The following is a 115,343-nucleotide window of genomic DNA, read 5'->3' as shown; positions in this document are numbered from 1 at the left end:
TGTGACACTCAATATTGAGCAAGTTCACACTTAAACAAAATTTTGACAAACTGTAAGAAAGCTGAATGTGCCTTTGCGCTAACGATTACAGTCTTTCATTTCCAATTTGTCTTCCATAAATTTCTTGAATTTACATTTAGAGGTAATTAATGACTATTACTAATTTTAACAAAAAAAACAATCAAAATCAAGGATGGAAACAGCAACCGCTGTATCAAGAACCAAATTTGCTCGAAACGAGTTTTCAAGATGACAACATTGAAATGCCAGATATTTCTGGTGAAGATTCGATTTGCAATGTCTCAAATCGCGGTCGAGTAGTTGTTTTGATTGATGGTTCAAACTTATTTTATGCAGCTTTACAACTAGGTATTGAAATTGATTATTCAAAATTACTTTGCCATCTAGCTAAAGGTGGCAAACTTTTGCGTGCTTTCTTCTACACCGGAGTTGATCGCACCAATGAAAAACAACAGGGTTTTCTATTGTGGATGCGTCGCAATGGTTATCGTGTAGTCACCAAAGATGTAGTGCAATTTCCTGATGGTTCTAAAAAAGCCAATTTGGAAGTTGAACTTGCTGTAGATATGATGACTTTAGCTCCCTACTGCGATACTGTGGTTCTAGTGAGCGGAGATGGAGACTTGGCTTATGCTGTTAATGCTGTCTCCTACAAAGGAGTAAGAGTAGAGGTTGTTAGTTTACGCTCAATGACTAGCGAAAGCTTAATTAATGTGGCTGATTGCTTCATTGACATCGATAGTATTAAAGAAGAAATTCAAAAGGCTTCCCATTCCCATTCTCAGGTTAGTTATATGTAGCCTCTTAAAATTAGGGGCTAGGGACTAGGAGCTAGAGGCTAGGAATATAGGTTTTCATTACCTGCTATCAGTTGGTAGAGGGTGATCGCGCACTAACTCCTTTGGAATTGTGCTTCTATTTGCTTGACTACTGTTAGTGCAGAGTAACTGACGCCTGCGGTACCTTCACCGGGATGGGTTGAGTCACCAACCAACCACAAATGGTTGATGGGTGTACGATTGGCAAAACCAAAAGGGCCAAACGTAGGTATTCTTTGACCAATACCACCGACAATTCCTTGCTCGCGTGCTGTAAAATGTGCAAACGTGCGGGGTGTTGCTGATTCTACATGAATCATAGTTTCCGGTTTTAAGTAGAAAAATTGAGCAAGGCGAGCGATCGCATCTTCTGTATACTTTTTCTTTAAACCTTGATAATCTTCTGTGTGCCACCAAGTTTGCGGATCTACAAAGGTGGATGCAATAATTGTGCTTCTTCCTGCAGGCGCACGACCATCCCCTGGACGACTAACGGATACAAATAAAGAATTGTTCTCACCAAGCGGGCCATTCCCATCATACATAAACTGAAGGTGGGGTGGACATTCAAGCGGAATAGCGCTTTCATCCACACCTAAATACACTACAAAAGCACCTGATGCGGGTGGTAATTTGTGTACACGCTTTTGATATCCACGGGGCGCTTTCTTGCCTAACAATTGCATTAAATTTTGGACAGTAACGTTAGCAACTATGCAATCTGCTGGTTCAGTCCACACTTCCCCAGTTTTGCGATCGTGAATTACCACTGCTGTTGCTTTGCCATGCTTGACGATAATTTGTTCGACACTATGACGCATTAACAACTGTCCGCCATTTCTTTCCAAAGCTTCTACTAAGCGATCGCTCAGTACCTGCATACTACCTTGCAGATGAAATAATCCTTGCGGTTGTTGCGATACACTCAATGCCGTAGCCGCGTAAAGTAAAGCTGTTTCCTCGGCATTTACCTGAGAATATAGCTTCAATTGCAAATCCAAAAATGTGCGCAAACGTCTATCATTTTCTAATCCATAGGCACGCAAAGCATCCCCAACTGTAAATAAGGTATAAGGCACGGTAATTAATGTACCTGGACGTACCGCCTGAATTAGTTGTGATAAATCCCAAAGGTTACGGGGTGGTAGTACCGGGTTGCGTCCTTGAAATTCCCAACTCGCTTTAAATAATGCTGCTATTAACTGCCAAAAAGGCTCACTACCAGGAAACTGCCTTTGCCGTTCTTCTTGCCATTTTTGGGGATCGCGCCAAACATTTACAGGTGTTTTTTCTCCAGGTAAATAAACAGCACAAGCGGGATCGCAAGGTGTGGCTTTTGGTAATTCAATTGCTAATTCAGAGAATATTCGCTGGTGGATTCCTCCTGGCTCCAATCCTGCTACTTGGGTAGCCCCCACATCAAAGGTAAAGCCTTTACGCTTAAAGGTAGAAGCACAGCCTCCTGGTACTAAGGCTTGATCCAAAATTAGAACACTGTATCCTCTACGCGCCAATAATGCTCCAGCTGTGAGTCCGCCGATTCCAGCACCAATCACGATCGCACGGGATTTATTTTTACGACTGGTCATTGAAGATTTCTTTATATTTCTTAATATTTATATTTATAATTTTATCTGATTGTCGCAATTGCCCATAACAAAAGCGCCTTCACAACACAGGCAAGACTCAGTAAATTTTCTGTACTGAAGTGATATCTTTACAATGCTCAATTAAAGCCTATGTAAGATATAGAGTATTAGCGTTCCTCTCAATCACCCATGACCTCAACCCTGCTAAAATTTCCTCGTCTGAATGCACCCACACTACACCAGTTGCCCAATGGTTTGACAATCGTAGCTGAACAGATGTCGGTGGAAGCAGTTAATCTCAGCTTGTGGGTTAACGTTGGTTCAGCCATAGAAACGGATGCAATTAATGGCATGGCTCACTTTCTAGAGCATATGATTTTTAAGGGGACTGAGCGGCTAGCAATGGGCGAATTTGAACGTCGAATTGAAGAGCGGGGTGCTGTTACCAATGCCGCCACCAGCCAGGATTATACTCATTACTATATCACTACTGCTCCTAAAGATTTTGCCGAGCTTGCCCCACTCCAAATAGATGTGGTACTAAATGCTAGTATTACTGACGACGCCTTTGAACGGGAGCGATTTGTCATTTTAGAAGAAATTAGGCGTTCTGAAGACAATCCCCGTCGTCGAACTTACAGAAAGGCAATGGAATTAGCATTTGAAGAGCTACCTTATCGACGTCCGGTATTAGGCCCTGAAAAGGTTATTTCCCAACTCCAAGCCCAGCAAATGCGGGATTTTCATAGTAGCTGGTATCAACCTCAGTCAATTACAGCTGTAGCTGTGGGCAATTTGCCAGTAGAAGAATTAATTGAAATTGTTGCCGAGGGATTTACACAAACTGATCGCCATCAAAAAACAATAATCAACAAGCAACATTTAGCGATCGCTCCCGAACCTAAATTTACAGAAATCGTCCGCCATGAGTTTATTGATGAAAGTCTCCAGCAAGCAAGACTGGTAATGCTTTGGCGAGTTCCAGGGTTGCTCCAACTCGATGAAACTTATGCCTTAGATGTTTTGACAGCTATTTTAGGACATGGGCGGACATCTATGCTTGTCAGGGATTTGCGAGAAGAACGGGGACTAGTTTCCCATATCTCTGCGAGCAACATCACTCATAAACTCCAAGGGACATTTTATATTTCTGTCCATTGTCCGGTGGAAAATTTAACTGTTGTAGAAGAGGCGATCGTCCAAAATATCAGGAGACTGCAAACAGAAATCATCCCAGAGTCAGAAATTGCCAAAGTGCGCCAGCGAGTTGCGAATCGGTTTATTTTTGGTAACGAAACACCAAGCGATCGGGGCGGGTTGTATGGCTACTATCAAACATTGATAGGAGATTTGGAACCAGCCTTTGATTACCCGAATCACATTCAGGCGCAGAATGCAACTGACTTGATGGCAGCAGCCCAAAAGTATCTTTCTCCTGACGCTTACGGTGTAGTAGTTCTCAAACCACATCAGTAAACAGTTCTCAGTATTAGATAATATTAACTGTCCTCTGTCCCCTATCTCCTAAACAATGTGGACTGAAATTGATGCCCATATTAGTCAAGTAAGTGGCGAAAAATTTTGCTCCTCACAGCGACGCAGCGTTGGTGGTGGATGCATCAATCAAGGATATGCTGTCTGTGATGGTAAGCGTACTTACTTTACCAAGCTTAATCAAGCATCCCAAGCTGCCATGTTTGAAGCAGAGGCATTGGGTTTACAGCAAATGTTCGATACAAATACCATTCGCGTTCCCAAGCCAATTTGTTGGGGAACAGCAGGTAATTCTTGCTATTTAGTGTTGGAATGGTTGGAGATTGGTTCGGGTAATACCAAGTCTTGGGAAGAGATGGGGGGCAAATTAGCAGCAATGCATAAAGCCATCAGCCAGCAAGGTTTTGGGTGGGAAATAAACAACACTATCGGTTCTACACCCCAAATTAACACTTGGACATCAGACTGGGCAGAATTTTATGCCAAACATCGTTTAGGTTATCAATTCCAGTTAGCAAGACGACGGGGCGGGCGTTTTGCCCAAGCAGAAGAACTACTGGCAGCGATTCCTGAACTATTAGAAGGACACAACCCGCAACCTGCTTTGGTACATGGTGATTTGTGGGGTGGGAATGCTGGGTTTAGCGTGCAAGGAGAACCTGTAATTTTCGATCCAGCAACTTACTTTGGAGATAGAGAAGTTGATATCGCAATGACAGAACTTTTTGGTGGTTTCCCAGCAGCATTTTATCGGGGGTATAGCGAGATATTTCCCCTAGATGAAGGATATGAGAAGCGAAAGACTTTGTATAACTTGTATCACATCGTCAATCATTTTAATCTGTTTGGGGGCGGGTATGAGTCTCAGGCTAATAGTGCGATTACAAGAATTTTACGCTAAATTTTGCCCTAAAACCTTGACTTTTAACTTTTAACTTTTTCACTCTCCCACTCTCCCCTACTATGGACTATAGTCAGTTTTTCAGGAGTTTTGGGAATGAGCGCAGCAACAGATCCCGTGAAATTGATGAAGCAAGAAGTAGGCAAAGCTGCCGCAGCTTTAGTCAAATCAGGTTCTATCGTTGGTTTAGGTACGGGATCGACTACGGCATATGCCATTCAGTTTATCGGAGAACGCCTTCAGTCTGGTGAACTCCAAGATATTGTTGGTGTTCCTACCTCTTTTCAAGCAGAAGTTTTGGCAAAGCAATATGGTATCCCGCTAACCACTTTAGACGCTATTGACCATATTGATATTGCCATTGATGGTGCTGATGAGGTAGATCCGCACAAGAATTTGATTAAAGGTGGCGGTGCGGCACATACTCGTGAAAAGGTAGTAGATTATCTAGCTAATCAATTTGTTGTCGTTGTCGATGGTGGCAAATTAGTCGATCGCCTGGGTTCAGTTTTTCCCGTGCCAGTAGAAGTTATTCCGATGGCAGTCACGCCCGTAATGCAGGCGATAGAAAAGCTTGGTGGGAAACCAGAACTCCGTATGGGAGTCAAAAAGGCTGGCCCAGTAATTACCGACCAAGGTAATATGGTAATAGATGTTAAGTTTGAGACTATAGCTGATCCTGAAAATCTAGAGAAAACACTGAATAATATTCCTGGTGTTTTGGAAAACGGTATCTTTGTCAATTGTGCCGATGTAGTTTTAATTGGCGAAGTCAAAGATAATCAGCCTGTGGTAAGGAAGATATAAGTTTGTAGAGACAAATCTTGTGTGCGATCGCAACAGTCAAAAAGATGAGAGTGCGATCGCTTTTTTGTTTGCTCATTTACCAAGCTCTTCTTGCTGCCGCTGCTTCTCATACTCTCGTAACTGCTGCAATAACTTTTGTTGAGATGAGTTTAGAGATTCTAAATTAACATTTGGTTGAAGTTGTTTGTTAGCACTTGTCAAAGCAGGAGGTGAAAGGTGAAACATCAACTGTTGTTGACTTTTTTGTGGTGTTGTTAGTCTGATATTTGGATTTTTAATGTCCGTTTGAATTGCATCTAAGGTGGATGCAACTTGCACTTGCTGTTGCATTTGTTCTGTAGAAGACACCAAACCACTCAAACCATTAATCAACTGCTTAATTTTTTCCCGCAAAGCTGGATCGCCAGTTATATCATCCAAATCAGAGGTGATTTTCTGAGTATTTTCAAATGTTACTCGTGCAGAATCCAGAGTTTGTTGCAGTACCAACAGATTGCTAGGAGTATTTAGCGCTTGGGTAGCATCACGCAAATTAGCTGAGGCTTGGGCTGCATTTGCCGAGAGGGTTTCTAAATTTTGTAGTAACTCTCCTTGCGTTAACCGATTTACGGTAGGTGATAGGCTACCAACTGTTGTTCGCAGTTGATTGCTGGTTTCGGTAATATTATTTAACGCTGTAACTAGCGAAGAACGATTTGTTGTCACCAGGGTATTGAGGTTATTGAGCAACTGATTAGCTTGATTTGCAGTTACACTAATTTCCTTGGCTGTAGTACCAAATTGAGCAACAGTTCTAGAAGTGGATACACTGATTGTATCTGCCGCATCTGATACTGCATTTGCAGCATTTGAAAAACTATTCAATTGGCTTTGCGTAGATTTAGTCAAATTAGAGATATCACGACTGAGTTGAGCTACTTCGGCTGCGGCAACAGAAGTGTTTCTTAATGCTTCATTGGCATTGCCATAGAAATTTGGCTGAGTATAAAGAACAGCCAAGCGACTGGTAGTGCGAATTAACTCATCAAGGCTAATACCAATTTGACCTTTTAACCGTGAGCCATTACAAACAATCAAGCTAGGATCGCAATTTTTGTCTAATGGTTTAGCAGTAACTTCTTGGGAGGTTAATGGTGATTTGGGTGTAATGTCAACGATACTTTCGCTAATCAAACCGGATTGATTGGCTTCTACCGTGACATCACGAGGGATAACAAGGTTAGGATCGGCAATTTCTATTTCTACTTCTACATTGTTTGGCCCCGGACGGATAGCGGAAATATTACCAACCTTAACGCCGCGGTAGCGAACCGCAGCCCCCCTTTGCATCCCACCAGCATTAGCAAATTCAACAAACACTTTATACGAGCTTCTAGCAGCAGTAAAGCGATTTAACCATAAGATAATCGCTCCAAATACGCCTAACCCCACTAATATCAATAATCCGACAGAACCTTCTCTCAATGTTCGCGATCGCATTTTTTCTCCTCCCTATTGTTAATTGCTAATGACTAATGGTTTACTGCAATGAACTTAGCTATTAGCATTTAGCACTTAGCAATCCAAAATCCCATATTGTCTTAACCTACTACTTGAATGGGTCCTGATACCTTTCCACTCATAAACTGTCTGATCAAAGCATTATCTGTGCTATCGATTTCGTTAACTGTACCCTGCCACTGCACTTTACCTTGATAAAGAAGGATAATTCTGTCTGCCGTCCGGCGAATAGTACTGTCTTGGTGAGTAACAATTGCGTAGGTACCACAGGCTCCCTGCGTAGATTGTAACTGCCTGATTAAATCTTCTATGACTGTTGAAGCGATCGGGTCAAGTCCAGCTGTAGGCTCATCATAGAGTACAACTTCTGGCCCTTCTTCAGGGTGTTCGGGATTAGACATAATCGCACGGGCAAAACTAACTCGTTTGCGCATACCTCCAGAAAGTTCCGCAGGATAGCGATCGCCTATCCCTGGCAAACCCACCATCTCCAATTTTTCTTCAACTAACTCGCGAATACGCGCTCTTGGCAATTTCGAGGATTGATACAATAAAAATCCTACATTCTCCTCCACACTCAGTGAATCAAATAACGCCGCTTGCTGAAATACCATCCCAATGCCAAGCGGATCGCCTCCATCCTCAATCAAACCCTCGCGCCGGGTTCCTTGTATGTAAATTTCTCCTGCATCGGGGGCTATTAACCCCGCTATCACGCGTAAAATTGTCGATTTACCAGTGCCACTAGGCCCTATTATCCCTAATGCTTCTCCTTGATAAATCGTCAAATCAATATTATCTAAAACCTTATTGTTACCAAAGGACTTAGAAATTCCTTTTAATTCAATCAATGGTTCGATCATTAGTCAATGGATATTGGATAGTGGTTAGTGGTAAACAACCAACTACTAACTACTAACTACTAACAAACAACAAAAATGCAAGATAGTGATGTCATCGTTATTGGTAGCGGTATTGGCGGGTTATGTGCTGCTGCGTTACTTGCTCGTTATGGCAAACGCGTAATTGTATGTGAAAGCCATACAATTCCTGGTGGTACTGCTCATAACTTTAGACGAAGGGGATTTGAATTTGATTCTGGCCCCTCATTCTATTGTGGTTTAACAGACGCCCAGAGTTTAAATCCCCTCAAACAAGTTTTGGATGTTTTAGGTGAATCGTTAGAAGCTATACGCTACGATCCGTTGGGACATTATCATTTTCCAGAAGGTACTTTTGCAGTTTACAGCAATACCGAGCTTTATCGTCAAGAGGTAGCAAAAATTACCCTGAAAGGAGCAACAGAACTAGAACAGTTTACCCATCGCCTCTTGCCTTTGTACGAAGCTATGAAAGGTATACCTAGTCTAGCACTGAGAGCAGATTGGCAGATGTTTCCTGTCTTACTCAGGCATTACTTGCCATCTTTGTGGAAAATGCTACCCCATTTATCCCTTGTCCGAGCTTCTGTAGGTGATGTGATGGATGCTACAGTGCAAGATTCTTGGGTGAGGCGGCTGATTGATTTAGAATGCTTCCTACTTTCTGGTTTAAAGGCACACGGTACTATTGCTCCAGAGGTAGCTTTTATGTTGGGAGAACGTTCCCGTGCTGGTGTTGAGTATCCGGTAGGTGGGAGTGGGGCAATTGTCAATGCCTTGGTGCGGGGATTGGAACGCTGGGGTGGGAAGTTGCTGTTAGGATATCACGTTGAGCAAGTTTTGGTGGAGGCTGGAAAAGTTGTAGGTGTGCGGTTGGGAAAGAAAGACAAGGGGACACGGGGAGGTGGAGACACGGGGAATGATATCTCCGCGTCTTCAATTCTCAAAGCACCGATAGTAATTTCTAATGCCAGTATTTGGGATACTTACACAAAACTTTTGCATCCCGAAGAATTACCTGCGTCTTATCGACAAACGGCTTTAGCTACACCAGCAGTCGATAGCTTTATGCATTTACATTTAGGTATTCGTGCCGATGGGTTGGAGAATTTGACAGGACATCATGTGGTAGTTCACGACAGCAGCGAGGATATCACCACACCAGGGAATACTTGCATGATCTCAATTCCCAGTGTTTGGGATGCAGCACTTGCTCCCAAAGGGCATCATGTAGTTCACGCCTACACCCTGGAACACTATGCTGGATGGGAACGAAATGAGGAATACGAACAAAAGAAACAACAGAAAGCAGAAACTTTATATCGCGCCCTAGAAAAAATTATTCCCGATCTCAGACAGCGCATAGTTTTAGAACTGATCGGTACACCACTTACCCATGCTTATTATTTGCGGAGATATCAGGGAAGTTACGGCCCTGCGATCGCAGCGGGTAAAGGAATGTTTCCAGGGCCGCACACACCTATCCAAGGATTATATCGCGTCGGTGACAGCACTATGCCGGGAATTGGTGTGCCAGCAGTGGCAGCATCTGGTATTTTGTGTGCGAATACGTTGGTACATCCCCAGCAAACAACAGAGCTACTTTGCTAATTGTTCTCTCATAACTGACAAATTGCTTTCAGGGATTGTAGTAACTCCATTCCACGTCGAGGTTCCATGAGATTTAGTAATGGCATGAGTTGATAAATTGGAGGATTACCTTGTTGAAGATGAACAAATTGATAATACTGTCCGTTTGTTACCAATCTCCAAACAGATAATTGATTCTGTAAGCTGCGAGATGCATATGTCAGCAATTGGGGCAATCCCTCGGATGGAGAAATACTACTATTTTTAGATTCAATCAATAATATCCAAAAATAAGCATTAGCTGTTGTTTTTTTAACTTTGTTAACAGCTAAAATGTCCATTTTTCCTTTAATTATTTTATCTTCATCTTCAATTTCTATATCAATAATATCTTCTTCCAAAGTAATTTCGATTGGATAATGATAAAACCCTGCCAATCTTAATAGAGGAGCAATTACAAGGAACTTTACCTGACCTTCGGAAACTTTACCAGATGTGAGGTAGCGGCGAAAGTCATCTCTAATTTGCAGAAGTTCTTGTTGTTCTAACTCTGTGAGAGGTTCTAAAGATAACAGAGGTGAAAATGACTCAATATACTGTTCTTGAAAGCCAAAAAGGCGCTGCACATCTTCTAGGGATAAATTGCGGGTGTTAAGAATGGTCATTTGTTTTTGCTGAATGGGATAGTCTAGCGTAGATGCTGCACAGATTATTGCTCTATATTGACAGTGTAATAATCTGTTTTTAAGATGGCAAAGCAACAAACGCAATATTAAGTTTTGCTAGGTTTACGCAAAAATTTAAGTAGCCCATTTACAAGGATTATACTGGGAACTAAATTAGCAGATAATAGTTCTAATTAGTTTAACCAAACTAATGTGCTTATTTTGCTTGTAAATATGAAATTCACTACTTTAAAAATTTCATTTACATTGATGCTAATTGGCATCAGTATTTCACAACCAGCTTATTCTCAAAATCCTATCTCAAAAACATCTAAACTGTCTCAAGAAGTTCCTAAACTACGCCAACAGGGGCAAAGCGGGTTAGAAGTATTTCTCAAATCTCACGTTAATGAATTAAATTCTCCACAAATTCGAGCGGCTTTAGATGAACTTTGTCAGCAGCGAGATTGTTATGCTTCAAAGCTGTATTGGTATACCAACTTAGAGCAAGCAAAATCTGCCGCCAAAGCTAGTGGTAAACCAATTCTATCTTTACGGTTGTTGGGTAACTTAAATACAGATCTCAGTTGTGCTAACAGCCGATTTTTTAGAGTAGCACTTTATCCAAATACTGAAATTTCTAAGAAACTAAGAGAAGATTTTATCCTACATTGGCAATCAGTGCGTCCTGTACCGAAAGTAACGATTGATTTTGGCGATGGACGTAAATTAGAACGGACAATTACAGGTAATAGCATTCACTATATTCTCGATAGTTCCGGACGTCCGATTGATGCTATTCCCGGATTATACAGCCCCAAAGCTTTTTTAAGTCAACTACAACAGGCAGAAGTAGCAGCGAAGGAAATTAGCAAACGTAACGGCTTGGAACGAGAGGCTTTTTTACGCCAGTATCACCGCGATCGCCTCAATGTTATTCAAACCCAATGGACAGCAGATTTATCTCGGCTAGGTATTCAATCTCCACCACGAATGGTAGAATCTCCTAATAGTTCCAGTGAAACTCCCAACGCTACAGTAGCAGGTTCTTTAGCAGTAGCGAAGATGAGAGTGGAAAGTCCTATGCTGAACACAATCCAGCCTGGGAATGCAGGAAATCAAAACACTCCCTCAGAAATTACCGATCAAGGGACTTGGAATAGAATTGCCCAATTGCATTCTGCTGATGCCAAGCTTGATGGAAACAGTATTGCTTTAATCCGCGCTAAAAAAAATCAGTCTACCAAAAACCCGGAAGAGAATTTCACCAGACTGATTCGCAATTTTGAAGCTGCAATGGCTCTTGATACAGTCAGAAATGAATATATGCTGCACAGACAAATTCATCAGTGGTTTGTACAGGGTAATCAAACTACTAATGTAGAGGCATTGAATGAAAGAGTTTACGCTGAATTGTTTTTAACTCCTAGTTCAGATCCTTGGTTAGGGCTTGCCCCAAATGATATTTACAGTGCAATTGATAATGAAGGCATCCGTAAGTGAAATCCCATTGCTTTCTTATTAACTTAACAATGACATTTCAGCTTTACACTCTTCTAACAATCGTTGTCGCAATGTCTCTAGGACTTTATCTACATAATCTACCAAACTACTACTTTCAATAGCCAAAGGTTCTAAATGCCATCCTTCTAATTCAAAATGAAGGAGTGGACATTTTCTTAATTGCAATTGTTCAATGAAAAAACTGACATCATCTTTTGCAATACAATCCGATTTAAAGGAAATAATTGCGGTTAAGTTAAACAAAGTTTTGCTTTCTTTAATCATACATCTAGTTTGAGAACCATTTGGAAATACAAAGAAGTTAAGAAAAGGGTTTTCCACACCAGCAGTATTACTAATTTCAGGTGCCAGTAGTAAAGAAGGTTGGTTAATAATAAAAGTATTTTGATGTTCAATTTTTAACTGCCGTAAATACAAGAGAAACTAGTACATCAGAATTTATGGTATTAGCAAGGGTTAAAAAGTAACCTTGAATAACTGTACGACTGAGGTTTTCAAATTCAGGTGGTACATTTGGCAAACCAGGTGGCAATTGAGGCTTGACGAGAAGCTCAAAGGTTGAAAGAAGCATAAATTCACCTTATTTAGTAAAGACTAAAGTTCCCAGACATTGAGAACATGAACTATTTTTTAACTGTTGCAAAAACAGACAAAAGCAATCAGTTAAAATCAGCAATAGCTATCACAATCACTATTACTAACTTGTAAGCTCTTGGTATTCATTCAAATGTCAATATGGAAATTTCTTAGTTCTTTACAAAACTTTTCAAAGTAAAATTATTCTACGCAGAAATAAAAATGTCTCTAGTGAGTGTGAGTCTCAATTACCCCTACCAATCAACACCAAATCTGCACAACCTTTCCTTGCAACTGTTGCCCCAACCAAGGCGTATTATCAGAGAGTGTATGCAGGCTTTTTCTTTCCACTTTCCAACTTTGCTTGGGATCAAATAAAGTTAATTCTGCCTTTTGCTCTGGCGCGATCGCACTCGGAGTTTGTTTTAAACACTCTGCCGGGCGACTACTCAATGCCTGCCACAACTCTACAGCTGTAAATTCCCCGGTTTCTACTAAAAACTGCCACAACAAGGGCAATGCTAACTCAAAACCAATGGCTCCAGGTGGTGCTTCGGCAAAGGCGACGGTTTTTTCTTCGTAAGTGTAGGGTGTGTGATCGATTGCGATCGCATCTATAATTCCTGTTCTTACTGCCTGCCGCAACGCTTGCAAATCTGCGGGAGTTCCTAAAGGCGGTTCCAAACGCAGGCTAGGATTGTAACTTTTCACAGCTTGCGTATCAAGTAAAAGGTGCATCCAGGTAGTGCTGGCTGTGATGGGCAAATTTTGAGCTTTGGCTGCTGCAATCAGTTCGACACTACGGGCAGTTGAAACACGCATGATATGTACTGGCGTACCCATAGCGGCTACTAACTCGATCAAAGCAGCGATCGCACTTGTTTCCGAGGCGGCAGGATTTCCAGGTAAACCAAAGCGAATCGAGTCTACTCCTTCCCGCATCACTCCATTACCCATGAGTTGGCGATCGCAACACCAAAGTGCGATTGGTTTAGCTAATAGCTGGAGATATTCCAACACTCGCCGCACCAGCACCAAATTTTCCAATGGCTGGCGATCAGTAAAACCAATAACTCCCGCCGCAGCTAATTCTGCCAATTCTGTCATTTGCTTGCCAGCAACTTCTAGGGTAATTGCACCCCAGATGTTGAGATGGGGAAGAGAGGAGGGGGAGAGGGGGAGAGGGGGAGAGGGGGAGAATCTTTTTCCCGTATCCTCTTGCCTACGTGTCTTTTGTAACAACTGTGCTACCACAGCAGGATGATCGATGGGTGGGGAGGTATCAGGTAAGATGCTGATTCTGGTAAATCCTCCAGCAGCGGCAGCTTGCAAGAGAGACGAGAGGGTTTCCCGTTCTTCAAATCCCGGTTCTCCGGAGTGGCTGTACAAATCTACCAATCCCGTTCCCAGAACCAATCCACGACAATCTTGGATGTGAGTGTTACTAGGGATATCAGAAATATTACTGGCAACCACCTGGATGTAACCGCTGCTCAAAAGCACATCGGCAATTTTGTCAGTTCCAGAAACGGGATCGATTACCCTTACTTGTTGTAGCAAAATGCTCGTCATAGCATAAATTTTATAACGCTCCGGCTGCGGTTTTATCCAACACTCCTCCACCTAAATGAGCGGTAATGTTCATTGCTTGCAACACTGGTAAACCACTCAATCCTGATGGGTAGTCAATCACACTGACTGCACCATTACCTTGGCGGAAGTTCCAAAAGTTTTCTGCTGATAAACCTAGAATTTGACAAAGCAAGCTTTTGTTAGTTGCATCGTGAGCAACTACTATTCCAGTTTGGAGTCCCTTTGTCAAGGCTGCTTGCACAAGTAACTGCCAAGCTATGGCACTGCGTTCCCAAACTTGTTGTAAGTTTTCTCCATCTGGCATTTGTACTTCTGCTGGTACAGTTCGCCAACGATGCAACTCGCCTGGAAATTCTTGGTCGATTTCTGTTTCAAATTTTCCTTCCCAAAGTCCGTGGCTGATTTCCCTCAAACCATCCTGCAATTCTAAATTTACATCAGGATGGTGCTTTAGGATTATTTGTGCTGTTTCCTTAGGGCGCTGCATCGGGCTGGTGACGGCAAAATCCAATGCTATATCTTTAAGAAATTCGGCAGCTTTTTGTGCTTGCAGTCTGCCATTGTCGTTTAAGGGAACATCAATTTGCCCTTGAAATCTACCTTGGCGGTTCCATTCAGTTTCGCCGTGACGCACCAACAACAAACGCACTCCCTGATGCTTGGGGCGTAAGGAGGGCAAAGTTTCTCCCAAGTGTTGCGTCTGGTTCATTGATTCTAGCTGCACCGAGTCTCCCAATCCTCCAGAGAAATTTAGCACGCTAATGCCACAGTTAGATTGCTGAATGGAATGATACCGAGATGGGGAAATGCCGAGTGCTGTACTAATTAAAGCTCTGTTAATACCGTTATGTCCGACAACTAATATTGTTTCACCTTGATGACGAGGTAAAATTTCTTGCCAAAATTGCCGTGCTTGTTCGTACAAAGCTAAGACAGGAAAATGTTCTCTGCTGCCTTGGGCTTCTTTGACAACCATCTGGAGTTGATGAGGTTGCTCGTGCCAGATGCGATAGTCTTCAGGAAACTTTTGTTTAACTTCAGCCGAAAGCATTCCCTCCCAAGCAGGCAAGTCTACTTCCAATAGGCGATCGCTCGTTTGAGGAACAATATTACTTTCTAGCGAGCTATGAATAATATTTGCTGTCTGTTTAGCTCGCTGTAGGGGGCTGCTGTAAATGGCATGAAATGAAATATTACTGAGGGCTTTGCCTATTAGAGCGGCATCGTTACGACCTTTTTCAGTTAATGTGGACGTATCAGTGCGCCCTTGGATGCGCTTTTCGGTGTTATAGGTGCTTTGAGCATGGCGCACAATGATTACGCGAGTCACTTTTTGCCCTCCTCTCTCTAAAGCACTAATTCTACTGCAAAGTGTTTACGGAATAGTTGGATTGATTGAAATTGCCTGTGATGGAAACTAAAGTGCGATCGCCAAATGCTATTTCATCCATTTCCCGCGAACTACCCCACAACCGTTAACTTATTTATAAACTACTTGACAGCTTGAAGCCGCAGATTTTACTGTTTTTTGTGCAGGTGTGTTTAGTTTTATCGACGCATCTCGCCGGAACCTTGAAAACCCTATAATTTCGTTGAGATGCGTCGATTTGGGTATCACAAACTCAGTCCCTGCAAAGTTTCCAGAAGTGAACTCTTTCTATAACCTTTTCCCCTAACGGGGATGGAAACAAGTCTTCCACGCTCTTTACCCGATGCCGCGTGATGTCGGATTCATTGCAGCTAACAAGAACTTTTCATACTCATCAAAATTTTCCGTTAGCACAGGGAACTCAAACAGTGAAGTACCCTGCACTTCCTAAAAGCATTTAACCAAAGAGTTACCAGAGTACACAAAATAAAACACTGGCAGACCGTAGAAAAGTGTAGCCTGACAGTGTTTTAAGTAAATCATCATAATTATTTGTAGGATGGGTAGAGCGTGAGCGTTAGCCATCAAACTTTATCAATGTTGGGTAACAGCAGCATCAACCCAACCTACATTCAAGTTTTATATTTAATAATGTCTACCTACTTATCACAAAAAAATTAACAACCTAGTTTTTGGCTTACATAGCGATTTAAGCTAACTTTTTCCTCTGCTGCTTTCATGGCTAGCTTACGATGAAGCTCTGGAGGAATACGAACTTGAAATTTACCACTATAGTTTTTTTCAGCAATGGGTTCTGGAATTATTTCACCATTCGCTTCCATGTCTGCTACTACATCTTTTACCAAGTTTTCAATACCTTCGAGTGCAGCAGCACGATTCTCATGGAGATAAGATAAACTAGGAAATTCAATACATAGACCTACAAACTCTTGATCCTCAAGTGACCAAGTAATTTTATAGGTATAGCGATCATAGTTCACCATCTTCCACATCCTCTTCGATTTCCTTAAGTTTTTTTATTGCCTCCAAAACCTGTTTAACCTGATAAAACTTGGCTTTTCCATTCTTTTCTTGAATGTTGACGCGTGGATCTCCAGCCCAAGGGGTTTTATAGATACAGTGACTCGTTCCTTGCTGTCTAGGCTCTCCAAAATAATGATTACAAACCTTTACTAAATCAGTAAACTTTACATCCTTAGGATTGTTCTCAATTTGAGCAAGGAGTTTTTCAATTTGAGCCATAAATTTTTATACCAAGCTGTTATCAAAATAAGTAGAAGATTTCTACAAAAATGACATATAAAACAACCTGGTTTTACTTAACACTTGAGCTTGATTTAAGCATAGTATCAATATTGGTACTATGTCAACTGTGACAGTGGCGATCGCCTTTTTTTTGGCTACCTTATCGGCTAGATTGCCCCAACAGCAAGAATGCCAGCTATCCCCTCAATTTTGGACAATATGGGCATCAAAACTAGTAGAATGTTGCCTGTTAGCCAAAAAAGCCACGCTCTAGAGTAGATGGATCAATATCTTTAGTAGTGGTTGAATGCCTCATCTGAAGCAATTAACTTCCCACAGTGGATAATTGATATGGTAAGGAAGTAGTTGTAACAGGAATAGTAGATAAAATAGTACGAATAAAAATAAATTTAGTTTATATTTTCCATTAACAAAAAACCTAAATTATTACGCTAATAGTATAAAAAGGTATAGTAATGACCAGAAGCTTTGAAAATAGCAGGTCTACGACCTTTCGGGATGAGTTTAAACTGCTGCTGCGTGCTCGCTACCCCCTTATTTACATTCCCACTTATGAAGAGGAACGGGTGGAGGCTGCTATTAAAGAAGAAGCAGCTAATCAGGGTAATCGCCCAGTCTATACTTGGGATTTTGTGGATGGTTACCAGGGCAATCCCAATGATGCAGGGTTTGGGCAGCGTAACCCTTTGCAAGCTTTAGAATTAGTTGAAAAAGTACCCGCATCTGCACCAGGAGTGTTTATATTGCGGGATTATCATCGATTTTTGGAAGATGTGGCAATTTCCCGTAAACTCCGCAACTTGGCACGACTGCTCAAGTCGCAACCAAAAAATATTGTCCTGTTGTCACCCCGCATTGCCATTCCTGACGATTTAACGGAAGTTTTGACGGTTGTAGAATTCCCTTTACCCAGTGCTGGCGAAATTAGAGCGGAATTAGAGCGCTTGTTGCTGGCGACAGGGCATTCTCCTTCTGGAAAATTTTTGGATGATTTGGTGCGCTCTTGTCAAGGGTTAAGTATGGAGCGTATTCGCCGCGTTTTGGCACGAGCGATCGCAACCCACGGCGAATTACTACCAGAAGATGTCGATTTAGTTTTGGAAGAAAAGCGCCAAACGATCCGTCAAACCCAAATTCTTGATTTTCACCCTGCTACCGAGCAAATTTCTGATATAGGTGGGCTAGATAACCTCAAAGATTGGTTACTGCGGCGGGGAGGTGCTTTTAGCGATCGAGCGCGACAGTATGGTTTACCCCACCCCCGTGGTTTGCTGTTGGTAGGTATTCAAGGTACAGGAAAATCACTAACAGCAAAAGCGATCGCCCATCACTGGCATTTACCTCTACTCCGTCTTGATGTGGGACGATTATTTGGGGGTTTGGTGGGTGAATCGGAATCACGAACGCGGCAAATGATCCAAGTTGCCGAAGCTCTGGCTCCGTGTGTATTGTGGATAGATGAAATAGACAAAGCGTTTTCTGGGCTTGGTAGCAAAGGTGATGCCGGAACTACTAGCCGAGTTTTTGGTACTTTTATCACCTGGCTAGCAGAAAAAACTTCACCTGTGTTTGTTGTTGCTACCGCCAACGATATCCAAGCCTTACCACCAGAAATGCTCCGCAAAGGACGATTTGATGAAATTTTCTTTGTCGGATTGCCCACCCAGGATGAACGCAAAGCTATTTTCAATGTGCATTTGTCGCGACTACGTCCACATAACTTGAAAACCTACGACATCGACAGATTAGCATATGAAACACCCGATTTTTCTGGAGCAGAAATTGAACAAACTTTAATTGAAGCTATGCACATCGGCTTTAGTCAAAACCGCGACTTTTCTACCGATGATATTTTAGAAGCCGCCAGTCAAATCATTCCTCTGGCACGTACTGCCACAGAACAAATTCAAAAATTGCAAGAATGGGCTGCGGCTGGGAGAGCGCGTTTGGCATCAAAACACAGCCCCTTGAGCGATGCCTTTGGTAAGCTACGCTAAGGCTTCAATACTAAAGAAAATAGTGAGTTATGAAGCTCAAAGTTAAGAGTTATGAAGCTCACATCATAACTTTGAACTTCTTTAGAGGCAAAACTAAAAGCGCCTCTACAATAGTCATAATTCCTATTTTCTATCTTTAATGATCCTAAAGTTGTAAATATGCTAGTTGGAATATTAAAATTTTTACTTGGTTTTTCCTTGGCGATCGCTATTTTAATTGGTGGCGGAATTGCAACGGCACTGTATTTAATGAATCGAGTTTCCGTACCGCCTGCAAAACCGATTTACGCTAATGATAAACCCGCAGTGAAAGCGCAAGCTCCAAAACCTAAGGAGCAAACATCGAAAGATACAGCCAAGACTTCCTCTAGCGCCTTTATACAAGAGTCTACTTCTACAAGCTCCAATTCCACAGAAAAAGCCCAAGAAGAACTCAAGACAGAGAAATCTCCAAAACCAGAAGAATCAACAAAACCATTGCCATCGGGTGCTTACCAAGCACGTGTGACTTGGCAGCAAGGCTTGACGCTACGAAAGGAACCCACAGCAGATGCAGAACGTGTGGGTGGAGTCGGTTTTAACCAAAGAGTGGTTATTTTAGAGGAAAGCAGTGATCAAGCTTGGCAAAAAATTAGACTAGAAGATGGGACACAAGAAGGTTGGGTAAAAGCTGGGAATATTGAGAAAGTCGATGAATAAGAGAATGCCCAGTCAACACAAAAAAGATTTGCTATCCAAAATTAGGATGATGTTCTGTATTTTGAGTGATTTTGAGGTTAATAAAAGTAAAGCTTAATTGCAATATTTATAAAAAGGGAAAATTACCAAAAATATGGTGTTACTTTTGTGAGTAAGCTAACACCTTGATTGGAAAAAACCCCTCAAATAAAACAAATTATGTACAATCGAAATTCCCAGTATGATTGGCTTTCTGCTACAGTTACTGCTGCCTTGGGTGCTGGTATCGTCACATCCTTTGCTGTTAGTCAAGGTCAAAATCCATTAGTAGCATTAGCCATTACTGGCTTGGCGGTGTCGGTGGCATTAATTTCCGAGTATTATCACAGGCAATCAAGGTCTTGATATGTTTCAATTCTAGATTTTGGATGGTGTAAACTACTGTCGAAATATTCAAAATTGAGAGTTAAGAATTAAAAGTTAAATTTATAACTCAAAATTCTTAACTCCTAACTGCAATTATTTTTCACTGTCGCTTAGAAACTGGGCGTCGCTGTTCGCGTTTTTCTTGTTCTTGAAGACGGCGATCGCGCCAACCCGCTAGCGTTAAATAACCAACTCCCCCAGTAACCACTACTAGCAGTACTAGAGCAACCAGAGCCAAAATACTCAAAAGTGGACTTTCCACGATACCTCTACAATCCGTTGCGTCCCCAAACTACCATTGCAATTGACCAGGTGAAAACGACCAACAGTGAAACCCATCCTAGTGTCAGAATCGCCATAGTGCTACTTTCAAACTTATTTACAAAACTACTCCATTATTTATGATACTGGGAATTGTGATTTGTCAGTTCAAGCAATTTCCAGCTAAAATCAACCACACCTCGAACATGGATTTGATGACAGAACGCTTACAATCCTTGAAAGCAGGAGTTTTAGGAGGTTTCTGCCTTTTTTTAGCTTATCTAATTACGTCTTTGCTCAATAGTTTGGTTTTAACTGAGCATTTCTCAGCACTGAGCGATTTAGACATCAAGTCGCTAGATTGGCGTTTTTTGTTGAGTATTAGTTTTGTAACCTTCTCAGGCTTTTTATTTGGCGCTACCTACCGCTATATTATCCGTCAAGATCAAAATCCACACCTCAAATCAGGTGGGGTGCTTGCCTTTGGTTTGGTAAGAGGATTAACCCAGATCGATGTCGGAGTCACTTTTGCCAGCAAGATTCTGCCATTAATCGTAATGGCAACAGAAAGCGTGTTGTGGTTTGCAATCGCAGCGATCGCACTTGATGCAGCGCTCCAACAAGGTTGGATTAAACCTTTTAAGAATTAGAGATACGTGAGTGTGTGAGTTAAGCAGCCAATTCAAATTCAGAAAACTCTGCGTACCTCCGCGCTTCCTTAGCGCTCCTCTGCGTTTTACAATGGACTGGCAAAGAAACTAATCAATCTGAAAAGCAACTCTTGCCAGTACCCGATCATTAGTTCCCATCCCTAACTAGCATACACTTGTGCTTTCTCCTGCTCTAAGACATAAGGCTTTTCTACACCTTGGGCAAGATATTCCACTAGCTGAGATTCAATTTGCTCGCGGACAATTTGCCGATACTCCAGAAAATGTTCATTATGAGCACAGACAGCGAGGTAATGCTCGGCAACTCCTGGATTATGTTTGATGATACTGAATAAGTGATGCCAGAATTTCCATCTGGTTTCTCGTTTAATCCCTTGTCGCCAAATTACAATTAACAGTGCCTTCACAACAACCCAATCTGGCATTTTAAAAGGTGCTTTCCACTTTGGCGTACCCATCATTAGAAAACAGCGATAAGTACGATCTAAGTAGCGTACTGGATCATATAAACTACAAAAAGCCTCTACATATTCTCTTGCAATTTCCTCTAGAGGGCGAGTGGGGATAAAGTTCATCAAAGTGGTTTGGTTAATATTGCCGTCTTTACCATCCCTGAGTCTTCCTTCTTGATTGAGACGATGCCACAGTGCTGTATTTGGTAACGCTTGCAACATCGCGAAAGTTGTTGAGGGAATCGCTGCTTGTTCGGCAAAACGGACGATGCGATCGCCTGCACCTGCTTTTTCACCATCAAAGCCAATAATAAATCCTGCCATTGGGCGCAAACCTGCTTTGATAATGGTTTGCACTGCTTCCACGAGGGAACTGCGCGTATTTTGGAACTTCTTCGTCAGTTGCAGACTGTCTTCATCTGGTGTTTCAATTCCCAAAAACACCGCTGCAAAACCAGACTCAACCATCAACTCCATCAATTCTGAATCTTGCGCTAAATCAACAGAAGCCTCGGTGTCAAATCGGAAAGGATAATTGTGTTGCTGCATCCAGACTTTTAATTCTTTGAGCAACAACTTAACATTGCGTTTGTTGCCGATAAAATTATCATCCACCATGAACACACCGCGCCGCCAACCCAACTCGTAGAGATAATCTAACTCTGCTAAAAGCTGTGCAGGAGTTTTGGTACGGGGTTTGCGACCATACAAAACAATAATGTCACAAAATTCGCACTGGAAAGGACAACCACGCGAAAATTGAATTGACATCATGTCGTAGGCATCAAAATCTAGTAAATCAAAGCGAGGAATTGGAGTTGCTGTCACATCTGGTTTTTCGGTAGCGCGGAAAGTTCCAGATGTTTCACCTCGTTGAACTGCTTCGACAAACATTGGCAGGGTAATTTCCCCTTCATCAAGAATGAGAAAATCAGCCCCTGCTGCCTTTGGTTCATCAGGCATAGAAGTTGGATAGGGGCCACCTACAGCAACCAACTTACCACGTTTTTTTGCTTCCCGAATTTGGTCGAGCAAATCTTGCTTTTGCACGATCATCGCCGAGAAAATTACCAAGTCTGCCCATGCCCATTCTTCCTCTGTCACTGAGCGAACATTGCGATCGACAAGCTTAAATTCCCATTCCTGGGGTAAAATCGCCGCTACTGTCACTAAACCCAAGGGTGGCAGCAAAACTTTGCGATTTACTAATGCTAGGATTTTTTCGTATGACCAAAAGGTTTTGGGAAATATAGGATAGACGAGTAAAATCCGCATATAGTTTCCATCCTCCTCACACTCTGAATTATTCCCAAGTTGGCTAAATCAAAAGTGTTGATGATTTTTTTGTTAATTTTGTTTCATCTTAACAAACAAAGTTCCGTAGATACGATAACCATTTTGCCACCCAGCTTATTCCAAATCTTTCATAATAGATGCATAACTTGATAGCGAGGATATGTATGGCTTCAACTCCGACTCCAAGTGTGGAAGAAATTAAGAATATGATTTTCCAGTTACCGATAGAAGAACTTATGAGATTAATAGTTGCTATTGAAGAAAAACTCGAAACAGTCGCAATTATGCAACTAGCAGAGACAGGTTTTCAAGAATGGAACGAGCCAGAGGAAGATATTTATAATGACGAAGCCTCAAGCATTAGAAATCTGGCTAGTTCGTTTTCCTTTCAGTGATTTAACTTCTACTAAACTTAGATCAGCCCTTGTGATGGCAGCCCACCGAAAAGAATTTATTATTTTGGGTATTTTCTCAAAAATTCCCGTTAATGAGTTGCATGAAACTTGGGTATTGCTTGCAGATAATCATCCAGAGTTTGCACAAACCAGGATTGAAAAAGACTTCTTTAATCAGAACCGATAAAATCCCTACTGTGAATGAGTTGGTTTTTCAAAGGCAGTTAGGTATTTTGCCATTAGATATATTTAGTATCGGTACAAGCAGCTCTTAAAAAAGCTTTGAATATTCAGTAGTAAAGATAAGTTAGATTAGACGATCACTTGCTTAATTAACCTGAATCCGATCGCACTACTTGCAAATCTATAAACAAACAGCGATCGCCTGTTTTTACCTCAACCCAAAAATAGCGATCGCCATGTTTTGCAACTACGTTTCCACATACCACTACAGAAAACATAAAAAGCGATCGCATCACTACCAAGCGAAAAACATCAAAGCTTTAGGCGACTTTTAACGGTTTTTGAGGCAAAGCAATTGCTTCTGGCAGAGGCTTTCCCTGCTCTTGATACCATTCAATCAGAGATTCAATCACTTCCTGTCCGTGTTTTGCAGCTTCTTCGTAAGTTTTACCGTGAGTATGGAATTGCTGCCAAGGAAATTCCGGTAAGTGTACTAAGTAACAGTTATCTTCATCTGACCATTGGATAACCATACTATAGCGATGGTTCATTGCTCTACCCTTAATTTAAACTTCCACGGTAAACGCAAATATTCGGAGGCTTCTTTAAGGGTGAGAACGTCTGGTAATGTAACTCGCTCCATAAGCTATTGCTAACATAGGCTGTATAAAACCAATCGTAGCAGAGATTATAATCGCCTGTTTTTACCTGAAGCCAGATAGTGCGATCGCAAAGTGTGTGCAAAGCACTCTCATTATATTTTGCAAGTAAATTGCCACATAACACTAAAGGGAAATATAAAAAGCGATCGCATTTACTCTCATATCTGCAACTCACAAGCGATCGCTTGCTTAATTGATCTGAAGATGATCGCATTTACTCTCATACCCACAAACAAACACCAAGAGTGCTTTGCACACGCTTCGCGAGCAACAACTCCTAACTTTACCAGATAGCGAGCGCACGCACTACTATAAAAAAACATTAGACTGGAAGTAAGATTAAGTAAAGTTACTTTTATTGCTAATAAACGTCATCATGCGAACCGAGAGTAAGTAATAATATTTCTTCCTCTCCCGAATCTGGGTTTTCAACAAATTCAAATAAAATACGATTATCGTAATCTATCGAGCAAGACCATACTCCTTCTAAATCACCCTTTAACTGATGAGTACGCAAGCTTGAATCGAAAGGATCTTCAACTAACAATTGTAATGCTTTTTCAATTTGGAACCGCAATTGTGGATTTTTCTTCGTTAGACGTTTGAATTTACGTACAAAACCTGTACTCCAAACTAAATTTTTCACTCGTCCAAGTCCGCCATCAAATCAGCGACAGAACCGCGTTTGACATTACTTTGTTGGTAATCTTGCCTAGCTTGTGTAACTTCTTTTAATAGCTCATTCCGTCGCTGTTGGCGCAAACGCTTACTAATAATATCAACAAGTATCGCTTGTTCTTCTGGGTCGAGTGCTTCTACAATATCAAGTGCTTGCTGAAGTGTTGATATTTTCTCTGTCATCAACTTTATATGTAATCTGAATGTTAAGTAGATTATAGCTATAGTTACACAGGTATTACCCGATTTTTTCAAAAATTCAGGTTGATTGTAGTTAAGAAGTTGTTTGAAAATGAGATGAAATAAATTTAGGATCGCCTGTTTTATCTACACTGCCTGTATTCCTTCCAACCAAAAAACTTGTTCACAGGGTAAGTGATATCATTATTTATAGTCGCAACCTTTTAAAGTGACTGTATATGTACAACGTTGAGCTTCCAGAAACACAGGCTGAATTCGCAGAATTACTCCATCGAGTTTTGTCAAGAGAAGAAGTAATTATTTCAAACGCTGGTACTCCAGTTGCGCGTATAGTACCAATTAAAGAACAGTCATTACCCCGAACTCCAAGGTTGGATAAAGGTAAAGTTGTGATTTCTCCTGATTTTGACGCACCTTTACCAGATGAGATTCTGAACGATTTTCTCAGCCCAGCAGATGTTAAAGAATGAAAGCATTACTTGATACCCATGCTTTTATTTGGTGGGTTACTGATGATTCAAGACTCCATAGATACGATAACCATTTTGCCACCCAGCTTATTCCAAATCTTTCATAATAGATGCATAACTTGATAGCGAGGATATGTATGGCTTCAACTCCAACTCCAAGTGTGGAAAAAATTAAAAATATGATTTTACAGTTACCGATAGAAGAACTTATGAGATTAATGGCTGCTATTGAAGAAAAACTTGAAACAGTCGCAATGATGAAACTAGCAGAGATAGGTTTTCAAGAATGGAACGAGCCAGAGGAAGATATTTATAATGATGATCGCTTGTTTAATTAATCTGAATACGATCGCATTTACTCTCATATCTGCAACTAACAAGCGATCGCTTGTTTAATTGATCTGAATCCGATCGCACTGTCGCGCACCTATAAATAAACAACGATCGCGCTATCTCCTCATTCTCCCCTGTCTACTGCTGATACTTTCTAATTAACTCCAATATTCTTTGATACAACTGTGTATTTACTTGTTGTCGAAATACTTCCGCAGCCTTTTGCCAATCAGCGATCGCCCCTTGCTTGTCTCCTAAATCGGCGCGGGCATTAGCCCGGTTGTAGTAGGCTTGGGCATAGTTGGGATTAATTTTGAGGGCAGAGTTGAAATCAGCGTTCGCCCCTTGCTTGTCTCCGAAAGCAGAGCGGGCATTACCCTGGTTGGCGTAGGCTTCGGCATTGCCCAATCATAGAGACACCAACAAGCGATCGCATTTTTAGTTCAATGAGAGTGCATAGACGCGCCTTCTTCTTGCACTTGGTTGTGGTTTTGACATTCAGATTTCCAGGTGCAAGATTTGAGTCTACAAGGGTTTTGGACAACGCATATTTAAATTCGGTCGATGTCTAGTATATTAGTGTCCTCATTTTTTCCATTGATTTAACCACCGTACTTGCCCAATTAAATCAACTGCTTGTGTTTAGTTTAACATGCAATCCAAAGCTGAAATTAGATCAGATAAAGACCAACTGTTTTGAGATGCCAAAACAATACCATAATGATTTGGGTAACGTTGGGCAAGTACTAAGAAATCACGAATATTAAATGTGAAAATGCACCTTCGTTGATTTGTTGACTCCAGCAATTGTGTTTCATCGCTAGCATCCAAAAGCATCCAATTATTGGGTGTACGAGTAACATCATGACCACGATTCACCAAAGCTGTTTGCAAAGCTTTAATTGAGGTGTCAGCATCTAAGTGTAAGAGAATCTTAGACATTATAAGACTCGAAAGCTTGTTCTGCTGCTATGGCTCGGTCAATTTCTTGTCTATGTGCAGTATAAAAAGCTAGTGCTTCGTTGACCTGTGCTTCACTTAAATTATATTCAGCTGCAATTTGTGATATGGATAAACCCCATTGCTGACTAGCGATCGCAACAGACTGGACTCGTAAGCCAGTTCCTAACAGTATAGGCACTCGCGTACCACTAGCACCACAACGATATGTAATACCAGGAAACTGAGGATCGTCAACAGTCTGACTCAGTGTTCCTACTTTTTCCGCGATCGCCCAAATGATAAACTGCTCAAGAGATATACCTTGATTTGTAGCCCATCTCTGTGCTTCTTGTTGTAATTGAGTTGGTAAATTCACAGGAAAAGATGTCATTAGTTTTACTACAGTCATTCGATTTTAGATTTGAGATTTTGGGATTTTGGATTGACTCCACTTATAAAATCTGCTTGCTCTGTACAATCAAAGAAATATTGGTCAAGCAATTAATAATTTAAATTTACTAACCGCTAAATCTAGCTTACTGCTTTACTCAATCAGAGTGCGATCGCCCCATCCTAGAGAATCACCAATAAGCGATCCGCACTATTACAGGAAAAATCAGGCTTGCGATCGCTGTATTTACCTAGAGTAAAAATTGCGATCGCTTGCTTGATTAAGATGAATTACTATCGCATAATCTGAAACGAGAAAGCAATTAGCCTTTTTGCTTGCGTAAAATACTGAAATGAGAAAGCAAACAGGCATTTTGAGAAGGTAAACAGGCTTTTTGCTAATTAAATTCCAATACGGTTCAGTTAGTGATTTGATTTCTCGAAGATCCCCCTTAGTCCCCCTTAAAAAGGGGGAAATTTAACCGCGTTTTGCCCCCCTTTCTAAGGGGGGTTGGGGGGATCTGGCTTAACTGAACGGTATTGAATTAAATTCGGCTTGATCCATTGATCGCACACCTATAACAAAAACCAAAAAGCGATCGCCTGTTTTTACCTAAACCAAAAATTGCGATCGGCATTTTTTGCAGTCCTACTATCTAACGATCGCTCTTTTTTAGTCTAAAGTACAGTAAAAACATTTTAATCTCAGGTGTTGCTAGCAGCTTTTTCGTATCAGCAAGCAGGCGATCGCTCCAGAGATTTTTCTTGAGAAAAGCTAAATCTGCGTATTGTTTATCAATGGTAAGTGCCTGTTTTGCCTTAGTTAGAGCTTGTTCTCGTTCACCTTTGGTATGTAGCGCAACTGCTAATGCCAATAAAGGATCTACGGCTTTGTTATCAATAGCTAATGCCGCTTGCCATTGTTTGATAGCTACTTCAACATCACCTTGATCGTATTTAATAAAGCTTATATTGCTAATAGCAATCCATAATTTTGGATTAATTTTCAGGGCAGAGTTAGAGTCAGCTATTGCCAGTTGCAAGTTTCCCAAAGCATAGTAGGCTACACCCCGGTTGAGGTAAGCTTTGGCATCGTTGGGATTAATTTTAAGAGCAGAGTTATAATCAGCGATCGCCCCCTGCTTGTCTCCCAAGGCGGAGCGGACTAAACCCCGGTTGTAGTAGGCTGCGATATAATTGGGATTGAGGCGAATAGCTTCTGTATAATCAGCTATAGCGCCTTTGTAGTCTTTCTGGCTATACTTTTCATTCCCTTTGAGATAAAAATCATCAGCTTTCGGTGCAGTCGCAACTACACCTGGCGGACGTACTCCCACATCTACACCCACTGTTAACATTTGCCGCAGCGCCGAATAAATAGTAATACCTAAAGCTCCACGAATCACAAATTGCTGAGGATCTTCTTCTGAGGCTTCAGTGATCGCCCTGCCGTGAATTCCAATTAATTCGTCTTGTTCGTTGAGGATAGCGCCCCCACTCATCCCCTTGGCGGTGCCATCAGGCGTTTGAATCCAATAGGGAGAATTGCCCGATCGCAGCACATGAGCATTGGTAACAATTGTATAAATTGAGTTATTCTTTTTAAGCAAAATTCCTGAACCCAAGAATTCATCTGACATCACTTTAACAGTGATAGCTTGAGCTTTGAGGCGTAACTGTTCTGTTGATATTTCTGTTTGGGGTAGTCCTAAGCTGTTTGATTGGGTTAAAGACTGTTGGCAAGGAGCGATCGCACATTTACCCCAATCACTCAAATACAATGCTGATGCACATAGCACTAATGACAAATAACTCACATAGGCAACCAATCTGCGTTTAGTCATCCGATATCTAAGACATATCTATTGCCAGAATATCAAAACCTACAAACTGATTTTGCTGCATTTCGCAATATATGGGCAGAAATATTCAAGATCTGCGCCCCTTACCTCCTCAGCTAGCTATGATCGCGTTCATCTTAAAATGTTGTGTGATGGAATCAGTCTCACGCAGAGGCTCAGAGAATAAGAGTTTGAGATCTCGCATTTTTGTATTTCATACTCATATTCAGCAAAGCCCACCTTAAGATATTGGGCCAGTTACAACCATCGTTATAAATTATTAATATCTGTGAATACCTGACTTATTCAGGCTTGGTTGAACAAAGCAAAGGGTTTGGAGATGTTTACTACGTCAGAAACTCCTATAGTTGCGGCTATCGTGCTGGTCGCTTTTGGTATGTTAAGTTGGGGCCTTTATCGTGCCAGACCTTATGGCAAGTTGGGAATCTTAGCCTGGTTACAGTCAGTGGTATTAATGGCTCCCTGGCTACTGTTCTTTGGCTTATTTGCCACCGGAGTGTACATCAATATAGTTGGTATACTCTTTTTGTTAGTGTTTTCGGCTGGAATATATATTTATCTGGGCAGACAGTTACGCCAGCTTGGGCAAGATGAACTGCTCAGACAAAGAGCGACTGAGAAGCTAGCCGCAGCAGAGACTATTGCCACACAAGAGGCAAAACAGCCAACAGGAACAATGCAGGTACAGCCAGAGATTGTACCGATTCCTGAAGAGGATTTAAGCGTTATTAAAAGTATTTTTGGGATTGACACTTTTTTTGCCACAGAAACCATTGCCTACCAAGAAGGAGCCATTTTTAAAGGAAATCTACGCGGTGAGGCAGAAGTTGTTTACAAGCGTCTGACAGAAATTTTGCAGGAGCGTCTAAGTGACAAATACCGCCTATTTTTAGTAGAAAATACGGATGGGAAACCTGTAGTGATTGTTTTGCCTAGCCGCAACGATCCACGTCCGATGACGTTAGCCCAAAAAGTTTTTGCAGTTATTCTTTTGGTAGCAACTATTGCTACAAGTTTAGAAGCTGCGGGAATTCTACTGAATTTTGATTTTGTTGCCAATCCAGAAAGATTCCCCGAAGTTTTACCGATTGCTGCTGGGATAATAACAATCTTGGTAGCTCACGAAATTGGACATTGGGTATTTGCTCGTCGTCACCAAGTCCGCCTCAGCTGGCCGTACTTTCTCCCCGCCGTGCAAATAGGCTCTTTTGGTGCGATTACTCGCTTTGAGTCTCAAATACCCAACCGTAAGGTATTATTTGATATTGCCTTAGCAGGGCCAGCAGCTGGAGGGATTGTTTCTTTGCTGATGCTCATAGCTGGATTGCTGCTGTCTCACTCAGGTAGTATGTTTCAATTACCAAATGAATTTTTCCAAGGTTCAATTTTGGTAGGAAGTTTAGCGCGAGTTGTCCTTGGTTCGGCATTACAATCGCAAATCGTGGATGTGCATCCGTTAGTGATAGTTGGTTGGTTAGGGTTGGTAATTACAGCTTTAAACTTGATGCCCGCAGGACAACTTGATGGTGGACGCATTGTCCAAGCAATTTATGGGCGCAAAACCGCAGGAAGAACGACATTCGCCACGTTAATTTTGTTGGGATTAGTTGCTCTTGGCAATCCTCTGGCAATGTATTGGGTGATTGTAATTTTATTCTTGCAACGTGGCTTAGAACGCCCCAGCTTAAATGAAATTACTGAACCAGATGATGCACGCGCTGCTTTAGGACTTTTAGCTTTATTCTTGATGATTGCCACTCTTCTACCCTTAACCCCAGGTTTAGCTGGACGCTTGGGAATTGGAGGCTAAAAGACGCGGGGAATGAAGAGGACACGGGGACGGGGGGACACGGAGAATATTTTTGATAATTTCTCCGCGTCACCGCGTCTGGTTGTCTTTGCGTCTCCCTTTCTCCCCCTCTAATTTTACGGCTTCCACCCCACAAGCAAATTTGGGTATGCTATTGATGTAGGAAAAAGTTTTTGAAAGCCAGATTGGCGTTTTTGCGGTGCTTCTTTAGTTAAGTTCCACAAAGTTTCGTAAAAGAAGAAGGATACCCCAGCGAAGTTGCGATCGCGTACTTTTTGTACTTGTTGTTTTATCTGATCTATTGATACATATTTGCGTTTTAAGCCCGTCAAAATACCGATGCTAACAGGGATATGACGTTGTGCAGCTTTCACTTCTGGATACTCTAATTCCTTAGTAAAGACTTTCAAATCATCTCTGTATACTTGTATAATTAAGTCTTCTACAATTCCCATCCTCTCCCATCTTTCCCAGTCGGCTAAAAAGAAGGGGTACGAAAAGCGCTGAGGATTGGGTGAAACGGATACAATACAATTCTTTTTCGTTGCTTTAATCGCTGTAAATACCCGCTTCATAAAGTCGGTAATTTTGTTTGCTCGCCACCTCACCCATTCCGGATCTTGAGAATTTTTTGGTGGAGCTTTACCACGGTGTTCTTTTTTGTAGAGTGCTACTGTGTAGGGATCATATCCCAATTCTGAGGGTAAGCCGAAATGATCATCAAATTGAATGCCATCGATGTCATAGTTTCTAACTATTTCAACAATTAAATTTTGGATAAATTGTTGTACATCAGGACGAAAAGGACTAAGCCAAACTCTGTCATGAATGCCTTCTTTGACAATGCGAGTTCCGTTGCTGCGTTGGGATAGCCATTGCGGATAACGTTTTGCCAATTGAGAGTCGGCAGGAGCCATAAAGCCAAATTCAAACCAGGGAATGACTTTTAAGCCTTGTTGATGCCCTACTTTAATAACTTCTTTGAGCATATCTCGCCCTTGCAATCCTGGTTCTGGATCGAGCGATCGCCCGATTACTCTTTGTGCAACTTTGCTAGGATAGAGCGTCCAGCCCCAATTCCACACAGTAGGATAGACAACGTTAAAGTTCATCTGCTTAAGACGTTGCACGGCACTTTTAAGGCGATCGCTCTCAAACAGCACATTGCTATCAATATTGGTTAACCATACTCCCCGTAACTCCGATGCTGGCGATCGCAAAGGAATATTTTGAGCTTGTAGAGGAAAAGATAATAACACCGTTGCTATTACTGAGAGAGCTATCACCAGAACGAAGAAAGGTATGTTATATTTTTTGCTTCGTTCACTATCTCGCATAATCATACTAGCAAAAAGTTTTAAACTATTTTTCATCCTTAAATATACAGATTAATAGTAAAAAAAAGTACCCAACCCATCTACTGAGTGAAGAATTTATCTAAAATCAAATCAGAGTTCTCATTTTGAAAATATACAACTCACACAAATGATTGCAGGGAACAGGTTACACGGAACAGATGAAGAGGACACGAGGACACGCAGAAGAATTCTCTCCCCTCTGCCTCCTGCCTCCTCTTTATGATTAAGATTCTTTTACATTCAAAATCTTGTCTGCTTTAGCTAAAAACTCAATTTGTGTCAGCTTTTGCTGAAGGAATTAAGTAATTTAAAAAATTTTATTTCAGAGTAGTTTAAATCAAAAATTGCCACTACAATAATAAGTTCTGGGCCAATTAGTTTTTCCACAACTGAATGAAGAAATGAACAAAAACTGCAACATCTCCTGTCGCAGCAAGGATGCTATTGTTCGGACATTGCATACTGCTGTTGAAGGGAGGGCTAGGTATAAAATTAATGGGTTGCAAAGTTCGGAAGGACTTAAGAAATACCTAGAGTTGAGGTTGTCGGAACACAAAGGCATAACGCGAGTTTGCGCCAATTCTATCACAGGCAATGTTCTGGTATATTTTCAGCCAGAGCAGACTTGTTTGACGCTGGCTTCGTTAATTGAACGCCTAGTTTTAGAATATACAAAATACAGCCAGAACTCTATAGTCACAAGAGCAACAAAAAAAGAAAAAAGACCGCAAAAAAAAGCAAAAAATACCAGTAAAGCGATTACTTGCCGAGAGAAAATAACTACAACTATTGATGTCCATGCGCAAGAACTTGCATCTTGGCATCTAAAAGAATCTGACGAAGTTATTACTGAGTTAAAAACCTGTAAGGTATCAGGTTTATCTAGTCAATCAGCCAAAGAGAAGCTGAAAAAATACGGGACGAATACTTTACCGGAAGCAGTTCCTCGTTCCGGGCTAAGTATGTTTGTTGATCAATTTAAGTCTTTGCCCGTAGGACTTTTGGCTGTAGCTGCTGGAGTTTCAGTTGCTACTGGTGGCTTGGTTGATGCTCTAGTGATTATGGGAGTTGTGGTTATAAATGCCGCCATTGGTTATGCCACAGAAAGTAATTCCGAGAAGATTATTCGCTCGTTGAAGAATCTGGTTAACCCAACGGCATATGTAATCAGAGATGGCAGCATTCAAGAAATCAGCGCCCCAGAAATTGCAATCGGAGATATTCTCATCCTCAAACCCGGCAGCTATGTACCAGCAGACGCCAGACTAATAGAGGCACATCGCCTCAGTGTAGATGAGTCGGCACTCACGGGTGAGAGTATGCCTGTAACTAAGAGTGCTGCAATCCTGCGTGGCGAGCATGTTCCCTTGGGCGATCGCAAAAACATGGTTTACATGGGAACATTAGTCACTGGTGGGCAAGGAATTGCCGCAGTGGTAGCAACAGGCAAATACACGGAGATGGGCAAAATTCAAATGATGGTGGGTGAAGCCACCATGCCCGAAACTCCGATGGAAAAACAGCTAGATCAAGCTGGCAGCCAGCTGGTAGTAATTTCAGGAGCAATTTGCGCCTTTGTCTTTGGCATCGGATTACTGCGCGGCAACGGTGTACTGCAAATGCTCAAGTCAACTATATCTTTGGCAGTAGCAGCAGTTCCTGAAGGCTTGCCTACAGTTGCCACTACTACTCTTGCTCTCGGTATTGCCAACATGAGGAAGCATAACGTCCTCATTCGCCGCCTGGATGCCGTCGAAACTCTTGGTTCCATCGAAACTATCTGCATGGACAAAACTGGAACCATCACTGCCAATCGCATGAAGGTTGTAGAGGTTTGTACAGACAGCAAATGTATTGAGGTATCTCATGACAAATTGCTGTTAGAAGAAGAGACTATCAATCCTTATGAACACGAACAGCTCTTAAAACTGATTCATGTCTTAGTGCTGTGCAACGAAAGTGAGGTAGATAAAGAACAAGAAAGCGATGAGTATGTTGTCAGAGGTTCTGCAACCGAGAACGCACTCATCGATTTAGCGATCACTTCTGGGGTGAATGTCACCAGTCTCAGGGCAAATTACCCGCGACTGAAAATTGCTCACCGCTCCCAAGAGCGCAACTACATGGCAACACTCCACCTCACCCCCGACGAGCAAAAAAATCTCATTGCCGTCAAAGGGAGTCCGTCAGAAGTGTTGAGTCTATGTAGCGCTCAGATGAAGAACGGGCAGAAAGTCCCACTCACAGAAGCAGACAGGCTCGCCATCGAAAACCAAAACGAAGACATGGCAGGTAAAGCGCTGCGGGTGTTGGGAGTTGCTTACCAACTAGATGATGACACGGAGACAATAAGACGCGGTGACGCGGAGAGTGAAAAGATTTCTGCGTCCTCTGCAAACATTCACTCCAGGGAAGATTTGATCTGGTTGGGAATAGTCGGCATGATCGATCCGATCAGAAATGGCGTGCAAGACTTGATGGGAGGTTTCCATCAAGCTGGCATCAATACGGTAATGATTACCGGTGATCAAAGCCCGACAGCCTATGCGATCGGTAAACAATTGAATTTGAGCAAAGGCGAGCAACTACAAATCCTTGATTCCACCCACCTCAACAACATTGAGCCAGAGGTGATGAAAGGACTGTGCGATCGCGTCCATGTCTTTGCTCGGATTAGCCCTGCCAACAAATTACAAATCGTCCAAGCCCTACAAAGTAGCGGCAAAGTTGTAGCAATGACAGGCGATGGCATTAATGATGCCCCTGCCTTAAAAGCTGCTGATGTTGGCATTGCGATGGGGCATACCGGCACAGATGTTGCCCGTGAAGTTGCAGACGTAGTGCTGGAAGATGACAACCTCGAAACCATGATTATTGCCGTCAGCCACGGACGGACAATCTATAACAACATCAGAAAATCCGTTCACTTCCTGCTGTCTACCAACACTAGCGAAATCATGGTGATGCTGGCGGCGACAACAGCTGGCATCGGGCATCCTCTCTCAGCTATACAACTGTTGTGGCTAAACTTAATTACAGATATCTTCCCAGCGCTGGCTTTAGCAATGGAAGCACCGGAACCAGATGTACTGAGTCAGCCACCCCGCGATCCGAATGAACCGATTATCAAGAGTTCTGACTTTAAGAGAATCATCATCGAGTCAGGGGCATTATCTGTCAGTGCTTTAGCAGCCTATTGGTACGGCATTAGACGTTATGGTATTGGGGCGCAGGCAAGCACCATTGGCTTCATGAGTTTGACAATGGCACAACTGCTGCATACTCTCAGCTGTCGTTCGCAGACACACAGCATATTCAGTAAGGAGAAATTGCCGCCTAACAAATACTTGAATATTGCCCTGGGTGGCTCCTTTATCCTCCAGATCCTAGCTGCAACTATGCCGGGGCTGAAAGGCTTACTGCAAATCGCACCAATCAATTTCATTGATACTGCGGTAATTGGTAGTAGCGCCATACTTCCATTCTTGGTGAATGAAAGCAGAAAAGAAGTAGCCAATAAGTATTTGCAAGGAGACAATCACAACTTCACTCGTTTACTTCCTGGCAGTAACGACGATGCTGCTGTGAGTCAAACTTTGCAGATAGAACAGCAAGAAGTAGAACAACAAACTGCTGTTGCAATCCCTGTCTAATTCTCAAATCATCCCAGAACCCCGGCTTCTTGAAGAAGCCGGGGTTTTTAGTTTTCCATAAATCAAATAAAATTGTTAGATAAAATCCTGTTTAAAAAAATTCAAAACTTCCGTGTCAAAAATCATATTTAATTTAGAAAATACGCATATTACCCTTAATTTTGTAACAGGTTTATCCCCAAACTCCGATTGTGAGAGATGATTTATCAAGTAAACCTTTATCATGTGGTGCGTTACGGCTGTCACTTTCTTAAACTCTCAAATCCTTGCATAGCTGTAACACACCCTACTAGACTTTCTCCCCCAACTCTCTTGATTAAGAGGCCAAAAATATAATTTATTCCTTCTGCCTCCAGCAAAGCTGCCCTCTGCCTTTCTTCTATCAAATAGATTTGCTATATTTTAGCTTTCACCAGGATTATCTACTTCTAATTACACCAACAATAAAGTAAACAGCTAATAAGCTTACTTTGCTGAGATTTTGATACTAACAAAATTAGCGTTGATTTCACATTCAAACCGAACAAATTAAATATGAAAAAAGATTTCATGTTTAGCTCTGAGTCTGTCACGGAAGGACATCCGGATAAACTTTGCGACCAAATCAGTGATGCAATTGTAGATAAATTCCTCCTGAAAGATCCTTATTCTAGAGTTATTGCAGAATGTGCTGTTGCTACGGCGATTGTTTTCATTGCTGCTAGATTTGAATCTGATGCAATTGTAGATTTTACAAAAACAGCCAGACAGGTAATTAAACAGGTTGGTTATGATGAACCTGACTTTAATGCCAAAACTTGTAGTATTGTTACTAGCGTTAAAGAATTGCTATCTCATGACTATCGTTATTGGGATGCCAAAAGGCTATCAGACGATGAAATGGAGTTAATTCCAGTTAAAGATCAGGTGACAGTCTTTGGTTTTGCTTGTAATCAAACTCCTGCTTTCATACCACTGCCAATTTGGTTGGCACATCAGCTAGCAAAGCGATTAACTACTGTGCGCCAGGAGAAAATTCTGCCATATATAAGGCCAGATGGCAAAACTCAAGTTGGCATTGAGTACCGCGATCGCAAACCTTATAGAATCCACAGTATTTCAATTCTGGCAAGTCACAATCAGCAGTCAGAATCAAACTTCGTTAATGTGAATAAACTCCAAGAAGAGATTAAAGAGATTATCATCGATTATGTCTTAAAAGATAATGAATGTAAGCCCGATGAAAAGACTAGAATTTTAATTGATTTTGACGAACCTTTTTCAATTGGTGGCCCTTCCGTACATTCGGGGTTAACTGGTAGAAAAAATGCTATAGATACTTACGGGGGGTATTCGCGTCATAGTGGCGCAGCTTTAAGCGGTAAAGATCCGACACGGATAGATAGAGTTGGTGCTTATGCTGCCCGATATGCAGCTAAAAATGTTGTTGCGGCTGGTTTGGCAGAAGAGTGTGAAGTACAACTGACCTATTCTATCGGAGTTGCCAGACCTGTTAGCATTCAAGTAGAAACCTTTGGCACGGGCAAAATTCCTGATGAAGAAATCACAAAACTCCTAGAAAAGCATTTTGATTTTCGTCTTGCAGGAATTATCAAGAAGTTTAATTTGAGACTACTGCCTACAATTGTCAAAGGTGGGTTTTACAGAAAATTGGCTGTCTACGGACACGTGGGAAGACTGGATTTAGGAATTGTGCCTTGGGAAGAAACGGATATGATTCCTGCTTTATTGGGGTGAAAATAGTTTAATTTTCCCGCAAACGTATTACTGCATCGGGGCGGTGTCGCATTTGCTCATTTCTCCTCTGAAACTCGACTAAATATGGTCTACTAAAGCGCTCTAATTCTTGCGTTTCTTTTACTATTCGCTTAATATCTGCATTAAGCTTTTTTCTGTTTTGCTCTAATTTCTGCCTATTTGTGACTGATAGGCGATCGCTTGGCTGTGTTTGTTGTGCTAAAGCAGTAACAGGTATAAAAACTAGAACTGTTATTAAGAATACTGTTGTTAGTTTCATCTGCATCCACCTCCTAAACGATGGCTGCTTTGAATTTAGTGTATATTTCTTAGCTCTTGAGTTGTAGAATTTAATACTTTTCTTGTTATGTGTAGTTCCTGAGTTAAGCTTGTAAGAGTTGAATTTAAACTTTCAAATTCGTCCTTTAGATATATATATTGTGTGACATCAATAAAAGTGAGGTTTGCGCCTATTAGCTTACCACTCGAATCTGATATTGGTGTGATGTGAATGTCTAGATGAGTTGTGGCATTGTCAGTTACCCACTCTATATTTTTGAGACTAAACGGGTGGTGATCGCGATTTAACCGCCTCATCACAGTCAATGAATTTATAACTTGTCCTATCTCCAAATCTCGCACTGGCGCACCAATATGATTGTTTTGTAACCTAAACAAGCCATAAGCCCTTTCATTCACTAACAGTAGGGAGCCACTTCTATCCACTACTAACTGGGCTAAAGGACTTGTCTCAAAGGCTGCTTGCCAAATACGAATGTAAGTATTTAGAGGGTTAATTGCTTTCTTGTCTTGAGTTTGGGGTAGGAGCAGTAAGTGCTCATCTAAACCGAGCTTTTGGTCTTTAGCTTTAGCAAAAATACGGCGCTTGATACTGACAGGGGTAAAAATTTGCCTCTGATTGATTAAACTTTCTGAGTTGCCTAAAAACAGAAGGCCCTGATTATTCAATGCAAAATGAAAACGAACAAAAATACTTGCTTGAGTCTCCCGCTTTAAATATATTAGCACGTTGCGGCACACGAGCAGGTCGATTTTAGACATGGGCGCATCAACAGCCAAGTTATGGCGACCAAATATAATTGAGCGACGCAGTTGGGAGCAAAAAACATAGCCCTGCTCGGTTTGCTCAAAGTACTTAGATAGTAGCTGGCTCGGAATGCTTGCTACTTCGTTCTCGTTATAAATACCTTGCCGCGCCCGCCTCAGTGCATCTCTATCTACATCCGTGGCGAACATTTGCACTCGTTGCAAATATTGCTCGATGCCTAAAATCTCAGCTAGTAACATTACAAGTGTATAAACTTCTTCTCCAGAAGCACAACCAGCACTCCAAACTCTGATTTGTTCCTGCGGCTGCTTGTTTGTAATAATTTGGGGGATGATTTTATGGGCTAAATATTCCCAAGCATCGCGATCGCGAAAAAACCCAGAGAAGTTAATCAAAATGGTGTCAAGTAGGGGAGTACACTCTTGGGGTTCAGCCTGTAGATATTGCAAATAGCTCGTATAGTTCTCTATTCCTAACTGCTGCATCCGGCGTTGGAACCGACGCATCAAAGAATCAGGTTTGTAACCTGTCAGATCACAACCACAGTTTTGCTTGAGGTAATGCAACAAAGCTTCAAACTCTGGATTGACCTCTGATGTGCTCATGGTAAAGTCTGGGGTAATTATTTAAGTCAGCCTAATGTGGATGAGAAGTCGATAACGTTAAGTTAAGGTTAGATCCTCCTTAGTCCTCTTAAAAAGGTGAAAAATAAGCCGCTTTTTGCCCCCCCTTTTTAAGGGGGTTGGGGGGATCTTCTAGTAAATCTACATCACCAACTTAACCGTATTAGATGATATATACAGATGCAAAATTACCCTCCAGAAACACCTGCGCTGTAAGCGTCTCTACAGCACACATTGTCTTTGATATATCGTTGATTTTCATAATGCACACCAGATGTTAGATGATTATTTCAGCGTTGGTTTTATTTAAAAATGTCTTGTGAAATGTTTAAATGCAAGACTCTTGTGAAGGCCTATTCTTGAGATTAAATGATATTTATTTTGATTAAATCTTTCTTAAAGATTAATACCAACGAGTGGCAGCTTGACACTAAAGGTTGCACCCCCTCCAACTCCAGGGCTTTCGGCGATAATGGTGCCATCGTGGAGTTCTACCAAATGACGAGCGATCGCAAGTCCCAGCCCTAATCCGTTTTTTGAGTGTGAGCATTCGGACTGACGAAAAATATCAAAAACATAGGGTAAAAATTCGGCACTGATACCTTTGCCATTGTCAGTTACCGTAATCTGGGCTTGATTCTCTATAGTGTCTAGATGCACCTCGATTCTTCCTCCTTGAGGAGTAAATTTAATGGCATTGGTAAGTAAATTCAAGACAATTTGCTGCAAGCGCTCTGGATCGCCTTGGACTGTGATTGACAAAGGGTCAACTATATACTCTAGACAAATATTTTTTGTTTCCAGTGATTGACGCACTGTGGCGATCGCAGTTTCTATTATAGATTTTAGATCCACAGACTGGTGATTAAGATTGATTTTGCCTGCAATGATACGCGAGATATCCAGTAAATCTTGGATAAGTTTGGCTTGCAGAGTGGCATTACGCTCGATCGTCTCTAGGGCTTTCACGAGCATGGCTGGATTGGGCGGACTACTACGGAGTAATCGCGTCCAACCGAGAATGGCGACTAAGGGGGTATTTAGTTCGTGAGAAACTTTTGCTAAAAACTCATCCTTCCTACGATTAATTATTTTTTCCTGGTGGAGTGCTTCTGAGCGTAAGTGTGCCATCTGCAAATGAGCATTTACACGGGTGACAAGTTCGGTGGCAGAAAAGGGTTTAATCAGGTAATCGTCAGCCCCAGCTTGGAGTCCTTCAATTACGGATTCTTCTCCAGCACGAGCGGAAAGTAGAATAATCGGCACTTCTTTTGTGCGCGCGTCGGCACGCAGTGCTTTTAATAACTCAAAGCCGTCTACCTGTGGCATCATCACATCAGAAAGTACCAGATCCGGTATTGTTTCTTGAACAGCAGCCAGTGCAGCTGCCCCATCAGCGACGGCTTCTACTGTAACGTGTTCGCTTAATATGCGCTTGAGGTAATCGCGCATATCGGCGTTGTCATCGACAATGAGGACACGGGCAGAGTCAGAGGACACGGGGACAAGGTGACTAGGGGACAAGGGGAATCGTGATTCATGTTCTCTCCCCTTGTCTCCTTGTCCCCCCCTCACCCCCTCCTCTTCTTCCGGCAACCAGCGCTCTGCCTCCTGAACATAAGATGCTGTACCTAATGCAGTTGATGCTAGGGTACGTGTGGCTTGGATATGCTCGTTTAGCAGGTGATCCGTGCCGGAAGGAATAGTGACGGTGAAGCAGGTTCCCTGTCCAACGGTGCTGCTTACGTCTACGGTACCACCATGCAGTCGAATCAGTTCATGCACCAGCGCTAGACCAATCCCCGATCCTTCATGAGTCCGCGCCTGCACGCCACGTACTTGGTAAAATCGCTCAAACAGATGGGGCAGTTCTTCAGGTGCAATTCCTGTGCCTGTGTCTTCTATCTGTAGTGTCACATGATGGTCATCAGTTCTAAGCAGCCTAACGGTAATTTTGCCTTCCAGAGTAAACTTAAAGGCATTGGAGAGCAAGTTAAGAACTATTTTCTCCCACATTTCCCTGTCTACGTATATAGGCAACCCTATCGGTGGGCAATCAACTACTAACCGCAGCCCAGCCCGTTCGATGGCAGAACGAAATACACTTGCTAGCTCAGTCGTAAACATTGCCAAATCGGTCGGTTCATAGACTGCTTCTATGCGTCCGGCTTCGATGCGGGAGAAGTCGAGCAGGGTATTCACCAACTTCAGCAGCCTAATTGCGTTTCGATGTGCAAGTTCCAACCGTTCGCGTTGCGTCTGAGCTAGGGGATGAGTGCGATCGCTTAATGCATCTTGCAAAGGAGCCAGCAACAGTGTTAACGGTGTGCGGAACTCGTGAGAAACGTTGCTGAAGAAGAGGGTTTTGGCGCGATCGAGTTCTGCCAGAGATTCGGCGCGTTGGCGTTCTTGTTCGCGGGCATATTGTTCTCGAACTCGCTGAAGTTCGGCTTCACGTAGGGCGGCTTCGGCGCGGGTGCGTTCAATGGTTGCCCAGGCGCGATCGGCGATTTCTTCCGCCAGATCCACCTCAAACGCTGTCCAGTTCCTCGGCGTGGTTTGGTTAATTGAGAGAATCCCGACTGGCTCTCCCTGCTTGATCACAGGCACGATGATAAAGGAAATAATCTGCAACTGAAAACAAGCCTGTCTCAAGTTCTCACACAGTATGTCGGTTGTGTGGACATCCTCAACGGCAAAAGGTTGACCCGCATCGAGCATGGCTTTGAAGATGGGAGAGTTTTCGAGTGGATACACCCCCACCACCGAAGGCAAATCTTCCCGTGCGGCATCCCGCCGAATGATGATATCACCGTCAATAATTTCGCAGTAGTAACATCGGTCTGTCCCAAAGAAGTTCATGGTGGTGCGCGTCACGGTTGCCTGAATTTCAACGGCATTGGAGAGCGATCGCAGGGCATCCGGCAACTTCACCCGAAACGCATCCATCTGGGCAGCACGGCGCAACTGTTCTTCAGCGCGGGCGCGTTCCAGCCGCGTCCAGATGCGGTTGGCGAGTTCGTGGGTCAATTCGATTTCGTCGTCGCGCCAGTCATAGGGTTCGGTACGATAGATGACGAGCAGGAAGCGCCACTCGCCATCGCGCACGAGCGGTATGCTGAGGAAGGAGCCAACGTTCAGAGCCGCATACTGCTCGCCATTGGTCAGGGGGTCATCGAACACGTCGCGGATGACGACAGCTTCTCCGGTGCGACAAAGTTGCAAAACCTCGGCTGTTACGAAGTCTTGCATACGATAAGTGCCAATAAAGCTTGGCATGTGACTGAGCTGCCAAGTGTAGTTGATGACTGCAATTTCAGCCATCTCACTCAATTCGGCAAAGACGCATGCCGACAAGTCGAAATATCCGCCGATTTTTTCGCCCAGCGCATTCATCGTCTCGTCAATGTTCGTTAGCCGCGCCAGGTCTTGGCTGACTTCGGCTAAAAAGACGAGATTTGCATCGTGCCGTTTGCGATCGCTAATATCTTTGAAAATGACTGCGAGGCGATGTTCGCCCTCAGTCCGAAAGGCGTAGATTTCCAAGATGCGATTAAGGCTGGGAACGTCGATTTCAAACCGAATCGGTTCGCCTGTCTTCAAGACGTTCTCGTAAATCTCGTATCCCGCTTCCGGTGCATCGGGAAATGCCTCACGAATCGTTTTGCCAACGACATTGCTGATGCCAGTTTGCACTGCAAACGCTGGATTCACTTGAATGTAGCGAAAATCAATTAACTCACCTGCCACTCGTTCAATGATGCAAAAACCTTCGTCAATCGAATTGAACAGTGATCGATATTTCTCCTCTGATTCACGTAACGCCGTGTGCGCCCGATAACGCTCGACAAAATCGGCAGCAGTCCACGCCAGCAGGTCAACCAACCTGAGTTCGTCGTCGCTGGGACGGTGGGGCTGCGAAAACTGCGTACTCAATACGCCAATCGACTCACCACTGCGGTTAACGATCAGCGTGGACTGTGTCGCCCGGATGCCCTCGGCAGAAGCCGCCGCCCCCGCTTCGGTGCCTTCCAGACCGGGATAGCCGATCGTCTCTTCGATCGTAAAGCGCTGGCGGGCAACCCTGGCTCGATCACAGCCTTCCTTGAACCCTTCATAGCGAAAGTAGTTGATAAACGGGCTATCGTCTGAGTAGCCGCGCCAGGTAAACATTTCTAACCGTGTGCCGTCGTCGCTGACAAGCTGCACGCAGCCACGCTCGGTATGCGTGAACTCACAGGCAACCGCCAGAATTTCGTTGAGGGCAGTCTTGAGATCGAGTCCAGTGGCAAGCGTCCCGTAGAGGGCATAAAGCCGCTGCATTCCCGCCAGGTCTGCCGCTAGCCGCGCTTCTGATTCCCGCAGTTCGGCAGCGATCACCGCTTCGGCTTGTTTGTGATCTGTGATGTCATAGGAAACAGCAAGCACTGCATATACTTCGCCGTTTGGCAACCGTAGCGGCGTTCCGCGTGAGATGAATGAGCGATCGTGTGCCTCATGTTCGTGTTCAAACGGCTCACCAGCCAGCCCCCGACGGTAAAACGACTCATAATACGTTGCTAATTCCGGCGGCAGTACCTCGAAAATCGTATGCCCAACGAAATCTTCCGGTTGGAATCCGGCGATCGCTAATGCTTCTCCTTCCGCCAGCAAATAGCGGAGATTGCGATCAACTACAAACACCGCCCCACCTGGTAGATTCTCCATCATCGCTCGGAAGTACGCTTCCGACTCCCGCGCTAACTCCTCGGCTCGTTTACGTTCCGCCGCCTCCGCTTCTAGTTGGGCATTCTTCGCTAGCAATTCCTGTGTTTGGCGCTGATTCAGTAGCAATGCAGCAGCAGCAAAGTCTGCCAAACTCGTCATTATCCGCACATCTTCATAGTCAAAATGCCGTTGCTCATCATGGGACATAATCCAGATAGTACCAAGGGCATGGTTATCCGCAATCAACGGCAACACCAATCGTTCTACAATCGGCGTGTTTGCTGCCTGTAAATAAGTAAAATACCCTTCGGGATGGGAATAAAGCTGAGGAGAACCGCGATCAAGACAGACTCCACAGGGGCTAAAATTACGGGGATTAGTGCCACCTACGTATCGTGCTAACGCTCCTGCTAATACATTCCAGCGAAAAACTTCTTCACCTGTTGGGCTTGTCTCTATCAAACTAACCCCTGCGGTTCCTGCATCGCACAAATCGAGTGCTATGTCAACTAAGTTTTGAAGCATTGTTTGGGGCTGATTTACCAACTGCCGCGCCAATGCGTGCAATGCCTGATTTTCTTTTAGTAAGTTTGCCGAACGAGGATTTCGCCGGGATAAATCCTCGGTGATGACAATATCTTTTAGTGTCACTGTATCTCTTTGAGGTCGTTGCATAGCGCTTATGGCTTCGGCTATATGGCAATAATTTTATTCGTCGGCAATTGAAACGATTTTAATTTCTGTAACACGATGCATGGGTTTGTAGTTTTTTCAGTGGTCACAAATTACTCTGCATCAACAGAGAGCGCAGCCGCGATGTGAAGCCCGTCCATTGCAGCTAGACCATAGGTGCAGGAAATGCGATTTCCGGTTTGGACAATTTGCTCTAGTTTTGTTGCCCAGAGGGTAATGCTGCTTAAAAAACACTCATAGAACTTTGCTTCTGCCTGTTGTTGGTTATAGATTGCTTTTGGTAGGGTTTCTAGCTGGATGAAGGCGCTGGAAGCAAATTCGCGATCGCGAGCGTTGAGGATGTGAAGTGCAGCTAGTGACCGGATTGTATTGGCACGAGCCGCCGCAATCAGTACACCAGAATCGATAAAAGTTCGAGTCATCTAATCTACTTCGCGCCAGCCGCCGCGACGCTCTCTTAGTTCCTGTTCAAGTTCTTCATCACTCAACAGGGGAGCGCCTGATGCAACGATACGTTGACGAATTTCCCATAGCTTTTTGCCAAGGGGAGTTTGTGGAACAAATTCCAGCTGGGGTTTTAACGATTGTGCGAATTGAATCACTTTATCTTGCGCTTCAGGGGGGAGTTCGCGCCAATATTCTAGTAACTGTTCTTCTTTACTCATAAATAAGCTTAGTCGAGTGAGCGCAAACTTAAAATCGAAATTCGGCATTAATTCTCACACCTATATCTCTAATTTAAAGCGTAGCTTGATAATCAATACTATTAAGCCAAACTTTTGCTGCTCCTCCTTTAATGTAACTTTAAAATCATTTAGCAAAATGCCTGTTTGCTTTCTCGTTTTGTCTAAATGCTTTCTCAAAATGCCATTTTGCTTTCTCATTTTGGTGTTTTCCGCAGGCCAAATGTCTTATTGCTTACTCAAAATGCTTAAATGAGTTCTCATTTCGGTAAAACGCGCACTCCTAAAGGTGTTTTCCGCAAGCGAAATGGCATATTGCTTACTCAAAATGCTTAAATGAGTTCTCATTTCGGTAAAACGCGCACTCCTAAAGGTGTTTTCCGCAATGAAAAAGCCTAAATGCTTTCTCAATCTGCTTGAATGCTTTTTGATTCGGGAAATTTAAGGACTCTCTACTGATATCATCAACGGTAATTTGACGGTAAACTTTGCGCCTCGTCCAATTCCATCACTTGCTGCCTCAATTGTACCGCCGTGTAGTTGGACAAGTTGACGAGCGATCGCCAGCCCAATGCCCACTCCTCCCGGTGAATGACGGCTAGGCACTTCAGCTTGAGTAAAGCGATCGAAGACTAAGGGGAGAAATTCAGGGCTAATGCCAATACCTGTATCCGTCACGGTCATGTGAACTTCAGACTCAAACCGTTCCAGCCGCACGTTAACCTGTCCCCCTGCGGGCGTAAACTTAATGGCATTGTCCAGCAAGTTAGTAATAATTTTTATGAGGCGATCGCGGTCTGCTAAAACATAGCTCTGTGCAACATTAGATACCGTCTCGACCAATTGAATGTTCTTTGCTTGGGCTGCTTCACGAAATGTGGCGATCGCGTTTTGTACCAGCAAAACCAAATCGACACTTTGAGAGTTCAATTGAAATTTTCCACAGAGAATGCTAGAAACATCCAGCAAATCTTTCACCAGTTTTGCCTCAATCGTGGCATTGCGTTCAATCGCGGCTAATGCCCGTGTTGTTGTTTGTGAATCTATGGATTTGGTTTGTAACAAGCGCGCCCAACCGAGAATTGTCACCAGCGGAGCTTGCAGTTCATGGGTAACAGTCATGAGAAACTCAGTTTTAAAGCGGTTTGCGGATTGCTCTTGCCGCAGCCGTGCCAATTGGAGATGAGTTTCAACCCGTGCTATCAGTTCACGAGCAGAGAAGGGTTTGATTAAGTAATCATCCGCACCCGTTGCCAAACCTTCGACCGTTGCTTCTTCTGTTGCCCGTGCTGACAGCAAAATAATCGGAATACTTTTTGTTTGGGGATCGGAACGTAGTGCTTGCAGCAATTGTAACCCATCCATCTGCGGCATCATCACATCAGTTAGCACCAAGTCGGGTGGCTGTTGCTGAATTTGGCTGAGGGCGATCGCGCCATCGGCTGCTGTCTCCACCTGCCAGCGTTGATTTAATAGCCGCTTCAGATAGGCGCGCATATCGGCGTTGTCATCCACTAGGAGAATGCGGGGAGTTGAGGAAGACGCAAAGACGCGGTGAGCAGCGCGTTGCGGCGGTTCCCCCCGTTGTAGCGACTGCATAGACGCCTGAAAGGCGGCTTCTCGTAGAGTACCCGAAGGGAGACTGGGAGAAACGGAGAATCTATCAAAAATGTTCCCCGCGTCCTCTTGATTCTCCGCGTTCCCGCGTCCCCACCTCCCCGTGTCCTCTTGCGGTAGCCACCCCAACGCTTCCTGCACATAAGCACTTAGATCTGTTGCCGTTGAGGGTAGGGGCGGGTTTTGCAAGCCATCTTCTGATTGCCTTGAAGCATCTTTAGTAAACCCGCCTGTACGAAATGAGCCAATCTGTTGAAGGGGAAGATGAGCAAACCCAGTGGGAATGGACACCACAAAGCAACTGCCTTCTCCTTCTACACTGCTGACAGTAATCGTGCCGCCATGCAGTTTTACCAACTCCTGTACCAGAGACAAGCCAATCCCCGATCCTTCAAAGCTCCGTCCCTTGGCTTGTTTCCCCTGGTAGAACCGATCAAACAAGTGAGGCAGTTCTGCGGCTTTTATGCCAATACCTGTGTCTTGTACGGTTAACTCAACCCAATTGCCAGCCAGCCTTAAGCGGACTGCGATCTCGCCCGTAATCGTAAACTTAAACGCATTTGAGAGCAAATTGAGGACGATTTTCTCCCACATAGAGCAATCGACATACACTGGCTCTAGTAGGGGTGGGCAATCGATTGCTAGTTGCAAGCCTGCTTGCTGGATGACTGACTCAAATGAACTCGCAAGTTCTGTTGTCAAGGTTGCCAGATCGGTCGGCTCATAGACTGCTTGAATGCGATCGGCTTCGATGCGGGAAACGTCAAGCAGCGTATTGACGAGCTTCAGCAGCCTCACCGCGTTTCGGTGCGCCAGTTGCAGTTGCAATCGTTGAGCAGGAGTCAAGGGATCTGCAAGATCGCTCAAGGTTTCTTGAATCGAACTCAGTAACAGGGTCAGGGAGGTACGAAACTCATGACTCACATTACTGAAAAATACCCGCAGTGCTTCTTGGGCGCGTTTGCGATCGGTGATGTCGCTCGCTGCGCCGAACCATTCGAGGATTTCGCCGCGCTCGTCCAAAAACGGAATTGCCCGCGAAAACGTCCAACCTACAGTGCCGTCGGCGCGAATGACGCGGTGTTCCAACTCGAACTTTGTTTTGGCGCGGACAGCTTCGGCGATCGCCGCTTGCACTAACGCCTTATCGCTGTCGGGAATATATTCTTCGAGCCACTTCAGGCTCGGATTTCTGGTGTCGGCGAGAAAACTCTTTCCTTCGAGCGCATGCATCTCGCTCCAATCTGCGCTCATTCTGTATATGATGTCAGAGGCGGCGGTCACAAACAGCCGGAATCGTTCTTCGGATTCGCGCAGTGCTTCTTCTGCCCGCTTGCGCACGAAGATGTCGTTGAAAATCACAGCGACACGGTTTTTTTCGGGCGCGCCGATGCGGAAGGCGTAAACGTCGTAGAATTTTCCGAGCGCGGCGGCTTTGTGTTCAAAGCGCATTGCAACGCCTGTTTTGGCGATGTACCCATAGGTCTCGAACCAAAATTCTTCGTGTTCGGGCGCGAATTCCCGCACCGTTCTGCCGATGCCGTTTTCGATTCCGGTGTGCTGCACGAACGCCTGGTTCATTTCGAGAAAACGGTAATCAACTGCTTTGCCTTGCTCGTCGAACAAAACTTCAATCGTGCAGAAGCCTTCGTCAATCGAGGTAAACAGCGTGCGGTATTTTTCTTCGGATTCGCGCAAAACAATTTCCGCCTGCTGGCGCTCAATGACCTCAGCCTCCAATCTGGAATTTGCTGCCAGCAATTGGTGGGTTTGTCGCCCCTCTAGCAGGAGTGCGGTGGCTGTAAAGTCTGCCAGACTGGACATCACCCGCACATCTTCACAGTCAAAGTGCCGCTGCTCATCGTGGGAGACAATCCAAATGGTGCCGAGGGCATGGTTATCTGCAATCAACGGTAGTATTAATGCTTCAACGATGGGAATGTTTGCTGCCTGTAAATCAGTAAAATACCGTTCAGGATAGGAATAAAGCACAGGAGTACCGCGATCAAGGCAAACTCCACAGGGACTAAACTCACGCTTTGTAGTGCCGCCTACGTACTGTTCTAATGCTCCTGCCAACACATGAGCGCAAAAGACTTCTTCACCAGTTGGTGTCATTTCTAGTAAACTGACCCCTGCACTTTGGGCATTTCATAAGTCGAGCGCCATGTCAACTATGCTCTGGAGTATCGTTTGGGGCTGATTTACCAACTGCCGCGCCAAGGTATGCAATGCTTGATTTTCTTTTAGTAAGTTTTCAGCGCGAGGATTTCGACGGGACAACTCTTCGGTGATGAGAATATCCTCTAGCGTGATTGTATCTGTTTGAGGTAGTTGCATAGCGCTTATAGCTTCGGCTATTTGGCAATAATTTGATTCCTCGGCAATTGCAACAATTTTAATTTAATGTAACTTTAAAATCATTTAGCAAAATGCCTGTTTGCTTTCTCATTTTGTTTAAATGCTTTCTCAAAATGCCATTTTGCTTTCTCATTTTAGTGTTTTCCGCAGGCAAAATGTCTTATTGCTTACTCAAAATGCTTAAATGAGTTCTCATTTCGGTAAATCGCGCACTCCTAAAGGTGTTTTCCGCAAGCAAAATGGCATATTGCTTACTTAAAATGCTTAAATGAGTTCTCATTTCGGTAAATCGCGCACTCCTAAAGATGTTTTCCGCAAATCAAAAGCCTAAATGCTTTCTCAATCTGCTTGAATGCTTTTTGATTCGGGAAATTTACGGACTCTCTACTGATATCATCAACGGTAGTTTGACGGTAAACTTTGTGCCTCGCCCAATTCCATCACTTGCTACCTCAATTGTACCGCCGTGTAGTTGGACGAGTTGACGAGCGATCGCGACTTTCTTGCTTTCGGTACAACTATCCATCTTTCCTGGGAAAATCTACTAAATTTCTTATAAAAGTCATCAGCAAACAGTTATCACTTATCAATACATCTGACAACTAATAACTGTTCTGTCTTACCTTCTGCCTTATCCTCGTCCAGCCAGTTGTGCCACCATTGCCACTAACTCTGCTGGTTCAGCAAGTTTATGCAAGTGCGATTGAAAACCTACTTTGAGTGCCTTTGCTCTGTCTTCTGCAAGATAAGCAGTCAAGGCAGCAGTAGGAATTTGCCATCCTTTCTCTGCTTCTAGTGCTTTAACTTTGCGAATCAAAGTATAGCCATCCTCATCTGGCATCCTAATATCACTGATTATGACATCAGGGTGCGATCGCTCCAGAACTTCAAGAGCCTCAGCAACAGAGTTAACTGCTGTTACTGAAATTCCGTATTGCTCCAACACTGTAGTGATAAACTCGCGAGCATCGGCTTCATCATCCACAAACAGTACCTGCAAGCCATCGAGCGAACGAGGAGTTTCTCCAGCTGCTGCCTCTGGCAGCAGCTGACTCGCTACTGACTGAAGTTGCAAATTTGCTTGCTTGTGCTTAGTGACATCGCGTATGCTAATTTGTAGCGAAACTAGTGACCCAAAAGTGTCGCGGTTTGGTGCTACCATCAGCGTTGCATCAAAAGGTTGACTGCCACGCGGACACATAGCTATTTCCCACTCTTGCACAGAATCTAATTGGGACAACTGATTTAGTTTGATACGAAAGAGCGATCGCTCTGCTTCAGCGACAAAATTGGCTAATGGTTTGCCGATGAGGAAGTTGGGCAATATATTAAATAATGCGCCAGCAGTGCGGTTAGCTTTCAGAATTATTCCTTGAGCATCTGTGAGCAAATAGGCATCAGGTGCAAAATTAAACAGTTCATAATAATGCTGAAGTTCTACTGCTAGATCCTCATTTTGCTGGAGCAGTTCGTCCTGGATATCCTCCATTGCTTCCAAGCTAGTCTGCATTTCTTCTTGACATAATTGGAGGTTCCCTAAAGAGGCGACGATCTCCTCCATTGCTTCAGCTATTGGTTGCTGTGTTGGTTCTAAAACAATATATTTATGCAGCGCCTCTATCTGTTGACGGATAGTTTTGATATACCGAGTAAATTCTTCTTCGCTCACAACTAGGTTGCTTGTTTATAAAAGTTCTTGATAGCAGTTTTCTAAAAGGAAAATCACACTGGAAATTTATTATTTATAAATAACAGCGTTCCTTTACTTCTATCTTTATTATGAATTACCTGGAACAATGCGATCGCTATATCTAAGGTTTTAATTTGAGCCTTTGTAGTGACGTGTCAAGGCTAAAAGATGTTATGACTTATGCAAAATACCTCTCTAATTCTTATTCCTCCGTGTTACGGACATTTGCTATAAAGGAGGAGCTAATGCGGGTGTCTCCCCCCAACCCCACTCCGTTGGGCGGCTACCCGGAGAGAAGCCGCTTTGCGTCTAGTGCCGACTGTAGGGTAGGATGTGGCGTTGGAAACCCTACCAAGAGCGCTGGACTCACCGCAACGCAGTGTTCTCCTCTGTGACTGGAGCGGTTTTATTCTTCCGTGACTCGTGCGTAAGTTCTAGATGTATTAGCATTATAGACGCTAGTCCCAACGTGCCAAAAATCAAGGTTGGTGCGGCACTTGGCGACGAAACATCTTACTGCTAAATTCAAGTGAAAAAATTAATAAAACTTATGTCTTATGATAAAATTATAGTAGAATCTGCATATTATTCCAAAAAAGCGCATTCGCACTAGTTTGCTTGACGAAGTTTAGATAGGGCAGAAAGGCAGTTGCCGAAAGTTAATATTCAGAACTACCTTTCGTGCTGAAAAACCAACAAACTATGAACCTACCAATCATGACATTTGGTAGGTATGTTTTTATTATCTAATTGCAGTTACCGAATTTATAAAATGCAGTTGCTGCATTAACATACTGTAATAATTTGTCCTTCTTAAGACATCACATAACTCTTGCTGTATTTGTTGGATAATTGGGTAGAAATTACCTGTCTTGGGTTCTTGCCACCATTACCCTGCCATCAATGAAAAAAGTAGTTCGCAAAACCCTAGTGCCGCGCATGATTAACCCTGAGGGCGGCTTTAACGTTGTGCGTAAAGGTGTATCAAACTCCCATTGGGGAGACTTATACCATTGGCTACTTTCTCTATCTTGGCCTCAGTTTTTAGCGCTAGTTAGTTTAGGATATCTAGTTGTTAACGCTTTATTTGCCTTGGCATACCTGGCAGGTGGAAATGGAATTGAAAACGCACGTCCAGGTAACTTCCTAGATGCCTTTTTTTTCAGCGTTCAAACTATGGCATCCATTGGCTACGGAGCCATGTTCCCCAAAACAACTTATGCCCATGTCTTAGTAACCATAGAATCGCTAATCGGGTTGATGGGGCTAGCAGTGGGAACTGGGTTGATGTTTGCCAGATTTTCGCTTCCTAAAGCAAGAGTCACATTTAGTCGTGTGGCGGTAATTGCACCCTATAACGGTATGCCAACATTAATGTTTCGAGTTGCTAACGAACGGCAAAACTGGATTCTAGAAGCACAAATTCGGGTGACTGTGGTACGAAATGAAGTCACCGCTGAAGGGGATGTAATGCGGCGATTTTATGATATGCAACTGCTTCGCAGTCAAACACCGCTTTTTGCTTTAACCTGGACAGTCATGCATCCAATTGATCAGAATAGTCCCTTATATGGAGTGACACCAGAAGATATGATTGAGGACGAGATGGAAGTAGTAGTAACTCTCACCGGACTTGATGAAACAGTGTCCCAGATTATTCATGCTCGTCACTCGTTTATCGCTGGGGAGATTTTTTGGAATATGCGCTTTGTAGATATTTTATCCAAGACGCGGGAGGGTCGGCGCACTATAGATTATTCCCGTTTTCATGATGTGATACCGATAGAATAAGGCAGAAGGCAGAGAGCAGCGCGCCCTTGCGGGTTAAGCGCGTTGTAGCGACTGCCCAGAGGCAGTAGACGCTCTGCGACTACTTGCACCAAGTCACTGTGCGTCTACCGTAGGTAGGCAGAAGGCTACAAGGTTGTGTAATTTACATGAAAAATTTTACATCTCGTATGGAGGCGGTGCAGTCACCGATCATTCCTGTTGTGGGAGAATTGATCAGAAACTCTCCTGGTACTATTTCCCTTGGGCAAGGTGTAGTTTCTTATAGCCCACCACCGGAAGCCCTCGAACTTTTACCGCAATTCCTTGCCGAGCCAACAAATCATCTATACAAAGCTGTTGAAGGTATTCCTGCGCTACTAAAAGTATTAGCAGCAAAACTGCAAAGTTTTAACGGGATTGAAATCAACGACAAAAATTGCATCGTTGTCACCGCAGGTAGCAACATGGGATTTGTGAATGCCATTCTTGCTATTACTTCGGTGGGAGATGAAATTATTCTAAACACGCCTTACTATTTCAACCACGAAATGGCGATTATGATGGCAGGATGTCGCCCGGTTTTAGTGGAGACGGATGAAAATTACCAACTGCATCTTGATGCGATCGCTCAAGCTATTACTCCAAAAACACGAGCAGTGGTGACAATTTCCCCAAATAATCCGACTGGAGTTGTGTATTCAAAGTCTGCTTTAGAGCAAGTAAATCAAATTTGTCGCGATCGCGGTATTTACCACATCAGCGATGAAGCTTATGAGTACTTTACATACAATGGCGTCAAGCACACTTCTCCAGGTGGATTTCCAGGCAGTAGCGAATACACTATTTCTCTTTACAGCCTTTCTAAAGCCTACGGTTTTGCTAGCTGGCGAATTGGCTATATGGTAATTCCAAAACATCTGTTTGTTGCTGTGAAGAAAGTTCAAGATACAAATGTGATTTGTCCACCTGTAGTTTCTCAGTATGCAGCCTTGGGTGCTTTACAGGCAAAACAGGAATATTTGAGCAAAAATATTGAAGCGATCGCTCAAGTGCGAGAATTAGTACTTGAATCTCTTAACCGTCTCGAAGGTTTATGTACCATTGCTCCTGCAGATGGTGCATTCTATTTTTTTCTCAAAGTTAATACTCAAATTGATAGCTTTGAGTTAGTTAAACGATTGATTCAAGAACATCAAGTAGCAGTAATTCCTGGTACAACCTTTGGCATGAATCACGGTTGTTATTTGCGGGTGGCATACGGTGCATTACAAAAAGAGACGGCAAAAGAGGGAATAGAAAGATTGGTAAGAGGTTTAAAAAAGATTGTTAGTACGTCTTTTCTTTGTGTTCTTTGCGCCCTTTGTGGTTCGTTTCCTTCTTGCGCGTTAGCGCATCTTTATACAAAATTGGTATAAATAGAAGGCAGCTATACTGATTTTACGAGGCAGTAGACGCGTAAGCGACTCACGAAGTTAGGAAATTAGGACAAGAGAAAAATTTTGCTCCTTGTATCCTTATCCTCTTATGTATACAGATTAGTTAAAGCTACTAAGGACTTAAGAAGAAGGTATCGAAAGCGGAAAAAGTTAGTTTATTTATGTCTTTATAACCGTGGAATTCATCTTAATGTTAGGATATAATTCCTAGTCAAATCTAGCTAATTCAAAATATAAAATCGCGCAAATGCCAATTATTAATAAATTAATTGAAATAGACACTAACCAGGGAATTAATATTCATAACATCACTCCTCAAATTGAGACAGCTATTTCTTCAACACCAATTCAAAATGGTCAAGTATTAGTTTTTTCTCGCCATACAACAACAGCTTTAGCTATCAATGAAAACGAAGAAAGATTATTAGAAGATATCAAAGTTTTTTTGCAGAAATTAGCACCAGCATCAAATCGCTACTTACATAATGACTTGCATTTAAGACCAAATATACCACCAGATGAACCAATGAATGCCCATTCTCATCTGATGGCAATGATGCTGAATAATAGCGAGGTAATTCCTATTGTTGATGGTAAATTAGCATTGGGAACCTATCAATCTATCTTGTTTTTTGAATTAGATGGGCCTCGTAAAAGAACTGTATTGTGTCAAATTTCTGGAGAATGAAAAATTATTATTACTTACACTTCCAAGATTGAATCAAAGGATTGGCAGTATTTAATAATTGATTAAGTGCAGTAGATGCCTCTGGTTGGTGGCGAACATAAGCATCAATAAATAAACCAATTATATCTGCCATCAATAACCGACTTGGTTCAGTAGGTTGAGTAGCTGGAAAATCTAGAAAAGCTCTACCCGTGGTAGAGTCGAAGGGTTCAACAAATGTAAAATGGTTTGCTCCCTCTAAGAATACCAGATAGCTATCATTTCTCCCTCCAGAAATCGCTTCTTGGAATGTACGTGTGACAGAAGTGGTTGCATCACCTGAACTGATGCCATAGCGATCGCTACTATTTGCAATTACCCCATCACAGGTTCCCCCCATTAGTAACATGGGCAGGTAATCTGGCAAAGGCAAAATTTTACCTGGTTCGTACCCCAACATTATTGTCCCCATACTATGGGCAGCATAAGCAAAAGATGCCACCACTTGTGGAAAAAATTGGGGATTTGCATTTTCTATTGCTACTCTACCACCCGCAGAGTGACCCCCTAGAACGATCTGTTCTAAATTAAGCATCCCAGCCAGGATTCCCTCTGCCTGTAGCTTTTCTAGTTTAGTTAGCAGTGTGGGCAAAGCAGAAGCTGTGGGAGCAGTACCGTAAATTTCTGGTTTCCACGCAGTAATATCCACTCCTGGGGTAAGGCTAACTATCCCTGGAAGATTCTCTCCAACCCAGTTAAATGTAACTACTACCAATCCACGTTCCGCTAATTTAACAGCCAGCCATTGGTAACTATGGGCTTCACAATTAACTCCATTAAAGAAAATCACCACAGGAAAGGGTGCCATTTGTGGATCGGCAGGCACAATTCCCATATCCTTTTCTAGGTGACTTCCCGACATCTTGGCTGGATATAGAATTTTCAGAAGAATAGTATCGTAAGGAGATTGAGCATTATCGACTTTTGCGGCGTGAAAAAAAGCACGAACAGTCATGTCAGATATTTCTTACGCACTGCAATCAAATTTTAACTGTTCATCATAATTTTCTCAAATTCTTGCATCCAAATGAAATTCTTCAAATACAGGTTGTCCAAATAACATATTTCTATCTACTGCCGACAAGACTTTATTATTAGCAGCATCAGAATTTAAGCAACGGCAAACTAACTGTGCCACATCAGCACGATTAATCATACCAGCGACTTTTATATCTTCAGTTAAAACACCATTTCCAGTTGAATTTTCTGATTGCAAACCACCAGGACGGATAATAGTGTAAGTCAGTCCGCTCGCTATTAAATGTTGTTCTGCTTTTTCTTTATCAATTAATACGGGCTGCAAAGCTTCCAAAATTTGCGGAGATAAAGCAACAACACTATTTCCAGTGCCAATAGAAGTTACTAAAATAAATTTTTTAACTCCCGCTTTGACTGCCACATCAATCAAATTTTTATTACCTATATAATCTGCCCTGTTATTATCTTTAGCCAAACCACCAATTGTACTAACAACAGCGTAGAAAGGCTCATCCTCAGAAATTGCACGTTCGACATCATCCACATTCATCGCGTCTCCCAAAACTACTTTCGTTCCCATCGCTTCTAATTCACCGCGAGTTGCTTCCGTTCTTAAAAGCGCTTTGACATGGGTTTGTTGCTCGCTCAAGCATTTGGCAATTTCTCTACCAACGCCACGGCTGGCTCCAGCTAAGAAGATATAGGATGCTGTTGTCATGGATTTTTTCAAAATATGTGGCTTCAACAAATACAAGTATTTAATATATCTTTCTTTGAGCGCCGAAGTATTCAAAGTCGAAATTTTGTCTTTGTTAGTTTATTAATATTTTTTAAAATTAAAATATATTGCACTGTATAAAGTTATTTAATTAAAAATTAAGATAAATATAATTAGTTTGCCTAATTAAGTTATTTTATCATTGTCGTTACCAGGTTCATTCTGGTAAAGAAAACAAAAAAGTACATATACTTAATCCAATAGTAGGAAGCCGCCGAATAGATAAAGATGCCAACCTAGAAAATAAGTTCCTTTTGGGTATGGGTATGGCTAAGAAAGCGCAAGAAAATACTGATCGCGATATTCGAGTGGCAGCAACCTCAAAAATCTGGGGAATGACAGTAGGAATTTTAGCAATTTGTATCCCACTCTCAGCTGCGACTAGAAGCGGCCCGATTCTCCCTTTAGCTGCTCTGACAGGCGCAACAGTAGGAACCTTATCCGTATGGCGTTCCGATGATAAAAAATCCAAAGCTAACTATTTGTCACCTCAAAAGTTACAATACCTAGAACAAAGAATTGCGAATTTAGAAACAATTGTTAGCAGTGATGACTTAGATTTACAGAGGAAAATTAAATCGTTAGAATCTAGTGAATCTGCTGATTTTTTGCAAGAAAATCATAAAGCTGAGAGATTGTAAAGTGATATTACAATTATTTCAAAAATATTTAGAAATTGTCAAAAATTCAAACCTGGTTTTAAGGTAGAACCAAGGAGACATGAGAGGCAAATTAAATGATGAATAACATTCAAAAGTATCGGTTTGTCTGTACCCTAACCTTTGGCGATATCTACGGTCAAATTATAGTTTGGTTAATAACAATTACTGTTAGTTTGGCATCAGCCTTGGCATTGATGGGTGCTAGACGACCTGTCTATGCTTTAGCTGCTGTTGGACTCGTCGTTTTGTTGTCTCTGCCATTTTTGCTTTTTGCCTTCGTCACAACTTTGTTGAATCACATTGAATTGACTCCTCTAGAATCAGGAACAAAGATGGAACCAATTCCTGGTAACGTTTCCCAACAACAACCAGCAAAAGCAACTAGTTAAGCAATTTTTAGATTTTAGGTTTTATATTTTAAATTGAATACTGGAGACTGGGCAGAACAAGGAGTAGAGAGTGGGAATTCTTTACTACCTGTTACAGGTGTGTTTAACCAGGATATTTGTAGGCAAACAAGATATCTTGCTAAACCTTTACAGCAGTCCCTAGAAAGAACACGCTGCCTCCCCTACTTCAAATTCAAATATCAACACGATCTCCCCGTCTTTTGGCGGGGAATTGTTTTGCAGGCGCGATCGCCAAATTTTTAAATTTTTACAATAGAACAGCAAAGGTGCTGTTGGTGCTGATTATGCTCGAACATGATGTCATTATTATTGGGGGCGGCTTGGCTGGATGTCGAGCGGCAGTGGAAATTGCTAGGAGTAATCCTAGCTTGGATGTAGCAGTGGTTGCCAAAACCCATCCAATTCGTTCTCACTCAGTTGCTGCCCAAGGTGGGATCGCCGCGACATTGAAAAATGTTGACTCATCTGATAGTTGGGAGGCACACGCTTTTGATACTGTCAAAGGTTCCGACTATTTGGCAGATCAAGATGCAGTCGAAATTCTTACCCGTGAAGCCCCTGATGTGGTTATTGACTTAGAACACATGGGTGTTTTATTTTCGCGCTTGAGTGATGGACGCATTGCCCAACGCGCTTTCGGTGGGCATTCTCACAACCGGACTTGCTATGCTGCCGATAAAACCGGTCACGCAATTTTACACGAATTGGTAAATAATTTGCGGCGATATGGTGTACATATTTACCAAGAGTGGTACGTAATGCGCTTGATTTTGGAAGATAATCAGGCCAAGGGAGTGGTGATGTACCACATTTTCGATGGGCGGATTGAGGTAGTACGCGCCAAAGCTGTGATGTTTGCTACTGGTGGTTATGGAAGAGTATACAATACTACCTCAAATGATTATGCTTCCACAGGTGATGGTCTAGCAATGACAGCACTTGCTGGTTTGCCTTTGGAGGATATGGAATTTGTGCAATTCCATCCCACAGGGTTGTATCCGGTAGGAGTGCTAATTTCGGAGGCGGTGCGTGGGGAAGGGGCATATCTGATTAATAGTGAGGGAGAACGCTTTATGGCGAGGTATGCTCCTAGTCGGATGGAACTCGCCCCGCGTGATATTACCTCACGGGCGATCGCTTATGAAATTCGCGCCGGGCGTGGTATTTATCTTGATGGTAGTGCTGGAGGGCCTTTTGTCTATCTTGACTTACGTCATATGGGCAAGGAAAAAATTATGAGCCGTATTCCCTTCTGTTGGGAAGAAGCTCATCGCCTTGTCGGTGTTGACGCTGTGACAGAACCAATGCCCGTTCGTCCCACCATTCACTATTGCATGGGTGGTATCCCCGTTAACACAGATGGGCAAGTCCGCAGTAGTGGCGACAATTTGGTAGAAAGCTTTTTCGCTGCTGGTGAAAGTGCTTGTGTTTCCGTACATGGTGCCAATCGCCTCGGTAGTAATTCTCTGTTGGAATGTGTAGTTTACGGACGCAGAACAGGTGCAGCGATCGCTCAATATGTAGAAAACCGCAAATTGCCCACTGTGGATGAACAACGTTACCTCCGCGAAGCACAGCAACAACTGCAATCCCTACTAGATCAGCCTGGAAAGTACCGCATTAACCAAGTTCGTCAAGCATTCCAGAATACAATGACCGAATATTGCGGTGTTTTCCGGACTGAAGAATTAATGCGTGAAGGATTGCAAAAGTTACAAGAATTGCAACAACAATATACGGAAATTTATTTAGACGATAAAGGTGATTGCTGGAATACCGAAATCGTAGAAGCGCTAGAACTACAAAGTTTGATGGTAGTAGGGCAGATAATTTTGTCCTCAGCTTTTAATCGACAAGAAAGTCGTGGCGCTCATTTTCGTGAGGATTATCGAGAGCGAGATGATGTGAATTTCTTAAAACACACAATGGCTTATTATTCACCAGCAGGAATTGATATTCAGTATCGCCCAGTGACGATTACTAGGTTTCAACCACAGGAGAGGAAATATTAGCTAGAGTTCTGTACTCTTGTCTGCCAAGAAATCAATTTCTTGGCTTAAAGCTAAAGTCTGCTTGATCAGACTCAGTAATACCAATTCTCCAAATCAAGGCTATACATAGTTTGTAGTAGCGCTTAAGCGCTACTACAAACCTTTTTCCATCTGTAGCCAAAATTTAGGGAAATCGTATAAAGTTTTCAGTCCGTTTTAATAGACTTGAGCTATCAACCTGGTAGCCGCCTAAAGGCGGCTACTTGCGTTTATCCACTACGTGTCTACCCTTAGGGTACTTAAGTTCCAAGCGTTTTAAGGAAAAGATTCCTAATCCCTTTACCACAACTTTAGATAGATGTATAATTACCTAATAATAGAAGGGGAGTAGCTGCTGGCAAAAACTATAGCCAGTACATCTGAATCAACATGCTGGCGATGAGCCTGGTTCAGATGACAAGCAAGCAAATAAGAATTAGCTAATTGGAAGCGAGACCTTCACTAAGTTCACACAAAGCAGTGTGGAGCTTGGTGAAGTATTGCATCTCTCATCGAGCTTCGCACCTCAGGTAAACAATTCTTTAGGAGCTTGAGAGAGTGCTAACAGCTTTTACCGCAGGTTTATTACTAATTACAATTTCTGAGTTAGGGGATAAAACTTTTTTTATTGCCGTGATTTTATCAATGCAGCATTCCCGACGGTTAGTATTTGCGGGAGTGACAGCTGCTTTGGCGGCAATGACAATACTTTCTGTAGTATTGGGACAAGCAGCGTCCTTGCTGCCGAAAATTTACATCTACTACGCTGAAATTGTTTTATTTACTGCCTTTGGTATAAAGCTGTTGTACGAAGCCAGTAAGATGCCTGCTTCTAGTTGCGCTACAGAAGTTGTAGAAGAGGCAAAAGATGCTGTTGCCAAGGCAGAGAAGAAATTGCCAAAGCAAAAAACTTCTTGGGCAATTATTTTAGAAGCTTTTTTATTAACATTTATGGCTGAGTGGGGCGATCGCACCCAATTTGCCACTATCGCCTTAGCAGCAAGCAATAACCCCATTGGGGTAACTATCGGTGCAATTTTAGGACACGCCATTTGTGCAGCGATCGCTGTTCTTGGCGGACGAATGTTGGCAGGACGAATTTCCGAACGCATTCTCACTTTTGTCGGCGGATGCCTGTTTATTATATTTGGTATTGTTGCTGCTTTAGAAGGAGCATGAAGAAAGAGTGGGAGACGCGGAGAACTTCAGACGCAAAGAGGGAAAAACGCGGTGAGCAGTCCGTTGCGGTGAGTCCAGTCCCCGTCCTGGCGGTTCCCGTCACGTAGACGTGTAGCGGTGAATGGGTCGCAGTCTTGGCGGTTTCCGTCACGATTGCGAACCCATGAACCCGAAGGGCTTCCCGTAAGGGTAGGGGAACTGGCGAACCCTGAGGGAGCTTCCCTCCGTTGTAGGCGGAACGCCTTCCCGTAGGGTAGGAACTGCGTAGACGCCTGAAAGGCGGCTTCTGGTAGAGTACCCGGAGGGTGACGCGGAGAAATTATCAAAAATATTCCCCGTGTCTGGTTGTCTCCCCTGCCCCGTGTCCTCTTTTAAGGTTTGGGTGCAGGCGTTGAAGAAGCAGCCGGTGCGGGAGTGGTGGCTTCAGTTGCTCTGTTGTTAATTTCGTCTTTATACTGAGCAGGCGCTAAAGTCGCAGCTTTACTAAATAAAGGTTGAGCTTCCTTCGATTTGCCCTGCTCTTTTAAAACCATCGCCTTTGCCAAAACAGGGCGAAAATCACTAGGAGCACTTTTAATTGCTTGATCGTATGCAAGCGAGGCTTGCTCATAGCGCTTTTGAGAGGCGTGAAGATTACCCAACATTACCTGCACAGCTATAGTATCAACGCTACCAGATTCAATTTTATTTGCCTGAGTAGCTTTAGAGAGGGTATCTTGTAATAAGCCAATAGCTGCTTCCGGGCGTTTTTGCTCTAGCAAGAGAGCTATCATCCCTTGCAAAGCGTTAACATCGCCTGGTTTAGTTTCCAAAATGGAGCGATAAGCTTGGGCGGCACCCTCTTTATCGCCGATTTGCTGCTTTGCCTGCGCTAGTAGTATGGCGTACTTAGTCTGTTCTGGATTCAGCTTGGCTAATTTTTCGAGAGGTTCAATAACCCCTTGAATTTCACCTGCACCTAAACTCAGTAATTGCAAACGTGTCTCCAGTAAGCCTCGCAGCGCTGTTTGGTTTTCTGGCTCTCGCTGCAAAACCTGTTCGTAACCCCGAGCTGCATCTTCCAGCTTCGATTTTTGGTCGGAGGAAGAAGTTGCTTTGGTGCTGGAGAAGTCTTGGCGGGAATATTGCGTATCACTAAACGCAGCTATGATCGGAACCATAGATACCCCAACAAAACCAATCACTGACAGCACTAACACGACTTTAACTAACCAACGATTACGTGACTGAGACACAAAACCGTCCTTAATTCTAATGAGACTATCGTTTACAGAAAAAGAGAAAGTTAAAACTTTGAAAAACTTTGCGGAATACTGTGAATGATTTGTGAACTTTATAACAAATACTCATTTACACTGCCCAAGCAAGTGATGAATTTACTAAGAACCGCCTAAATTGTAGCTATGGTATGCTTCCGAAACTAGTGTAAAGGCGTTAAATTACACATTTAGTATGTGTATGCGAAAAATCGCATCTTTCAGTATGATAGCAGGGCAAACTGAAGTGGCTGTTTAGAAAGGAAATATACTTTCGATCAGTCACACAAATGTTCTTTTCACTTTTTTAGTAAAATCCCACAATTGGGATGTGTCTCCGCTCCAAGGAGTTTCTATGAATTCCGACCTGATGCCGTCCCCTGAATCATCAAATTCGACAAATTCTGGTGAAATCCAGATCAATCAACAGGCAACTGCTGATGTAGATGTAGCAGCTGAAGTATCTCAGCCAGAGAACTCCCCTGATACACCAAGCAATACTGCCAGTGATGATGGAAACTTTGTGAATCGGCAGCATCCGATTCCGCCTCCCAGCGAACCGATGCAGTACCGAGCAATTGGTTTAGTCCGAGGTCGTTACATTGCTAGCAGCGAACAATTTACTCAAGGTGTAATGCTGACCGCAGATGACACAAAACTTGATGCTGTGCTTCTAGGTCGAATTATGAGTTTAGTCAAAAATCATCTTGACTTAGAACAAGAGCATCTATGGGTAGTCTATCCGCGCACCCGCCAAGAGAACGACAATTTACATCTCCAGATTGTCGGGGTTTGGGAGCCAGAAAACCTGGCGAAAGCTGAACAGCAGGAAGATTTAACCTTAGCAGAGGAACCGCCGCCAAATCCTAGTTTATCGGAGCAGTCGGAACCTAATATAGATGATTTCACACCCTCAACAGAGATTCCAGATGGTGGTTTTTCTGTTCGTGGCGAAATAGTTTACCAGTCTTACGATACTGGGAATTTAGTAATCAAGATTAAGCAATCCCCCCGCAAGCCAAATGACAAGCCTAAGTATTTTAAATTGAAGCTTAAGGGTAGCCTTGATGCCAAAGCTGTAGGAAAGTTTTGGGATTTACAAGTCATGCGGGAAGGCGAATGCTTGGTTATAGAACACGGTGAAGCGATCGCTAACTTACCTAAAAAAGGCGGTGGCAGAAGACCGCCATTCCGAGGAGGTAGAGGACGTCCTGGTGGTGGTAGCAGAAAACCATATCCTCCCAGAAAACCTGGAGAAACCCCACGTCCAAATAAAAAAGTAGGTGACTCTTCGCCAACAAAACCAACACCAAAAGGTGTCACTCCTAAACCTGTCAAACGACCAAAACCACCTGAGCAGTAAGGACACGGGGACGCGGTGACAACCAGACGCGGGGACTATTCTTTCTTTGCGTCTTTGCGTCTTCCTCTCTCCGCGTCCTGGCTTAAAACTCTGTCCAGCGATCTTGGGGAAGAAAAGACCGCTCCATCGGAATCGAGGCAACTGGCTCAGTCAGGGTAAAGTTGCCTGCTTCAATCCACTCTTTTAACTCTTGAGCGACTTGCCGGGAGAGAAATACACTAGCAAGAGGTGCGGTACGTACTGCTTTGCCTTCAATCAAAATTCGTCCGGATTTGAGTTGGGCGTAACTGACTAAACCAAAGGTAGGGCGTACTCGCCGGGGAATGGAAAAATCTACTATTGGTGCTACCAAGTCTTTGTCTTGAACTGCGCACCTAGTTACTATTTCCTCGTTTAATACCGGAATGGGTACACCCACACCTAACATCAAAGAAGGTCCGTAATTTTTGAAATAACAACCCCGCACCCAACGAGGATTCATTTGTTTGGCATCACCCATTAAAGCTAAAGTCGCGGCTGGGCCAATGGGTGTACGATTGGGTAAACGCTTTTGTAGTGGAAAATGCTGCGTACCCTCCCATGCTACATAGCCAATCCCACCTCCTAAGAAAATCCGCGTACCAATCCCAACAACTTGTAGATCGGGGTCGTTGATCAGGGGAGAAATGGCACCAGGGTTAGAGTAAACTGCATTGCTCAAACGTGGTTGCAAAGGCCCAAGATAGGTAAATAGCGGGCGATCGCCTCCATTGACCCCGACAATAAAATTTTGATAAAGATTTCTAGGATTAAATAAATAAAACTGATTGATAGTATCGCGAGTAATTGTGGTTTCAAAGGTTGCTCTAGGGTAACAATCTGTTACTTGCCCTTGGGCGCGTACTTGAACAGGTTTACCTGCGATCAAATCTTCTATAACATGACCGCCGCCATGTTCTCGAACTTCTTCCCCCTCGGTTGCTTCCACAGCAGAACTTGCACCCAAATATAAATCAACAGCCCCAAAACCGGGATATGCTGGTACACCATCTAGCCAACAGCGACGAATTTTAATTGGAGGATCAGTATGTCCGAGATTAATAATTGCGCCACTAGATTCCATCGGCTCAAAAGTGCCAGTAGTAATAACATCAACTTCCTTAGCAACTTTAGTTACACCTACTTCTGCAACTTTTGCTTTTAATTCTTCAACAGTCCATACTACAGCTCGTTTGCGGCTGATTTTTTCGTTTACTTCCGCAATTGTTCGCATATTTTAAGTAGTGTATTTCTACTTATAAATGGGTGTTCACCCAACTGATTAAATCAGTTTCGCCAGAGAAATCCAATAGTACTTCACCCAAATCTTCTAACCACGTATTTTTTGTTTTATTTGAGAGTCGATAGTGCCAAGCCGACGAGTAAGCAGACGCAGGATAAGTGTTAGTGCCTCCTCCTGTTTTCCTTCTTGTTTGCCTTGTTGTAAACCCTTTTGGAGAATCTCTTGGTAGATGACAGATTATCGCATAATTTCCCCTTTAAATCGCTGTCGACTCAAATCTTTTTTAAACCGTAAGCTAGCCAGAATTTGTGTACAAGCCGATATATTTTGTCGTTCTTGTGTTTCTTCAATCATATCCACAGCAGCCACGACTTTTTCTAACAAGGCTCTAGGTGATTTAGTTCTAGCTAATGTCGCCAGTGGTAGAGGTAGGTTAACAGGGAACAGTATAGAGAATGGTAATTAATTTTGTTTAGATATTTAATACTATTAAAAATAAAAAACGCCCTCTTCATCAAGGGCGTCTTCGATTTAATTTAAACTTCAGAATTAACCGTTGATAGCAGGAGCGCTGAGAGCAACAGGAGCAGATTCACTACTAGCCAAGTCGAGAGGGAAGTTGTGAGCATTACGCTCGTGCATGACTTCCATACCCAAGTTAGCGCGGTTGATGATGTCAGCCCAGGTGTTGATGACACGACCTTGGGAGTCAATCACAGACTGGTTGAAGTTGAAACCATTCAGGTTGAACGCCATCGTGCTGATGCCCAGAGCAGTGAACCAGATACATACAACCGGCCAAGCTGCCAAGAAGAAGTGCAACGAGCGGCTGTTGTTGAAAGAAGCGTATTGGAAAATCAAGCGACCGAAGTAACCGTGAGCAGCAACGATGTTGTAGGTTTCTTCTTCTTGACCGAACTTGTAACCGTAGTTTTGAGATTCGGTTTCGGTGGTTTCACGTACCAGAGAAGAGGTTACCAAACTTCCATGCATTGCACAGAACAAGCTACCGCCGAAGACACCTGCGACACCGAGTTGGTGGAAGGGGTGCATGAGGATGTTGTGCTCGGCTTGGAACACCAACATGAAGTTGAAGGTTCCACTGATTCCCAAAGGCATTCCGTCAGAGAAGGAACCTTGACCTAAGGGGTAGATCAAGAAAACTGCGGTTGCAGATGCCAATGGAGCAGAGTAAGCTACACAAATCCAGGGGCGCATACCTAAGCGGTAGGACAATTCCCACTGACGACCGAGGTAGCAGAAGCAACCGATCAAGAAGTGGAAAATTACCAATTGGTAAGGGCCACCGTTGTAGAGCCATTCATCTAAGGATGCTGCTTCCCAGATTGGGTAGAAGTGCAAACCAATGGCGTTGGAAGAAGGTACTACTGCACCAGAGATGATGTTGTTTCCGTACATCAAGGAACCTGCTACTGGTTCACGGATGCCATCGATGTCTACGGGTGGTGCGGCGATGAAGGCGATGATGAAGCAAGTTGTAGCGGCTAACAGGGTTGGGATCATCAACACCCCGAACCAACCGATGTATAAACGGTTGTCCGTGCTGGTGATCCACTCGCAAAACCGCTCCCATGCGTTGGCGCTTGTGCGTCTTTGTAGGGTTGTGGTCATTATTTTATAAGTGCTAGATTTTTTGAAAAATCTTGAATGTAAGTCAATCTACTTACGTGTGTCCTAATATTAGAGGAAAGGTTGAGTTTTGTAAAGGCTTTTGATTAGTTTTTATTTATAGCATTTAAACAAATAAATAACAAAATTAAATAGACTATTATCTATGGATCTCATATTTTGAGAAATTTAGTTTAGTTGTTTACCTTACTGCTTCTATTTGCCAATACTAATGGCGATGAAAAGGAAACCACTAAAGGCGCACAGGCTCCTTAGTGGGGATTTAGAAAACTGGGAGTTCCATACCGGATCTACTTGTATATCAACCAGGAGGCCATGCCATATGTCTTCCCCCTAAAATATGCAAGTGTAAATGGTAAACTGTTTGACCACCATCAGCACCAGTGTTAATCACAACGCGATAGCCTTCTGATAGCCCAGCTTGTTCGGCAACGCGCTTTGCAGTTAGTAGAAGATGTCCTAAAAGGGCAGCATCTTCAGCATCAGCATCAGCTAATTTGGGAATAGGTTTTTTAGGAATAACGAGGATGTGAACGGGTGCTTGGGGATTGATGTCTGTAAATGCCAGCGCTAAATCATCCTCATAGATAATATTGGCTGGAATTTCTCGACGAATGATTTTGCTAAAAATTGTCTCTGTAGTTTCACTCATGCCAATTTACCTTTGCATCTGCTAGAGATTTTGTCATGTTTAGTGTGATTACAAAAATTTCAGCTAATGCTTGCCAGAGTCTGGAGTGCATCGATTGTAGGTATCGACGCCATTAAAGTAGGTGTGGAAGTCGATATTTCGGGCGGTTTGCCGGGAATTGTTGTATTGGGTTTGCCTGACAGTGCTGTGCAAGAATCCAAGGAGAGGGTGAAGGCGACTTTAAAAAATGCAGGTTTTGCCTTTCCCATGCGAAAGATTGTGATTAATTTGACACCTGCTGATTTACGCAAGGAAGGCCCATGTTTTGATTTACCTATAAGTGTGGGAATTTTGGCAGCTTCTGAGCAAGTGAAAGCTGAGTTATTGGAAGATTATCTTTTTTTAGGCGAAGTTTCTTTGGATGGGAGTTTGCGTGCGGTAGCTGGAGTATTACCGATCGCTGCGGCTGCTCAAAAAATGGGAATTACAAGTATGGTTGTTCCTGCTGATAATGCCCAAGAAGCTGCTCTGGTGGAAGGTTTGGCTGTTTATGCTTTTAAAAATCTGTCAGATGTAGCTGATTTTTTAAATAATCCAGGGCGTTACAAGCCTGTGCAATTGGATAGTACTGAAGAGAGGTTGCATACAACATATTTACAGAGTGTGGATTTACAGGACGTGAAAGGACAAGCTCATGCTCGTCGTGCTTTAGAAATTGCTGCTGCTGGTGGGCATAATTTAGTTTTTGTCGGGCCGCCTGGAAGTGGTAAAACCATGCTGGCACGGCGTTTACCTGGAATCTTGCCAGTATTGTCTTTTTCAGAAGCCTTAGAAGTAACTCGTATTCATTCGGTAGCTGGTTTATTGAAAAACAGAGGCTCGTTGGTATGCGATCGCCCTTTTCGCAGCCCGCATCACTCAGCATCTGGCCCTTCTCTTGTTGGTGGTGGTAGCTTTCCCCGTCCTGGAGAAATTTCTTTAGCACATCTTGGTGTACTTTTCTTAGATGAGTTAACAGAATTTAAACGTGATGTTTTAGAATTTTTGCGCCAACCTTTAGAAGATGGCTTTGTGACCATTTCCCGTACTAGACAATCGGTAATGTTTCCTGCCCAGTTTACTTTGGTGGCTTCTACCAATCCTTGTCCTTGCGGTTATTATGGCGATACGATCCAACAGTGTACCTGTTCGCCACGCCAAAGAGAACAATATTGGGCGAAGTTGTCTGGCCCTTTAATGGATCGGATTGATTTGCAAGTTGCAGTGAATCGTTTAAAACCAGAGGAAATTACTCATCAGCCCACAGGGGAATCATCAACAGTAGTCAGAGAAAGAGTACAAAAAGCACGCGATCGCGCTTGTGAACGCTTTCAATCGCAACCAAATCTGCGTTGCAATGCACAAATGCAGAGTCGTCATCTGCAAAAATGGTGCGAGTTAGATGATGCTGGAAAGAATTTATTAGAAGGGGCAATTAAAAAATTAGGACTGTCGGCTAGGGCAAGCGATCGCATTCTCAAAGTCGCGCGGACAATTGCAGACTTGGCGGGAGATGAGAACTTGCAAGTCCATCATCTGGCGGAAGCGATTCAGTATCGCACGATAGATAGAATGCAATGAGGACGATCAGAATTGTCCTTCACCTATTGGCTATGTCATATTAAATCAGCCACAATAAATAAACTAAAAACACAGATCCTCGAATTCTTAGAGAAGTCAGTTGAGGATCTGACAAGTAATGTTTTCACCTTTATTTGTTTTTCTCAAACAATCAGAACTTACGCATGAGTTACGGAATAATTAACCGCACAGAAGCCAGTGCGCCCTTGCGGGTTAAGAGACTTGCAATGCAGAGAACACGGAGAAAAGAGGGTTTGAGAGGAATTTGGCGTAAGTCCTAACAATTATATTTTTGCTTTTCCTATAATTTGAACTTTTAACAATAAAATTGTTAATCCTAAGTTAAAACTTGACTAAGGAATAATCAAATTTTAATTAATAAATAGTAAATCAAACTTTTGAATAAGATATTGAATATTCCAAAAGGATGATGTTTAATCAAAACTATAAATGGATATTTATAAATTGAAATAGCACTTTTAGTATTGTTAATAGATGTATTACTCTTTTTTCTGAACACATCTAGCTTTTAACAAAATATTAACCTAATTTTAGATATAGGTTAATTGCAAAAAATTACCAAAATTTCTACCAATTAGAAATTGGTCAATTTATCGTGTTTGCTTCCGTTTATCCCTACAGTCTTGCAAGCAAAAAATATTTTCAGGCTGAATAATTCTGGCTATTCTTATTGAGAGGAGCTTTAATGTCTAAATTTACGCGGAGGCAAATACTGGCTTTTTTTGGAGCAAGTGCTGGCGCAGCTGTGCTAGCTCCTGCTTTGGCAGAAAAAGCTTTTGGCAATAATCTTGGTACTAATGGCGGTTTAAAACCCTTAAATTTTACCCCAGTACGTTTGCCCCATACTTTACCGATTTATACACAGCAAAAAAGCTACTTACCTATAGGAATTGAGCAGGGAAACGTATTAGAACCTTCTGATGATGCACGCTTAAATAGCTACACCGTAATTGATGATGTTGTTGTACCACCGGAATATGAACGGTATGTGATTGTGCGTTGGGGCGATCGCGTTTTCCCCAATCAAGAAGATTACTTTGGCTACAACAGCGATTACACAACTTTTATTCCCATAGATGGCAATAACCTCAATGATGGCTATCTCTGGAACAATCATGAATACGTCTCCTATCCAATTTCTACTGTTGCACCTGGCACTCCCAGTAATTTGGCGGAATTTCCTGAAACATATTCATTAGTAGTTGGACAAGACTTACCTCAAGACAAAACTAATATTTTGGTCTTGGGTGAATTCATGTATAACCTTGGTGGTTCTGTAGTACGTATTTCGCGCTCTAATTCCAATAGACGTTTTGCCGTTGTTCGTGATCCCAAAAATCGGCGCATTCATGGATTGTCCGGTTTAGGTATCAATCGTCAACGCACTGATGGTTATGAAAAAGTTACTGCTTGGGGTTCCAAAAGCTACCAGAAGGGAGACGACAAGTATTTAATTGGTACTGGACTTGCTGCGACTGAAGTCTTTCCTCTCAGTTCTGATGGATTAGGTAACAAAATTATCGGTACTGGGTACAATTGTTCTGGCGGTACAACTCCTTGGGGAACTATTCTGTCTGCTGAAGAGAACTTCCAAGCTAGTTCAACCTTTTTTGTGGGTGTAACAGAACCTGTAAATAACAATGGAACACAGACGCGTTACACAAAAGGTACTACTGGGGAGGCATTCGGCTTAGTTGGCGAAAAATATGGTTGGATGGTAGAAATTGATCTAGCCGATCCGAATTTCCGCCCTCGCAAACATACTGCTTTAGGTCGGTACCGCCATGAGAATATTGCCCTACGCGTGGAACCAGGAAGACCTTTAGTTTGCTATCTAGGTGATGATCGCCGCGGAGGACATACTTGGAAGTTTGTCAGCCAAGGTACAATCACTTCTTTCTTCGATAAAAATAACAGCCGCTTATTTGAAAATGGTACTTTGTATGTTGCCCGTTATAATCCTGATGGTACGGGTGAATGGATTCCTTTAGAATTAAATACGCCTACCAATCCTATTCCACCGTCGGTACTTGCTTCTGTGGAAATTGCGGCATTAGGTAAAGCTACCAGGAATGGTAGTACCCCTATTAGGCGTTTTGGGCCTTCTGAAGATCCAGCAGACGCTAGTGTTTTTGTAGGCGTTGATACAACTAACGAAGCTGAAATTCTGCCTGCTTACAAAGATAAAAAACTATCAGATTTTTACACGAGCCAAGGCGCTGTGTTAGTTGATGCTTTCTTGGCAGCTAATCTCATCGGCGGCACTCCCACCGCCCGTCCTGAAGACATAGAAGTCCATCCCCGCACTAAAGAAGTATTCATTGCTTATACAGATGGTGCGCCAGGAAGTGATGGATATCCTGATTCTCGTATCTTTGTAGTTTCCAAATACAGTGCTGACATTAACGCTGCACAACCTTCAGGAGCGCTTTTTAAGATTATCGAAAATAGCTCCGATGGCACAGGTACAACCTTCCGTTGGGAACGATTTATTAAAGGTGGGGAAGCAGGGGCAGAACCGGGAGATGGCTTTGCTAATATAGACAATCTTGCCTTTGATAGCCAAGGTAATATTTGGGGCGTTACTGATATGTCTACTGAAGCTCACAATGGTTTTGGTGAAGGTGCTAACCCAGAGCCATTAACAATAGAACATACAGTCGTAGGTGCAGAATCGCCCAGTCAGATTGATTCTAATCTCAATGCTAGAACTTCTAACCTGGTTGGGGTTTTTGGCAATAACTGGCTTTTCTTTGTTCCTACAAGTGGCACCAATGCTGGAGAGATTGTACCTTTTGCTTATGGGCCACCTCGCTGTGAGATGACTGGGCCTACTTTTGTTGGTGATACACTGATTATTTCTGTGCAGCATCCCTGTGAGAATGTTCCGTTTAACTCTCAGCGTCTCCTCAACCGAGATATTGAGATGTTGAACTTAGATGGTACTCTGTTCAACCAAAAACGCAGTGTACCGCTTGGCAGTAATTGGCCTAGCAATATTGAGGGCAATCCTCAAGGAGCACCACGCCCGGCAGTGATAGGGATTGTTCGCAAACAGCCTAGCGATCGCTTTGTATAAATATTAGTGGATAGTAGTTAATGGATAGTGGTTAGTGGTTAGTGGATAGGGGATAGTGGTAAACAAGCAACTACTCCTACTAATTACTATACGGACGGGTTTCGTTGATTATCTTTCGGCTAAAACCGATGATTTATCTTCTAAACCCGCCCCTACTACCTACTAACAATATCAAGCTTTTAACAACGATTCTCCCCCATCAATCCAAACTTCAGTTCCAGTGATATGGCTGGAAGCATCTGACGCCAAAAATAACACTAATTGTGCCACCTGCTCAGATGTTCCCGGTTTGCCGTTTGTTAGTGGAATTTCACCTTCAGGAAATTCAACTGGTTCTTGCACTTGTTCGAGATCCTGCCTATCAGTATTTTGGTCAATATTTGTTTCAATCGCACCAGGACAAATCACATTTACACGAATGTGGTGTTTCGCCAACTCCAACGCTACCATTTTCGTGAAAGCAACTTGAGCAGCTTTGGTACAAGAATAAGCTGTTGCTCCAGTGTTACTAAAGGTGCGCGTACCATTAATAGATGATGTGATAATTACCGAACCACCTTGTTTTTTCAAGTAAGGTACGGCATATTTAACTGTTAAAAAAGTCCCTTTAAGATTGACATTGATAGTTTTGTCCCAATCTTCAGGTGTCAATTCTTCTATAGGAGCCCAAACCCCATTAATACCAGCATTAGCAAAGACAATATCTAAGTGTCCCCACTTGTCAATAATTGTCTGAATGGCTTGTTGCATTTCCTCTGGGCGCGAAATATCAGCAACAAGAGGTATTGCTTCGCCATGATTATTATTAATTTCGGTGACAGTTTCTTCTAATTCGTCTTGAGAACGTCCCAAGGCTCCTATTTTGGCACCTTCTTTTGCAAATAGCTTTGCTGTTGCCTTAGCGATACCGGAGCCTGCTCCTGTGATTAGCGCTACTTTACCTGTGAGTTGCATAAGTTTTTTATTTGAGGTGATTTGTGATTAGTAGTTGGTAAGGACAGGTTTTGCTGATTATATTTCGTTTAAAACTGACAATTTATCTTCTAAATCTGCCCGTACAGTGGTTATAAAGATAAATCACTACTCACCAACCACTAACTTAGTTCTTTCTGGCTGCTATTTAATATAAAATCATGCCATTATTCATATTTCTAATGGCATAAAATTTTTCTCTATCTAATTACATAAATATCTATAGAAATCATATTTGATTTTTGAAAAACATGTATGGTGTGTGATCGCGGAGCTTAACGCAACATTTTCAAGGGTTGGGTGCGTGAGACTAAATTCATAACACAACGGCAGTTTTGCGGGAAGAAAATCTGCATCACAAACTGCCTCCTCTACAAATACTTAATTTTTTTCAGAAATCAAACCGGATTTCTATAGTAGGAGAATTATATAAATTTTTATAGTTCTTGTTTAAAAATGTCTAACTTAATTTTGAGAAATTTTTTAAAGTTTTATGCTTTATATTAATTGTGATTAATCTAATTTTTAAGTTTAATTATCAGCAAAATTCAATTAGCTAAATTAGTTAGTACTTGAATTATTTATGCCATTTTTAAAGTATTCTTATTTTTCTATGTTTTTATTTTGCATTAACTCTTTAACATTCTCAATCGGCAATCTCAATTCTTGGCTAATAGCTGCTTCTAGTTGAGTTAATTCTGTGATTGGAAACTCAAATTCTAGTGCTTGAAGTACAGAGGAAACTGTCTTCACTGTTACTTTAGAAATACCTTGACTTTTATTTATTTCCGCCTTAATTGACATAATAATTATGTTAGGCTGCTTTGTTGATTGATAATCAACTTTTAAGTATTTTGTGGTTTGGTTAGAGCGACTGATCACCCAATCCATCACAAATCCGCTGCCTACCCAAAAAGCTAATCCGAGTAGTGGCAAGGGTAACCAAAATTCTAATCCCAAAGAATGTAAAATTTTAAACCATCGGGATTGGAGCATAAGCAAACCAGAGAAACGATTCAGTGTCAACCAATCTAAGATAAAGAAAAATAAATGCAGCGATCGCTCTATGTTGATTTTACTGGTAGAAGACGATATAGCCCAATTAGAACCACTGCGATCGGCACTGTCAAAAGCAGGACATACCATTGATGCCGTAGAAGATGGGGAAACCGCGCAATGGCTTTTATCTCAAAAAGATTATGACTTATTAATTTTAGATTGGATGCTTCCTAAGGTGAGCGGGGTTCAACTGTGCCAGGAATATCGAAGCTTAGGCAAAACTGCTCCGGTGCTGATGCTTACCGCAAAAGACACTACCCTAGATAAGGTAACGGGTTTGGATGCAGGTGCAGATGATTATTTGGTAAAGCCAGTAGATATTGTGGAATTATTGGCGCGGGTAAGAGCCTTAGCAAGGCGTTCCCCACTTTGGCAGGGAGACACTCTCTCCTTAGGAGATTTACATTTAAACTTGAACAATCTGACAATTGAGCGAAATCAGCTGCTTGTTCAACTATCTGGACGCGAATTTCAATTGATGGAATACTTGATGCGTCATCCTCATCAAGTTTTGTCTCACAATCAAATTGAACAAGCTCTTTGGGAATGGGGAACAGAACCAGAAAGTAACGCTGTCACAACACTAGTACGTAGACTGCGACAGCGACTACAAACAGTGGGAGCCAAAGATTGGCTAGAAAATGTCTACGGTATGGGCTATCGTCTGAGCATTCCAGAAAAAACTGAGGAGTGAGAGAGGGGGAGATGGGGAGATGAGGAGAGAACAACTAAATTACTACCTACTAACCACTAACCACTATACGGGCGGGTTTATTTAGATATTTCGGCATCCTAGAGAGATTGTTGTAAAAACCCGCCCCTACCACCAACTAATGACTAATGACTAACCATGTTTGCCTTTGCTCGTAGCCGTCGTAACCTGGGTTATTTATTTGCATTGTCAATGGGGAGTATCCTGATTGTCTTTGCTGCCATAGCTTATTACTTGGGAGTAGAAGAACAACTTCAGGTTTTTGATGAAGAACTTTACTCAACAAGCAAATCAATTGCAGCAAATGCACGGTATCGTCTCTGGGCAGAGCGATCGCACATTAATCAAGACGATATTCCCATTCTTGGCAATGGCTTATCATCAGGTAGCCAGATTGTATATATTCGTTGGTACAATGCCAAGAAAAAATTAGTAGGATTTAGCGGTGCAAGTCCTTCTAGACGATTAATGATCGCCCCTGGTTTCCACACCATTAAAATTAACGGTAACCAAATCAATACAAATAGTAATAAAGTATGGCTGCGAGAATTAACGTTACCAGTAATACAAAACAATGCGTTAATTGGCTACCTACAAATTGCTGCTCCCTTAACACCCTTACGTGAAAGTGTAGACAGAATTAGATTATTTTTGACACTAGGTGTACCAGTAACTTTAGGTGCGATTGGTATTACGGGTTGGTTTTTGGGGGGGCTGGCTATGCAGCCAACTCGTCGTGCCTATGAGCAACTACAGCGCTTTACTGCTGATGCTTCCCATGAATTACGCGCTCCTGTTGCTGCTGTTTTAAGCAATGCACAAGTTGCATTGATGCCACCACATGATGAATCAGAGCAACGTTTTCGCTTGGAAAAAATAGAAGAAATTGCTAAATCGATGAGTACTTTGATTAGCAATTTGCTGTTTTTAGCTCGTCATGAGGGGCCTTTTGAGATTACAACTTTTAAAAATATTAATCTTGTTGAACTGATGCGATCGCTTGTTGATGAATACCAAAAACAAGCTATTGCCAAAAAACTCGATTTTACATTTTACCTTCCCGAACAACCCTTGTATTTGAGAGCAGACGCAGATTTGTTAAGACAAGCTGTTAGCAACTTGCTTACTAATGCCTTCAAATACACCCCTAGTGATGGTACTGTCAAGTTACGACTTTTGTCGCGCGGTTATCGAGCTATTATCCAAGTAGAAGACAATGGCATTGGCATTCCAGCCGAGGATTTACCCCATATATTTGAAAGGTTTTATCGTGTAGATACTGTGCGATCGCGTCAAACAGGAGGCTTTGGTTTAGGATTGGCGATCGCCCAGCAAATTATTCAAGCACACGGAGGACAAATTACTGCAAATAGTGTGTTGGATAAGGGTTCAATCTTTGAAATCCAACTTCCGCGTGTGGATAAATAAGCTGCACATGGGCGACAAGATGTCCACCCCACAAGAGTTTAGCCTCATTTCAATATGCAAACTAGATGTTTTTCAGATTATCTCCATTTACCGTTAAACTTAACCTAACCTCTTGATTAAACATTCTGCAATACGTTGCGCTGCACCTGGTTTTCCCATCCGTCGCAGTCCATTTTCGGCAATACTGTGCAGTTGATCTGGATTGGCAAAAAGCGATCGCACGACTTGTGCAACTTCCTGTGGTTGCTCTACTAAAATCACGCTTGCTCCCAAAAGACGACTTTGTGCTTCCGCAAAGGCAAAAGTAAATTGTGGGCCGTTGCCAGGAATTGTAATTGCTGGCTTTCCTAAACCTACAAACTGTTCTGTAGCTGTACCTGCCATCGCGATTGCTATATCTGCTAAATGTAGGCAATCGTTGTAAGCGCTTTGTGTCAAAATAAGATAGGTATTTTTTTGTTTGAATGCCAAAGCATTAGGATCAGGAATTTGCATAGGAGATTCTGAGCAAAGACAAAAGCCGTAAGATTGGAGAATTTGGCGGATACTTTCAAAGTGTAAACTAGGAGCGATCGCACCCAAAAACACTAAGGTATTAGAAGCACGTACTTGAAAATTTCGTTCTTGAAAAATTTCTATCAATGCAGATACAGCAATCAAAATTTTCTGCCAGTTGGCATACGCTTCTGGAGGACGGGAACCAGGTAAGAGAGTTACAATTAGAGGCCTAGCTAATTCTTGCTTTTCAATCTCAGCACCATAAAATCTGGCAGTAGGAAAAGACGGTTCTAAACTATCCATCATTGGATTGCCTAAATCAAAAGCGGGAATAGACCACTTTTTTAAGATTTGTGTAGTTAATGAATCTCTGGGAAACACAGCCCTGCAACGTCGGCGACTCATGAGCCAACGTTCCCAAGGATGATAAATAGAACCGGAAAAATTTTCTAACCACGCAGTTTTTTTGTTACGTTTTAGTAAACCAACTTCGTCTCGCACATGATATTCTGATTTGGCTGTGCCAACAAAAGCATAGTTAGCACCGCTAATCCAAGCCAGCGATAACGGTACAATATCTCCAACAGCTAAAATAGCGCTTTGGTGTCCTAACTTTTTTTGAGAATTTACCCAATCACGTATAGCTTGAATTTGATGAAAAGTTAGTTGCAGTAAACCTCCCCTGAGATCACGCATCAATTGACGTTTATCCATGTAAATAAAACCGCCAGAAGGCATGGTACGTACTGAACCAATCAGAGGAATATCTAATTTTTGGTAAGTGTATCCTTCACCAACTAAAGGTAAGGCAGATAAAACTGGCGGATTTTGTAGCTGCTGAAGTTGATGTAAAATACGGACTGCGATCGCATCCTCCCCATGGCCATTGCTTAAAGCCAATAATCGCAATCGAGAAGTTGTGCCTTGAGTTTGAGATGTTAAAGGGAAGGATGACGCATTACTCATAAGAAACAAAAATTTAATATCTGCTGTCTTTTTGGGCAAGAGGAAAGAACCTGGGAGTTAGTACCATCCCTATTACCTCACCTCAGTACATAAACATAGTACAGACTAACTGCCAGTAAACTAGATTAGTATTAATGCGAAATTATTATGATAATATTTTTACTTGTAGTACAGGGGTAATATAAAATACAGGTTATAAATAACAAGTGTTGATGAGGTGCGGCGGTAAAAAATTAAATGTTCTGTATGATACTAACATTTTTGGAAACAACCGATCGCATTTTACTTATCAATCAGCTTTTGCAATTAAGATTTTAAATTTTAGATTTCGTATCATGAGGTTAATTGTTTACCCTAATCTAAAATCTAGAAATGGATAGCCCAAACCCATATTAAAAATACCAATCTAAAACACTATGCTAGCTGGTACAACATTGCAGGGTGGGAAGTATACCTTAAACCAGGAAATTGGTAGAGGGGGCTTTGGTATTACCTTCAAAGCCACTCATCACTACTTAAATCAGGCAGTGGTGATTAAAACCCTCAACGAAAAGCTCAGGCAACATCCTGATTTTGCCAAGTTTGAGCGTCAATTTCAGGATGAAGCCCGACGTTTAGCAACATGTATCCACCCCAATATTGTCCGGGTTAGTGACTTCTTTGTCGAAGCTGGGCTGCCTTACATGGTGATGGAATATATTCCTGGCGAAACCTTGGGAGAGGCATATGTTCTGCCAGTTATACCATTGCCAGAGGCGACGGCAATTCATTACATCCGTCAAATCGGAGCAGCTTTGCAAGTAGTGCATCAAAATGGTTTGCTGCATCGGGATATCAAACCAGATAATATTATCCTTCGCCAAGGAACTCAGGAGGTTGTGCTGATTGATTTTGGCATAGCCAGGGAGTTTAACAGTGGTGTCAGACAAACTCATACTGGGATAGTTTCTGAGGGCTATTCTCCGATTGAGCAGTACCTATCCCAAGCACCGCGATCGCCTGCAACCGATGTTTATGGTTTAGCAGCAACATTATATTCCCTGTTAACAGGACTAGTTCCGATGTCCGCACTACTGCGCGATCGCGAACAGATGCCTACTCCCCGTGAACTACAGCCCCACCTAAGCGCTGCTGTTAATCAAGCAGTGATGCGTGGTATGGCAATTGAAGCGAAATTTCGTCCCCAGACAGTAGAAGATTGGTTAAAGTTGCTACCTGGAGATGGAAAAATTCCTTTACCGCAACCAGCAGTAACTCAAACGGTACCAACAATTAATTTATCTGTTCAGCAACAGCAAGAAAATTTATCGAAAAGGGCTGCAATAAAAAACCAGGTTTCAGTACCTCCAGTAAATGGTAATCGAATTGCCAATCAACTGCGGCGATCGCCAAAAATCTTTGTTGGTACTGGTGTAGCTGTTGTTGCTGCGACAGTAGGTTTTGGCATTACTAATATATTATTCAAACCTCAACCGCCATCTCCAAAGCCGATTTTTGAACAGCCTCTTATAGAATTGCAAACCACTACACCCTCCCCTGCTAATTCTGCCCAGTCAAAAGTAGAATCTACACCTGTTTCTAGCTCTCCCCGGCGTAGACGCAGTCGAAGTGTAAATTCAGAATCAAATCAAAATAATTCAGAAGAATCAGCCAAAACTACCCCGGCAGCGACAGAAACTCAACGCCGCAAATTACAAGGAACAACACCTGCTGCCTCTAACGCTTCATCGCCATCGCTTTTGGAAAAACTGCGCACAATTCGAGACACTCGTCAAACTCCTACCTCCATCTCCCCAGAAAATAAGTCACCATCTTCTGGTAAATTCTTTCCTTCACAATCACCAGCGAAAAGATCCAATTCAGTTGTTGTACCAACAGTGCCAGAAACTAGGGAGTTTAGACAGTCAAATCCTCCTGCGGTAGTAGTTCCAACCCAGGAATTTCAGCAAAACTCAAACACTGATAGTCAACTTTTTCAACGTAGTAAGGAAACTAAAGAAGATACAAATACACAAAAGCCGCAATTTGAGAGTGACTGAAGTACTACTTTGGTGAACTACCCAAACCCGCTACGCTGAGGTTTGGGCTTCTGTACTCACTGTTCTCCCAACCCTGTTCCCTTACTTAACTAGATAATTTATATTGCTCGACTACTCAACTTTGATAAAGAGCAAGAGCATTCTCACGCAAAATTGCAACCGCAATCTCATCTGCTTCATTTGCAGTTAAATCGGAATCCCGAATTGCTTCCTCTAACACTTCTGCTAGAACTTGACGTCCCCACTTTGCCGCTAAATAATACAATTCTGGAATTGAGTGGGCATCGGATGAATACATGACTTTACTGGTAGGAGCTAACTCCAATAATTGTCTGACTGCTACACGCATTCCCGATACGCTTAAAAAAGGTACTGCCAAACCAAAATCTAAGTAGACTTGGGGATAAACAGAAGCCAAATATCCAGCTTCCCGCATATATGGATAAGAAGCATGAAGTAGAACAATCGGAACATCCCGATACTGGGATGACTCTAATAAAGAACGCAAGTAAAGAGGATTTGCTAATCGTAAATCCAGATCAGGATCGCCAAAGCCAGTGTGGAATTGCACTGGTAGGTGATATTTAGCAGCAATTGCTAGCGCTTGTTGCAGCAGAAAATCAATTAAGTATTTGTTAGCAAGACGTAAAGGTTGATATTCTAATTCTTGTTTGAGATCGTAAAAATTACAAGCTGCTGCTGCTAAAGAAACAGGTTGAATATCCAAACCAGTGCGGTAGCAAGCAATGCTCTTGAAACCTATAACTCCAGCAGGTGGTGGATCGATTTCGCTCGTGAATTTTTCTAAAAATGTCCTAAAGTCATCGCTCTTAACAATCAGTTCTTCTGCCAAAGCTTCTAGTCGCAAAATTCTTTTCACAGGAACAAATTGTTCATGCCATGACAGTGATTGGATAGAGCCTGGTTGCAATCCATCATCTAAAAAAATTATATTTAAGTTTGCAGCATGAAAATAAAGTTGTGTTAACTTCTCTAGTCCCAAGCTTTTACGACGCGCTAATATTGCTTCTTCTTGTGGTTCGCAGTTAAGTAAAGCTGCAATTTCTCGGAGACTGCGTCGATAGAATAAGGTATGGCGGGCATGGAAGTTAACAATCTCTGGAGCATAGCCCTCGGTAAATGCGGCAGCATAAGGATAGCTGTCAGCAATTTCTGGTTGTAACAAGTTATGGGCGTGTTGGTCAATAATGGGAATATCAAACAGATTCATTTAAAATCCTCGCTGTCGATACCCGCCATAATTGCATTAGCAATTTAGCAGTAGGTTATTTACGAGTTAATATTTATAACCACAGCTATACAGTAAATATAAACTTGTTACTTTGTCTGTCTACCGCAAAGAGGATTATTCAGATTTCCTTGTTTTCACTGCGGCTTCCTAGAAACTAGTCTTCAGGAGCAGACTAGTTAAGTTCTCCTTCATAGAGAAAAGTGCGATCGCATAATCAATAAAAAGGGATATTTATTTCATATCAAGTCTTGCTAATCGCGATCGCTGAAATCTTTACCCTAACAGCATCAACGATCAGTCTTTCAACGCACACGATATAGATCCCTTTTCTAGCAATCACCCTGATGTGGTGTAGTTACAATCAGAACAGTCGAAAAATAAATGGATAACGAACAGGTTCATCAGGTTGGCTAAAACAACGCAACAATGCCCAAATTGTCAATCCCCAGTGTAGTAAAAAGCCAAGAGCAACAACGGGGAAGAACAAAACTCCACCAATACCGAAGGTAAGCCAAGATAGAATCCCAATCGGAACTCCAATTAAGGTTGCCCAGAACCAAACATTGAAGTGAAAATTAATTGATTCTTTGGCATTGCTTTTCACAACTGGATCTTCAGAAATTAAGTTAATGGCAATTGGAATCCCAATCGACAACAATGCTGTGCTCAAGAAAATCGCCCCATGATACAGAGATGATAGCAACTTGCGCTTTTGGGAATCGTATGTGACTTGCATCCTGGTGGCTCCTCAATTCGCCTTTTAGCTTTAATTCTAGCGATCGCCTAACTAGGTTTAATATTGCAGGTTACCGTAATCAGCAATTTTTCAGGCTTTTGCTTGAGACGGATTAGCTTTGAGTATTACTCATTAACTATGACTTAGGAGGTTTACCGAACTCTTGGCACCAAAACCTTCACAAGATACGTTAAGTTTCGCTAACACACTTTTATATCTTAGGAGGAGTAGCAGCAGAGATAACATAAAGTAAGACAAAGTCACACAAATCTATTACTTTATATTACTTAACACAGGCGGTAAAAATGGGTCGTTTAAATCCCTTATCCCTACAAATGCAGATTACTCGTATGTTTGAACAGGGGCAAAGTTTTTTTGCCACAACTAAAGTACAAGAATGGTTGAAAGAAAGAGGTCACAATCCAATGGATTATGATATTGTTTTTCACAAAAAACCTGCGCCTCCTGGTTCTAAAGAAGTAATGGTAGTGGAAATCGAATTGCGGCGCAAAGATGGACAACCCGTAGATTCCTGGTTACAAGAACAAGCAAATTTACAAGCCTAAAATCTTGAATTTTTAAATTACATGGTAGCAAATATTAATAAATCAGCCACTTATGAAGGTGGGTGTCACTGTGGTGCGGTGCGTTTTCGAGTAGTAGTTGACAAACACAAAGCCGATGATTGCAACTGCTCAATCTGTAGAAAAAAGGGCTTTTTACATTTAATTGTGCCGCAAGCTAAATTTACTTTATTGCAGGGCGAACATGTGTTGACAAATTACACATTTAATACAGGAGTTGCCCAACACAAATTTTGCTGTATCTGTGGAATTCACTCTTTTTATATTCCTCGCAGTCACCCCGACTGTATTGATGTCAATATTCGCTGTTTAGATGGCGATGTGGTATCTAATTTTGAAATTGTGCCTTTTGATGGAGCAAATTGGGAAGAGAATATACATAAATTACAGTGAATTGAGAAGGTAAAAAACGCACTAAGAGGTAGTAGTTATGTGTGCTAAATGTGGTCAACGTTTGTTTGCCTGGATCATGGCTCAAGGTAGCGGCACGTATAACAAATTTGTTGGAGAAAAAAAGCAATCTTTATTTGCTAATCTTCACGGTAAAGTTTTAGAGATAGGGCCAGGAACAGGTGCTAATCTACCCTATTTTCCTAAAGGTATTAATTGGGTAGGAATTGAGCCAAATCCCTATATGCACAACTATTTAAAACAAGAAGCATACAAGCTAGGTTTAGATAATATCTACCTTCGTACAGGCACTGCTGAACATATAGAAGCTGGAGACAATAGCATAGATGCTGTTGTTAGTACCTTAGTTTTATGTTCAGTACCAAATATAGCTAATACTTTACAAGAAATTTTACGAGTTCTCAAACCGGGTGGACAATTCTTATTTATTGAACATGTTGCCGCACCTCAGGGAACTTTGCAGCGAAAAGTACAAACTACAGTTCGCCCTGTTTGGAAAATTATTGGTGATGGTTGTCGTCCTGATCGCGAAACTTGGCTAGGATTAGAAAAGGCTGGTTTTACTAGTCTCAATTATGAACATTTTCAAGCACCAATACCAATTGTTAGTCCTCACATTATTGGAGTAGGGACAAAGTAAAATAAGGTATTAGCTAATAGCAGCGTTGTGCTGCGCAAAACACACCCTACAGCTAATTTATATTTATTCACATAAATTGAATTTTTGTTACCAACTTACTTACCTATTCTTTCAACCTTAATTTCTGCTGAACCTAGAATAAGAATAATTTTGTCAAACTCTTAACTTACCTATACTCAAATTCTTAGCAGCCTATAATTTCTTAACTGCTTTCTTGGCTGATGATACTCTCAAAACAGGAGATAGCAGTATGTCTGAACATTACGACATTATTATTATTGGTACTGGTGCTGGTGGTGGAACTCTTACTTACAAATTGGCGCAAAGTGGCAAGAAAATTTTAGTACTCGAACGCGGGCCATTTTTACCCAGAGAGAAAGCAAACTGGGATACTAAAATAGTTTTTAATACAGATCGCTATCATAATTCTGAAGTCTGGTACGACAAAGACGGTAATGAATTACACCCCGGCATGAGTTATTTTGTCGGAGGCAATACCAAAGTTTATGGTGCAGCATTATTTCGATTGCGAGAAAAGGACTTTGAGAAATACCACCATCAAGACGGCATTTCTCCAGAATGGCCGCTCAAATATTGTGACTTTGAGCCTTATTACGTTCAAGCCGAAAAACTTTATCAGGTACATGGTAAAACTGGAGAAGATCCAACAGAACCATTTCGCAGCGAGGAATATCCCTATCCTGCTGTGAGCCACGAACCCCGGATTGAGGAAATCAGTGATGCATTGAAATCACAAGGGTTACATCCCTACCACACTCCAGTAGGTATTCGTTTAAATGAAGCACAACGCTACTTAAGTACTTGCATCCGTTGCAATACTTGCGATGGTTTTCCCTGCCTCGTGCAAGCCAAATCTGATGCAGAGGTGAGCACAGTACGTCCCGTCCTTGGGCAAAATAACGTCACATTAATTACAGAAGCCAAAGTATTAAAACTACTCACCAGCCCGTCTGGGCGAGAAATAACAGGGGTAGAAGTAGAGGTTCAGGGACACAAACAGATATTCTCAGGAGATATTGTCGCTGTAGCTTGCGGTGCCATTAACTCCTCCGTACTACTGCTCAAATCTGCAAATGAAAAACATCCTTACGGACTGGCAAATAGTTCTGGTTTGGTGGGACGGAATTTCATGAAACACGTATTAGGTTCAATTATTGGAGTAGCAAAAAAGCCCAACCCCACAGCTTTTCAGAAAACCCTCTCCATCAATGATTTTTACTGGGGTGAAGAAAATTATAACTATCCAATGGGACAAATTCAAACTTTAGGTAAAGTCAGCAAAGAAGCACTAGAAGGAAATCCAGAAGCTTACGCACCATTGACACCAGAAGAAGTGGCAACCCATTCCATCGATTGGTGGATCACAGTGGAAGATTTACCTGATGCCAACAATCGCGTGCGCGTAAATGGTGACAAAATTATCATTGAATATACAGAGAACAATAGCGAAGTTTACAACCGTTTAGAACAACGCTGGATTGAAACTCTCAAATCTATTGAATGCGGTCAGCAAATTATGCCTAACTGTTCCTATTTTGTCAAAGGTGGTAAAAGTTACTTTACAGGTAAACTACCCTTAGATGGTGTTGGGCATCAAGTAGGTACGTGCCGCTTTGGCGAAAATCCTAAAACCTCTGTATTAGATTTAAACTGTCGCACTCACGATATTGACAATCTTTACGTTGTAGATGGTAGCTTTTTCCTCTCCAGTGGTGCAGTCAATCCTACATTGACAATTATTGCAAATGCCCTACGTGTCGGCGAACACTTGATAGAAAGAATAAAGTAAAACCCTCCATTTGCTCTTCCTTTGCGTTCACTGCGCCTCCGCGGTTCATTAATTTTCCACATTCTGGGAAAAACCACCATGACTATCAATCAACACGACATAGTAATGCAACCAGGTGAAGGTTCTTCTTCTTGGGTACTTGGAGACTTGTACACCTTTAAAGCGCTCGGTGAAAATACAGCCCAAGCCTATGGGCTAATTGAAATTGTCATGCAACCCCACAGCACGGTTCCACCTCATATACACACGCGCGAAAACGAATCTTTTTACATTCAAGAAGGTGAAATAGAGTTTCAACTTGGGGAACAAACAATTGTAGCTACACCTGGAACTTTCGTTCATTCCTCTAAAGGGCAACTACATAGTTTTCGCAACATCGCTGTCAAACCAGCCAAATTATTGTGCTGGGTTACTCCAGCCGGGTTAGAGAAATTTTTTATCGAAGTGGGTACAGCAGTTATGGCGTTAAATGCTACACCTCCTGCTGTGACTAACGCTGATATTGAAAAACTGCTGGCAACTGCTCCTAAGTACGGTTTGGAAATTCTTCCTCCACCTGCTCAAGAGTAGGAGCTTAGGAAGTGATCGCCCGCACAAAGACTAATCCATATGGAAACTTTAGCTCAAAAAATTGGAACAAGAAAAATTTATGATGCAGCAACAACAAATAACAGGCAAAATTGATCCGCAAACTTTGACACAAAGCAGGCTTCAGTTACACTATGCAATTCAGTTTATTGCTGCGATCAGTTCAGAGCTAGCACAACCAAAACCAGACTACAGCCATACCAGCCTGAGTTGGAACCCTGAATTAAAAGCCTTTATAGGAGAACTTATTCCAGCAGAAAAATCATTTCGAGTTGCTCTCGAACCAGTCAATTTAACATCATTAATTATTGATGAACAAAATCAAAAGATAGCCGAACTTTCTTTAAATCAGAAAACTTTAGCAGCAGGAATAGAATGGCACAAACAAGAAATTGCCAAATTAGGTGCTGATGCAGACAAAGTCAACATGCCTTCCTATCCATATGCTGATTTTCCTGATTATAAAATTGCCCACGGTGCTGCCTTTGATGCTAACACCAAGAAATCTGGCAGACAAGAATTAGCAAATTACTATGCTATTACTAACTTACTTTTACAGGAAATAGTTGCAAAAGAAGAGGGAGCATCATCGATTCACATTTGGCCGCATCATTTCGATATTGCCACACTCGTTACTGTTGGTAAGACATCTAATGGCGAACCAATAACTGTGGGTATTGGCATGTCTCCGGGGGATACTAATTATAACGAACCATACTGGTATGTTTCTCCCTATCCTTATCCCGAAATAACAAATCTTACTGAATTAGCAAGTGGTGGTTTTTGGCATACTCAGGATTGGGTTGGGGCTGTTCTTAAAGCATCTGATGTCAGTGGTGAAGGGGAAGAAAAAATCAAACAAATTCAAGTTTTTTTAGACTCTGCCTTGCAAGGTTCCAAAAGCCTTTTCAAAGCATGAAGAATTCAGAATCAAGAAGTCAGAAGAAAAACTATTGCAATTAAAAAGTCATTTCTGTTTCTAGGATTTCTCATCGTACTTGTGCTTCTGTCACCTGGATGGATTAACACAAGTCTGTTCTACCATAATCAAATCCCAAATTCTATTATTTCCACAATATATCAAGAGGGACTAGCAGTGATGAAAGTAGAAGAAATTCACTCAATTATCCAACAAGCGGCTCAAGCTTGGATGACAGGAAATGCTGATGCTTTTGCTGAGTTATTTGCACCAGATGGAAAGTTCATTGTTCCTGGTAATAGTTATGTAGGACGAACTGCAATTCAACAAGTAACGGCTGAATTTGCTGCGACTCATTCAGGTGTAAAAATTGAGATTAAACAAATCCTCATTGATGGCGATCGCGCAGCTGTTGAGTGGACTTGGGAAGATACAAACAACGAAACAGGCAAACAGCAAAAAGCAGAAGATGCGATTTTAGTTGATTTCAAAGAAGGATTAATTACTCGCTGGCGAGAATATATAGACTCCAATATACCCTCTAATTCTGGAGCTTAAAATTCAATTTTTCAAGCGAAATCATAACTAAATCGGATGTTGTCTTTCTCGATGCCGTCGAGTACGACTTGAAGCCCACCCATACGAATCATCCACTCAAGACGATGATCGCGGTACTCACGTTTGAATAGTCCTTGTTCAATGAGGTGCGGAAATTGATCTAATCCAGCAAGGGAGTCTTGTACTTCCTGCAATGTTTGTGCGACACTTGGACGCACGCTAACGCGTTTGAACCAATCGGCAAGTGGGGAATTTGCTTCTAGTGCAATCCCGAATACAGTTGACGACAAATTGAGGTGGGGAACGATACACAGATCGCTCCAGCCAAAACGATCGCCATTGAACCATTCGCGATCGCCTAGCTGTTTGGTTAGCCATTGGCGACTCTTCGCGGCTTGTTCTTTGGCATTGCCAACGATAGTTTCGGCAAGTTCACCCTTCGCCCTACCAAAGAAGTTGATTTCACCCAACCCCCAGTTAATAGGCTCGTAGTAGGTATCCATAACATCTTCGATCGTGCGGACACGCGCTCGCTCTAGTGGATTGCTCGGCAGCAGTGGTGGTTCAGTCCATTTTTCTTCGATGTACTCAAGGATGATTGTAGAGTCGAATATCTTGGCATCGCCATCAACAAGAGCCGGTATTTCCCCACGAGGATTGGCTTGGAGGAACTCGCTACCTCCAAATCCGCCTCCAGTTAACTCAGGTGCTTTGGACTCAAACTCAATCCCCTTTTCGCGTAAGGCAATTTTGATTTTCTGTACATAAGGAGATAGCGGATGTTCGTAGAGGATGATCATTAGTTAAGTTCTCCCTGCTACTTAATTAGAAATACTTTCCCTTGAATTTGAACAGCCTAAATCGAGAACTGGTGAACTTTTACTCTACTGATACTCTCATGAAATTTAACAGAAATATCGCTAAAACACTACTATTAGCTAGTGTTGGATTTGCTGTTGCTTTTACACCGCATAATTATGCACTTTCGCAAATTGAACGGCGACAGGATGCACCCTCAACAGTAATTCCCCAAAATCAAACCACTCAGAAAGCTGTTGCTGCTGTAGATTCGGTAGGAATGACTGTTTTTGATATGGATCAAGCTGTAAAGTTTTACTCCCAAGTTTTGTCCTTTAAAAAAATTTCTGATGTAGAAGTTTGGGGTACAGAATACGAACATCTACAAGGATTGTTTGGCGTGCGGATGCGGGTGGTGGGGATGCAATTGGGTGATGAGGTAATTGAGCTAACAGAATATTTAACACCTAAAGGTAGAACCATTCCTGTAGATTCACGGAGTAATGATCGCTGGTTTCAACATATTGCTATTGTAGTTAGTGATATGGATAAAGCTTACCAGCGCTTGCGTTCGTTGAAAGTGCAACACGCCTCAACTGCACCTCAACGCCTTCCCGACTCGAATAAAGCAGCAGCAGGAATTCGCGCTTTTTACTTTAAAGATCCGGATGGACACAATTTAGAAATTATTTACTTCCCTCCGGGTAAAGGCGATCGCAAATGGCAGAAATCAACCAACCAATTATTTTTGGGAATTGACCATACGGCAATTGTTGTATCTAATACTGAGGCTAGCTTGAAGTTCTATCGGGATTTACTAGGTTTAAAACTGGCTGGAGAAAGCGAAAATTACGGCACAGAACAGGAGTATCTGAATAATGTCTTTGGGGCAAGGTTGCATATTAGCGGGATGCGATCGCCTAATGGCCCCGGTATAGAATTTCTAGAATACCTTACACCGCGAGACGGACGACCATTTCCTGTAGATGCGCGTGCTAATGATTTACTGCATTGGCAAACAACACTGGTAGTAAAGGATGCAGAGGCGATAGCGCAAAGGCTAAGGTTGAGTAAATCTGCCTTTGTTTCTTCGAGGGTGGTGAGAATTCCAGGGGAAAGATTAGGGTTTAAAAAGGGGTTTTTGGTAAGAGATCCGGATGGGCATGTGATGCGGATAGTGGAGAGGTAAGTTGGGATAAGGACAATTGGAAAAATGATCCTTACTTTTGACAGAGTTAAGTAAAGTTATTAATATCGTCCACCATTCACACAGTTAGAGAATAATAATTTTTAGTGAGGATGAAAACTGAAGAAAGTAATTTATGGAGTGCTCTAATATAGGACGTAAATAAGGAAAATGGCCCTTACTTTTGATAGAGAAATATATGGCAAGCTCTTGGCTGAGTTTCAACCAAAAGTGATTACATCAGAAGAAGAATATGACTTTGTTCTAGAGGCTGTAGAAAAGTTGATGGGATGTAAAAATCGTTCTCCAGAGCAGACAGCTATTCTACAACTATTAGTTAGTCTCATTGAAGAGTATGAGAGCAAAAACTATCCAATGAGAGAATCATCTCCTCATGAAATTCTTGAACATTTGATGGAAGCACGAGGAATAAAACAATCTGACTTAGTTGGAATTATTGGTTCCAAAGGAGTTGTCTCAGAAATTGTGAATGGCAAACGAGGAATAAGCAAAGCTCAGGCAAAGGCGCTAGCAGAGTTTTTTCATGTTTCTTTAGAGCTGTTTATTTAGCTGAGATACATTATGTGAATAGTTTTCAACATATGCGATCGCCTTGAAAGAGAGAGCCTTTCAAAGCTGAACGTACAGCCATAAATAATCGGGAGAAACTCTAGCGTTTACCTCAACGAGTTCCAACAACTCATCTAGTTTCTCTGGAGTCAAACCCAACTTCTGAGTTTTTGCTCGTACTTTTTCATTTCCTTTTAACTGAAAGAAAATTTGCTGTACCTTGGCACCATCAATTTTAGATAAAGCGTCGTTAATTTTAGCTACGAGTTTAGTTTTAAAGAGATATTCAAAAGCATATTTCACTAATTCTTTGTACCACTTGCCCGAATCACCAGAAACTTTCAATTTGGTGAGGTTAACATTGATTGTTTCATCAACAACGGTTGCATCGAGTTCTGCGATCCCTACAGCAGCAATCGACATCCAGGGAGTATGATGCTTTCTACGAGTAATCGGATTGACAATAAAAGTTTCTCTGAATTTACCGTGGGCTTTGCCATTAATTAGAAAACCACCTTCTCTGAGAAAAGCTTCTAAATCTAGTTGGATGCGCTGCAAATCTGTGTTTTTCTCATGTTCGGCTGCAAACTTTTTAAGTTCAACATTAAGAGGTTGTAATATTTGTAAGGCAGGAATACCAATCTCAAACAGTTTATTTTCCAGATCAACGTTGATGGGAAACTGATCGTCGATTTGAGATAGATATTCGTCGGTTACCTGAATTGCCGCGCTTTTGTTCGTTGTCTGGGCAACATCTTCGATAACTACATCATTTTGCTCTGTTCTTTCTGCTACAGGTTCCACAGAAGGTTCAGGTGCAGTTGTTTCTGTTTGTTCAGCTTTTTGAATGCAGGTTGCCAGTTCTCTCTGCATTACTTTATTTTCGATATCTGCGGAATTGTACTGAACTACCACGGAAGCATTGGCAGCATTAACACGCACATCTGTAACCACATCGAGAGACTTTACTATTTGCTGTAATCGATCGCCATAGTCGGGATCTGTTTTGAGACGAGGAACTCTAATGCGAATTCTTCCGGTGATCGCATGTACAACTTGATAGTCAACTTTTGGTGATTGAACTGGCATAATTACAAGTCCCTGGTACCTAGTACCCAGTTACTATTACCCGCTCCCAATTTTTGCTTGTCTACTCAACTAAAGAATATCCCGTTGTATTTCTGATGTAGCTCAAAACTTTCTCATAGGAAGCCGGATTACTTGCTGGGTTGATGATGATCGGAATAATACCGTCTGGCAACCAAAAAGTTATCCTACCGTTGGCTGGTTCATAACAAAAAGAACTGATGCAATTCAAATTAATTAGATACTCATTTCTCTCGTAATATATTTTTACCCAATGATTACGAGCTAATTCTGGCTGTGTAAATTGTTCTACATACTCCAGAATTTTTTGGTAATCTTGTTGATTTGTTTGAGGATTAATAATAATCGGGATGGCACTATCAGGTAACCAAAAAGTTATCCTGCCGTTTTGCTCATAACAAAACGCGCTGACACGCTCAAAATTAACTACATATTCTCTCCTCTCGTAGTTGATTTTCATCCAGTACGCCACAAAATCCCCTCATGTTCCAAATTTTTCAGGAACTTATTTTGATACGCCACCTTTTTAAGTAGCTGTCATCAGCTGCATACACTAAAAGGGCAATAGGTACTGGGTATTGGGTATCGAGGATTGGGTATTAGGAGAATTTTCATTTACATTCCCCTTGTCTTTCCCTCTTCCCTTCCCCTTGTCCTCCTCTTTGTCCCTAGTCCCTAGCCCCTAATCACCCACTTAGCAGAGTATAATTCTTAAACTAGCTGAACGTTTTGCGTAATTTCTCTAGAAAATTAAAAAACTTCAAGAGGTATTTGTGTGCCTGAGGAAGATTCAAAACGAGCGATCGCAGCTTCGATAAATCCTTTAAACAAAGGATGGGGTGCGCTAGGGCGAGATTGAAATTCGGGATGGAATTGGCAGGCAATAAAGAAAGGGTGCTGTGGCAATTCAATAATTTCTACTAAGCGTCCATCAGGAGAAGAACCGCTGATTAAATAGCCAGAGTCTAAAAACAGGTTGCGGTAGGCGTTATTGAATTCGTAACGGTGGCGATGCCGTTCGTAAATCACTTCTTCTTGATACAGACGGAATGCCAAGCTATTAGGGAGAATACGACAAGGATATAAACCTAGACGCATTGTACCGCCTAAATCCACTACATCCTGCTGCTCAGGCAACAGGTTAATAACAGGATTTTCTGTATGAGGTTCAAATTCGGCACTATGGGCATCTGCAAATCCCGCCACATTTCTCGCCCATTCAATGACAGAGCATTGCATTCCCAAACACAAGCCCAGGAAGGGAATTTGGCGAATGCGAGCGTATTTGATGGCTTCGATTTTTCCATCTACCCCGCGTACGCCAAAACCTCCGGGTACAATTACACCATCAACGCCATCTAAGTGATTTTCGGCTCCCTCAACTTCCAATTTTTCTGAGTTTACCCAACGCAGGTGCAGTTCGCTACCCATAGCAATGGCTGCATGACGCAGCGCTTCCACCACAGAAAGATAGGCATCGCTTAATTGTACGTATTTACCGACAATGGCAATTTCTACTCGATGTTTGGGACTATATAACCTTTCTACTAAAGTTTGCCACTGGCTCAGATCAGGTTCGCGTTGCTCCATATTCAGCAACTCCAATGCTTCCTGCGCTAGTCCTTCCTGTTCTAAAATTAGGGGTACCTCATAGATACTCTTGGCATCTACAGCAGGAATCACACCTTCTGGTGGCACATCGCAAAACTCTGATAATTTCTGTTTTAAACCTCCTGGCAAAGAGCGATCGCACCGACAGACTAAAATATCTGGTTGAATCCCAATTGATCGCAGTTCTTTGACTGAATGCTGTGTCGGCTTGGTTTTCATTTCACCCGCCGAAGCAATCCACGGTATTAAGGTGACGTGTAAATACAAGACGTTCTGCCGTCCTACATCCTTGCGGAACTGGCGAATTGCTTCCAAAAACGGCAGTGATTCTATATCGCCCACTGTACCGCCAATTTCTGTAATTACTACATCAGGATTTGTATCTCTAGCTACTCTAGAAATCCTGTCTTTAATTTCATTGGTGATGTGGGGAATTACCTGCACCGTGCCGCCATTATAGTCACCACGACGCTCTTTATTAATCACTGCTTGATAAATTGAGCCAGTGGTAACACTATTGAGACGGGACATAGAAGTATCGGTAAAGCGTTCGTAATGTCCCAAATCCAAGTCTGTTTCAGCGCCATCTTGAGTAACAAATACTTCACCATGCTGAAAAGGACTCATGGTTCCTGGATCGACATTAATATAAGGATCGAGTTTAAGAATCGACACCGAATAATCTCGCGATTTTAGCAACCGTCCCAAACTTGCTGCTACAATGCCCTTGCCGATACTTGAAACTACACCGCCGGTCACAAATACAAACTTCGTCATAATTCGTAAATTCTAGCAACTTCCCCAGATACACCCCGTCATTGTGCCACAGTAATTGTTGTGAAACTTAGTTTTATTTTGGCGTGAGATCACTTTTAGGATTAGTATTATTAGGTTCTATACTTTCTTCTACTGTAGTAGTTTTGGCACAAGAGCAATCCCTTCAGGTTGTTTATCCTCCCGCAAACTACCAGACTAGCAGCGATAAAATTTTTTTCATTGGCACAGCGCCACCAACCGGACAAGTTCTCATCAATGGAAAACAGGTAAACCGCAGTAAGTCTGGTCATTTTGCTCCCAGTTTACCCTTACAGTTGGGAGAAAATCTCTTTACCGTAAGTCACCAAAATCAAACCGTTCAGATTAAAGTAACAAGGCTTGCTACCCAACCTGAAGTACCACAAGGGCTAGCTTTTGCTAAAGATTCCCTGACTCCAGCAGCAGATATAGCCAGACTGCCAGGGGAACTTGTTTGTTTTAGCGCGATCGCTGCTTCTAATGCCAGTGTATCTGTGAAATTGGGTAATCAAACAATACCTCTTGCGCCTCAACTTCAACAAGTTCAATTGCCAAGTAACTTGGCAGCATTAACAGGTAAAAACCAGCCTGCTCAATCTACCATTGGTAAATATGAGGGTTGCACCATTAGTTTTGGTATTGGTTTATCGGATAATACCAAAGATGTGGATTTGGGTAAACCTCAGTTTCAACTTACACTTAATGGTAAAACAATAACTCAGGAAAGCCCCGGAAAAATCACCATTCTTTCACCCGCACAACCGCAAGTTGTCACGGTGACAGCAGAAGCTGGTGTTGCCCGCACCGGGCCGAGCACAGATTATTCTCGACTCACACCCCTACCCAAAGGAACTAAAGCCGCAGTCACAGGAAGGGAAGGAGAATGGTTGCGCTTAGACTATGGCGGCTGGATTAATAGTAAAGAAACAACAATCATATCAGGAGCAATTCCCCCACGCTCAATTATTCGCAGTGTTGGTTACCGCCCACTGAGCGATCGCACGGAGATGGTTTTTCCCCTGCAAATTCCCGTGCCGATTTCCGTACAACAAGGCGATCGCACATTTACTCTCACCCTCTACAATACAACTGCCCAAACAGATATTATTCGCTTAGATGATAACCCTTTAATTTCTCGTCTCGATTGGCAGCAGGTGGCACCAGGACAAATACAATATACCTTTAACCTCAAAAAAGACCAACAATGGGGATATAAGCTGAGATACGACGCTACAAGCTTAGTTTTAAGTTTGCGTCACTCACCAGTAATTCCTGACTCTAAACGCAAACCTTTATCTGGAATCAAAATTTTATTAGATCCCGGACATGGTGGGAAAGAATCAGGCGCATCAGGACCAAATGGAGTTCTGGAAAAAGATGTAAATTTGGTAGTGTCAAAGTTACTGCGAGATGAGTTGGTGAAGCGAGGCGCAACAGTAGTGATGACACGAGAAGAAGATAAAGAAGTGTCGCTAGTTGAACGTCAAGCAATCATCAATCAACAAGAACCAACTATAGCTTTATCCATACATTACAACTCTCTGCCTGATAGTGGTGATGCTGAAAACACTAAGGGAGTGGGAACCTTTTGGTATCATCCCCAAGCGCACAGTTTAGCAGTATTTATACAAAATTATCTCGTTGAGAAATTAGAGCGTCCATCCTATGGCGTGTTTTGGAATAACTTAGCGCTCACACGCCCAGCTGCTGCGCCATCGGTGTTGTTGGAGTTGGGTTTTATGAGCAACCCTTGGGAATTTGAGTGGGTAACAGATGAGAAAGAACAGAAGAAATTAGCAAAGGCGATCGCACAAGGGATTGTTGAGTGGTTTAAGAGTGTAGAGTAAACCGGGTTTATTTTACTTGAGATTATGGATGTTAACAGAGGGCGATCGCGACTTTAGTTAACCTCGTAAAACTCAGGAGGTGGAACTATTTAAGGTGATTTTGGCAGTAAATAAGGTAAAACTTTAGATGCCTGCAAAAGATATTTATCACGATGCTGTTAAGAATGCCTTAATTCAAGAAGGCTGGATAATTACAGATGATCCCCTGCATTTAAAGTGGGGTCAAAAAGATATGTATGTAGATTTAGGAGCAAAACAACTCTTAGCAGCAGAACAAGGAACTAAAAAAATAGCTGTAGAAATTAAAAGTTTTGTCAGTCCTTCAGAAATGGCAGATTTAAAAGATGCCATTGGCGGATTTATCATGTATCGTGCTGTAATCAATCGCCTGGAACCAGAAAGAAAATTATATTTAGCAGTACGTGACACCGTATTTGTCACTTTGTTTGAGGAACCAATTGGTACACTTTTAATAGAAACTGAGAATCTAAAGTTACTCGTTTTTAATCCAGAGACTGAGAGGATTATCCAATGGATACCTTAGATAATTATCGACGCATCATCAAAGATGTGTTAGTACCTTACACACAAATTCCTTATTCCTACGCAGCTATTGAGTGTAAAACAGTCTTTGATAGCGAAAATGATAGCTATTTGCTGGTAACTCTTGGCTGGGATGGTGCGAAGCGAATTCACGGGTGCTTAGTTCATATTGACATTATTGATGGCAAAATCTGGGTGCAACGAGATGACACAGAAGATGGCGTAACCTACGAATTAGAAGCTGCCGGAATTCCCAAAGATAAAATTGTCTTAGCTTTTCACCCGCAAAATGTGAGGCAACACACAGGATATGCTGTTGCATAAGTTTAACCCATGAATTTAGAACGAGGAAAGTACAATTGACGTGCTACAGTTGATTTTCGACTTCTGAACAAAGTTTGATTCTTACAAAGATTATGGCAACTTTAACCAGTATATAAAAGTGAAGCGATCGCCTCGCTCAACATCGCTTAAGACATCTACTTTACACTAGCGATCGCCATTCCAAATAAGTATCAAGCTGATGCATTAACAATGCAAGCGGTTGCATTAAAATAACACAGCGATGCAAATGTTAAACTACGAGATTTTAAATTGGTATAAGCTGTCTTAAACTTGTTACTGTGCCAAAAGCACAAGCATAGTAAAAATCATGTTTTAGAAATCGACCACAGATAAACCACGAGATGCACACGGATAATTTATCTGTGTTTATCTGTGTCCATCTGTGTTCGTTACGATCATAAAATTGGATTTTGCAATCAATCTATTATTTCGTGCGAGTCTGTATTTCTAGAAAATAGATAAGTTGTTCAATTAAGCCTGGTTCGGGAAGAAACAAACTATCTATACGAAAAGCTGTTTGTTTAACTTCCACTGCAATAAATTCATCAATATCACTGATTACAGCAGGTTGAGCAATAAATTCAAAGAAAATACCAGGAAAATTCTCAAATATTTGATAAAAAATGGAATCAGTTTTCATTTGCTAACGAACTTGTTGAATTTATCTCTTGCCCGTGCAATATCGGCATTGTCAACAAGCCCCATGCCAAACCCGTTATCAACCCAAAGACTGTAACAATGTAATTATTGAAACTCAACCATCCCAAAACTTCTGCTGCTAATTCCAACGGATAAGCCATCATCAAAACACTGGCAAGGGCTACACCACTCCAACCATATTGATGCAACCAGTAAAAACCTTTACCGCCAGTCACCCCACACAATAAACGAGTGAGCAGCAAACCCGTTACTGTACCGTAGCAACGCATACACACAGCCATAATAAACGGTGCAGCCAAGGCTACTCCCATGTCCGGTTGTGGGCAAACATGACTACCCATAAAATAAATAATGTCCGCAATGACAGGTAAAATTGGCAATCCAGATGCTGCCAGAAAAGGTGCTGCAAGCGGCCCTAATACCATCCCCGCTAATAAAATGTCTGCAACAAGACTTACCCAGCGAATTTCTGACTCTCTGTTGAAAGCTACTCCTTGAATCATAACTTCCTGTTTTGCTTTGATTTTATTTTCAATAGATTAATCACTACATCAAGCTATTTTATCAAAGCGCGATCGCTGATTATTTTTTAACGCACCTTCAGGATTTGTATTATGAGCGTCGGGTTCAAATTCAAAAATTATGATGGATTTTGATTGATTAATAATATCTAAAGCACGACAAAATACTCAATATTCATAATTCATATTCTTGTGTATTTATTGTGATCCCAGTAATTTTGCTGTTAAGCAGGGAAAAAATTACAATCAAAGCTTGTATCAGTAATCATTTAGTTTCCCGGCTTACCGTTAACTTCAGCCGGGAAATCCTCTATTAATTCACCTTGGCAGTATACGGACTTGTTAATTTATCCAATTGCTGCACTAACAGACTCAGGAACAATCCTACATCTGTGACAACACCAAGCGATTCTACCGAACCTCGATCGCTTAACTTCGTCACAACTGCTGGATTGATATCGACACATACCATTTTCACTCCCGCAGGTGTCATATTGCCTACGCCAATAGAATGCAGCATCGATGACAACATTAAAATCATCTCTGCACCTTTGAGCAGTTGGGTGTATTCTGCTTGTGCTTTGAGCAGATCCATCTGAGTATCGGGTAAAGGCCCGTCATCGCGAATTGAACCGGCAAGGCAGAAAGGCACGTTATTCTTGACGCACTCATACATAACGCCACTATTAATTACCCCCGCTTCCACAGCTTTGGCAATGCTGCCGTAACGCCGGATGGTATTAATTACCTTGAGGTGATGGCGGTGTCCGCCCCGTACCGCCACACCCCGCTTCATATCTACACCAAGGGAAGTCCCCATAACCGCTTGTTCGAGATCGTGAACAGCGATCGCGTTACCACCCAATAGTGCCTGCACGTATCCTTCTCTAATCAGTCGTGACAGGTGTTCGCCACCGCCAGTGTGAATTACTACAGGGCCAGCTGTGACAACTACTTTACCACCTGCATCACGGATTTTACGCAATTCCCAAGCTACTTGTTCTACAACTAGTTCTACGCGCCGCTCGCTAGAAACACCCGCTGACATAAAGCTAAATTCCTCAGCGTTGCGTTTTTCTCGCGATTCAGTCTTGCGGATGGTGCGGATACCTTGTACATCGACGACGACTTGCTCGCCAACTTCTAAGTCGCGCAATAATTTACACCGTGCTACCAAACCTTGAGGAGTTTGAGAAATAGCGATCGCGCCATCCATACGTTGATTTTCTACTTTGATCCATTCACCGCGAATTCGCACCTCGGTGGGGTAAATCGTGGTGACATAAAAATCATCGGGAGCAACACCAGCGATCGTAACTGGTTCTAGTTTGGCATCTCGCTCGTCTTGAGGTAAATCTACTGCCCCCAAGTCAATTAACTGTGAGATAATTTCTTCCATCACATCATGGGAAGGTGCTGTCACCTTCACTTCTGCTTTGGAAGTACTTTGCCGTTGTTCTCCCAAGTTGAAATTTAATACTTGAAAACTACCGCCATTGTCTACAATCAAGTCCAAAGCACGGTTAATTAAGCCAGCATCAAGCAAGTGTCCTTCCATGCGAACGATGCGGCTTTCGACGAGCGTGTTGGCATGAACTTCTTCTCTAACTGGTTCTGTTACTCGTAGCGTTAGACATTTTGCTGCACCACCCGCTTTGAGAAATTCTGTGAGTGGTGTTTCAAGGATCTGGAAACCAATATCGGTAAGACGTGCTTTCAATGCATCGCTAGCTTTGTTCATCACTACAACACGGTCTACATTTACCGCGTTGCAAGCAAAGTTTACTGCATCAGTTTCATCTATAGCGATCCGCTTTTGGGGTGCTACTCGCATTTCAATTAAGCGATTTGAGTAGGAATCAAAAGCAGCAGGATAGTAAAGCAAATAGCCGTCTGTTAACGGACAAAAGCAAGTATCGAGGTGATAGAAGCGCTCATCTATTAATCGCAGGGATAACACCTCGATATCCAGCCATTTTGCGAGGTAGGGATGAGAGTCTAATTCTGAGCGAAATCCGTACCCCGCCCATAGCCAACGTCCTTCCCGATCCAGCAGTGCGTCCCCTGCTCCCTCAAAAGGCAAGTCTTTAGGTAGTTCGTAGACTTTGTAACCATTTTCTTCAAACCACTGTTTGAAATAAGGTTCTTCTCCTTGGCGCTCTTTATGTAAAAAACGACTTAGAACTACGTTATCGCCCAGTACCAAACCAGCGTTGGCAGTAAACACCATGTCAGGCCAACCTTTTTGTGGTGACGCTAAGTCTACAATTGCATGATCTTTAAGAATTTTATGGAGGTTATGCCACTGTTCGACGGCGCGAGCGCGCGATGACTTGTGAATATTTCCTTCCATCCAAGGATTAATCACATAGTCAACATCGTAGTGGTCGGGGGGACACATTAAATAGCGAATCTGGGAATTCATAAAAAATTTCACAAGCGTTATGGATGCGTTCGCCAAAGGCGTACTGGAGGTTATCGTTCTATGACTGAATACAGATTTTTGTGTATTCTATTCTGTAGAATTTGTTACTAAAATTCTACCTTGTGATAGTTGGAAGCTCTCAAAAGACTTCTTTTTTATTCTATTATCTGCAATAACACAGGTTTTATTTTTAATACTCTCAGCCGTAGTATGAGAAAAATAGAGAATAATTGAACATCATCCTAAAAAATCATACTTAATGTTCACTAAAGGTCTTTTTTCCCCATTAAACTATATTTCTGGAGCTATTTAGATTCAGGCACAGGCAATCAACTAAAGAAAAAGTTTTGCTTGATTAGAGTTGCTCTGTGGCATTTCTTTATAGAGAAATCATATGCTTTGCTAAAGGTTATGCAGAAAATTTATATCTGCCTCCTTGACACGGAATTACTATTACAAACAAGTGCATGGCTTCAGACTGGTTGCAAAACTATTTTCAAAATCACTGAAATTATTACATTATTTAGATTCCAGTCCACAGGCCACAAAATATTCGAGTTACCAAATCATACAGAGTAACATCAATTGAGGTAAGTATGAATACAAGCAAAGCTACAGAAAAAGCAATGCCTATTGATAAACTCGCTTGTCAACATTACTTAAGAAATTATGAAGAGTATCTTAAACCCTTGAGAGATCAGGAAATCGTACTGTTTGAGTTAGGAGTCGCTGAAGGTAAATCTTTACTGTACTGGCGTGATTTTTTTCCGAAAGCTCAGATAATTGGTCTTGATATTCATCCAGTACAGATTAACGACCCATCCAACCGGATTAAAGTCTATCAGGGGGAACAACAGAACCGCGAAATCTTGAACAAGATAGCAGCTGAAGTTGCGCCGAACGGTTTTGATGTGATTGTTGATGATGCATCCCACATTGGACAATATACAAGGATTAGCTTTTGGCATCTGTTTGAGAATTACCTCAAGCCAGGTGGTTTATACTTTATTGAAGATTGGGGATGCAGTTATTGGGATATTTATCCAGATGGGAAAAAGTATTTTCCTCAGCAAGTTGATTTCACCTGGTATGAAAAGCTTCTCAACACTTTGTTGAAGATTTCTTTCATACAGAACACTACTTTATTTCGCAAGTTGGTTAATAAATTGCGTATTGTACTTGTCAAGAAAGAGTTCCCTTCACATCAGCGCGGCATGGTTGGATTTGTCAAAGAACTTGTAGATGAGTGTGGATCTCCCGATATAACTAATGAACTTTTTGGCAATCCTCCGAAAAAACCATCAATGATAGAGTGGATGAGAGTCTCTGTCGGTCACGTTGTGATTAAGAAGGCAGTGCAAAAGTAAGGTAAAGTTGGAGTACAGGGCCAAATTAAGCAGGTAGCAATGAGCAAACTTACATACCATGCTTGCATACTAGATTTAATTGGCCCTTGTTAACACTACAATGTTGGTCAGGATAGCCTGCAACCATCACCAGGACTGAAGCCAGAAACCATCGCTCGGATTCATTACGCTAGAGAAATTTTACTCTCCCGTTTAGAGAATCCGCCATTAGCTATTAGTGCTGAAATTGACGCAAATTCTTGGAGTAAGCGATCGCGTAGCGTGTGCAAAGTGCGACCGCTCACATCAATGTGGTAGAATTTTTGCAAATAATTCTTATTTAGCTTAATCTTCACCTTGAATTTAGCCCATCATGACGCTCACTCTCAGCCAAACTGACTGGAATGAACTGTGCCAGCAGACTCCTCAACTGCGCTATCCCAGTTTGATACTTGATAATTATGAAGTACTTTTGAGTGTACCAGAACGTCTGGGTCAGGGCTATAGCCGCCATATGGAATTATTACCAGGGGTACGGCTGAGTTTATATAACTGGGAATTTCATCGGGATTGGTCGCTCAAAGCACCAGTACATGACCATTTGGTGCAATCTTTGGTTATTTTGTCTGGGGCAATCCATGATGAAGAGGTGTACCCCACGTTGGGAGGACAGCGGAGCTACTTCTCTGGTAGCGGTATTTCGCCTTCCTACACCTCACGATATGAGCGATCGCCCTAGCACTGCTGCCTTTTTCCCGACAATTCGCTTTGTGGTTGTCATCGGTTTCATCGCCACGCTGTTTTTTGGTGGTGTAGCAGTGGCAAATAATCAGTTAACTGTGAGAACCTACGGTTTCATGGTATTTATCGTCTTTCAACAATTCGTCACATTGATTGCATATATGTGATCGATAAAGGTGAAATTGTTGAGCAGGGTAAGCATGAAGATTTACTAGCACTTGATGGTATCTATGCCAGTCTGTGGCGCTTACTGTCTGGGATTCATTAATATAAAGAGAGAAGCTTGAAGTTGTTAGAGGATTCCGCCTTTAAGGGGCGGAAATGCATTAATTACGCTGGCAGAGTGTAGCGTTGTTCAATTGCCGCTTTAATAGCAGCACGACTTTCGGATGCAGAACCGTTAGCAGTTTGTTCTATATTTTCAACTTCTTCAGCTAAAGATTCATCTTTAATTGCTTCTCTAAACCAGCGCGAGTAATCTCCTTGGCTTAGATGATACAACCAAGTTTCATCATCTACGCCATCTGCAATTTGGGTAAACAAAATTAAGTTCTGAGCGCGCAGATTCAATTTACCTTCTGCTCCGCGAAAATAAAAGCTTTTGTCTTGTCCCAGTTCTCCTTGCGCATACTTGCGGACATGACGGCGGCGTTCGGTATTTCCAGGGGCAATGCGGAAGCGGAATGGTTCGGAATCTTGCCGAAACCAAGCGTAAACTTCTCCTGGTTCAAGGGTTTGGGGTGTTAATTGTGGCGGACAGTTACCGACGACTGTACAGAATTGCTCAATGTTTTGTTCTGGTGAGTTGCCAACGGTAAGGATAGCATCTACCAAAGATAAAGCAGCAGGTGCAACTTGATCGGGATGCACGGTAATGAGCATCAAGCCATCTATTTTTTGAGGTAAAGTTAACGAGGCAGAGTTCCAAGATGAAGGCAGAAGATGGTGTGCTTCATCCACTACTATCCAATGAGGACGTCCTGTTTGCGATCGCAATTCTTGCAAAGCCGGTAGTAATGCTGCAAAAAACGCTGGGCGATCGCCTAAAGCAATACCAAGTAAGTTAACAATTACATTTTGATCAGGTCGTTCAAGTAATTTCAATACTTCTGTTAATCGTGGCGAGCGATCGCTATCACCCAAAACAACCGCATCGGCAAAGTTTTCGTAATCTCCCTCCGGATCGATAATGCAAAATTGGTATTTTTGCTCGGCGATCCGTTCTAACATTGCTGTTGCCAAAGTGGATTTGCCCCCGCCAGATGTGCCAGCGAGCAATAGACTTAAGCCATCAGATTTAATTTTTACCTCGGAACTATCTTCTCGTGTTCCCAAAAGAATGTTGTGTCGTTGCAACTGAGTGTTGATATCAGCCAAATCTGAGGTAAGTAGTTTATCGATCACCTCTACAACACCAGCACCGCGACTGCGATCGGTGACGAAATCCACCCGTTCTTTCACCGTTGGTAAGGCATTGGCTACCGCAACCGAACATTCACACATAGTGAGGAAGGCATGATCGTTTTCTGCATCGCCAATACCGACAACATTGTGTGGCGATAACTTCAACTCATCCAAAGCCGCAGTTAGCCCCGCAGCTTTGTTAATGCCGCTAGGTAGTACCATTACCGCACCTTTATTAAAGATGACTTGCAATTCTAATCCCAACTCGCGGATTACCTCTAGAACAGTTGTTTCATTTGGATGCCAAGTAGCGACAATAACTTTACCTACTGATAAAGGCTCAACATGGCGCTCCTGCAACGCTTTAATAAACTCTACGGGTGGTTGCGTACCCAATATTTTTTCTTGATGGGAAGCAGGGAAGTAAAGCAAAGCACCATTTTCTGCCACTACACAATCAAAACAATCAAATTGGGGAAACGTCTGCTGTAAATCATCTAGTTCTCTTCCTGTTACTAAAATCAGTTTTCTACCAGAGGCTTGCAGGCATTTTAGTGCTGCTAGGGTTTCATCATTTACCTGTCCATCTGTGGCAAGTGTACCATCGTAATCAGTAGCTAATGCAAAGTAGCGCATGGATGTAGTAGTCATCGGCAGCTTTTACTCAAGAGCTTCTTTATCAAATTGCTGCAGTTCGCAACTTTTGTTATCCAGCTTTAGAAATAAAATTTTAGGGCGATTGGGTACTAGGGTTTCGTAATTCCTAATCCTCCACAAAGTATATATTCCTTCTGCCGTCTGTCATCTTCCTCCTGCCTTCAGTATTGCCAAAACTTGATAGTTTTATCTTGACTACAACTAGCTAAAATATTTTTTTGAGAGTTAAAAATCACAGTTCTTACTTCAGCTTCGTGTTCGGAACTGGTGAATATATAACGTTCTTTTTTTATATCCCAAATATTTATTTTCCCATCTTTACTTCCAGCAGCAATTACTCGGCTATCAGGACTAAAAGCAACTGAATTAATTTCACTATAATCTTTTGCAGAATGAATATGATTCTGATTTTTAAAATCCCAAATTTCTAAACTATCATCACAGCCAATAGCCAGTAACATTCCATCAGAACTAAAAGCAACGGAGTTAATCGGTGCTAAGTTAGTCACTAGTGGTGGACGTCTTAATCTATTTTTAGGTAATAATCTGCTTCAGTATGAGTTTTTCACAATTTTTAGAAGATGAAAAAGATTGATTTACGTAAAACGGTTCTATAGATTTAAAAATTAGAGCTTGTTCAGATATAGTAGAGTCGTTTAATTCAAAGGAAGTTGAAAGTTTAGCTGGCGTAGGATCTGTAAATTCCCAAATGAACAGATAAATCCTTAGTCTTAACACAACAGGTAAATGTCCAATCTTTTATTTCTTGAGTTCCCTTTGGCCATGTTTCACCTGTAATAATTTCTGTATAGTATGTATTGAGAAGCTTACGTTGTAGAGAATCTTCTACATCAAGAAAAAAACCATATTCTCCTTGAGTAGATAATTGCTTAAATAAACTCGCTAGAAAGACTGTTTTTCCTGAACCACTTGGGCCGAGAGTCATGATACTATATTTTTTCATACTTTTCTGAGTCTAAATAAGAAGTTAAAATTGACCAGAAATTAAACTTTTGAGTTTTCTCAATCAGGAATTAAATCAAAGCTGTTTAAGGTAAACTCAAATCTGATTTGTGAAAGTCTCTAATAACTGCGTGTGTGAGTACTATTTCGCAAGTTTTTTCAATTCCAAGATGAAATTATGAAAATAATTGGTTTAAAACTGTAAATATATGAATTTTTATGCTTATTTACTCGTTGAGCAAAATCTTCTTATTTTTAATTAAAAATTAACGATTATATGAGATAAATTTACAGTATATTTGCAATTACAATATAATTCTTTTAAAAACGAACGACCTCGTAAAATCTACTGAGAAAAATTCTATACAATGAAATTTTGATTGGAAAAACTACAGATAGTTTATGAACTGATGACTGAACTACTATGACGCTGATAGCGATCGCATACGATATTATAAAGAATGCGAAATCTTAACCTAGCCTTCATCTCAAAGCAGTGCCAACTTATTCCAACTCGGAATTTAACAATAGCTTTACCCAGTCTTACGAGCGGGGATTGCAAAGAGTACTCGATCGCCTGATCGTTACCATAGAGCGTGATGAGTTAGTGAGACAAACTACGAACCACTTGAGAGAGTGTTTCCAAGTTAATCGCGTGGTTTTGTATTACTTTTACTATCAGTGGCAAGGGCAAGTAACCTTTGAATCATTGAGTTCTGAGCAATTTTCTATTCTTGGTTCCACGGGGCCAGATAATTGTTTTAACGATGAGTACGCTGCTCTATATTTGGCAGGAAGGGTAAGGGCGATCGCCGATGTCGAGTCAGAAGCGATCGCTACTTGTCATCGAGATTTTCTTCGTAATTTGCAGGTTCGTGCTAACTTGGTTGCACCAGTTTTAACCCCTAAAGGTTTATGGGGATTGCTCATAGCCCACCACTGCCAAGCACCTCGTGCATGGACATCATCAGATATTGAACTGATCCAAAAAGAAGCGCAAACTTTGGCAACAGCACCTTGTATTCAAGAGAGTTAGTGGGTAGTGGATAGTGATAGTGGTTAACAAGTAAAAATTAACTATTAACTACTGTACAGGCGGGTTTATAAGATAAGTTATCTGTTTGAACAGCAAGATTATCAACAAAACCCGCCCCTACTACCTAATAACCACTAACTACCTGCTTTTATGCCTTACCTGACATCAGCTAGTGCTATCCGTTCTCTAATTTTTGAATATACCAACACTTCAACTTTGTGGATAGATACAGAAGTCGCCGATTATAACAGTCGCAACCCCAGACTGTCATTGATTCAGGTGTTAGACGATCCTAAAGATATGACTGGCGATCGCATTCATGTTTTAGATGTACTTGAACAACCTGATGTTGTGATTGACTTTATCGACCAAATCATGGTTAACCCTGTGATTGAAAAGGTATTTCACAACGCTAGCTACGATTTAAAATTTCTGGGTAATAAAAAGGCAAAAAATATTACTTGTACTTTAGAAATGGCAAAAAAAATACCCTACTATATATTGCCATTATCAGACTACCAACTTAAAACTCTTGCCTCAAAACTATGTAACTTTCAGTATATAGACAAACAAGAACAAAGTAGCGATTGGGGACAACGTCCTCTCAGTGAAGAACAAATCGAATATGCTTATCTAGACTGCATTTATCTAGCTCAGGTGCATATGCGTTTGCTAGAACTAGCTCAACAAAGTAATCCCAATCCTGTGACTGAAGACTTGATTGCACTTGCTGCAAGATACCAAGAGATTGAGCAGCAATGGAAACTACTGAATTCAGAGTTTGAGCATTTGCAACAAAGAATTAAACAGGCGATGCAAGCTCAAAATTTATCGGAAACTTTGGACTTCAAACTAACTAGTTACGAACGAACAACTGTCAAAGTATCATTTGTAGAGTTAGCTAGGCTAGTACAAACAGAAGGTATTGTATTAGATTTTCCGCTCACACTGACTCAGAAATTACAAAAAGACTTAGGAAAAAACCTTGAACAATTGTCAGCAGATGTAGAGAAAATTACTGCTTGGCGTTTAACTATGAAAACTTCTGAAAGTGACGTTGAAGATAAGTAAATTTTGCCCCAAATTAAAAATATTTTAGATATTTTAAATGCAGTCTTTAAATAAAAGATGACAAAAGGTTGGAAAAATTATTCCAATATAGCAGGACAAAATATTTGTTAACTGTAATTTATGAAACTGCGTTTATGGGAGCAAAAATTTACAACAATGGCAGTCAGTATAACTGCGCTAACTGCATTTACTGCTATCACAACGGTTTCCTGTGCTAAGAACAATGATGTATTAGTAACAGAAATTGGAGTTAGTCCTCCCAGGCGTCCAGTATCAAAACCATCAAAAGCAGCAGACTTTTACATCCAAGGACAGTATAAGCATATTCAGGGAGACTCTCAAGGCGCGATCGCTGCTTTTACGAGATCCATTAACCTGAATCCAGATTATGCTCCAGCCTACAATAGTCGTGGACTTGTCCACTTCGATATGGGAGACAAGCAGCAAGCAATATCAGACTACAGCCAAGCTATTCGCCTCAATGCCAACAATGCCGAATTTTTCAATAATCGTGGCAACGCCCGTGCTGCACTAGGAGATATCAACGGAGCAATTGAAGATTACAATCAAGCCATTCGTCTTGCCACTACCTATGCCGAAGCCTATAATAATCGGGGTAATGCTCGCGCTGCAACAGGAGATAGAAACGGGGCAATTTCCGATTACGATCAAGCCATTCGCCTCAATCCCCAGTATGCTGCTGCCTATAATAATCGGGGCAATGCCCGTGCTGCAACAGGTGATCAACAAGGAGCAGTTGCTGATTATGACCAAGCGATTCGCCTTGCTCCTAGATTTGCCGCCGCTTATAATAATCGAGGCAATGCCCGCGCTAACTTAGGAGATAAACAAGGAGCCATTGCTGACTTACAGCGAGCCGCAAATATCTTTCAACAGCAAAATAACGATCAGTTGTATCAACAGGTAATGAACAATATCAGAGACTTTCAGCAGCAATAGGGTGTGAGTCAATTACAAGGCAGGAGGAAACTAGGACAAGGAGACAAGGGGAAAGAACGTGCTGATCAATTCCCCGTTCCCTGTTCCCTGTTAAGAGTTCCCTAAAACTATGGGGGAACTCTAAAGGAGTAGTTCAAAGGGCGATCACCTTTAAATAAAGTTACGCCAGCCCAACCAAGTTGTTGCTCAACTCCCACATCCGCTCTGCTCTTTCGTCATCACGAGCTTGGGGAGAAACTCTTTGAACAAAGGATTTGCCGTCTTTCTTCTGGCGATTTCCCCAGCTCCAATAAACTCCAGATTGCTTGTACTCAGGATCGGCAACTACTGCTGCAACTCTTTCACCAGCTAGTTCCTGAGATACGTATCCTCCGGTAATATACTTCTGAAATAATGGGAAAAGTTTTTGAAACAAAGGATAGTGGTTTCTAAATAACGGTGTTTCTGCAACACATCCCGGATAGAGAGAACTGAAGACAATACCAGTTGACTCGTGATAGCGTCGATGCAATTCCCGCATCGTTAGTACATTGCAAACTTTACTATCCTTGTAAGCTTTGACAGGTTCAAACTTCTTGCCATCAATCATGGAAATTGGCTCTTTAAACCCTGCTGCAAAGCCATCTAGATTTCCTAAATCTGGGCGTGGCGGAATTTTTCCACCCAATTCATCTGGGTTGTGTGTCACGGTTCCCAAAATCACAAGTCGGCGATCGCTTCCATTGGAATTTTTGAGATCCTCAAGCATCAGGTTACATAAGAGAAAATGACCGAGGTGATTGGTGGTAACAGTCAACTCGTAGCCTTCTGGGCTTCGCAATGGCTCTTTGATTAAAGGCATATAAATGGCGGCGTTACACACCAAAGCATCCAATGACTTGCCGCTTGCCCTGAAGTTATTCACAAACTGTCGAACACTTTCCAAAGAGCCTAAGTCGATATGCATAATAGTGTAGCTGTCTTGTGGCATTCCCACAGATTGAGCAGCTTTTTGAGCCTTTTCTAAATCCCGACAGGCCATTACTACGTGCCATCCTCTTTTCGCAAGTGCTTTTGCAGCATACAAACCAACCCCTGAGGATGCCCCGGTAATTACAACCGTTGAGTTACGATTTTGTTCCATTTTATTTATTAAAAATATATTGCCAATCCTTTATTGTAAAGCTTTGAGGATGCTTTATTTTTTGTGGAACAATGCTTCGGCTATTCGGTATCGCAAGCTTAAATGTTGGAGATCAAAGCTTTAAAATTTTTAACATGAACTGAACTGTAGTCACGAAAGTTTGAGCTTTAGTGACTATAATTTGAAGTTTGGTAACAGCAGCTTCAATGTTTGTAACAAAAACTGAAATTATTATACTGAAAATATCAAAAATAAAATCTAGCCAAATTTTAACGGCATAACATGGGCAGTATCTGGGAACTCGATTTTTACTCCCGTCCAATTCTGGACGAAAATCAGAAAAAAGTTTGGGAAGTCTTAGTGTGCGAAACTCCTTTGGATACCCGTACAAATGTAGATTCTTTGTTTCGCTATGCTAAATATTGCCCTAGTACCCAGGTAAATTCGGCATGGTTGCGGACGGCACTGCAAGAGGCAATTGACAAAAAGGGAGAAGCACCAATTAAAGTTCGCTTTTTCCGTCGGCAAATGAACAATATGATTACTAAAGCTTGCCAGGACATTGGTGTTCCGGCACAGCCAAGCCGTCGAACTTTGGTACTCAACCAATGGCTGCAACAACGAATGGAAGAAGTTTATCCTCAAGAAGAAGGATATCAAGGGGGTGCTAATCCTTCGGTGCGTTTGGAAGCCCCTCTAGCTCAACGCCTACCAGACGCATTAGAAGGGCAACAGTTAGGATTTGTGACTTTACAAGCCTCGGAATTTACGGATATGTCGGAGTGGGATATCAGCTTTGGTGAAGGATTTCCCCTAGAGTTGGTAAATATTTCTCCCCAAACTCCTATTCCTGGTGTTTTGATTTTCTCACCAAGAGCATTGCCTGTGGCTGCTTGGATGTCTGGTTTGGATTTAGCGTGGTTGAAATTTGACCGCAGTCCACAAGGGGCAAGATTACTTTTAGAAACCGGGGCGACTGAAAGCTGGATCTTAGCAAATATCAAAAACCCCCAAATGCTTACTCAAGCCCAAGACTTTGAACAAGCCAAGCAAAAAGCTAACGGCGTGCATTTTATTGGAGTGCAATCCAATCCCCAAGCAGAATCTTTTGCAGGGTTTTGGCTGTTGTGTGAGATCAATCTGTCATAAAGTTAATTGGGGATTAGCTAGTGGCTAATTCGTGCATCTTGCAATTAACCATTAGCTATTAGCAATTAGCAAGAAAAAATATGGTGTCTAAAAAGTTACCAAAAGATACACTGGCAGAACAATTACTGGAACTTGCCTTACGATCTGGTGCAGAAGCTGCTGAGGTGTATCAGTCGCGATCGCTATCTCGACCGGTATTTTTTGAGGCAAATCGCCTCAAACAGCTAGAAACCAATCAGTCTGAAGGCACAGCATTGCGGCTGTGGTGTAACGGACGTCCAGGGCTAGCAGTGGCTTATGGCAATGTGGAACCGCAGGCGATCGTGGAACGTGCTTTAGCTCTAAGCCAATTGAACCAACCAGAAGATGTGGAACTTGGCAGTAACTTTCAGCCTGGTTATCCAGACTTGGGGGTAGAGGTACCAGTAGAGAAGTTGGTAGAGTGGGGCAAAGAAACGATCGCTCTCATCCGTGATGTTTACCCAGAAGTTCTGTGTAACGGCGACTGGGAATGTGATGTTGAAAACACCAGACTTGTCAATAGCAAAGGTTTAGATTGCTACTACACCGATACAACCCTTAGTTGCTATATCTCCGCAGAGTGGGTAAGGGGTGACGACTTTTTGAATGTTTCCGACGGCGAAACCGAACGTGGCAATCTCCAACCCAACAAACTTGCTGCTCAAATTTTACAACGCTTGTCTTGGGCAAAAGAGAATGTTTCTCTCAAGAGTGGTCGTTCGAGCGTGTTGTTTACTTCTAAAGCGGCTGATATGCTTTGGGGAACTGTCCAAGCTGCATTAAATGGTAAGCGAGTTTTGGAAACAGCGTCTCCTTGGGCGGAACGCATTGGCAAACAGGTAGTTTCTCCCTCCCTGACTCTATATCAAGATCCCGAAGCAGGACCTTACAGTTGCCCTTTTGATGATGAAGGCACCCCAACTCAGTCTTTAGTGTTTATTGAAAACGGAGTCTTGCAAAATTTTTATAGCGATCGCACTACAGGAAAGCAGCTGAACATACCTTCGACGGGTAATGGTTTCCGTCCTGGTTTAGGTAGCTATCCCACCCCTGGTTTATTTAATTTTCTGATTCAACCTGGTTCAGGAACGCTGCAAGAATTGATTCAACAATTAGACGATGGCTTGATTGTGGATCAAATGCTCGGCGGTGGCAGTGGTATTTCTGGTGACTTTTCTATTAACGTCGATCTAGGATACCGCGTCAAAAATGGTCAGGTAATTGGGCGTGTAAAGGATACAATGGTGGCGGGTAATGTCTATACAGCTCTCAAACAATTGGTTCAATTGGGTGGAGATGCTGACTGGAACGGTTCTTGTTATACCCCATCTTTAATTGTGGAAGGACTTTCCACCACAGGCAAAAACAATTAAATAATTAGCAATTATGAATTGCCTACACTCGAACAGATAAAAAACCTTCTGACTTCTGCCCTTTGCCCTCTACCCTCTGCCTTTTTCAAGTTAGCAATTAAAAATTAAAAACTGTTCCTAAATATGGAAGTTTCAAGTCATAGCCAGGATGGCATTCAGCTTGATAGAGTCGTCTTTTTTGGACGTACTTTATCAGAATATCTCAAATTTTTTGACCTTGATTTATCCCAATGGAAAGGTTGCAAAATCTTGGATTGTCCATCTGGTGCAGCTTCTTTTGTTGCAGAAGCTAATAATATGGGCATTCATGCTGTAGCTTGCGATTTGTTGTTCAATCTTGATGAGAATGTTTTGTTTGATAAAGGAAAAGCAGATTTTGAACACGTTGTTGAGAGAGTTGCTCTGGTTCCACAATTCTACAATTGGGAATTTTATGGAGGACTAGAGGAATTTAAAAAATACAGAAAGCTTGCTTTTCAACGCTTTGCTCAAGATTATACAATCGGAAAAAAAGCAGGACGTTATATCTTTGCGGAATTGCCAAAATTACCTTTTGCCAATCAAAGCTTTGATTTAGCTCTCAGCGGTCATTTTTTATTTCTTTATAGTGATGAATTTAATTATAATTTTCATTTAAATTCTATTTTGGAATTGTATAGAGTTTGTTCGCAAGAAGTGAGAATTTATCCCCTACAAGGCAAAAATGCCAAACTTTATCCATTCTTAGATAATTTACTGTCTGATTTGCAAGCCGTAGGGATTACTGCCGAAATTGTTGAAGTTAACTGGGAATTTCAAAAGGGTAGCAATCAGATGCTGCGCTTAATTCGTTAACAGTTATCAGAGCCTTTTGTAGAAAAGTAATTTTAAAGTTTTAATTTTTAATTGTTATGTCGCCCCCTGTGCTGACTCAGTGGATTCGCACTGTCTGGCAACCGAGAAGAGGTTTAGCGATCGCAGAAGCTTGCATCATCGGTATAGTCGCCGCCTTCTCTGCTGTATTCTTAAAATTTGGTTCTGGATGGGTAGGAACATGGCGGGTTCAAAGTTCCTATATCTTTCCTGTATGGATGATTCTACCAGCAATTGGTTTGTGTTTTGGATTCTTAGCAGGTTTGTTGGTAGAAAGGTTAGCACCAGAAGCGTCTGGCAGCGGGATTCCCCATGTCAAAGCCTCTCTTGCTAACCTACCAGTTAGACTTTCTTGGCGAGTAGCAGTAGTGAAATTACTTAGTGCTACCCTGGCTTTAGGTTCAGGAATAACTCTCGGTAGACAAGGCCCCACCGTACAAGTTGGCGCAGCTTTAGCAGGAGGAATGAGTCGTTTGGTTCCCACTTCTCCCGATCACCGACGCCAGATGATTGCAGCGGGTGCAGGGGCAGGTTTGGCAGCGGCTTTCAATGCGCCGATTGCTGGGGTATTGTTTGTTGTCGAAGAGTTACTCCAAGATTTATCGGGTTTGACTCTGGGAACTGCGATCATCGCTTCGTTTATTGGTGGAGTCGTCTCTCGCTTATTGGGTGGACGTAGTTTGTTACTAAACCTGGAATTGAATAAATCCTTAAGTAGTTTTTCAATCCCAGAAATTCCTTTTTTCCTATTATTGGGTATTTTAGCAGGGTTACTAGCGGCATTATTTAATAAGGGAATAATTGAAAGTATAAAATTATATCGAAGCTTGCATATTAGCTTGCCACTAAAGGTTGCTTTAGCAGGATTTATTTCGGGTATAATTGTTGCATTTTTACCTAGCTCATTCCGAGATAACACTGGCTTACGAGAGTTTGTAATTGCAGGAAGTGTGAATCCTTCCTTAGCGGTATTTGCTTTTTGCGCTCAGTTTATTCTCACCTTAATAGCATTTGGTTCTGGAGCACCAGGGGGGTTATTTGCCCCTAGCTTAATTTTGGGTTCTTGTTTAGGATACGTTGTCGGTGTCAGCCAAGTCCAATTATTTGGATTTGGCTCAACTACTACCTATGCTTTGGCGGGGATGGGAGCATTTTTTAGCGCCGTCTCGAAAGTCCCAATTACAGCGATCGTGATTGTATTTGAGATGACAACAGATTTCAATTTAGTCTTACCTTTGATGATTGGCTCTGTTACATCCTATCTGGTTGCTGACAAGCTCATGCCAGGCTCTTTATATAGCAGACTTTTACAATTTAATGGCATCAATATCGAAAAACCAGTTCCGATCGAGGGCATCTTGACAAAGTTAACAGCCCAAGATGTTATGCAGCAACGGGTGGAAACTTTGGATGCACAGATGTCTTTAGATGAAGTGGTGCAAGCTTTTTCTCGCTCCCACCACCGGGGTTTTCCAATCGTAGAGGAAGGTAAATTAGTCGGAATTGTTACTCAAAGCGATTTGCTGAAGATTCGCGATCGCAACTTGGCTTCATCTACTCCTGTGCGAGCAATCATGACACCACAGCCAGTCACGGTTACACCCATTCATAACTTGGGTAATGTGCTGTATTTATTGGATCGCTATCAGATCAGTCGTTTGCCAGTAGTAGAAGGGCGAAGACTAATTGGAATCATTACTCGCGCCGATATTATTCGAGCTGAAGCAGACAGTCTCAACTGTGAACATCGAGAACACGGCCCGCAACCGGAACCATCTTATGTAGTATACCAAACGCGATCGCCTAGTACTGGCAGAGGTCGATTATTAGTGCCAGTTGCCAACCCAGAAACAGCAGCGATACTTATACAAATGGCAGCAGCAATTGCCCGCGATCGCCATTACGAAATTGAATGTCTGCAAGTAATTCTTGTCTCTCGTCAAAGTTCTCCAAGTGAAACACCAGTCAGAACAGCAAAAAGTCGGCGATTACTGCGCAACGCCGAAGTTTTGGGCAAAAAGTGGAACATCCCTGTACATACGCAAATTCGAGTTGCCCACGATGCCGCCCAAGCAATTTTAGAAACCATCACAGAAAGACACATTGATTTAATTCTCATGGGGTGGAAGGGTAGTACTTCTACCCCCGGTCGTATTTTTGGGGATGTAGTAGATACTGTCATTCGCCAAGCTACTTGTGAAGTTGTACTGGTAAAATTAGGGCAGGGGGAAGTCTCCGCCTCATCTCAAACATCTCCTCCCCAATTCAACCGCTGGCTAGTACCGATGGCAGGTGGCCCCAATGCTAGGATGGCAATTAAATTGCTTCCTGCTTTGGTGACATTGGGACAAAATCCGAAAATTCGCCTTACACGAGTGTTTAAGCCATCGGAATTAGAACCAGATATGAGAGTTTTAGAAGAGGCGATTCGTCAGCTTGTTCGTCGTCGAAAATTATCTAGTACCGTCATTGCTGCCCCAATTGAAGCCGATTCTGTCAGCGAAGGTGTGATTAACCTCGTGAAAACCGAAGGTTATGATGTAGTCGTTTTAGGGGCTTCTCGTGAAGGGATGCTACAGCAAGTGATCAAAGGAAATATTCCTGAGGCGATCGCTTCTGGGGTAGATAGTACAGTGATATTGGTTAGAGGGGCGATTAACAATTAAAGTCCAGACCATGAATGATATTCTCAAATTAAACTGCCTGAAGTTTGGGCAATTACTATTTCCTAAGTTAAGCCTTACAAAAAAATAACTCATACCAATGCGTGGATTTTAGATTAAAACCTTCGATTAACAGACTATTCCAAAATTTTGAAACAAGACTCCCGCTCGCCAATTTGGTATCAAAGCAGACATTTCACCGCACAGCTAACTCTTGTTGAAGCCACTGCTTTGCAGATAGCTTATCAATAGCATAACTCGCAATATCAGAGCCTATACTCTTATGAGCGCTTAACATTAACTCATCTCGTTGCTGCCAAATAGCAAATATTTTTTCCCTGCCATCATCCAGTGTATCTGAGTCAATTTGATAAAACTCATTTATCCGCTTTAGCTTCAAACCCAGCAACTTTAATAATCGACTGAGTATTTTTAAAGCTGAGATGTTTTCATTTTTTCTAACTAAATTAATACCAAGTGTTCTTTTGATATCTTTGCTGAAGTTAACAGCAGTATTTCTAAACAAAAGTAGCTCGGCATCATTTTCAGTAAACTTTCGTTGTAGTTCTAGAAAATCAAGTATTCCCAAAGCTCTTAATACTTCTACTTTCAAAGTATAAATTTTTAAGTCTGGTAAAAAAACTTTTCCTTCTCCCCAAGATAATTGTTGGTGCCATTCCTGTTTATCTCTGATGCGAAAATACTCACTTTGATGGGTAAGATAATAATGGATTAGTAATTGACCATAATAACCTTTGTCATCCCATAACTTAAGTTGAGGAGTAACATTCACACCATATCTTTGTCTGAGAATATATTTATCAATTTGATTTCGTTCCTCATTAGTTAATGAATGTTTAGCTAATAGCCGCTCATATTCTATGTAATCAATATCTGGAGCATTGACTACAGCATTTGCTGCTGCTAATTGATTTTGTTGCTTAATCTCTCTAAATTTACGCTTAATATCTTTGGCTTTATACCGTCTTTGTGACCACTCTTTTTGCACTTTCACAATTTCTATAATTAACCTTCTACGA

General features: G+C 42.1%; 112 protein-coding genes and 1 pseudogene (1 of these 113 running past the window's edge). 55 read left to right on the top strand and 58 right to left on the bottom strand.

The features are described 5' to 3' along the window. The first annotated feature begins 149 nt into the window (after nt 1–149). Nucleotides 150–821 (top strand): NYN domain-containing protein, encoded by a 672-nt coding sequence (locus tag U2718_RS03415; protein ID WP_341995093.1) that lies wholly within the window; start codon nt 150–152, stop codon nt 819–821. Nucleotides 822–913: 92 nt separating this feature from the next. On the opposite strand, the gene crtD is transcribed toward U2718_RS03415, so the two are convergent. Continuing rightward, entirely contained in the window at nt 914–2,428 is a 1,515-nt protein-coding gene (gene crtD / locus U2718_RS03410; protein ID WP_341995091.1) for a C-3',4' desaturase CrtD, read from the bottom strand. Between the two features lie 189 nt (nt 2,429–2,617). On the opposite strand from crtD, the gene U2718_RS03405 reads away from it, so the two are divergent. The 3 genes from U2718_RS03405 (at nt 2,618) to rpiA (ending at nt 5,630) form a co-directional block, all read left to right on the top strand. Then, nucleotides 2,618–3,904 (top strand): pitrilysin family protein, encoded by a 1,287-nt coding sequence (locus U2718_RS03405; RefSeq protein ID WP_341995089.1) that lies wholly within the window; start codon nt 2,618–2,620, stop codon nt 3,902–3,904. A 55-nt stretch (nt 3,905–3,959) separates the two neighbouring features. Next, on the top strand, nt 3,960–4,823 hold the full coding sequence (locus U2718_RS03400; RefSeq protein ID WP_341995087.1) for a fructosamine kinase family protein: 864 nt from the start codon (nt 3,960–3,962) through the stop codon (nt 4,821–4,823). 96 nt (nt 4,824–4,919) lie between these two features. After that, on the top strand, nt 4,920–5,630 hold the full coding sequence (gene rpiA / locus U2718_RS03395) for a ribose-5-phosphate isomerase RpiA (protein WP_341995085.1): 711 nt from the start codon (nt 4,920–4,922) through the stop codon (nt 5,628–5,630). Between the two features lie 72 nt (nt 5,631–5,702). On the opposite strand, the gene U2718_RS03390 is transcribed toward rpiA, so the two are convergent. Together U2718_RS03390 and U2718_RS03385 are read right to left on the bottom strand one after the other, a co-directional pair. Then, nucleotides 5,703–7,109 (bottom strand): MlaD family protein, encoded by a 1,407-nt coding sequence (locus tag U2718_RS03390; protein ID WP_341995083.1) that lies wholly within the window; start codon nt 7,107–7,109, stop codon nt 5,703–5,705. 101 nt (nt 7,110–7,210) lie between these two features. Further along, nucleotides 7,211–7,993: an ABC transporter ATP-binding protein gene (locus U2718_RS03385; protein WP_341995081.1), complete on the bottom strand. Its 783-nt coding sequence runs from the start codon at nt 7,991–7,993 to the stop codon at nt 7,211–7,213. A gap of 75 nt (nt 7,994–8,068) precedes the next feature. Here U2718_RS03385 and U2718_RS03380 point away from each other — a divergent pair, with 75 nt between their 5' ends. Then, on the top strand, nt 8,069–9,622 hold the full coding sequence (locus U2718_RS03380; RefSeq protein WP_341995079.1) for an NAD(P)/FAD-dependent oxidoreductase: 1,554 nt from the start codon (nt 8,069–8,071) through the stop codon (nt 9,620–9,622). An 8-nt stretch (nt 9,623–9,630) separates the two neighbouring features. Here the strand turns inward: U2718_RS03380 and U2718_RS03375 are convergent, their stop codons facing one another. After that, nucleotides 9,631–10,266, bottom strand: coding sequence for a restriction endonuclease subunit R (locus U2718_RS03375; protein ID WP_341995078.1), 636 nt, complete (start codon nt 10,264–10,266; stop codon nt 9,631–9,633). Nucleotides 10,267–10,500: 234 nt separating this feature from the next. Here U2718_RS03375 and U2718_RS03370 point away from each other — a divergent pair, with 234 nt between their 5' ends. Next, complete coding sequence (locus tag U2718_RS03370) at nt 10,501–11,769, top strand: hypothetical protein (protein ID WP_341995076.1); 1,269 nt, start codon at nt 10,501–10,503, stop codon at nt 11,767–11,769. Nucleotides 11,770–11,787: 18 nt separating this feature from the next. Here the strand turns inward: U2718_RS03370 and U2718_RS03365 are convergent, their stop codons facing one another. The 6 genes from U2718_RS03365 to U2718_RS03340 all read right to left on the bottom strand — a co-directional run bounded on the left by U2718_RS03365 (nt 11,788) and on the right by U2718_RS03340 (nt 16,591). Next, nucleotides 11,788–12,207: a hypothetical protein gene (locus U2718_RS03365; protein WP_341995074.1), complete on the bottom strand. Its 420-nt coding sequence runs from the start codon at nt 12,205–12,207 to the stop codon at nt 11,788–11,790. Further along, nucleotides 12,182–12,361, bottom strand: a complete 180-nt coding sequence (locus tag U2718_RS03360) for a hypothetical protein (RefSeq protein WP_341995072.1) — start codon at nt 12,359–12,361, stop codon at nt 12,182–12,184. The genes U2718_RS03365 and U2718_RS03360 overlap by 26 nt, the downstream gene beginning before the upstream one ends. A gap of 266 nt (nt 12,362–12,627) precedes the next feature. After that, nucleotides 12,628–13,938: a dihydroorotase gene (locus tag U2718_RS03355; RefSeq protein WP_341995070.1), complete on the bottom strand. Its 1,311-nt coding sequence runs from the start codon at nt 13,936–13,938 to the stop codon at nt 12,628–12,630. A 10-nt stretch (nt 13,939–13,948) separates the two neighbouring features. Then, complete coding sequence (locus tag U2718_RS03350; RefSeq protein ID WP_341995068.1) at nt 13,949–15,289, bottom strand: histidine phosphatase family protein; 1,341 nt, start codon at nt 15,287–15,289, stop codon at nt 13,949–13,951. A 716-nt stretch (nt 15,290–16,005) separates the two neighbouring features. After that, on the bottom strand, nt 16,006–16,332 hold the full coding sequence (locus U2718_RS03345) for a type II toxin-antitoxin system HicB family antitoxin (RefSeq protein ID WP_341995066.1): 327 nt from the start codon (nt 16,330–16,332) through the stop codon (nt 16,006–16,008). Beyond that, nucleotides 16,319–16,591, bottom strand: coding sequence for a toxin HicA (locus tag U2718_RS03340; protein WP_341995064.1), 273 nt, complete (start codon nt 16,589–16,591; stop codon nt 16,319–16,321). Before U2718_RS03340 ends, U2718_RS03345 begins: the two co-directional genes overlap by 14 nt. Before the next feature lie 121 nt (nt 16,592–16,712). Here U2718_RS03340 and U2718_RS03335 point away from each other — a divergent pair, with 121 nt between their 5' ends. The 4 genes from U2718_RS03335 to U2718_RS03320 all read left to right on the top strand — a co-directional run bounded on the left by U2718_RS03335 (nt 16,713) and on the right by U2718_RS03320 (nt 19,695). Further along, a complete protein-coding gene (locus tag U2718_RS03335; RefSeq protein WP_341995061.1) occupies nt 16,713–16,868 on the top strand; it encodes a hypothetical protein in 156 nt (51 codons plus the stop codon). Between the two features lie 202 nt (nt 16,869–17,070). Further along, on the top strand, nt 17,071–18,612 hold the full coding sequence (locus tag U2718_RS03330; protein WP_341995060.1) for an AAA family ATPase: 1,542 nt from the start codon (nt 17,071–17,073) through the stop codon (nt 18,610–18,612). Between the two features lie 159 nt (nt 18,613–18,771). Beyond that, on the top strand, nt 18,772–19,311 hold the full coding sequence (locus tag U2718_RS03325) for an SH3 domain-containing protein (protein WP_341995058.1): 540 nt from the start codon (nt 18,772–18,774) through the stop codon (nt 19,309–19,311). A 198-nt stretch (nt 19,312–19,509) separates the two neighbouring features. Next, entirely contained in the window at nt 19,510–19,695 is a 186-nt protein-coding gene (locus U2718_RS03320) for a hypothetical protein (RefSeq protein ID WP_341995056.1), read from the top strand. Nucleotides 19,696–19,816: 121 nt separating this feature from the next. Here U2718_RS03320 and U2718_RS03315 read toward each other — a convergent pair whose 3' ends face one another. Both U2718_RS03315 and petN read right to left on the bottom strand, forming a co-directional pair. Then, nucleotides 19,817–19,978: a hypothetical protein gene (locus U2718_RS03315; protein ID WP_341995054.1), complete on the bottom strand. Its 162-nt coding sequence runs from the start codon at nt 19,976–19,978 to the stop codon at nt 19,817–19,819. A 7-nt stretch (nt 19,979–19,985) separates the two neighbouring features. Next, nucleotides 19,986–20,075 carry a cytochrome b6-f complex subunit PetN gene (gene petN, locus U2718_RS03310; RefSeq protein ID WP_010998401.1) on the bottom strand — a complete coding sequence of 30 codons (90 nt, stop codon included), beginning with the start codon at nt 20,073–20,075 and terminating at the stop codon, nt 19,986–19,988. Nucleotides 20,076–20,183: 108 nt separating this feature from the next. Here petN and U2718_RS03305 point away from each other — a divergent pair, with 108 nt between their 5' ends. Then, nucleotides 20,184–20,627 carry a hypothetical protein gene (locus U2718_RS03305; protein ID WP_341995130.1) on the top strand — a complete coding sequence of 148 codons (444 nt, stop codon included), beginning with the start codon at nt 20,184–20,186 and terminating at the stop codon, nt 20,625–20,627. A 161-nt stretch (nt 20,628–20,788) separates the two neighbouring features. Here U2718_RS03305 and U2718_RS03300 read toward each other — a convergent pair whose 3' ends face one another. Beyond that, the gene (locus tag U2718_RS03300) at nt 20,789–22,375 is read right to left on the bottom strand and encodes a B12-binding domain-containing radical SAM protein (protein ID WP_341995046.1); all 1,587 of its coding nucleotides are present in this window, start codon (nt 22,373–22,375) and stop codon (nt 20,789–20,791) included. 185 nt (nt 22,376–22,560) lie between these two features. Between U2718_RS03300 and U2718_RS03295 the strand changes: the two genes are divergently transcribed. Further along, nucleotides 22,561–22,791: a hypothetical protein gene (locus U2718_RS03295; RefSeq protein ID WP_341995044.1), complete on the top strand. Its 231-nt coding sequence runs from the start codon at nt 22,561–22,563 to the stop codon at nt 22,789–22,791. Beyond that, nucleotides 22,739–22,978 carry a hypothetical protein gene (locus U2718_RS03290; protein WP_341995042.1) on the top strand — a complete coding sequence of 80 codons (240 nt, stop codon included), beginning with the start codon at nt 22,739–22,741 and terminating at the stop codon, nt 22,976–22,978. Before U2718_RS03295 ends, U2718_RS03290 begins: the two co-directional genes overlap by 53 nt. 145 nt (nt 22,979–23,123) lie before the next feature. Here the strand turns inward: U2718_RS03290 and U2718_RS03285 are convergent, their stop codons facing one another. The 5 genes from U2718_RS03285 to U2718_RS03265 all read right to left on the bottom strand — a co-directional run bounded on the left by U2718_RS03285 (nt 23,124) and on the right by U2718_RS03265 (nt 24,497). Next, nucleotides 23,124–23,267, bottom strand: coding sequence for a hypothetical protein (locus tag U2718_RS03285; RefSeq protein WP_341995040.1), 144 nt, complete (start codon nt 23,265–23,267; stop codon nt 23,124–23,126). Nucleotides 23,268–23,294: 27 nt separating this feature from the next. Then, nucleotides 23,295–23,525 (bottom strand): type II toxin-antitoxin system HicB family antitoxin, encoded by a 231-nt coding sequence (locus U2718_RS03280; protein ID WP_277128243.1) that lies wholly within the window; start codon nt 23,523–23,525, stop codon nt 23,295–23,297. A 10-nt stretch (nt 23,526–23,535) separates the two neighbouring features. Next, nucleotides 23,536–23,850, bottom strand: coding sequence for a hypothetical protein (locus U2718_RS03275; RefSeq protein ID WP_341995037.1), 315 nt, complete (start codon nt 23,848–23,850; stop codon nt 23,536–23,538). Between the two features lie 147 nt (nt 23,851–23,997). Continuing rightward, the gene (locus U2718_RS03270) at nt 23,998–24,282 is read right to left on the bottom strand and encodes a type II toxin-antitoxin system mRNA interferase toxin, RelE/StbE family (protein WP_341995035.1); all 285 of its coding nucleotides are present in this window, start codon (nt 24,280–24,282) and stop codon (nt 23,998–24,000) included. Further along, entirely contained in the window at nt 24,279–24,497 is a 219-nt protein-coding gene (locus U2718_RS03265; protein WP_341995033.1) for a hypothetical protein, read from the bottom strand. The genes U2718_RS03270 and U2718_RS03265 overlap by 4 nt, the downstream gene beginning before the upstream one ends. 236 nt (nt 24,498–24,733) lie before the next feature. Here U2718_RS03265 and U2718_RS03260 point away from each other — a divergent pair, with 236 nt between their 5' ends. Next, nucleotides 24,734–24,985, top strand: a complete 252-nt coding sequence (locus tag U2718_RS03260) for a type II toxin-antitoxin system Phd/YefM family antitoxin (protein WP_341995031.1) — start codon at nt 24,734–24,736, stop codon at nt 24,983–24,985. 137 nt (nt 24,986–25,122) lie between these two features. After that, nucleotides 25,123–25,323: a hypothetical protein gene (locus U2718_RS03255; RefSeq protein ID WP_341995029.1), complete on the top strand. Its 201-nt coding sequence runs from the start codon at nt 25,123–25,125 to the stop codon at nt 25,321–25,323. Nucleotides 25,324–25,456: 133 nt separating this feature from the next. On the opposite strand, the gene U2718_RS03250 is transcribed toward U2718_RS03255, so the two are convergent. From U2718_RS03250 to U2718_RS03235, 4 genes are all read right to left on the bottom strand, one after another. Beyond that, a complete protein-coding gene (locus U2718_RS03250) occupies nt 25,457–25,726 on the bottom strand; it encodes a tetratricopeptide repeat protein (RefSeq protein WP_341995027.1) in 270 nt (89 codons plus the stop codon). Nucleotides 25,727–25,960: 234 nt separating this feature from the next. Continuing rightward, nucleotides 25,961–26,260, bottom strand: coding sequence for a DUF5615 family PIN-like protein (locus U2718_RS03245; protein ID WP_341995025.1), 300 nt, complete (start codon nt 26,258–26,260; stop codon nt 25,961–25,963). Then, complete coding sequence (locus U2718_RS03240) at nt 26,253–26,651, bottom strand: DUF433 domain-containing protein (RefSeq protein ID WP_341995023.1); 399 nt, start codon at nt 26,649–26,651, stop codon at nt 26,253–26,255. Before U2718_RS03240 ends, U2718_RS03245 begins: the two co-directional genes overlap by 8 nt. A 655-nt stretch (nt 26,652–27,306) precedes the next feature. Continuing rightward, nucleotides 27,307–28,494, bottom strand: a complete 1,188-nt coding sequence (locus tag U2718_RS03235) for a tetratricopeptide repeat protein (protein WP_341995021.1) — start codon at nt 28,492–28,494, stop codon at nt 27,307–27,309. Between the two features lie 337 nt (nt 28,495–28,831). Between U2718_RS03235 and U2718_RS03230 the strand changes: the two genes are divergently transcribed. Further along, entirely contained in the window at nt 28,832–30,322 is a 1,491-nt protein-coding gene (locus U2718_RS03230; RefSeq protein WP_341995019.1) for a site-2 protease family protein, read from the top strand. Between the two features lie 116 nt (nt 30,323–30,438). Here U2718_RS03230 and U2718_RS03225 read toward each other — a convergent pair whose 3' ends face one another. Then, nucleotides 30,439–31,659 (bottom strand): glycoside hydrolase family 10 protein, encoded by a 1,221-nt coding sequence (locus U2718_RS03225; protein WP_341995129.1) that lies wholly within the window; start codon nt 31,657–31,659, stop codon nt 30,439–30,441. A 422-nt stretch (nt 31,660–32,081) separates the two neighbouring features. Between U2718_RS03225 and U2718_RS03220 the strand changes: the two genes are divergently transcribed. Both U2718_RS03220 and metK read left to right on the top strand, forming a co-directional pair. Next, nucleotides 32,082–35,333 (top strand): HAD-IC family P-type ATPase, encoded by a 3,252-nt coding sequence (locus U2718_RS03220; protein WP_341995017.1) that lies wholly within the window; start codon nt 32,082–32,084, stop codon nt 35,331–35,333. Nucleotides 35,334–35,867: 534 nt separating this feature from the next. Further along, complete coding sequence (gene metK / locus U2718_RS03215; RefSeq protein WP_341995015.1) at nt 35,868–37,070, top strand: methionine adenosyltransferase; 1,203 nt, start codon at nt 35,868–35,870, stop codon at nt 37,068–37,070. 7 nt (nt 37,071–37,077) lie between these two features. Here metK and U2718_RS03210 read toward each other — a convergent pair whose 3' ends face one another. The 10 genes and pseudogenes from U2718_RS03210 to U2718_RS03165 form a co-directional block, all read right to left on the bottom strand. Further along, nucleotides 37,078–37,350 carry a hypothetical protein gene (locus tag U2718_RS03210; RefSeq protein WP_341995013.1) on the bottom strand — a complete coding sequence of 91 codons (273 nt, stop codon included), beginning with the start codon at nt 37,348–37,350 and terminating at the stop codon, nt 37,078–37,080. Between the two features lie 35 nt (nt 37,351–37,385). Further along, the gene (locus U2718_RS03205; RefSeq protein ID WP_341995011.1) at nt 37,386–38,744 is read right to left on the bottom strand and encodes a CheR family methyltransferase; all 1,359 of its coding nucleotides are present in this window, start codon (nt 38,742–38,744) and stop codon (nt 37,386–37,388) included. A gap of 414 nt (nt 38,745–39,158) precedes the next feature. Beyond that, a complete protein-coding gene (locus U2718_RS03200) occupies nt 39,159–44,144 on the bottom strand; it encodes an ATP-binding protein (protein ID WP_341995009.1) in 4,986 nt (1,661 codons plus the stop codon). 110 nt (nt 44,145–44,254) lie between these two features. Next, nucleotides 44,255–44,584, bottom strand: coding sequence for a PIN domain-containing protein (locus U2718_RS03195; RefSeq protein WP_341995007.1), 330 nt, complete (start codon nt 44,582–44,584; stop codon nt 44,255–44,257). Continuing rightward, a complete protein-coding gene (locus U2718_RS03190) occupies nt 44,585–44,875 on the bottom strand; it encodes a hypothetical protein (protein WP_341995005.1) in 291 nt (96 codons plus the stop codon). Between the two features lie 12 nt (nt 44,876–44,887). After that, complete coding sequence (locus U2718_RS03185; protein WP_341995003.1) at nt 44,888–45,046, bottom strand: hypothetical protein; 159 nt, start codon at nt 45,044–45,046, stop codon at nt 44,888–44,890. A 240-nt stretch (nt 45,047–45,286) separates the two neighbouring features. Continuing rightward, on the bottom strand, nt 45,287–48,580 hold the full coding sequence (locus U2718_RS03180) for an ATP-binding protein (RefSeq protein ID WP_411813218.1): 3,294 nt from the start codon (nt 48,578–48,580) through the stop codon (nt 45,287–45,289). Between the two features lie 33 nt (nt 48,581–48,613). Continuing rightward, nucleotides 48,614–48,802 carry a hypothetical protein gene (locus U2718_RS03175; RefSeq protein WP_411813217.1) on the bottom strand — a complete coding sequence of 63 codons (189 nt, stop codon included), beginning with the start codon at nt 48,800–48,802 and terminating at the stop codon, nt 48,614–48,616. A 394-nt stretch (nt 48,803–49,196) separates the two neighbouring features. Continuing rightward, nucleotides 49,197–49,322: pseudogene (locus tag U2718_RS03170) on the bottom strand (ATP-binding protein); the annotation flags it as partial. 132 nt (nt 49,323–49,454) lie between these two features. Beyond that, the gene (locus U2718_RS03165) at nt 49,455–50,492 is read right to left on the bottom strand and encodes a response regulator (RefSeq protein WP_341994999.1); all 1,038 of its coding nucleotides are present in this window, start codon (nt 50,490–50,492) and stop codon (nt 49,455–49,457) included. A 352-nt stretch (nt 50,493–50,844) separates the two neighbouring features. On the opposite strand from U2718_RS03165, the gene U2718_RS03160 reads away from it, so the two are divergent. From U2718_RS03160 to U2718_RS03145, 4 genes are all read left to right on the top strand, one after another. Next, on the top strand, nt 50,845–51,036 hold the full coding sequence (locus tag U2718_RS03160) for a hypothetical protein (protein WP_411813216.1): 192 nt from the start codon (nt 50,845–50,847) through the stop codon (nt 51,034–51,036). A gap of 380 nt (nt 51,037–51,416) precedes the next feature. After that, on the top strand, nt 51,417–52,304 hold the full coding sequence (locus U2718_RS03155) for an ion channel (RefSeq protein WP_341994997.1): 888 nt from the start codon (nt 51,417–51,419) through the stop codon (nt 52,302–52,304). Nucleotides 52,305–52,450: 146 nt separating this feature from the next. Then, nucleotides 52,451–53,698: a pyridoxal phosphate-dependent aminotransferase gene (locus U2718_RS03150; RefSeq protein WP_341994994.1), complete on the top strand. Its 1,248-nt coding sequence runs from the start codon at nt 52,451–52,453 to the stop codon at nt 53,696–53,698. A gap of 268 nt (nt 53,699–53,966) precedes the next feature. Further along, entirely contained in the window at nt 53,967–54,407 is a 441-nt protein-coding gene (locus tag U2718_RS03145) for a secondary thiamine-phosphate synthase enzyme YjbQ (RefSeq protein ID WP_341994992.1), read from the top strand. 10 nt (nt 54,408–54,417) lie between these two features. Here U2718_RS03145 and U2718_RS03140 read toward each other — a convergent pair whose 3' ends face one another. Together U2718_RS03140 and U2718_RS03135 are read right to left on the bottom strand one after the other, a co-directional pair. Further along, nucleotides 54,418–55,401, bottom strand: coding sequence for a dienelactone hydrolase (locus U2718_RS03140; RefSeq protein WP_341994990.1), 984 nt, complete (start codon nt 55,399–55,401; stop codon nt 54,418–54,420). A gap of 54 nt (nt 55,402–55,455) precedes the next feature. Then, a complete protein-coding gene (locus U2718_RS03135) occupies nt 55,456–56,142 on the bottom strand; it encodes an SDR family oxidoreductase (RefSeq protein WP_341994988.1) in 687 nt (228 codons plus the stop codon). A gap of 326 nt (nt 56,143–56,468) precedes the next feature. Between U2718_RS03135 and U2718_RS03130 the strand changes: the two genes are divergently transcribed. The 5 genes from U2718_RS03130 to U2718_RS03110 all read left to right on the top strand — a co-directional run bounded on the left by U2718_RS03130 (nt 56,469) and on the right by U2718_RS03110 (nt 60,483). Continuing rightward, on the top strand, nt 56,469–56,843 hold the full coding sequence (locus tag U2718_RS03130) for a hypothetical protein (RefSeq protein WP_341994986.1): 375 nt from the start codon (nt 56,469–56,471) through the stop codon (nt 56,841–56,843). Between the two features lie 95 nt (nt 56,844–56,938). Then, nucleotides 56,939–57,253 carry a hypothetical protein gene (locus U2718_RS03125; protein ID WP_289794003.1) on the top strand — a complete coding sequence of 105 codons (315 nt, stop codon included), beginning with the start codon at nt 56,939–56,941 and terminating at the stop codon, nt 57,251–57,253. A 33-nt stretch (nt 57,254–57,286) separates the two neighbouring features. Next, nucleotides 57,287–57,517, top strand: a complete 231-nt coding sequence (locus U2718_RS03120) for a hypothetical protein (RefSeq protein WP_341994983.1) — start codon at nt 57,287–57,289, stop codon at nt 57,515–57,517. 41 nt (nt 57,518–57,558) lie between these two features. Beyond that, complete coding sequence (locus tag U2718_RS03115) at nt 57,559–59,286, top strand: succinate dehydrogenase/fumarate reductase flavoprotein subunit (RefSeq protein ID WP_341995127.1); 1,728 nt, start codon at nt 57,559–57,561, stop codon at nt 59,284–59,286. 576 nt (nt 59,287–59,862) lie between these two features. Next, nucleotides 59,863–60,483, top strand: a complete 621-nt coding sequence (locus U2718_RS03110; protein ID WP_341994981.1) for a TMEM165/GDT1 family protein — start codon at nt 59,863–59,865, stop codon at nt 60,481–60,483. A 371-nt stretch (nt 60,484–60,854) separates the two neighbouring features. Here U2718_RS03110 and U2718_RS03105 read toward each other — a convergent pair whose 3' ends face one another. Further along, entirely contained in the window at nt 60,855–61,718 is an 864-nt protein-coding gene (locus tag U2718_RS03105; protein ID WP_341994979.1) for a tetratricopeptide repeat protein, read from the bottom strand. A 376-nt stretch (nt 61,719–62,094) separates the two neighbouring features. Here U2718_RS03105 and U2718_RS03100 point away from each other — a divergent pair, with 376 nt between their 5' ends. Further along, nucleotides 62,095–63,102 carry a hypothetical protein gene (locus U2718_RS03100; protein WP_341994977.1) on the top strand — a complete coding sequence of 336 codons (1,008 nt, stop codon included), beginning with the start codon at nt 62,095–62,097 and terminating at the stop codon, nt 63,100–63,102. An 82-nt stretch (nt 63,103–63,184) separates the two neighbouring features. Here the strand turns inward: U2718_RS03100 and U2718_RS03095 are convergent, their stop codons facing one another. The 4 genes from U2718_RS03095 to U2718_RS03080 all read right to left on the bottom strand — a co-directional run bounded on the left by U2718_RS03095 (nt 63,185) and on the right by U2718_RS03080 (nt 66,665). After that, nucleotides 63,185–64,354 carry a homocysteine biosynthesis protein gene (locus tag U2718_RS03095; protein WP_341994974.1) on the bottom strand — a complete coding sequence of 390 codons (1,170 nt, stop codon included), beginning with the start codon at nt 64,352–64,354 and terminating at the stop codon, nt 63,185–63,187. 96 nt (nt 64,355–64,450) lie between these two features. Further along, a complete protein-coding gene (locus tag U2718_RS03090; RefSeq protein WP_341995125.1) occupies nt 64,451–64,510 on the bottom strand; it encodes a hypothetical protein in 60 nt (19 codons plus the stop codon). A 402-nt stretch (nt 64,511–64,912) separates the two neighbouring features. Beyond that, on the bottom strand, nt 64,913–65,995 hold the full coding sequence (gene psbA, locus U2718_RS03085) for a photosystem II q(b) protein (RefSeq protein ID WP_341994972.1): 1,083 nt from the start codon (nt 65,993–65,995) through the stop codon (nt 64,913–64,915). A gap of 319 nt (nt 65,996–66,314) precedes the next feature. Continuing rightward, complete coding sequence (locus U2718_RS03080) at nt 66,315–66,665, bottom strand: histidine triad nucleotide-binding protein (protein WP_341994970.1); 351 nt, start codon at nt 66,663–66,665, stop codon at nt 66,315–66,317. A gap of 66 nt (nt 66,666–66,731) precedes the next feature. On the opposite strand from U2718_RS03080, the gene U2718_RS03075 reads away from it, so the two are divergent. Both U2718_RS03075 and U2718_RS03070 read left to right on the top strand, forming a co-directional pair. Beyond that, nucleotides 66,732–68,264 (top strand): YifB family Mg chelatase-like AAA ATPase, encoded by a 1,533-nt coding sequence (locus U2718_RS03075; protein WP_341994968.1) that lies wholly within the window; start codon nt 66,732–66,734, stop codon nt 68,262–68,264. A 706-nt stretch (nt 68,265–68,970) separates the two neighbouring features. Continuing rightward, on the top strand, nt 68,971–71,364 hold the full coding sequence (locus tag U2718_RS03070) for a PhoX family phosphatase (protein ID WP_341994966.1): 2,394 nt from the start codon (nt 68,971–68,973) through the stop codon (nt 71,362–71,364). A gap of 171 nt (nt 71,365–71,535) precedes the next feature. On the opposite strand, the gene U2718_RS03065 is transcribed toward U2718_RS03070, so the two are convergent. Next, on the bottom strand, nt 71,536–72,318 hold the full coding sequence (locus tag U2718_RS03065; RefSeq protein WP_341994964.1) for an SDR family NAD(P)-dependent oxidoreductase: 783 nt from the start codon (nt 72,316–72,318) through the stop codon (nt 71,536–71,538). 621 nt (nt 72,319–72,939) lie between these two features. Then, nucleotides 72,940–73,332, bottom strand: coding sequence for a hypothetical protein (locus U2718_RS03060; protein ID WP_341994962.1), 393 nt, complete (start codon nt 73,330–73,332; stop codon nt 72,940–72,942). A 70-nt stretch (nt 73,333–73,402) separates the two neighbouring features. Here U2718_RS03060 and rppA point away from each other — a divergent pair, with 70 nt between their 5' ends. Further along, complete coding sequence (rppA, locus tag U2718_RS03055) at nt 73,403–74,089, top strand: two-component system response regulator RppA (RefSeq protein WP_341994960.1); 687 nt, start codon at nt 73,403–73,405, stop codon at nt 74,087–74,089. Nucleotides 74,090–74,245: 156 nt separating this feature from the next. Then, a complete protein-coding gene (locus U2718_RS03050; protein ID WP_341994958.1) occupies nt 74,246–75,535 on the top strand; it encodes a sensor histidine kinase in 1,290 nt (429 codons plus the stop codon). Between the two features lie 99 nt (nt 75,536–75,634). On the opposite strand, the gene U2718_RS03045 is transcribed toward U2718_RS03050, so the two are convergent. Then, entirely contained in the window at nt 75,635–76,999 is a 1,365-nt protein-coding gene (locus tag U2718_RS03045) for a lipid-A-disaccharide synthase-related protein (RefSeq protein WP_341994956.1), read from the bottom strand. Nucleotides 77,000–77,415: 416 nt separating this feature from the next. Between U2718_RS03045 and U2718_RS03040 the strand changes: the two genes are divergently transcribed. Then, a complete protein-coding gene (locus U2718_RS03040; RefSeq protein WP_341994954.1) occupies nt 77,416–79,038 on the top strand; it encodes a serine/threonine-protein kinase in 1,623 nt (540 codons plus the stop codon). A 115-nt stretch (nt 79,039–79,153) separates the two neighbouring features. On the opposite strand, the gene U2718_RS03035 is transcribed toward U2718_RS03040, so the two are convergent. Beyond that, nucleotides 79,154–80,269, bottom strand: coding sequence for an amidohydrolase family protein (locus U2718_RS03035; protein ID WP_341994952.1), 1,116 nt, complete (start codon nt 80,267–80,269; stop codon nt 79,154–79,156). A 382-nt stretch (nt 80,270–80,651) separates the two neighbouring features. Then, nucleotides 80,652–81,026, bottom strand: a complete 375-nt coding sequence (locus U2718_RS03030) for a DUF4870 domain-containing protein (protein WP_341994950.1) — start codon at nt 81,024–81,026, stop codon at nt 80,652–80,654. Between the two features lie 305 nt (nt 81,027–81,331). On the opposite strand from U2718_RS03030, the gene U2718_RS03025 reads away from it, so the two are divergent. The 7 genes from U2718_RS03025 to U2718_RS02995 all read left to right on the top strand — a co-directional run bounded on the left by U2718_RS03025 (nt 81,332) and on the right by U2718_RS02995 (nt 86,536). Then, nucleotides 81,332–81,592 (top strand): hypothetical protein, encoded by a 261-nt coding sequence (locus U2718_RS03025; RefSeq protein WP_341994948.1) that lies wholly within the window; start codon nt 81,332–81,334, stop codon nt 81,590–81,592. A 21-nt stretch (nt 81,593–81,613) separates the two neighbouring features. Then, nucleotides 81,614–82,003, top strand: a complete 390-nt coding sequence (locus U2718_RS03020; protein ID WP_341994947.1) for a GFA family protein — start codon at nt 81,614–81,616, stop codon at nt 82,001–82,003. Between the two features lie 37 nt (nt 82,004–82,040). Further along, complete coding sequence (locus tag U2718_RS03015) at nt 82,041–82,661, top strand: class I SAM-dependent methyltransferase (protein ID WP_341994944.1); 621 nt, start codon at nt 82,041–82,043, stop codon at nt 82,659–82,661. Between the two features lie 250 nt (nt 82,662–82,911). Beyond that, on the top strand, nt 82,912–84,471 hold the full coding sequence (locus U2718_RS03010) for a GMC family oxidoreductase (RefSeq protein ID WP_341994942.1): 1,560 nt from the start codon (nt 82,912–82,914) through the stop codon (nt 84,469–84,471). A gap of 78 nt (nt 84,472–84,549) precedes the next feature. Then, the gene (locus U2718_RS03005) at nt 84,550–85,041 is read left to right on the top strand and encodes a cupin domain-containing protein (RefSeq protein WP_341994940.1); all 492 of its coding nucleotides are present in this window, start codon (nt 84,550–84,552) and stop codon (nt 85,039–85,041) included. A 79-nt stretch (nt 85,042–85,120) separates the two neighbouring features. Beyond that, nucleotides 85,121–85,978, top strand: a complete 858-nt coding sequence (locus tag U2718_RS03000) for a hypothetical protein (protein ID WP_341994938.1) — start codon at nt 85,121–85,123, stop codon at nt 85,976–85,978. A gap of 180 nt (nt 85,979–86,158) precedes the next feature. Continuing rightward, nucleotides 86,159–86,536, top strand: a complete 378-nt coding sequence (locus U2718_RS02995; protein WP_341994936.1) for an SgcJ/EcaC family oxidoreductase — start codon at nt 86,159–86,161, stop codon at nt 86,534–86,536. An 11-nt stretch (nt 86,537–86,547) separates the two neighbouring features. Here the strand turns inward: U2718_RS02995 and U2718_RS02990 are convergent, their stop codons facing one another. Beyond that, nucleotides 86,548–87,336, bottom strand: coding sequence for a glutathione S-transferase family protein (locus U2718_RS02990; RefSeq protein ID WP_341994934.1), 789 nt, complete (start codon nt 87,334–87,336; stop codon nt 86,548–86,550). Nucleotides 87,337–87,434: 98 nt separating this feature from the next. Between U2718_RS02990 and U2718_RS02985 the strand changes: the two genes are divergently transcribed. Beyond that, on the top strand, nt 87,435–88,523 hold the full coding sequence (locus U2718_RS02985; RefSeq protein ID WP_341994932.1) for a VOC family protein: 1,089 nt from the start codon (nt 87,435–87,437) through the stop codon (nt 88,521–88,523). A 168-nt stretch (nt 88,524–88,691) separates the two neighbouring features. Beyond that, nucleotides 88,692–89,090, top strand: coding sequence for a type II toxin-antitoxin system HigA family antitoxin (locus tag U2718_RS02980; RefSeq protein ID WP_341994930.1), 399 nt, complete (start codon nt 88,692–88,694; stop codon nt 89,088–89,090). A gap of 60 nt (nt 89,091–89,150) precedes the next feature. Here the strand turns inward: U2718_RS02980 and U2718_RS02975 are convergent, their stop codons facing one another. The 3 genes from U2718_RS02975 to U2718_RS02965 all read right to left on the bottom strand — a co-directional run bounded on the left by U2718_RS02975 (nt 89,151) and on the right by U2718_RS02965 (nt 92,585). Then, nucleotides 89,151–90,179, bottom strand: a complete 1,029-nt coding sequence (locus U2718_RS02975) for an HMA2 domain-containing protein (protein WP_341994928.1) — start codon at nt 90,177–90,179, stop codon at nt 89,151–89,153. Between the two features lie 61 nt (nt 90,180–90,240). Continuing rightward, on the bottom strand, nt 90,241–90,669 hold the full coding sequence (locus U2718_RS02970; protein ID WP_341994926.1) for a hypothetical protein: 429 nt from the start codon (nt 90,667–90,669) through the stop codon (nt 90,241–90,243). 278 nt (nt 90,670–90,947) lie between these two features. Further along, the gene (locus U2718_RS02965; protein WP_341994924.1) at nt 90,948–92,585 is read right to left on the bottom strand and encodes a CTP synthase; all 1,638 of its coding nucleotides are present in this window, start codon (nt 92,583–92,585) and stop codon (nt 90,948–90,950) included. An 83-nt stretch (nt 92,586–92,668) separates the two neighbouring features. On the opposite strand from U2718_RS02965, the gene U2718_RS02960 reads away from it, so the two are divergent. The 3 genes from U2718_RS02960 (at nt 92,669) to U2718_RS02950 (ending at nt 95,317) form a co-directional block, all read left to right on the top strand. Beyond that, nucleotides 92,669–94,450 (top strand): N-acetylmuramoyl-L-alanine amidase, encoded by a 1,782-nt coding sequence (locus tag U2718_RS02960; RefSeq protein ID WP_341994922.1) that lies wholly within the window; start codon nt 92,669–92,671, stop codon nt 94,448–94,450. Between the two features lie 127 nt (nt 94,451–94,577). Continuing rightward, nucleotides 94,578–94,994, top strand: a complete 417-nt coding sequence (locus U2718_RS02955; RefSeq protein WP_341994920.1) for a XisH family protein — start codon at nt 94,578–94,580, stop codon at nt 94,992–94,994. Beyond that, complete coding sequence (locus U2718_RS02950; RefSeq protein ID WP_016877168.1) at nt 94,982–95,317, top strand: XisI protein; 336 nt, start codon at nt 94,982–94,984, stop codon at nt 95,315–95,317. Before U2718_RS02955 ends, U2718_RS02950 begins: the two co-directional genes overlap by 13 nt. Before the next feature lie 445 nt (nt 95,318–95,762). Here U2718_RS02950 and U2718_RS02945 read toward each other — a convergent pair whose 3' ends face one another. The 3 genes from U2718_RS02945 to U2718_RS02935 form a co-directional block, all read right to left on the bottom strand. Further along, nucleotides 95,763–95,978, bottom strand: a complete 216-nt coding sequence (locus U2718_RS02945; protein WP_341994917.1) for a DUF2887 domain-containing protein — start codon at nt 95,976–95,978, stop codon at nt 95,763–95,765. Further along, entirely contained in the window at nt 95,968–96,501 is a 534-nt protein-coding gene (locus tag U2718_RS02940; protein WP_341994914.1) for a DUF2085 domain-containing protein, read from the bottom strand. The genes U2718_RS02945 and U2718_RS02940 overlap by 11 nt, the downstream gene beginning before the upstream one ends. A gap of 331 nt (nt 96,502–96,832) precedes the next feature. Beyond that, nucleotides 96,833–98,944, bottom strand: coding sequence for a TIGR00300 family protein (locus U2718_RS02935; protein WP_341994912.1), 2,112 nt, complete (start codon nt 98,942–98,944; stop codon nt 96,833–96,835). A gap of 596 nt (nt 98,945–99,540) precedes the next feature. Here U2718_RS02935 and U2718_RS02930 point away from each other — a divergent pair. Further along, complete coding sequence (locus tag U2718_RS02930; RefSeq protein ID WP_341994910.1) at nt 99,541–100,311, top strand: hypothetical protein; 771 nt, start codon at nt 99,541–99,543, stop codon at nt 100,309–100,311. A 164-nt stretch (nt 100,312–100,475) separates the two neighbouring features. On the opposite strand, the gene U2718_RS02925 is transcribed toward U2718_RS02930, so the two are convergent. Beyond that, nucleotides 100,476–100,646 carry a hypothetical protein gene (locus U2718_RS02925; RefSeq protein ID WP_341994907.1) on the bottom strand — a complete coding sequence of 57 codons (171 nt, stop codon included), beginning with the start codon at nt 100,644–100,646 and terminating at the stop codon, nt 100,476–100,478. A gap of 17 nt (nt 100,647–100,663) precedes the next feature. Here U2718_RS02925 and U2718_RS02920 point away from each other — a divergent pair, with 17 nt between their 5' ends. After that, nucleotides 100,664–101,029, top strand: coding sequence for a hypothetical protein (locus tag U2718_RS02920; RefSeq protein WP_341994906.1), 366 nt, complete (start codon nt 100,664–100,666; stop codon nt 101,027–101,029). Beyond that, nucleotides 101,013–101,198: a hypothetical protein gene (locus U2718_RS02915; RefSeq protein ID WP_341994904.1), complete on the top strand. Its 186-nt coding sequence runs from the start codon at nt 101,013–101,015 to the stop codon at nt 101,196–101,198. Before U2718_RS02920 ends, U2718_RS02915 begins: the two co-directional genes overlap by 17 nt. Before the next feature lie 163 nt (nt 101,199–101,361). Here the strand turns inward: U2718_RS02915 and U2718_RS02910 are convergent, their stop codons facing one another. From U2718_RS02910 to U2718_RS02900, 3 genes are all read right to left on the bottom strand, one after another. After that, nucleotides 101,362–103,086, bottom strand: coding sequence for an HAD-IIB family hydrolase (locus tag U2718_RS02910; RefSeq protein ID WP_341994902.1), 1,725 nt, complete (start codon nt 103,084–103,086; stop codon nt 101,362–101,364). Nucleotides 103,087–103,253: 167 nt separating this feature from the next. Next, complete coding sequence (locus U2718_RS02905) at nt 103,254–103,601, bottom strand: hypothetical protein (RefSeq protein ID WP_341994900.1); 348 nt, start codon at nt 103,599–103,601, stop codon at nt 103,254–103,256. A 170-nt stretch (nt 103,602–103,771) separates the two neighbouring features. Further along, complete coding sequence (locus tag U2718_RS02900) at nt 103,772–104,056, bottom strand: ATPase/DNA packaging protein (protein WP_341994897.1); 285 nt, start codon at nt 104,054–104,056, stop codon at nt 103,772–103,774. A gap of 495 nt (nt 104,057–104,551) precedes the next feature. On the opposite strand from U2718_RS02900, the gene U2718_RS02895 reads away from it, so the two are divergent. The 3 genes from U2718_RS02895 (at nt 104,552) to U2718_RS02885 (ending at nt 107,122) form a co-directional block, all read left to right on the top strand. Next, the gene (locus U2718_RS02895) at nt 104,552–105,091 is read left to right on the top strand and encodes a GAF domain-containing protein (RefSeq protein WP_341994895.1); all 540 of its coding nucleotides are present in this window, start codon (nt 104,552–104,554) and stop codon (nt 105,089–105,091) included. Nucleotides 105,092–105,241: 150 nt separating this feature from the next. Beyond that, on the top strand, nt 105,242–106,162 hold the full coding sequence (locus U2718_RS02890; RefSeq protein ID WP_341994893.1) for a ribonuclease D: 921 nt from the start codon (nt 105,242–105,244) through the stop codon (nt 106,160–106,162). Between the two features lie 120 nt (nt 106,163–106,282). Beyond that, nucleotides 106,283–107,122 (top strand): tetratricopeptide repeat protein, encoded by an 840-nt coding sequence (locus U2718_RS02885; protein WP_341994891.1) that lies wholly within the window; start codon nt 106,283–106,285, stop codon nt 107,120–107,122. 160 nt (nt 107,123–107,282) lie between these two features. Here the strand turns inward: U2718_RS02885 and U2718_RS02880 are convergent, their stop codons facing one another. Then, nucleotides 107,283–108,245 carry a protochlorophyllide reductase gene (locus U2718_RS02880; RefSeq protein ID WP_341994890.1) on the bottom strand — a complete coding sequence of 321 codons (963 nt, stop codon included), beginning with the start codon at nt 108,243–108,245 and terminating at the stop codon, nt 107,283–107,285. A 282-nt stretch (nt 108,246–108,527) separates the two neighbouring features. Here U2718_RS02880 and U2718_RS02875 point away from each other — a divergent pair, with 282 nt between their 5' ends. From U2718_RS02875 to U2718_RS02860, 4 genes are all read left to right on the top strand, one after another. After that, nucleotides 108,528–109,394 (top strand): Tab2/Atab2 family RNA-binding protein, encoded by an 867-nt coding sequence (locus U2718_RS02875; protein ID WP_341994888.1) that lies wholly within the window; start codon nt 108,528–108,530, stop codon nt 109,392–109,394. Nucleotides 109,395–109,474: 80 nt separating this feature from the next. Continuing rightward, complete coding sequence (locus U2718_RS02870; RefSeq protein WP_341994887.1) at nt 109,475–110,788, top strand: TldD/PmbA family protein; 1,314 nt, start codon at nt 109,475–109,477, stop codon at nt 110,786–110,788. 123 nt (nt 110,789–110,911) lie between these two features. Beyond that, on the top strand, nt 110,912–111,622 hold the full coding sequence (locus tag U2718_RS02865) for a class I SAM-dependent methyltransferase (protein ID WP_341994886.1): 711 nt from the start codon (nt 110,912–110,914) through the stop codon (nt 111,620–111,622). A gap of 56 nt (nt 111,623–111,678) precedes the next feature. Then, the gene (locus tag U2718_RS02860) at nt 111,679–114,306 is read left to right on the top strand and encodes a chloride channel protein (RefSeq protein ID WP_341994884.1); all 2,628 of its coding nucleotides are present in this window, start codon (nt 111,679–111,681) and stop codon (nt 114,304–114,306) included. Nucleotides 114,307–114,499: 193 nt separating this feature from the next. Here the strand turns inward: U2718_RS02860 and U2718_RS02855 are convergent, their stop codons facing one another. Next, nucleotides 114,500–115,343: the 3' portion of a plasmid replication protein, CyRepA1 family gene (locus tag U2718_RS02855; protein ID WP_341995123.1), read on the bottom strand. Its footprint extends 2,306 nt past the window's final position; only the last 844 of its 3,150 coding nucleotides appear in the window; its start codon lies beyond the right edge, outside the window — the gene reads right to left on this strand; its stop codon occupies nt 114,500–114,502.

This window comes from Chlorogloeopsis sp. ULAP02 (assembly GCF_038404745.2).
GTDB lineage: Bacteria > Cyanobacteriota > Cyanobacteriia > Cyanobacteriales > Nostocaceae > Chlorogloeopsis.
Note: the sequence above shows the minus strand (reverse complement) of the source record. Positions and strands in the feature narration are given on the sequence as shown.

Coding starts and splice junctions, on each gene's coding strand:
- U2718_RS03235 (WP_341995021.1), bottom strand. CDS start 28,494: ATGACTAAACGCAGATTGGTTGCCTATGTGAGTTATTTGTCATTAGTG.
- crtD (WP_341995091.1), bottom strand. CDS start 2,428: ATGACCAGTCGTAAAAATAAATCCCGTGCGATCGTGATTGGTGCTGGA.
- U2718_RS03295 (WP_341995044.1), top strand. CDS start 22,561: ATGGCTTCAACTCCGACTCCAAGTGTGGAAGAAATTAAGAATATGATT.
- psbA (WP_341994972.1), bottom strand. CDS start 65,995: ATGACCACAACCCTACAAAGACGCACAAGCGCCAACGCATGGGAGCGG.
- U2718_RS03185 (WP_341995003.1), bottom strand. CDS start 45,046: ATGAGAAAGCAAAATGGCATTTTGAGAAAGCATTTAGACAAAACGAGA.
- U2718_RS03050 (WP_341994958.1), top strand. CDS start 74,246: ATGTTTGCCTTTGCTCGTAGCCGTCGTAACCTGGGTTATTTATTTGCA.
- U2718_RS03190 (WP_341995005.1), bottom strand. CDS start 44,875: ATGCCGAATTTCGATTTTAAGTTTGCGCTCACTCGACTAAGCTTATTT.
- U2718_RS02965 (WP_341994924.1), bottom strand. CDS start 92,585: ATGACGAAGTTTGTATTTGTGACCGGCGGTGTAGTTTCAAGTATCGGC.
- U2718_RS03160 (WP_411813216.1), top strand. CDS start 50,845: ATGTGGCGTTGGAAACCCTACCAAGAGCGCTGGACTCACCGCAACGCA.
- U2718_RS03180 (WP_411813218.1), bottom strand. CDS start 48,580: ATGACACCAACTGGTGAAGAAGTCTTTTGCGCTCATGTGTTGGCAGGA.
- petN (WP_010998401.1), bottom strand. CDS start 20,075: ATGGCGATTCTGACACTAGGATGGGTTTCACTGTTGGTCGTTTTCACC.
- U2718_RS03205 (WP_341995011.1), bottom strand. CDS start 38,744: ATGAGCACATCAGAGGTCAATCCAGAGTTTGAAGCTTTGTTGCATTAC.
- U2718_RS03080 (WP_341994970.1), bottom strand. CDS start 66,665: ATGAGTGAAACTACAGAGACAATTTTTAGCAAAATCATTCGTCGAGAA.
- U2718_RS03290 (WP_341995042.1), top strand. CDS start 22,739: ATGACGAAGCCTCAAGCATTAGAAATCTGGCTAGTTCGTTTTCCTTTC.
- U2718_RS03245 (WP_341995025.1), bottom strand. CDS start 26,260: ATGTCTAAGATTCTCTTACACTTAGATGCTGACACCTCAATTAAAGCT.
- U2718_RS03125 (WP_289794003.1), top strand. CDS start 56,939: ATGATGAATAACATTCAAAAGTATCGGTTTGTCTGTACCCTAACCTTT.
- U2718_RS02910 (WP_341994902.1), bottom strand. CDS start 103,086: ATGACTACTACATCCATGCGCTACTTTGCATTAGCTACTGATTACGAT.
- U2718_RS03355 (WP_341995070.1), bottom strand. CDS start 13,938: ATGACGAGCATTTTGCTACAACAAGTAAGGGTAATCGATCCCGTTTCT.
- U2718_RS03375 (WP_341995078.1), bottom strand. CDS start 10,266: ATGACCATTCTTAACACCCGCAATTTATCCCTAGAAGATGTGCAGCGC.
- U2718_RS03320 (WP_341995056.1), top strand. CDS start 19,510: ATGTACAATCGAAATTCCCAGTATGATTGGCTTTCTGCTACAGTTACT.
- U2718_RS03015 (WP_341994944.1), top strand. CDS start 82,041: ATGTGTGCTAAATGTGGTCAACGTTTGTTTGCCTGGATCATGGCTCAA.
- U2718_RS03240 (WP_341995023.1), bottom strand. CDS start 26,651: ATGACATCTTTTCCTGTGAATTTACCAACTCAATTACAACAAGAAGCA.
- U2718_RS03020 (WP_341994947.1), top strand. CDS start 81,614: ATGGTAGCAAATATTAATAAATCAGCCACTTATGAAGGTGGGTGTCAC.
- U2718_RS02915 (WP_341994904.1), top strand. CDS start 101,013: ATGAGCGATCGCCCTAGCACTGCTGCCTTTTTCCCGACAATTCGCTTT.
- U2718_RS03100 (WP_341994977.1), top strand. CDS start 62,095: ATGAATTCCGACCTGATGCCGTCCCCTGAATCATCAAATTCGACAAAT.
- rpiA (WP_341995085.1), top strand. CDS start 4,920: ATGAGCGCAGCAACAGATCCCGTGAAATTGATGAAGCAAGAAGTAGGC.
- U2718_RS03265 (WP_341995033.1), bottom strand. CDS start 24,497: ATGACAGAGAAAATATCAACACTTCAGCAAGCACTTGATATTGTAGAA.
- U2718_RS02955 (WP_341994920.1), top strand. CDS start 94,578: ATGCCTGCAAAAGATATTTATCACGATGCTGTTAAGAATGCCTTAATT.
- U2718_RS03070 (WP_341994966.1), top strand. CDS start 68,971: ATGTCTAAATTTACGCGGAGGCAAATACTGGCTTTTTTTGGAGCAAGT.
- U2718_RS02920 (WP_341994906.1), top strand. CDS start 100,664: ATGACGCTCACTCTCAGCCAAACTGACTGGAATGAACTGTGCCAGCAG.
- U2718_RS03275 (WP_341995037.1), bottom strand. CDS start 23,850: ATGCGATCATCTTCAGATCAATTAAGCAAGCGATCGCTTGTGAGTTGC.
- U2718_RS03095 (WP_341994974.1), bottom strand. CDS start 64,354: ATGCGAACAATTGCGGAAGTAAACGAAAAAATCAGCCGCAAACGAGCT.
- U2718_RS02890 (WP_341994893.1), top strand. CDS start 105,242: ATGCCTTACCTGACATCAGCTAGTGCTATCCGTTCTCTAATTTTTGAA.
- U2718_RS03300 (WP_341995046.1), bottom strand. CDS start 22,375: ATGCGGATTTTACTCGTCTATCCTATATTTCCCAAAACCTTTTGGTCA.
- U2718_RS03115 (WP_341995127.1), top strand. CDS start 57,559: ATGCTCGAACATGATGTCATTATTATTGGGGGCGGCTTGGCTGGATGT.
- U2718_RS02870 (WP_341994887.1), top strand. CDS start 109,475: ATGGTGTCTAAAAAGTTACCAAAAGATACACTGGCAGAACAATTACTG.
- U2718_RS03040 (WP_341994954.1), top strand. CDS start 77,416: ATGCTAGCTGGTACAACATTGCAGGGTGGGAAGTATACCTTAAACCAG.
- U2718_RS03225 (WP_341995129.1), bottom strand. CDS start 31,659: ATGCGAGATAGTGAACGAAGCAAAAAATATAACATACCTTTCTTCGTT.
- U2718_RS03045 (WP_341994956.1), bottom strand. CDS start 76,999: ATGAGTAATGCGTCATCCTTCCCTTTAACATCTCAAACTCAAGGCACA.
- U2718_RS03025 (WP_341994948.1), top strand. CDS start 81,332: ATGGGTCGTTTAAATCCCTTATCCCTACAAATGCAGATTACTCGTATG.
- U2718_RS02985 (WP_341994932.1), top strand. CDS start 87,435: ATGAAATTTAACAGAAATATCGCTAAAACACTACTATTAGCTAGTGTT.
- U2718_RS03340 (WP_341995064.1), bottom strand. CDS start 16,591: ATGGCTCAAATTGAAAAACTCCTTGCTCAAATTGAGAACAATCCTAAG.
- U2718_RS03415 (WP_341995093.1), top strand. CDS start 150: ATGACTATTACTAATTTTAACAAAAAAAACAATCAAAATCAAGGATGG.
- U2718_RS03150 (WP_341994994.1), top strand. CDS start 52,451: ATGAAAAATTTTACATCTCGTATGGAGGCGGTGCAGTCACCGATCATT.
- U2718_RS03390 (WP_341995083.1), bottom strand. CDS start 7,109: ATGCGATCGCGAACATTGAGAGAAGGTTCTGTCGGATTATTGATATTA.
- U2718_RS03210 (WP_341995013.1), bottom strand. CDS start 37,350: ATGAAACTAACAACAGTATTCTTAATAACAGTTCTAGTTTTTATACCT.
- U2718_RS02935 (WP_341994912.1), bottom strand. CDS start 98,944: ATGAATTCCCAGATTCGCTATTTAATGTGTCCCCCCGACCACTACGAT.
- U2718_RS03305 (WP_341995130.1), top strand. CDS start 20,184: ATGGATTTGATGACAGAACGCTTACAATCCTTGAAAGCAGGAGTTTTA.
- rppA (WP_341994960.1), top strand. CDS start 73,403: ATGTTGATTTTACTGGTAGAAGACGATATAGCCCAATTAGAACCACTG.
- U2718_RS03030 (WP_341994950.1), bottom strand. CDS start 81,026: ATGCAAGTCACATACGATTCCCAAAAGCGCAAGTTGCTATCATCTCTG.
- U2718_RS03135 (WP_341994988.1), bottom strand. CDS start 56,142: ATGACAACAGCATCCTATATCTTCTTAGCTGGAGCCAGCCGTGGCGTT.
- U2718_RS03385 (WP_341995081.1), bottom strand. CDS start 7,993: ATGATCGAACCATTGATTGAATTAAAAGGAATTTCTAAGTCCTTTGGT.
- U2718_RS02880 (WP_341994890.1), bottom strand. CDS start 108,245: ATGGAACAAAATCGTAACTCAACGGTTGTAATTACCGGGGCATCCTCA.
- U2718_RS03155 (WP_341994997.1), top strand. CDS start 51,417: ATGAAAAAAGTAGTTCGCAAAACCCTAGTGCCGCGCATGATTAACCCT.
- U2718_RS03280 (WP_277128243.1), bottom strand. CDS start 23,525: ATGAACCATCGCTATAGTATGGTTATCCAATGGTCAGATGAAGATAAC.
- U2718_RS03335 (WP_341995061.1), top strand. CDS start 16,713: ATGTCAACTGTGACAGTGGCGATCGCCTTTTTTTTGGCTACCTTATCG.
- U2718_RS02940 (WP_341994914.1), bottom strand. CDS start 96,501: ATGATTCAAGGAGTAGCTTTCAACAGAGAGTCAGAAATTCGCTGGGTA.
- U2718_RS02885 (WP_341994891.1), top strand. CDS start 106,283: ATGAAACTGCGTTTATGGGAGCAAAAATTTACAACAATGGCAGTCAGT.
- U2718_RS03255 (WP_341995029.1), top strand. CDS start 25,123: ATGGCTTCAACTCCAACTCCAAGTGTGGAAAAAATTAAAAATATGATT.
- U2718_RS03405 (WP_341995089.1), top strand. CDS start 2,618: ATGACCTCAACCCTGCTAAAATTTCCTCGTCTGAATGCACCCACACTA.
- U2718_RS02865 (WP_341994886.1), top strand. CDS start 110,912: ATGGAAGTTTCAAGTCATAGCCAGGATGGCATTCAGCTTGATAGAGTC.
- U2718_RS03370 (WP_341995076.1), top strand. CDS start 10,501: ATGAAATTCACTACTTTAAAAATTTCATTTACATTGATGCTAATTGGC.
- U2718_RS03075 (WP_341994968.1), top strand. CDS start 66,732: ATGCTTGCCAGAGTCTGGAGTGCATCGATTGTAGGTATCGACGCCATT.
- U2718_RS02875 (WP_341994888.1), top strand. CDS start 108,528: ATGGGCAGTATCTGGGAACTCGATTTTTACTCCCGTCCAATTCTGGAC.
- U2718_RS03060 (WP_341994962.1), bottom strand. CDS start 73,332: ATGCTCCAATCCCGATGGTTTAAAATTTTACATTCTTTGGGATTAGAA.
- U2718_RS02950 (WP_016877168.1), top strand. CDS start 94,982: ATGGATACCTTAGATAATTATCGACGCATCATCAAAGATGTGTTAGTA.
- U2718_RS02980 (WP_341994930.1), top strand. CDS start 88,692: ATGGCCCTTACTTTTGATAGAGAAATATATGGCAAGCTCTTGGCTGAG.
- U2718_RS03285 (WP_341995040.1), bottom strand. CDS start 23,267: ATGCGATCGCTTTTTATGTTTTCTGTAGTGGTATGTGGAAACGTAGTT.
- U2718_RS03400 (WP_341995087.1), top strand. CDS start 3,960: ATGTGGACTGAAATTGATGCCCATATTAGTCAAGTAAGTGGCGAAAAA.
- U2718_RS03140 (WP_341994990.1), bottom strand. CDS start 55,401: ATGACTGTTCGTGCTTTTTTTCACGCCGCAAAAGTCGATAATGCTCAA.
- U2718_RS03005 (WP_341994940.1), top strand. CDS start 84,550: ATGACTATCAATCAACACGACATAGTAATGCAACCAGGTGAAGGTTCT.
- U2718_RS03200 (WP_341995009.1), bottom strand. CDS start 44,144: ATGCAACGACCTCAAAGAGATACAGTGACACTAAAAGATATTGTCATC.
- U2718_RS03195 (WP_341995007.1), bottom strand. CDS start 44,584: ATGACTCGAACTTTTATCGATTCTGGTGTACTGATTGCGGCGGCTCGT.
- U2718_RS03260 (WP_341995031.1), top strand. CDS start 24,734: ATGTACAACGTTGAGCTTCCAGAAACACAGGCTGAATTCGCAGAATTA.
- U2718_RS03000 (WP_341994938.1), top strand. CDS start 85,121: ATGATGCAGCAACAACAAATAACAGGCAAAATTGATCCGCAAACTTTG.
- U2718_RS02975 (WP_341994928.1), bottom strand. CDS start 90,179: ATGCCAGTTCAATCACCAAAAGTTGACTATCAAGTTGTACATGCGATC.
- U2718_RS02990 (WP_341994934.1), bottom strand. CDS start 87,336: ATGATCATCCTCTACGAACATCCGCTATCTCCTTATGTACAGAAAATC.
- U2718_RS03325 (WP_341995058.1), top strand. CDS start 18,772: ATGCTAGTTGGAATATTAAAATTTTTACTTGGTTTTTCCTTGGCGATC.
- U2718_RS02945 (WP_341994917.1), bottom strand. CDS start 95,978: ATGAAAACTGATTCCATTTTTTATCAAATATTTGAGAATTTTCCTGGT.
- U2718_RS03360 (WP_341995072.1), bottom strand. CDS start 12,361: ATGCTTCTTTCAACCTTTGAGCTTCTCGTCAAGCCTCAATTGCCACCT.
- metK (WP_341995015.1), top strand. CDS start 35,868: ATGAAAAAAGATTTCATGTTTAGCTCTGAGTCTGTCACGGAAGGACAT.
- U2718_RS03345 (WP_341995066.1), bottom strand. CDS start 16,332: ATGGTGAACTATGATCGCTATACCTATAAAATTACTTGGTCACTTGAG.
- U2718_RS03130 (WP_341994986.1), top strand. CDS start 56,469: ATGGCTAAGAAAGCGCAAGAAAATACTGATCGCGATATTCGAGTGGCA.
- U2718_RS03010 (WP_341994942.1), top strand. CDS start 82,912: ATGTCTGAACATTACGACATTATTATTATTGGTACTGGTGCTGGTGGT.
- U2718_RS03220 (WP_341995017.1), top strand. CDS start 32,082: ATGAACAAAAACTGCAACATCTCCTGTCGCAGCAAGGATGCTATTGTT.
- U2718_RS03035 (WP_341994952.1), bottom strand. CDS start 80,269: ATGAATCTGTTTGATATTCCCATTATTGACCAACACGCCCATAACTTG.
- U2718_RS02900 (WP_341994897.1), bottom strand. CDS start 104,056: ATGAAAAAATATAGTATCATGACTCTCGGCCCAAGTGGTTCAGGAAAA.
- U2718_RS03230 (WP_341995019.1), top strand. CDS start 28,832: ATGTTTACTACGTCAGAAACTCCTATAGTTGCGGCTATCGTGCTGGTC.
- U2718_RS02930 (WP_341994910.1), top strand. CDS start 99,541: ATGAATACAAGCAAAGCTACAGAAAAAGCAATGCCTATTGATAAACTC.
- U2718_RS03065 (WP_341994964.1), bottom strand. CDS start 72,318: ATGCAACTCACAGGTAAAGTAGCGCTAATCACAGGAGCAGGCTCCGGT.
- U2718_RS02860 (WP_341994884.1), top strand. CDS start 111,679: ATGTCGCCCCCTGTGCTGACTCAGTGGATTCGCACTGTCTGGCAACCG.
- U2718_RS03330 (WP_341995060.1), top strand. CDS start 17,071: ATGACCAGAAGCTTTGAAAATAGCAGGTCTACGACCTTTCGGGATGAG.
- U2718_RS02995 (WP_341994936.1), top strand. CDS start 86,159: ATGAAAGTAGAAGAAATTCACTCAATTATCCAACAAGCGGCTCAAGCT.
- U2718_RS03175 (WP_411813217.1), bottom strand. CDS start 48,802: ATGCAACTACCTCAAACAGATACAATCACGCTAGAGGATATTCTCATC.
- U2718_RS03380 (WP_341995079.1), top strand. CDS start 8,069: ATGCAAGATAGTGATGTCATCGTTATTGGTAGCGGTATTGGCGGGTTA.
- U2718_RS03145 (WP_341994992.1), top strand. CDS start 53,967: ATGCCAATTATTAATAAATTAATTGAAATAGACACTAACCAGGGAATT.